Origin of the sequence: Tropicibacter sp. S64 (genome assembly GCF_049803835.1) — a bacterium.
Lineage (GTDB): Bacteria > Pseudomonadota > Alphaproteobacteria > Rhodobacterales > Rhodobacteraceae > Pacificoceanicola.
Genome location: NZ_JBNAGK010000006.1, coordinates 184,974 through 294,121 on the forward strand (window position 1 = coordinate 184,974; position 109,148 = coordinate 294,121).

Consider the following 109,148-nt stretch of genomic DNA (forward strand, 5'->3'; position numbering starts at 1 on the left):
GGTTTGGTGGCGGGGGGGGGGGGCCGCCGGGGGGGTGGGGGGGGCGCGGGGGGGGGGCCGCCCCCCCGACGCGCCTTCGGCGCGGAAAAATTTTGCCGGGACAAAATTTTCTTCGGGGCTCTGCCCCGGACCCCGCGGTATTTCAGGACCAGAGAAGATTTCGGGACGGCGCAGTCAGATCGCAGCGCGGCGCAGGCCCGGGCTGATGATGAGTTTCGTGCCCGGGTTTACGCGATCAGCAATCTGCCGAAGGTGGTATGGCCGGAAGGCGATGCAGCCCTCTGTCGGAAAGCCAGGTCTGCGCCAGCGGTGCAGGAAGATGGCGGAGCCTTTACCCGGGATCGCCTTCGGCCAGTTCCAGTCGGTCAGCAGAATCAGATCGTAAAGTCTGTCGGCGCGGTGGAGCCTTTCGTGGCTGCCCGCATAGGGGGCTTTGACCCATTGGTTGTAGGCGGCGGCGCTGACATCGTCGGACCAGAGATCGCCCGGCCCGATGGGCTCCGCCCAGGGCGCGGGCCGGGCCATGCGGTCCGGGCGGTACAGCATGCCGGTGATGCGGTGCACCCCGGCTGGCGTGCCGCCGTCGCCCTCGCGTTTGTCCGTCACCACGCCGCCCCGCCCGATGGTGCAGGGCCAGAGGCGACCGGCAAAGCGCAACCCGCCCGGGGTCAGCACCATGTCCATGGCCGTCATGCGGCCACAGCCTCGCTGTTGATCCGTTGCATGACCTGCGCCGCGATCTCGAAGCTGCGCTTGCGGGCGGCGTGATCGTGGATCTGCCCGGTGAAGATCACCTCGTCCGGGCGGTGGGTTTCGATCAAGGCGCGGAGTTGCGCCTCGACCTGCGGCGGAGCGCCTACCGCCGTAATCCGGAGCGCCTCGTTCACCGCAGGTAGGGCAGCTTGCGGCACGACGGCGGACAGGTCATCCACCGGGGCAGGCAGCTTGCCGGGCCTGCCGGTCCTGAGCCGGTAGAAGCCGAGCTGCATCGTCGTGCGCAGCCGCCGTGCCTCGGCTTCCGTGTCGGCGGCGAAGATGTTGACCGCCATCATGGCGTGTGGCTTGTCGAGGCTTTCGGAGGGCTTGAAGTAGCGCCGGTAGACCTCGAACGCCTGCTCCAGCGCGGCGGGGGCAAAGTGCGAGGCGAAGGCATAGGGCAGGCCCAGCATCGCCGCCACCTGTGCGCCGTGCAGGGACGACCCGAGAATCCAGAGCGGCACGCCGGTGCCCTCCCCCGGCAGTGCCCGCACCCGGCGGTCCGGGTTCTCGGGTCCGAAAAGCTCGCGCAGTTCGGCCACCTCGTTATGGAAGTTTTCCGCGCGGGCGTGATGCACGCCCAGCGCCTGCATCACCGCCTGATCGCCGCCCGGCGCGCGGCCGAGGCCGAGGTCGATCCTTCCCGGGTAGAGCGTCGCCAGCGTGCCGAACGCCTCCGCCACCGCCAGCGGCGCATGGTTCGGCAGCATGATGCCGCCTGCACCAACCCGCATGGTCTTCGTCAGTCCCGCCACATGGCCGATCAGCACCGCCGTTGCCGCCGAGGCGATACCCGGCATGTTGTGGTGCTCGGCCATCCAGTAGCGGTGATAGCCGAGCCGCTCCGCGTGCTGCGCCAGATCGCCGGTGTTGCGCAGGGCATCGGCTGCGGTGAATCCCTCGGGCACGGGGGACAAATCGAGCAGGGAATAGCGCATGTCGGTCTCCTTTGGATGCAGACTTAATCAGGCAGGAGCAGCCCGCAAGGGTCAACGGTGGATCAATCCACGCTTCTCGGGATCATACCGGTTGACGAAAGGCTTGCCGTTGAAGGTGTGTGTGCAGCAGGAACAGGCCGGGAAAAGATGTTCGATGCGCAGGTCCGGATCGACCCATGCCAGCCGCCCGTTCCCGTCCACGCACAACCGAGCCATGTAGCTGCTTTCGCCGGTGCGGGCGAGCGGGCCATCCGAGCCATCGAGGTCGACCACATGAAAGATCGCCCCCTCTCGGTCGAGCCGGGAAACCGCTTCCGCATGGACGGTTTCCCAGGGTTCCCCGACCTTGGACAAAAGGAACCGGTAGAGCGGCGTGTAATCCACACCGTGCCGGACCCCTTGCGCCATGCCATGCGCCGGGTGTGCGGTATCGTCCGCCGCCTTTGTCCCCCGCAGATGCCGCGCCTTGGTGCCGCCACCGCCGCGATGATGGACCCCGTGGGTGCGCGTATTGACCTTGCGCCAGAGCGGCGCCTTCGTGCCGCGCTCGTCGCGGCTGGTCAAAACAGATGCCCGGATTTCTCCGCCTTCGTCGCCAGATAGCGGGCGTTGAACGCGGTCTCGCCGACCTTCAGCGGCACACGCTCCGTCACCGTTATTCCACAGTGCTTCAGCATCGCCACCTTCGCCGGGTTGTTGGTCAGAAGCCTGACCGAGGAAAACCCCATGGTGTCCAGCATTTGCGCCCCGAGCCGGAAATCGCGCTCGTCGTCCTCGAAGCCAAGCCTGTGGTTCGCTTCCACCGTGTCGAAGCCCTGATCCTGCAGGGAATAGGCGCGCATCTTGTTGGCAAGGCCAATGCCGCGCCCCTCCTGATTGAGGTACAAGAGCACGCCGCTGCCCTCCTGCCCCATCCGCATCAGCGCCGCGTTCAGCTGCGGGCCGCAGTCGCACTTGAGGCTCCCCAGCAGATCGCCGGTGAAACAGGCCGAATGCAGGCGGGCGAGCACCGGCGCGGCGCGGTCCGGGTGGCCGATCTCGATGGCGTAATGCTCGTCGCTGCCGTCTTCCGGGCGGAAGATATGCAGCCGGGCATTTTCCGCCGCACGGAGCGGAACCTTGGCCGAGACCACATGCACCAGCGCGGGCAGCGCTTCCAGGGCCGGGGCGACCGCCTCCGCCTGCAGGGACACCAGCCCCTGCGCCGCCGCGATGCCACCCTCAACCGGCACCACCAGTGCCGCGGGCAGAAGTCGGGCGGTCTTGCACAGGGCCACCGCCAGCCGATGCAGCGCCGCATCGCCGCCGCGCCGTGTCTGCAGCGGGCCCTTCATCGGCACCGAGAGGTCATCGGCCGGGTCCGCCAACGCCTGGACCCAGGACATCGCCGCGTCGTCGGGCAGGACGACCCGCGCCACATCGCCATCATAGGCCCGCGCCTTCAGCGTCTCCGCCCGCCGCCCGGTCAGAACCAGGTCCACCGCCCCAAGTGCCATCATCCCGCGCAGCCGCGCCGGGCTCAGGGTTTCCGCCGAGGCGATCAGCGCCGCGCCCTGCGCGCCTTCGAGCACCACCGGAACGCCCATGCGCAGGTCCGCCCGTGCACGGCTCAGCGTTTCGTTCAGGTCCGGTGAAAAGGCCATGGCAGGTCCATCATCTGTAACAAAGGGCAGGGTTTTCTGTAACATTCCCACGCCCCGGACACGAGGCCGTGAACGCGTTGCAGCATTCCTTGCCGGACCGGCAAAATGTCCACATCTCACCGGAAAGGCAAGACGGAGGTCATTTCCATGGCACAGCTCAAGAATATCCTTCTGGTGGACGACGACGACGATCTGCGCGAGGCGCTGGCCGAGCAACTGGTCATGACCGAGGATTTCGAGGTCTTCGAAGCGGACAGCGGCACCACCGCCATGGCTCGCGTCAAGGAACAGAATTACGAACTGGTCATCCTCGACGTTGGCCTGCCCGACACCGATGGCCGCGAACTTTGTCGCCTGATGCGCAAGCAGGGAGTCAAGGCGCCGATCATCATGCTGACCGGACATGACAGCGACGCGGACACCATTCTCGGGCTCGACGCCGGGGCCAACGACTACGTGACCAAGCCCTTCAAATTCCCCGTCCTTCTCGCCCGCATTCGCGCCCAGTTGCGCCAGCACGAGCAGTCCGAGGATGCGGTGTTCACCGTCGGCCCCTATACCTTCAAGCCCGCGATGAAGATGCTGGTGACCGAAGACGACAAGAAGATCCGCCTGACGGAGAAGGAAACCAACATCCTCAAGTTCCTCTACCGTGCCACCGAGGGCGTCGTCCCGCGCGACACGCTGCTGCACGAGGTCTGGGGCTACAACGCGGGCGTGACGACTCACACGCTTGAGACGCACATCTATCGGTTGCGCCAGAAAATCGAGCCGAACCCCTCGAACGCCTCGCTTCTGGTCACGGAATCCGGCGGCTACCGGCTTGTTTCGTAAAGTTTAATACGGGACTGATGCAAAAATACCTGACCGAAGCAGCTTTTTTTGACCCAGATCAAAGTCGCATTGCACGGACACCATAAAGACTGGCATCATTCTTTCATGAACACCCGTTGCGTGTGCGGGTCATCACACGCACCTCCCTGTTGGACTGGCCCGGGCTACCACCCGGGCCTTTTTTTTGTCAAAGCGCTCAGGACTCGATGCCGATCTCCGTGATTGCGCCATCCAGTGTCATGTAAACGCCGAGCATGTGATCGACATCGAAGCCGGTCATCTGGAAATCGAGCACTACCGTATCCTGCTCTGACGCCCAGATGCGCGTCAGCCGCAGGATGGACCACAGCTGTTTGGCCCCCACCGTTTCGGGCTTCATCCCTCCGAAGACACGGGAGAACTCCTCCGGCAGTTCCTCCGCGAGCCAGCCCGGCACGAAGTCGGCGATCTCGTCGTAGTCCGCGATGAACCGCGCCTCGATGGCCTCAAGATGCGCCGGGAGGCTGTCGAGAAACCCGGCAAGCGCCCGCACAGCATCCGGCGTCAGGTCCATTTCGTCCATGTCGAGCGGCACCGGCGCGGTCAGTGGCCCCTGCGCAGGGAGAACGGCGTCATGGTCGTCGAAGGCGATATCGCCGAAGAGCTTGGTTTTCATCGGGTTTCCGGATCTGATTGTCAGGATTGTCAGGATTGGCGGCGGCGGGCCAGCACAGCCAGACCGAGTAGCAGTAGCGGCAAGGTCGCGGGCAAGGGCACCGGCGCGATCTGCGTCAAGCGATAGAGCGCGCCGCTCTGTTCCGCAAGCAGTCCCGCGCTGCCATCGGCAAACAGGAAGAACCGCAGGTCCACCCGGTCCAGCCCGAGCAACGCCTGCAGCGTCGTCGCTTGCCCGGAGGCGTCCAGCAGCTGCACCGCATACACCGTGTTCAGCGCCCCCGTCGCCCCGGCCAGCGTGGCATAGAGCGAGCCATTGACGAGATCACCAAACAGCAGACCGATGCTGGAGAAGGACACCTCCGACGCCACCGGCCCGGTCACCGCAAAGAAGCCGTCGTGATCCTCGCGCCCGAATTGGGCGAAGGGCTGCACGAACCCGGCCTCGCCGAGCGGCGCAAGTCCGGTGACCGTCGCGGCGGCTTCCGGCCCTTCGCTGACATAGAAGGTCCCCTCCCGCGCCAGACCATCGCCGCCGCGGCCCCAGCCGAAATTCTCCACCACCCCGGTGTCCAGCAGCTCCGCCAGTGAGACGACGTTGATCTCCTCAGCCACGGTCCAGCCGATGTCGGAAAACGCAATCGCCGTCTGGCTGGCGTCGGTCCATGTCAGGTGCTGCACGTTGCGCACACCCTTGGCCGCCACCGTCACCGCGCCGGTTGCGCCGTCGATCACCAGCAGCTTGGACAGCGTCGAGCCGTCGTCCTGTGGTGCGGACAGCCCGTCGTAGTTCTGGTTCAGGTTGTCTCCCCGCGCATAGAGCAGGTCGCCGTTCGGCAACACCAGCATCCCGCCGCCATGATGCCCGAAGGTCCGCGCCTCGAAAGCCGCGAGCGGCACCGGGTTGGTCAGGCTGCCATCCGGCGCGATGTCGTAGCTGTAGATCAGGTCATAGCGCGGGTTCGCCTGGCTGTATGCCGGATCGTCGGGCAAGGGCGCAGGCGTGCCGAAACCGCTTGGCAGGGTGGACGCGAAATAGCCGACATAGGCCTTGCCCCCTGCCCCGGCGATGTTGGTGATCCCGGCCGTGCTGGCGAGGGTCAGACCCGGCGGCAGGCCGCTCTCGTCGAGGATCACCTTCGGCCCGCCCGGCCCTTGTATGGAGATTGTCCGCGCCCCCTGGTCCACGACATAGAGCGCACCGTCGATGGCCACCGGCTCGGCGATGTTCGTGCTGCTGCTCGCCGTCGCCACCGTCCCGGCATAGGTCGCCTGTACCGTCAGACCGGAGGCCTGCACCGGGGCGGGCGTCATCGTGCTGGCGTCGGCGGACGCGACAAATCCGGCAGTCAGAAGGGCGGCGGCGAGGGCAGCAAGCATGAAAAAGGTCCCATGAAAACGATCTGTCGCACAAGGCATGTGTCCAAGGCTAGGCCCCGGCGGACCCGCGTGCAAGCAAACCCCGCCGCACATGGGCCCGGATCCCCGTGCTTTTCCGCCGTTTTCGCTTGCCACACACGCTTTCGTCGCTTTCCAAAAGCCCGAAAAACCTGTATGCGCCCCCCATCTGAGACGTGACGCTTTGTCCCCGGCGCATGGCATGATGAAGGGGGCGGCGGCAATGGGGCCGCCAGTCAAACGGGAGACCCGGAGGGCCGGGAGTGCTCCCATAAGGATACACGATGTTCAAAGAAACGAAAAAGTCGATGCAGTGGGGCGAAGAGACCCTCACGCTGGAAACGGGCAAGATCGCCCGCCAGGCCGACGGCACCGTCATCGCCACGCTGGGCGAGACCTCCGTCATGGCCAACGTCACCTTCGCGAAGGCCGCGAAGGAAGGGCAGGACTTCTTCCCGCTCACCGTCCACTACCAGGAAAAATATTACGCCGCCGGTAAGGTTCCGGGTGGCTTCTTCAAGCGCGAGGCGCGGCCGACCGAAAAGGAAACGCTGACCGCCCGTTTGATCGACCGTCCGATCCGCCCGCTCTTCGTCCCCGGCTTCAAGAATGAAGTCCTCGTGATGTGCACCGTGCTCAGCCACGACCTCGTCAACGACCCGGACGTGGTTGCGATGATCGCCGCCTCCGCCGCGCTGACCATCTCCGGCGCGCCCTTCCGCGGCCCGATCGCCGGTGCCCGCGTCGGTTTCGAAGACGGTGAATACGTCCTGAACCCGACCGTCGACGACATGCAGGGTCTCCGCGAGAACCCCGAGCAGCGTCTCGACCTCGTCGTCGCCGGCACCAAGGACGCCGTGATGATGGTCGAATCCGAGGCCTATGAGCTGACCGAAGAGGAAATGCTCGGCGCGGTCCTGTTCGCCCACGAGCAGATCCAGCCGGTGATCGACCTGATCATCGAGCTGGCCGAGGAAGCCGCGAAGGAACCCTTCGACTTCACCCCGCCGGATTACTCCGCGCTCTACGAGGCCGTGAAAGCCGCCGGTGAAGACAAGATGAAGGCCGCTTACGCGATCACCGACAAGCAACAGCGCGTCGCCGCCGTCTCCGCCGCCAAGGACGAAATCAAGGCCGCTCTGAGCGAAGAGCAGCTGGCCGACGAGAACCTCGGCTCCGCGCTGAAGAAGCTCGAGTCCGTCGTCCTGCGCTCCGACGTGGTCAAGAACAAGCGCCGCATCGACGGCCGCGCGCTCGACGAGGTCCGCCCGATCGTGTCGGAAACCGGCCTGCTGCCGCGCACCCACGGCTCCGCGCTCTTCACCCGGGGCGAGACCCAGGCGCTGGTGGTGACCACCCTAGGCACCGGCGATGACGAGCAGTTCATCGACGCGCTGCACGGCAACTTCAAATCCAACTTCATGCTGCATTACAACTTCCCGCCCTACTCGGTCGGCGAAGTGGGCCGCGTCGGCTCCCCGGGTCGCCGCGAGATCGGCCACGGCAAGCTGGCATGGCGCGCGTTGCAGGCCGTCCTGCCCGCGGCGACGGACTTCCCCTACACCCTGCGTCTCGTGTCCGAGATCACCGAATCCAACGGCTCGTCCTCGATGGCCTCCGTCTGCGGCGGCTCGCTCTCGATGATGGACGCCGGTGTGCCGCTCAAGGCGCCGGTGGCCGGTGTGGCCATGGGTCTCGTGCTGGAAGATGACGGCGACTACGCGGTTCTGACCGACATCCTTGGCGACGAGGATCACCTCGGCGACATGGACTTCAAGGTGGCTGGCACCGAGAAGGGCATCACCTCGCTCCAGATGGACATCAAAGTCGCTGGCATCACGCCGGAGATCATGAAGACCGCACTGGCACAGGCGAAAGAAGGCCGTCTGCACATCCTCGGCGAAATGGCGAAGGCCCTGTCCGAAGCTTCCGAGTTCTCCGTGCACGCCCCGCGCATCGAGACCATGCAGATCCCGACCGACAAGATCCGCGAAGTCATCGGCTCGGGCGGCAAGGTGATCCGCGAGATCGTCGAAGTCTCTGGTGCGAAGGTCGACATCAACGACGAAGGCATCATCAAGATCGCCTCCCCGAACGGCGACTCGATCAAGAAGGCCTACGACATGATCTGGTCGATCGTGGCCGAGCCGGAAGAGGGCAAGGTCTATGACGGCAAGGTCGTGAAGATCGTCGACTTCGGCGCCTTCGTGAACTTCTTCGGCAAGCGGGACGGCCTCGTGCACGTCTCCCAGATCGAGAACCGCCGCCTGAACCACCCGTCCGACGTCCTCAAGGAAGGTCAGGACGTGAAGGTCAAGCTGCTCGGCTTCGACGATCGCGGCAAGGTCCGCCTGTCCATGAAGTGCGTGGACCAGGAAACCGGCGAAGAGATCGTCCAGGAAAAGAAGACCAAGGAAGAAGACGCCTGATCTTCGGCCTGGCCGGACCGCGAAACGACGCAGGGCACCCACTCGGGTGCCCTATTTTTTTTGACGCTGCGGCGCCGCCCGGTCAGGCGAGTTCGGTCTCGACCGAAATATTGCCCTTGGTTGCGTTCGAATACGGGCAGATGAAGTGCCCGCGCTCGACGATCTTTTCCGCAATGTCACGGTCCACGCCGGGCAGGGACACAACCAGCTTGACCGCCAGCCCGAAGCCGCCATCGCTGCGCGGACCGATCCCGACGTGGGCCTTGACCTTTGCATCCGCCGGAACGGTGCCCAGCTTTTCGCTGCTTGCCGCAAACCGCATCGCGCCAAGGAAACAGGCGGCATAACCGGTGGCGAAAAGCTCTTCCGGGTTATGCCCCTTGCCCGAACCACCCAACTCGACAGGGCTGGTCATCGTCACGGTCAGCTTGCCATCGGCGAGCCCCGCCGTGCCATTGCGCCCTTCGCCGGTCGCATGGGCTTCGGTCCAGTATTTCACATCGACGCTCATGGGATATCTCCTCTTTGTCGTACACGCTTATATCGCATACGATATAAACCGCTCCTGAAAACGTCAACCCTTGCGATCTTGTCGTGCACGACATAGTTTGCACTCATGACCCTCGCCCCCAAAGACATGCTCTGCTTTGCGCTGTATTCAACCAGCCATGCCATGCAACAAAGCTACAGGCCGCTGTTGGAAGAGCTTGGGCTGACCTATCCGCAGTATCTCGTCATGGCGGCCCTGTGGCGGGAAGATGGTGTGACAATGGGCGCCTTGGGCCGGGACGTAAAACTGACGAGCAACACGCTGACGCCGCTTGTCAAACGCCTGGAAGCGCGGGGCCTGATCACACGGTCGCGCGGCACGGCCGACGAACGCCAGGTCCGAATCGATCTGACTGAAGCAGGCCGCGCGCTTCAATCTCCGGCCGAAACCGTCGGCGCACGCTTTCTCGAATGCACGGGCCTGACCTACGAAGAGGCCACCGCATTGCACGGCACTCTGGTTTCCCTGCAGGACCGTCTGCGCGCCGCCGCGGAAGGCTGAGCGGACTCGCCGGAATTTGCGGGGAACTTCAGGGTTTCTTTACCAATGACCGGGTAAGCTGAAGTCATCAAAAGGCACGTACTGGTAACGGACACTGTGTGACACTCACGGGATGCGTCCGAAGGCCCCGGCGAGGATGTCGGGGCCTTTTTTTGATCCGAGCTTAGCCCGCTCCCGGCGGTCAACTGGCCGGGCTGGCGTGACGGTGGATCAGCTTCCAGCCCTCCGCGCCCATCTGGAATATCTCCGTAACCCGCAGGCGCATCTCCTGCGCCTTGCCGTCCACCTCCACCTTGGCTGCCTGGTAGCCGACCCAGTAACCGTACTCGTCCGAACTGCCGCTCTCCAGCACCTCGAAAAAGGTCGTGCCACCCGGCGCGAAATGCTCCGCTCCCCGGGCGTTCGCATCGTTGACCGAGGCGGCACCCGTGACCACAGCGCCATCTGGTGCAAAGAAACTCGCGGGGCCTTCCTGTGCCGAAAGGTCCAGCAACAGGTCCGCACGGCCGGTCACATAGGCCCTCGCGGCATTCTCCCGCGCCTTCATGAAGTCGTCGAAATTCGGTCGGGTCAGGGATTGGTCCATTTGGCATCTCCTTTGTCTCGCCCTCTCAACGCCGGGGTCGCAAAAGGGTTGCACCAGCCCGCGACCCTGCCTACCCGGGAGGCCATGCTTGTGCTCGAGAGCATCATCACCGACCGTGGCTCGCGCTACGCCGTCTCCGGCGGGTCCTGCACCTCCGCCGATGACGCCGCCGCCTTTCTCAAGGCGCTGAAGCGGCGCAAGAAGTTCGCCAAGGCGACCCACAATAGCTGGGCCTGTCTGACGGCGGATGCGCCTCTCAAGAACGACGACGGAGAGAGCGGCGCTGGTATGGTCATCCTGAGGATGCTAGAGCGCGAGGGAGTGACCAACCACATCGTGGTGGTTACGCGTTGGTACGGCGGCAAGCATCTGGGCGGCGACCGTTTCCGTCATGTACAGGAAGCGGTTCGATTGTATCTCGAGGCGCGGTAAGGGTTCGCTAACCACGATCCGCTACCCTGGCGGGATGAAATTGCCTTGCGCCTCCCAGGCCGACCTCTGGCTCGATCAGCTGTTCTCGGCACAATCCGTGCAAAAAGGGCGGCGTTGTGCGGCGCTCTGTTTTTGCCGTGGACGCGGAAGTCGGTCGCGACCGCTTCATCGCCGAAGTGCGGCTGCGTGGCTTCCACCTGGTCGAAGGCGGCGGCCAGTTCATCATCATCTGCTGCCGCGGTCCGGTGCGCCACAACTTCTGAACGCGGAAGGTGAGCAGAATTTTAGTCTAAAATTCTGCTCACCTTCCAGACACCAAAACGCCCGCCTTCCGCGTGGAAGACGGGCGTTTCACTGTCCCTCGGAGCCCTTTTCAGGCTTAGGGCGCGCTTAGCGGCGGATGCCGAGGCGCTGAATCAGGGCCTGGTAGCGGGCTTCGTCCTTGACCTTGGTATAGTCCAGCAGCTTGCGGCGCTGGGCGACGAGCTTGAGCAGGCCACGACGCGAATGGTTGTCTTTCTTGTGCGTCTTGAAGTGCTCGGTCAGGGTCGAGATGCGCGAGGTCAGGATGGCAACCTGGACTTCGGGCGAACCGGTGTCGCCTTCCTTGGTCGCGAATTCCTTCATCAGGCGGTTTTTTTCTTCTACCGTAATCGACATCGGGGTCTCCTTTCGGATCATGGGGTTATGGCGCAAGCCGGGATGTCGTCCAGCAGGGCCCGTGGAGAAAATCCACCCGTCGTCCGGGTGGATGCGGGCTGATAGACGATTCACGGTCTCTTGGAAAGCCCCTGAATCGCGCTCAGATCCGGTATTTCTGGGAAGATCGGCCTATCCGCGCCGCACAGGTCAGACAAAGGCCCCTGCAGCGCTTTCACCCACCAGAACGATGGTGCTTACATCCGGGGCCGAAGCAGTCGTCAGGGTCCCCAAAACCGTGCCATCCACCACGATCTCCGTCACGGCGGGATCGTCGGCATTCAGACGCAGGGTGAGATCAGGCGTGGCCGCCCCGCCTGCGTCGTCGTAAACGATCACGATCTGGTCCTCGCCTGCATCGAAATCGGCGAGGTCCGCCGCGTCGTCAACGATCCAGTCACCCAACATGAAGACATCGGCCCCGTCGCCGCCGGTCACCGTGTCACCCTCTCCCGCCACCAGCGTATCCGCGCCGTCGCCACCATTCAGGAAGTCGCCCTCGTCCTGGTCCGTGCCGTCGCCGCCGCGCTCCACGCCGATCACCAGATCGTTGTCCCAACCGCCGAACAGCGTGTCCTGCCCGAGGCCGCCGGCCAGCGTGTCTGCCCCTTCGCGGCCCATCAGCGCGTCGTCTCCGTCGCCGCCGTCCATCAGGTCGTCGCCAAGACCGCCCCAAAGCTCGTCGCCGCCGTCGTCGCCGGACATCACGTCGTTTCCGTCATGACCAAAGAGCTGATCGTCATCCGCGCCGCCGGACAGCACGTCGTCCCCGGCGCCCCCATGCAGCGTGTCGTTCTCGCTGCCGCCCAGCAGCGTGTCGTTGCCGTCGCTGCCGTAAAGCTCGTCATCGGAGGCGCGCGCATCGATCAGGTCGTCACCCGCGCCGCCGTTCAGCAGATCGGTCTGGTCGGTGCCGTCCAGCGTGTCATCCGCATCGCTGCCCGCCTCGATCAACCCCGGCATGTTGATCAGCCCCATGCGGCCGAACAGCGTGCTGGTCTGCGATACCGGACCCGGGTTCGGGGTCAAGCCGATATCCATGTGGACGGTCTGGGTTACGGGTGCCTGGCTCGCGGCCTGCTGGCTGGCGGTCACCGTGCTCCCCGCGTCCGCCGCGTCCTCGGAGGTCTCGTCAACGGCGGCGTCGCCGCCTTCGCCCGTCGCAAAGTCCAGAATACTGGTACCGTTCCCGGTATCTTCCGGCTCGGCATCCTCGCCGGACAATCCCGGTCCGTCGCCTGCCTGCGCGTCGGTGTCCTCCTCCGCATGGTCGGTCTCGCCCGCGATCGGCAGGCTGGCAAAGGCCACCGACCCCAGCACCATCATTCCCATGAGGCCCGCAAGAAAGAACATGATGTGAAACCTCGCACTCCACCGCGACCACTATCCGGCATCGGGAGAGTCCGATCAATGGAATTCCCCCAAAGCGGTTAACGCTGGTTAACGCTCCGCAAGGTCCGGGCACCGGGTCACCGGGTAATCTCACGCTCGCCGGGGCGGATCTCCTCGATGATCTGCGTCGCCAAGTTGCCGAGGATCGGAATGAATTCGATCTGGCTCAGGAACAACACCATGACCGAGACAAGCGCCGAGGCCCCGACCACCGTCCCGAGCCCCATGGCAAGGCCGCGCACGAACTGGAACATGATCATCCGGAAGTACGAATTCTGCACCCGGATGAACCTGTGCCGGTTCAGACGGTGCACCTCGTCCGCCAACCGTGTCAGGTCCTGATGGAATTGTTCGGAACGCTCCGGGTCAAGCTGCATAACGGGACTCTCGTGGCCACTCTGTCGGGTTCACCTTGTAGGATACATACAGCGGATGGCGCGGATGGCCACCCTTTGTCAGGCCGAGGTGCCGCACGTCGCCCTGCAGAAGCGGCGCAATCCGGGCCGCCTGCCCGAGAAAGGTACCATGCACGCCCCATGCCGCCACGGTCAGCGCCGCCGCGCCGGACCAGGCCCGCAGCAGGCCTTCGTTCTGCGGCCCGACGGGATCCGCGGCCCGACGCAGGTCTTCGGGCCGCGTGGCGCGGAAGGCGAAAAGATTGGCAATCCGGACCGCGCCGCAGCCCATGGCCTGCGCCCGCCGCTGGCAGCGCTCTATGGTCGGATCGTTGCGGTGTTCGTCGGCGGTCGAGGGGTTGAGCATCACGAACAGCACCCCCGGCAGCGCCGCGTCCCAGACACGCGCCAGACCGTAGCGATAGGTTTCGCAGGGCGAGTACAGCGCCATGCTGCGCACACCCTCCGCCTCTGCCTGCCGTTCGATCATGTCCCGCAGCATGCCGGGACCGGGACACGTTGACAAGGGCGGCAAACCGGGGCCCACTCCGCCCTATCCAGACGCGCAATCCCGAGGACTTCCATGGACATCACCCGCATCGAAGCCGCCGCAAGGCGGTTGCAAGGCCACGCCCGCCGCACGCCGCTGCTCGGGGCACCGGCGCTGGACGAGATCGCCGGGCGGCGGCTGCTGGTCAAGCCGGAATGCCTGCAGCGCACCGGCAGCTTCAAGTTCCGTGGCGGCTGGTCCGCCGTCTCCGCTCTGCCCGAAGACATCCGCGCGCGGGGCGTCATCGCCTTCTCCTCCGGCAATCATGCACAGGGTGTGGCGCTGGCGGCGCGGGAGCACGGCGTGCCGGCGGTCATCATCATGCCCTCCGACGCACCAAGCCTGAAGATCGGCAACACCCGGGCGCTCGGGGCCGAGGTCGTGCTCTATGAGCGCGGACGCGAGGCCCGTGAGGAGATCGGTCAGAGGCTGTCGCAGGAGCGCGGTCTGACCCTCATCAAACCCTACGACGAGCCGGAGGTGATCGCCGGACAAGGCACCTGCGGTCTGGAGATCGCGGAACAGGCGGCACAGATGGGCATTGCGAAGGCCGAGGTGCTGGTCTGCTGCGGCGGCGGTGGCCTGACCGCCGGCATCGCCTTGGCGCTGGAAGCCCGCGCTCCCGGCATGACGATCCATCCCGCCGAACCCGAAGGCTACGACGACACCGCGCGCTCCCTCGCCTGCGGCGAACGGCAGCGCAACGCCTCGGAATCCGGTGGACTGTGCGACGCCATCCTGACGCCGACGCCGGGCGAGCTGACCTTCCCGATCACGTCCCGTCTCTGCGGTCCGGGGGTGGTGGTCTCCGACGACGACGTCCTGCGTGCCATGGCGCTGGCCTTCCGCCACCTCAAGGTCGTCGCCGAACCGGGCGGCGCGGTGGCGCTGGCCGGAGCGCTGTTCCACGGCGACGAACTGGACGGTGATACGGTGATCGCCACGATTTCCGGCGGCAACGTCGACGAGGCGGTGTTCATGCGGGCGCTGGCCACGTTGGCCTCTTGATCCATCCGGGAAATCCGTGGCGAGCCCGGATAGGGTGGGTTGAAAACCCACCCTACATCCCCGCCGCGGCCTGAACGCGCAAGCGGCCGGTTCAGTCCTTCAACGCCCGCGCCTCATCCACCAGCATCACCGGGATGCCATTCCGGATCGGAAACGCCAGCCCGGCAGCCTTGCTGACCAGTTCCTGCTTCTCGACATCGTAATCCAGCCCGGACTGCGTCACCGGACAGACCAGCGCCTCCAGCATCCGCGGATCGAACGCCTTTTCGCTCATTGCATCACATCCCCTTCACCGCCCCGGAGGGCATATTCGATCAAGGTCACCAAGGTCTCCCGCCGCGTCGCCAGCGACGGCGCCTCCAGCAGCGCCTGCTTGTCCTCCGGCGTGAAATCCAGCAGCATCGACAAGGAGTTGATCAGCAACTCGTCGTCCGCATCCTCCAGCGTCGGCCAATCCGCCGACAGATCCCGCGCGGTGAAATACCTGTCCAGCAGCCGCATGAACGCCTTGCGCTGAAACCCCTCATCCTCTTCGCACCCGGCCCGGTCCCGCTCGAAGCCGTCCCAGCTGACCTCGCAACGGCGGTAGGGCGTGAACCCCTCGACCTCCGCCTGCACCCGGAAGCGCGACAGGCCGCTGAGCGTGATCATGTAGCGCCCGTCCTCCGTCTCGGAGAATTGCGTCACCCGACCGGCACAGCCGATCCGGTGCAGCGCGTTGTCCGCACGCCCCGGCACCACGCTCGGCTGGATCATCCCGATCAGCCGGTGAGAGGTCTTCAGGCAGTCCTCCAACATGGTCAGGTAACGCGGCTCGAACAGATGCAGCGGCAGCCGGGACCGGGGCAGCAGGAGCGCCCCCGGCAACGGGAACACGGGGATCACCCCCGGCAGATCGATGCGTGTCTTCATACCCGCCGACGTAGCCCGCGCCGGGCCTCAGGCAAACAGCATCGACGACAATTTCCGCCGGCCAGTCAACACCACCGGATCGTTCGGCTTGAGCGCGTCGAAGATGGTGAACAGCTGGGTCTTGGCCGCGCTGTCGTTCCACTCCCGGTCGCGCCGGAACAACTCCAGGAGCTGCGCCACCGCGCCCGCCGCGTCGCCATTGGCATAGAGTGCCTGCGCCAGGTCGAACCGCGCCTGGTGGTTGTCCGGCTCGGCATCCACTGCGGCCTGCAACTCCGCCACCGGACCGGCGTTGGCCGCCTGCTTCGCCAGCTGCAACGCCGCATGGGCGGCCTCCAGTTCGGCCGCCTTGGAAATCTCCACCGGCGCACCGTTGAGGATCGCCTCCGCCTGCTCCAGATCGTCCATGGCGATATGCGCCTGCACCATCCCGGCATAGGCCTTGGCATTGGCCGGGTCCTCCCCCAGCACCGCCGCGAAGGTCTGCGCCGCATCCACCGCCGCACCCTGCTCCAGCATCTCGTAAGCCGCCGCGATGGCGTCATCCAGACCGCCGGAGGCATCGCCCCCCGCCGCCTGCACCACGCGCTCGATGAAGGCCTTCAGCTCGGACGCCGGAAGCGCCCCCTGAAAGCCGTCCACCGGCTGACCCTTGTAGAAGGCATAGACAGTCGGGATCGACTGAATGCGCATCTGCGAGGCGATCATCTGCGCCTCGTCGACGTTGACCTTCACCATGCGCACCGCGCCCCGGGCCGCGGAGACAGCCGCTTCCAGAGCCGGCCCCAGCGTCTTGCACGGGCCGCACCAGGGCGCCCAGAAATCCACGATGACGGGGATGTCCTGCGAGCCGTCCACGACCTCCGCCATGAACTCCGCCTCGGTGATGTCCTTGACCAGATCGCCCACCGGCGCCTGACCTTTTCCCAGTTCGAGCATGTTAGCCTCCGCTCCTGCGGTTTCCTTGCCTGCTAGATGGCCCAGCGTCGCGCATCTTGCAAGGGCGGCGGGGCACAGCCCCGCCCTACGGACCGTCCGGCCCGGTCCGTAGGGTGGGTTTTCAACCCACCGTCCGGCTAAACATCAAACGACGCGAACACCGGCGCATGATCCGACGGCTGTTCCCAGCCCCGCGCGGCCCGCAACACCTTGGACGAATGCGCCGCCCCGGCGATGTCCGGCGTCGCCCAGACGTGATCCAGCCGCCGCCCCTTGTCCGCCGCGTCCCAGTCCTTCGCGCGGTAGGACCACCACGAATACAGCTTGCCCTGCGGGATGTCCGCCCTCGTGACATCCACCCAGCCACCTGCCTCCTGCACCTCGGCCAGCGCCTCGACCTCGACGGGCGTATGCGAGACGATCTTCAGCAGTTTCTTGTGATCCCAGACGTCATCCTCGCGCGGCGCGATGTTCAGGTCCCCGACCAGCACCGACCGCTCCGGCGGCGCGGCGCGGAACCAGTCCCGCATCTCCGCGAGATAATCCAGCTTCTGCCCGAATTTCTCGTTCTGCTCCCGGTCCGGGATGTCGCCTCCGGCTGGCACGTAGAAATTGTGGATCACCACCCCGTTGTCCAGCTGCGCCGCCACATGCCGCGCATGTCCCAGCCCGGCGAAATCCCGGTCCCCAAGATCCGTCAGCGGCAGCTTGGACAGGATCGCGACACCGTTGTAGCCCTTCTGCCCCCGCGCCACCACATGGCCATAGCCCAGTGCCGCGAATCCCTCCAGCGGCAGCTTGTCCACCGGCGCCTTGCACTCCTGCAGGCAGAGCACGTCCGGGCTCTCCGCCCGCAGCAACTGCTCGACCAGCGCCGCCCGCAGCCGCACCGAATTGATGTTCCAAGTTGCCAGTGTAAAGCCCATGCCCGCTCTCCCGTTCGCAGTCGGGCGCAGAGTGCAACGGACCGGATCAGGGCGCAACCCGCCCTTTCTTCTCTTTGAAAATACTCTAAAAAAATCCAGTCCCCGCCGCAGGCGCGGGCTCAGATGATCTCGTCCTCGTCGAACATCGCCGGGACCTCCGGGTGCGCGTCGAACACGCCCGCCGCCGCCTTTGCCGCCTTCGGCTTCTCCGGGCGGCCGATGTGGAACAGCGCGTCGCCCTCGTTGACCACCGGCAGATGCGAACGCCCGACGATGATGCCGTGCTCTTCCGCCACGATCTCCGCCTCGCGCTCGCCGAACGGGTCGGTGACGATGCCGAGCACCATGCCCGGATCGACCCATTCGCCGCTGGCCTTCAGGGTGCGCAGCAGCCCGCCGGACGGCGCCCGCAGCCAGCTCGACCCCTCGCACAGCACCCCGTGCTTGCGCGGCTTCGGCACGCCGCGCTCCGGGATCATCTCCAGCGCCGCCATGACCCGAAGGATGCCCGCCACCCCGGCGCGGGCGGCGAACTCATCGAAGCGCAACCCCTCGCCCGCCTCGTACAGGAGCACGTCCACACCCGCCCGCTCCGCTTCCATCCGGAGCGAGCCGTCGCGGACCCTGGACATCATCGTCACCGGCGCGGCAAAGGCCTCGCCCAACGCCTTCAACCGTTTGTTCCCGGGCGTCAGGCGGATCTGCGGCAGGTTCTCGCGGCCCACCGCCGCCGAATGCAGGTCGATCCCCACGTCGGCCCGCAGCACCACCTCGCGCATGAACAGCTCCGCCAGCCGCGCGGCAAGGGACCCGGATGCATGGCCCGGGAAACAGCGGTTCAGGTCGCGCCGGTCCGGCAGGTAGCGGCTCTGGTTCAGGAACCCGAAGGAGTTGACGATCGGCACCGCGATCAGCGTGCCCGCCAGACGCGACACCGGCGCCGCCTTCAGCAGACGCCGCACGATCTCTACGCCGATCACCTCGTCGCCGTGGATCGCGGCGGAGACGAACATCACCGGACCCGGCCGCTTGCCATGCACCACATGCGCCGAAAGCGTCACCGGCGTGTGATCCGACAGCACCGAGACCGGCAGATCGACGGTGCGGCGGGTTCCGGGTGCGACGGTCTCGAAGCCGAGAACGAAGGCGTCGGGCATGAGCAATCTCCTGATCTGCCTGCGGAAATTACGGCGCCCCGCCGGGCCGCGCAACTCTCACGATGGATGGCGACCGGCACAGCACCCCAAAAGCGCCTCATCTGCTGTCCGACCGGGCACGATCCGGAAAACAAAAGCCCCCGGCGCTCTGTCGCCGGGGGCTGCCATGTCTTTTCGTCTTGCCCGAAAGGGTCCGCCGCTCAGGCCGGGTCCTTTGCGAACCGCAGGTAGGGCAGCTTGATATCCAGCGCGCCGTATTTCGCTTCGGCGGCGGCATTGTCCAGCGACAGTGCGACGATCACGTCCTGCCCGGTCTCCCAGTTCGCCGGGGTCGCCAGCGGCTGCTCGTAGGTGCGCTGCAGCCCATCCAGCGCCCGCAGAATCTCGGCGAAGTTGCGGCCCACGGACATCGGGTAGGTCATCATCAACTGCACCTTCTTGTTCGGCGCGATGATGAAGACGGAGCGCACCGTCGCGCTGTCCGCCGGGGTGCGGCCATCGGGCAGATAGGCATCGGCGGGCAGCATGTCGAGCGCCTTGGACACGGTCAGGTCAATGTCCGCCACGATCGGAAAGCCCGCCTTCGCACCGGAGGTCTTCTCGATATCGCCCTTCCATTTGGTGTGCTCGGCAGCACCATCGACGGAGATGCCCATCACCTTGGTGTTCCGCTTCGCCCACTCGTCCGAGAGCTGCGCCACGGCACCGAACTCGGTGGTGCAGACCGGGGTGAAATCCTTCGGGTGCGAGAACAGGATCGCCCAGCTGTCGCCGATCCAGTCATGCAGCGTGATCTCACCAAGATCGGTCGGGACGGTCAGGTTCGGGATTTCGGAGTTGATGCGCAAGGCCATGATGACATCCTTTCTGTCAGGGGTTCTGTCAGCGTTCCCCCACGTATCTAGGATCTCCGCTGGCGGTCGTAAACGCAATTTAGATATATTCTAACTTAGCGATATTAAGCCCCCCTTGCGCCCGCGCCGGGCCGGTGACAGAGTGCCGCCAATCACCGACCATCCGGTCGGATAAAATCCCAAGATCCTTAACGGGAGGCACGCATGCTCGAAAAGAGACAATTCTACATCAACGGAACATGGGTCGATCCGGTCGACGGGACCGATCACAAGGTCATCGACCCCTCGACCGAAGAGCCCTGCGCGGTGATCTCGCTCGGCGGCAAGGCCGACACCGATGCCGCGGTCGCCGCTGCGAAGGCGGCGCTGCCCGGTTGGATGGCCACGCCGGTGGAAGAGCGCATCGCTGCGCTCGAGCGCCTTCTGGAGGCCTACAACAGCCGCACCGAGGACCTCGCGCAGGCGATGAGTATGGAAATGGGCGCGCCCATCGCCCTTGCCCGCACCAGCCAGGCCGGCGCCGGCGCGTTCCACCTCAAGAACTTCATCGCGGCCGCCAAGGCCTTCGAATGGGAAAAGCCGCTGGGTGAACACGCCCCGGACACCCGCATCATCCATGAGGCCGTGGGCGTCTGCGCGCTCATCACGCCGTGGAACTGGCCGATGAACCAGGTCACCCTGAAGGTCGGCGCGGCGCTGGTGGCCGGCAACACAATGGTGCTCAAACCCTCCGAGGAAAGCCCGATCGACGCCATGGTCTTCGCCGAGATCGTCGATGCGGCGGGCATCCCGCCGGGCGTCTTCAACCTTGTGAACGGCGATGGCGCCGGGGTCGGCTCGCAACTGTCGGCGCACCCCGATGTGGACATGGTCAGCTTCACCGGCTCCACCCGCGCGGGCACCGCCATCTCCAAGGCTGCCGCGGATACGCTCAAGCGCGTGCACCTGGAACTTGGTGGCAAGGGTGCGAACCTCGTCTTCGCCGATGCCGACGACAAGGCCGTGAAGCGCGGCGTGCTGCACATGATGAACAACTCGGGGCAGTCGTGCAACGCGCCCTCCCGGATGATCGTCGAGGCGTCGCGCTATGACGCCGCCGTCGAGGAAGCCGCCGCCGTAGCAAGCGCGGTGACGGTCGGCCCCGCCTCCGAAGACGGCCGCCACATCGGCCCGGTGGTCAACGCCGCGCAATGGGGCAAGATCCAGGATCTGATCCAGAAGGGCATCGACGAAGGCGCGCGCCTTGTTGCCGGCGGCCTCGGCCGCCCGGACGGGCTGAACAAGGGGTTCTACGTCCGCCCGACGGTGTTCGCCGATGTGACGAACGACATGACCATCGCACGCGAGGAAATCTTCGGCCCGGTGCTCTCGATCCTGAAATTCGACAGCGAGGAAGAGGCGGTTCAGATCGCCAACGACACGCCCTATGGCCTCACGAACTACGTCCAGTCGGCCGATGCGGACCGCCGCCACCGCCTCGCCAGGCAGCTGCGCTCCGGCATGGTCGAAATGAACGGCCAGGCCCGCGGTGCTGGCGCTCCTTTCGGCGGCATGAAGGCCTCGGGCAATGGCCGCGAGGCGGGCAGCTGGGGCATCCACGACTTCGTCGAGGTCAAGGCCGTGAGCGGCTGGGCGGCGGAATAGACGTCAGCAGAGGGTTTGCGCCGCGCTGACGCGCGTCGCCACGCGGGGGCTCCGCCCCCGCACCCCCGGTCGCGACACCCTCGGTCGGAGGCATCCGGCGGCGGCTTCGGAAGGTATTTGCCGGACCAGAGAAGACAGGGCGCGCCCGTCTTCCCTGGTCCGGGGCTTGCTGACGGGGCAGGCGTGGGAGCCCGCACCACGGGGAAAAAGTGGCGCGTTAAGGAAATTTTCTGGCGTTTCGGTGATCTGACGCCGAAGCGGCCGCGCCAGACGGGCAATCTGTACGAAACACGCCGCGAATCGTAGCAAACGTCCCTTGAACGGGCAAATGCGCCGATACCCGGGCCCGACAATCTGTACGAAAATCGGCTGGTTTTGTACCAAACGCCGTCGAGCCGGGCGTCCGGGGGACAGCCAGCGCCCCGTTAACCCCGATGTCCGATGGCTTTACGGATCAGAAATCCGGTTGTGCCCGGAACTTCATGCCCCTGCCATTCTCCGGGTGGTTGAGCCGCAGTTCCTCCGCGTGCAGCATCATCCTCGGATAAAGCCCCGCGGTTTCAGGGGCATAGAGGGCGTCGCCCAGAATCGGATGGCCGAGCGACAACATGTGCACCCGCAGTTGGTGGCTCCGCCCGGTATGCGGGAACAGCCGAACCCGGCTTTCTGCCCCGCCTGACGACACAACCTTCCATGCCGTCAGCGCCGGTTTTCCAGTTTCCCGGCAGACCATCTGCCTCGGGCGGTTGGGCCAGTCGACGATCAGCGGCAGGTCGACCTCGCCTTCTTTGGGCTCCAGCTCTCCTGCTATCCTGGCCACGTAGGTCTTCTTGACCTTGCGATTTTCGAACTGCAGACCGAGGTGTTTCTGCGCGTGGGCCGTCAGAGCAAAGACCATCACCCCGGAGGTGTCCCGGTCCAGCCGGTGCACCAACCGCACGGTCGGGAAGGCTTTCTCCAGCCGCGTCAGCAGGCAGTCCTCCAGCCCCTCGCCCTTGCCGGGCACGGACAGCAGCCCGGCGGGTTTGTCGACGATCAGCAGGTCGCTGTCTTCATGCAGGACGGGAATCTCCCCCTGCGGCGGGTCGTAGGTGTCACTCATGCCCTCCTTTAGGCCTCCCGGCGCGAGCAACGCAAGGCTCCCCGCGGCGTCTTGGTCCTCTGGAAGGGCAAACCGTGGACACTACCCCCGGACCTTCTCCCCTTTCGGATCGTACATCGGCCTGAGCGCCGCCATCGCCTTCACCCGCCGCCCCGCCACGTCGATCTCGTAGTCCGAAGCCAGCACGTCTTCCGCGCTCTCACCCGTGCAGGGCACATACCCGAGGCCGACCGCGCCGCCGAGCGTGTGGCCATAGCCACCGGACGTCAGCTGTCCCACGATCTTCCCGTCCCGCAGGATCGGCTCGTTGTGGTAAAGCATCGGGGCCGGGTCGGTCAGCAGGAACTGTACCAGCCGCCGGTCAAGCCCGGCCTCCTTCCTGCGCAGCACCGCGTCCCGCCCGATAAAACCGACCTTCGCCGTTTTCACCGCAAAGCCGAGACCCGCCTCCAGGACGTGGTCCTCGCAGGTGATGTCATGGCCGAAATGGCGAAAGGCCTTCTCGATCCGGCAGCTGTCCATGCTGTGCAGGCCGCAGTAGGTCAAACCCAGATGCGTTCCTGCCTCGTCAATGGTTTCAAACACATGCGCGGCCATGTCGGCGCTGACGCAGATCTCCCAGCCAAGCTCCCCGACATAGGACACCCGATGCGCGCGGGCAACGCCGAGACCGATTTCGATCTCCCGTGCCGTGCCGAACGGAAAGGCCTCGTTGCTGAAGTCGTCCGGAGACACCCGCGCCAGCAACTCCCGCGCTTTCGGCCCCATGACCGCCAGCACGCCTTCGCCCGCCGTCACGTCGGTGATGACCGTCCGCCGGTCACCCACATGGCGCCGCAGCCAGGTTTCGTCAGCCAACCGCGTTGCCGCAGGGGTGACGACGAGATAGGCGGTTTCCGACAGACGTGTTACCGTCACGTCCGCCTCTATCCCCCCGCGATCATTCAGAAATTGCGTATAGACAATGCGGCCCGGGGCGACGTCCACGTCATTGCCGCAAACATGGTTAAGAAACGCGCAGGCGTCCGGCCCTTCCACCCGCAGCTTGCCGAAGGACGACATGTCGTACGCTCCGACACCCTCCCGCAGGGCCCGGTGTTCCCGCGCCTGATTGGCGAACCAGTTCGGCTTGCCCCAGGTGTAGGCATAGGCGGCGGACTGGCCTTCTGCCGCATACCAGTTCGCCCGCTCCCATCCGGCCAGTTCGCCGAAAACCGCGCCTTTCGAGGCCAGTTGCGCATGGAACGGCGAGCGTCGCACGCCCCGCGCCGTGGCCTTCTGCCGATAGGGGAAATGGTCGGCGTAGAGCAGGCCCAAGGTCTCGCTGACCCGTTCCCTCAGATAACGCCGGTTGCGCTGGAACGGCTGGGCGCGAGAAATGTCCACGTCCCCAAGGTCGAACGGCTTCTGCCCGTCTTCCATCCATTGCGCCAAGGCCATACCGGCGCCCCCGGCGCTCTGGATGCCAATGGAGTTGAACCCGGCCGCAACCCAGACGTTCTCCATCCCCGGCGCTTGCCCGAGGTGATAGGCATTGTCCGGCGTGAAGCTTTCCGGCCCATTGAAAAACGTATGGATTCCTGCCTTTTCCAGCATCGGCATGCGTTTGACGGCGGCTTCGAGGATCGGCTCGAAGTGGTCGAAATCCTCGGGCAGCTGGTCGAATTCGAAGCTCTCGGGGATGCCATCCATGGCCCAGGGTTTGGATTTCAACTCGAAGGCCCCGACCATGATCTTGCCCGCGTCCTCCTTGTAATAGGCCGCCTCGTCCGGCACCCGCAGCACCGGCAACGGAGTCAGCCCGGGGATCGGTTCGGAGACGATGTAGAAGTGCTCGCAGGCGTGCAGCGGCACGTTTGTGCCCAGCATCGCGCCCACCTGTCGCCCCCACATGCCGCCGCAGTTGACGACGTGATCGCAGGTGATCGTGCCTTGTTCGCCAGCTTCGGTCTGATACTCAACCGCTTTGACCCGGCCCCCTTCGCGCACCGCGCCCGTGGCCTTCACGCCTTCCAGGACCAAGGCCCCCCGGTCCCGTGCGCCCCGCGCCAGAGCCAGCGCGATATTGCCCGGATCGCCCTGCCCGTCCTTCGGCAGGTAGACCCCGCCGTGCAGCCCGTCCGGGTTCAGATGGGGGTAACGCTCCATCACACCGTCCACGGAAATCTCTTCGATTTCAACGCCGAAGGCGCGGGCCATGGCGGCCTGACGGCGCAACTCCTCGTGACGCTCGGCGGTCAGGGCCACGGTGATCGAGCCCACGCGGCGGAAGCCGGTGGCAAGCCCGGTTTCCTCTTCGAGCCGCCCGTAAAGCTCCTGCGAATACTTGGCGAGTTTCGTCATGTTCGCCGTCGCCCGAAGCTGCGCGATCAGCCCCGCCGCGTGCCATGTGGTGCCGGAGGTCAGGCGCTTGCGCTCGAGCAGGACCACGTCGATCCAGCCGAGTTTCGTAAGGTGGTAGGCAACGGAGCAGCCGATGACGCCGCCTCCGATGATGACGACGCGGGCGTGATTGGGCATGTCCATGGGCGTCTTCCCCTGTCGGTCTGTCAGACAATGGTGTGGCCCGCCGCGCGCAGGCGGCTGGCGATTTCGCGGATGTGCTCGGGGCCGGTCTCGCAACAGCCGCCCAGGATCGTCGCGCCCATGTCGACCCAGCGCAGCGCGTGGTCAGCGTAGGCCGCGGGACCGAGGTCGGTGCGGGCGCTCAGCGCCGCAACCGTGGGAGCGTCCTGCAGGAAGGCTTCTGTGATCATGGTGAAAGCATTGGCATAGGCCCCGTAGGGCAGGCTCTGACGGGCGAAGATTTCCAGCGCGGCGGGCATCGCCTCCGGCACCGAGCAATTGGCGAGGATCGCCGCCGCCCCGTCCGCCGCGATCTCCAGCGCCTCCGCGACAGGCTCGCCCGAGCGCAGCCGCGTGCCGTCCGCGTCATCCACCGTCAGCGACAGCCAGACCGGCCGGCCATGGTCCCGCACCGCCAGAAGCGCCGAGCGGGCATGGTCCAGCGAGGACACGGTTTCCAGAATGAACAGGTCCACATGCGGCGCCTGCAGTGCCGCCACTTCGGCATAGAGCGGCATCGCCTCCAGCACCGGCGGATGGATGTCCGGCCGGTAGCTGGCCCTGAGCGGCCCGATGGACCCGGCAATCCGGCCTGACCCGAAGCTGTCCCGTGCGGCATGGGCCTCCTGCAGCGCCATGGCCATGAGGTCCTTGAACCGTTCCGGAATGCCCGCCCGCTCCAGCCGGTCGCGCAGAATGGCATAGGTGTTCGTCGTGGCGACCATCGCGCCCGCATCGAAGTAATCGCGGTGCAGGCCCGCCACCAGCCCCGGGTGATCCATCATCACCTGCGTTGACCACAGCGCCGTCGGCTCATCGCCGGAGCGTTTGACGAGTTCCTGTCCAAGCCCGCCATCAAGCAGGGTAATTTCGGCTTTGGTCACGATCAGTCCCTTTGCGGAAGGCCATCGGAGAGGGTGTAGTAGTCCCCCTTCGTGGCGGTGAAGATGTGTTTTTCGAGATGAAGCCCGGTCGGCCCGTCCACCGCGCCGAGGGCAAAGCTCATCGTGTCTTCGTCATGGGCTTTCCAGAACAGAAAGGCCCCGCAGTCGGGGCAGATGCCGCGGCGGGCCTGTTCGGTCAGGGAGACCCATTTGACCGGGCCGTCGACGGCAATCCCGGTCTCCGGGACGAACGCCGACGCCCAGACATGACCGGACATCTTGCGGCATTGGGAGCAATGACAGCAGGACGCGCCCTGCGGCGGTCCGCTGACGGTGAACGTGATGGCTCCGCAGGCGCAGGACCCCTTCATCGCAATACTCCTTCGGGCAGGGCCGTCGCGGCAAGCGCGAGGCCGTAGAGGATGAAACACCCCGCCAGCACACGGCGGATCGAGGTATTCGCCACGGCGGACAGTGCCGCCCGGCCGATCCCCGCGCCGAGCGCGGTGTAGGTGGTGTAGCTCAGCGCCGTGAGGGTCAGCGCCGTCGGCACGATCACCCACATCTGCGGACCGATGGGTACGTCCGTCTGCACGAATTGCGAGAAGGCCGCGAGATAGCCCGCGACGGATTTCGGGTTGATCGTGGCGATCATGAAGGCGCGGGAATAGATGTGGTGCGAAGGCGCCTCGGTGCCGGTCATGGGCCGCGCCGCCCTGCGCCAGTTGCGCACCCCGAGCCAGATCAGCACCAGCGCGCCGACGATCTTGGCCACCAGGAAGCCGGTCGGCGAGGTGGTCAGCAGCGCGGTGATCCCGGCAGCGGAGAGGAACAGGAACAGCAGCGCCTGCGTCAGGATGCCGAGGACGCCCCAGAGACTGCGCAGCAGGCCGAAGGTCATGCCATTCTGGATGCAATTGACCGCATTCGGCCCCGGAGAGGTAACGAAGAGCACCCAGAACGACGCGAAGATGAGCCAGCCTTGAAACGACATCAATACACCGGCGGCGCGATGACCCAGATCGCCTGCGCGGGGGCGTCATGGGGGTTGATCCATTCGAAGGTCTCGCCCCGGATGCGGAAGCTGTCGCCGGGCGTAAGGGAGAAAGGCTTGCCCGCTATGATCAGGTCCAGTCGGCCGCTGATCAGGTAGCCAACCTCCTGTGTCGGACGGCTGACCGGCTCGCCGATGCGCGAATGCGGCGCGAAGGTGCAATGGACCACCTCGAAATCGTCGGTCAGGTCCGGCGAGAGCAGTTCCTCGACCAGCCCCGCCTGTCGCGAGCCGATGGGCCGGCGAGCGGTTTGCCGGACGATAAGCCCCGCCTCGTCCAGCGGCGTATCGGGACGGCCAAAAAGCGAGGAGACCGGAATGTCGAGCAACGCCGCCATGTGACGCAGGTCGGTTATCGACGGCTCCGAAAGATCCCGCTCGACCTGGCTCAGCCAGCCGACGGAGCGATCCATCTGCCGGGCCATCTCCTGCAGGGTCAGCCCGCGCATCCGGCGCACGGCGCGCAGGTCAGCTCCAAGGGTAGTCGAGGGAGGCGTGGACATTGCGGCCAGGGTTCCGTGAAATATCGAGCGGTAATTTCACGGTGTGGCGACCGGGGTGAAATTTCAAGAGAAATTTTCACGGCCTCCCGAAGAAAAACTGATGGGCCCTCGCCCGCCGGGGCTTTTACTCCGCGCAGTCCTCGAACACCCGGTCGAGGATCGCCTGCAGCGCCCCGGCATCCGCCTCGTCGAATGCGACTGCGCGGTCGCTGTCTATATCCAGCACACCGAGCAGCACACCCGCTCCGTTCCGCACCGGCAGGACAAGCTCCGAACGGGTGCTGCTGGAACAGGCGATATGCCCCGGGAACGCCTCCACATCCGCCACGATCTGCGCTTCCCCGGTCCGGGCGCAGGCCCCGCAGACTCCCCGCACAAACGGGATGACAAGACAGCCATGCCCGCCCTGATAAGGCCCGATCTTCAACACCTCCGGCGCGACGACCCGATAGAACCCGGTCCAGTCGAAACGGTCGTCCGCATGGTGGATCTCGCAGGCCAGCGTGGCCATGAGCGCCACGGTGTCGGTCTCACCCTCGGTCAGGCTCGCGATGACCCGGGACAGCTCCGAATAATCGACCCGTGCCATCTCAGAGCCGCTCGATGGCAATCGCCGTGCCCTCGCCGCCACCGATGCAGATCGCCGCGACACCCCGCCGAAGCCCGCGCTTTTCGAGGGCGTTGAGCAGGGTCACGATGATCCGTGCACCGGAGGCCCCGATCGGATGACCCAGCGCACAGGCCCCGCCGTGAACGTTCACCACGTCGCGGGGTAGACCCATTTCCTTCATGAAAGCCATCGGCACGACCGCAAAAGCCTCGTTGACCTCCCACAGATCCACGTCCGAGCGCTTCCAGCCGATGCGCTCCAGCAACTTCTTCGCAGCAGGCACCGGAGCGGTCGGGAAATCCTTCGGGGCCTGCGCGTGGCTGGCATGGCCAAGGATGCGCGCCCGCGGCACGGCACCGGACTTTGCCGCAAGGTCCAGAGTCGTCATAACCAGCGCCGCCGCCCCGTCGGAAATGGAGGATGAGTTCGCCGCCGTGACCGTCCCGTCCTTGCGGAAGGCCGGTTTCAGCAGCGGGATCTTCTCCGGCCGCGCCTTGCCCGGCTGTTCGTCCCGCGTGATGATTTCCTCGCCGGTGCGGGTGTGCAGCGTGACGGCGGTGATCTCCCGGTCGAAGGCCCCGTCCCGCTCCGCATCCAGAGCGTTCGTGAGCGAGGCGAGCGCATATTGGTCCTGCGCCTCTCGGGTGAACTGGAACGCCTCGGCGCAATCCTCGGCAAAGGTGCCCATCAGCCGGCCCTTGTCATAGGCATCCTCGAGACCATCGAGAAACATGTGGTCGACCACCTGCCCGTGTCCGATGCGGGCCCCGCCGCGCATCTTGGGCAGCAGGTACGGCGCTTCCGTCATCGATTCCATGCCGCCCGCGACGATGGTGTCCGCGTGGCCGAGCGCCAGCCGGTCCCAGGCCATCATAGCGGCCTTCATGCCGGACCCGCACATCTTGTTGAGCGTCGTCGCCGGAACCTCTTCGCCGAGACCCGCCGCAAACCCGGCCTGCCGCGCCGGGGCCTGGCCCTGTCCCGCCGGCAGCACGCAGCCCATCAGGAGTTCGTCCACCGCGGGACGACCGGCCTCCGCGAGAGCCCCGGATATTGCCGCCCCGCCCAGCGTCGCGGCGCCGATACCCTCGAAAACCCCTTGAAATCCGCCCATGGGCGTGCGCGAAGCCCCGGTGATGACGACGTCCTTCATGTGCTCTCCTCCTGAATTCATGGCTCCTGAATACCGAATGGTAAGGAATGCCGTCTAGGGTGCCCGTGCACGAGTACCTGTGAGGACCGCATGAAACTTTCAACCCGTACACTCGGTTCCGTCGAGATCGTGGCCGTCGACGCCAGCCGAATCGACGCGGCCGTGGCCATCCAGTTCAAGGATCAGATGCGCGAGGTTCTGGCGGACGCCGCAGATCGCGTCATCCTGGACCTTGAGCAAGTGGACTTCATCGACTCGAGCGGCCTTGGCGCCATCGTCGCGGCCATGAAGTTGATGCCGAGCGGGCGCAAGCTGGAACTGGCCGCGCTGACACCGACGGTCGACAAGGTGTTCCGCATGACGCGCATGGATTCGATCTTTCCGATCCACGAGAGTGTCGGCTCGGCGATACAGAGCGCCGCCTGACGGAACCCTGGTAGGAGATCAGGCAATGCAGCCGGTCAGCAGCCAGGACGGCAATGCGCTCAACTATGTTCTGAGAAGCCGTCCGGACGCGGTGCGCGAAACATTGATGCGCGTCCGCAGCGACATGCTCGGGCTCGGGGTCGGACCCGAGGATTTCGGGCTGTGCGAGATCGTCCTTGCCGAAGCGCTCAACAACATCGTCGAACATGCCTACAGCGAAGCGGCTGACGGCGAAATCCGCTTGTCGCTGTCTGTGGACGCGCGAACATTGGTAGCAAGGATCGAGGACTTTGGCCTCGGAATGCCCGGCGGCGGCCTGCCCGAAGGCGGCCTCGGCTCACTCGACGTGGCAGTGAACGATCTGCCCGAGGGCGGGTTCGGCTGGTTCATGATCCACAGCATGACCGACACGCTGTGCTACCGGCGCAAGAATGGCGTCAACATCCTGGACTTTACCATCCCGTTCCCGGCGCAGCCCTGACCATCGCATCGCGCTTCAGCCCGCCCCCCGAAGGCCACGGTTAACCACTTCCACAAATGGTCAGGATGACGCCTTAATCGCGACAGAATACACCGTCAAAAAGGGACTTGTAGCTGCATAAGGCTTCCCTCGGCGTCGCGCATTAACAGCCCCCACCCAGTGTGCGGCGTCGAGGTCTACCTCCCGGACGAACCAATGATCGGCCCCAAGGCCGCCGCTCGATGCGGCGGCGTTTCTGCGTTTCGGGGTCATGCGGACCGGGCCGGCGCAGAGCCTTCACATTTCCCCGACGCCACCATATTTCCGCCCCGATCCTCCGCCATTTCTGTCCCCGTAGCTGCACAAGGCTTCCCTCGGCGCCGCGCGTTAACAGCCCCCACCCAGTGCGCGGCGTCGAGGTACTTGCAAGGGGCGTATCCAGACATATCCCGAAGCACAGGCTCCATTGACCTCGCCCTGCGGGTCGATATCTTCGCGACCAAGAGGAAAAGGAGCCTGCCCCATGCGCGATTTTCACCTGCCGGGACGGTCCGCCGTTTACGCCACCAACGGCATCTGCGCCACATCGCATCCGCTCGCCGCGGGTGTGGCGGTGGATATCCTGCGCCGTGGCGGCAACGCGCTCGACGCCGCCATTGCCGGAGCGGTCTTGCTGGGCCTTGCCGAACCGCAGATGACAGGCATCGGCGGCGATTGCTTCACGCTGATCTCGCCTGCCGGGAGCGACGACGTGATCGCCGTCAACGGCTCTGGGCGCGCCCCGAAGGCCGCCAGCGCCGCCGCCTTGCGCGACAAGGGGCTCGAAACCGTCCCGCTGCACACCCCTGACGCCGTCACCATCCCGGGCGCCGTCGACGCCTTCTGCACGATGTCGGAAAAATGGGGCAAGCTCGGCCTTGCCGACATACTCGCTCCCGCCATTCACTACATGGAACACGGCGTGCCCGTCGCGCCGCGCGTCGCCTTCGACTGGGCCAAGGACACCGCCGCGCTGCAGGGTCATGGCCGCAAACATTTCCAGCCCGGCGCCGTGCCGAACCCCGGCGATCTGTTCGCCCTGCCCGCGCAGGCCGAGGCGCTGAAACGCATCGCCGCGCAGGGCCGTGCGGGGTTCTACGAGGGCGAGGTTGCCGAGGACATGGTCAAGACCCTCAATGCCCTCGGCGGTGTGCACACGCTGGAGGATTTCGCCGACACGCGCTGCACCATCGGCGCACCCATCGGCAGCGACTATCGCGGCCGCACGTTGCTCGAGCACCCGCCGAACGGGCAGGGCATCATCGCGCAACTGATTCTCAACATCCTGTCGCAGTTCGATCTCGCCGCGCTAGACCCGTTCGGCGCCGAGCGCATCCACCTCGAAGCCGAGGCGGCAAAGCTCGCCTATGACGCCCGCAGCCGCTTCCTGGCGGACCCGGCGACCATGACCGGACTGGATCATCTGACCAGCATGGAGACCGCTGCGCGTCTTGCGGCGCTGATCGACCCGAACCGCGCCATGGCCTCCGCCGCCAAGACCTCCGAGGCGGTGCACAAGGACACGATCTACATCACCGTGGTGGACAAGGACCGCATGGCGGTCTCGCTGATCTACTCGATCTTTCACGGATTCGGCTCCGGGATCGCCTCGGAGAAGTTCGGCATCCTGTTCCAGAACCGCGGTGCGGGATTCTCGCTCAAGGAAGGCCACCCGAATGAGATGACGGGCGGGCAGCGTCCGATGCATACCATCATCCCCGCGATGCTCTGCGATGGCGGGCGGGTGACCATGCCTTTCGGTGTCATGGGCGGACAGTACCAACCCAACGGGCACGCCCGCGTCGTCTCCAACATGACCGATTTCGGGATGCACGCGCAGGAGGCCCTGGACGCGCCGCGCAGCTTTGCCTTCGATGGCAAGCTGCAACTCGAACGGGGGTTCGCGCCCGAAGTGGCGGCGGCCCTGAGCGAGAAGGGCCACGTCATCGAAACGCCCGAGACGCCGCTCGGCGGTGCGCAGTCCATCGTCATCCACGAGACCGGTGTGCTGGAAGGCGCGTCGGACCCCCGCAAGGACGGCTGCGCCCTGGGGTATTGACCCGGCAAACGGCATTTGTCTGCAAGTCGATGCAACCGTCAGACAGATGCCTCCGCCGCGCCCAAATTTCGCCTCGGACCGATGCAACCTGAAGGTTGTATTGATCCGGGAGAGACAGGACATGGTCGGACCGATTGCAGCGATGGAGAGCTTCGTCTTCAAGGCCTTCGACTTCAGCGGTCGGGCGACGCGGGCGGAATTCTGGTGGGCTTTCCTCGGCCTCGGACTGCTGACCTGTGGCGCGTTGGCTATGGACGTCTATACGCTCATAAGCCTTGATTTGGCCGACATCGGCATGAGCTCCCTGATCACGCCGTGGCTGTTTCTGCTGACCTTCATCCCGTATCTCTCCTTGCGCGTGCGCCGCCTGCACGACATAGGCCGGTCCGGGCTTTTCCTGTTCTTGGACGTGGTGCCCATCATCGGGCCGATTCTGACCCACATCATGCTTTCCATGCCCTCGCAGCCGGAGGAAAACGCCTGGGGCCAGCCGCCCCGCCACGTCATGACGCGGCACACGCCGCGCGACGCTGCGCCCGGCAGTTTTGCGGCCGAGGCAAAGGCGCAGACGGCGGCGCCGAAGCCCCACAACGCCTTCCAGAGCTATGCCTACCTGGTCAACGGCGAAGCAGAGCCAACGCCAGACATGATCGAACAGCGTCGTGCGGAGATCCGCGACTATTACCGCAGCCGGGTTCTGGGACAGGCCTGAACCTGCCCGCCGGGCTCAGTAGCTGTATTCGTCGTAGATCCGGGTCAGATCGCCGTTCCAGTCGCCGTGGTAATGCTCCAGCAACTCGTCCGCAGGGGTCTTGCCACTCTCGACACTTTCTTTCAGTGCGTTGAGGAAATGCGTCTCGTCCGGGACAAGACCACCGGCCCCGGGCCGCGCCCGCGCCTTCAGTCCCGCCTCGGCGATGGCCACAACCTCGCGGGCGAGGTCGTGCATCTTCACGCCGCCCGCCTCGGCCTGCAACCCGTCGACCGAGGCCGCCACGCGCAGCCCCTCGCGGGTTTCGGCGTCCCAGCCCTTGACCAGATCCCAGGCCGCATCCAGCGCCGATTGATCGTAGGTCAGGCCGACCCAGAACGCCGGAAGCGCGCAGAGCCGCCGCCACGGGCCGCCATCCGCGCCGCGCATCTCGATGAATTTCTTGAGCCGCGCCTCGGGGAACACCGTGGTCAGGTGATCGGCCCAGTCGGACAGGGTTGGCGTCTCGCCCGGCAACGCCGGGAGCTGGCCTTTGAGGAAGTCGCGGAAGGACTGGCCGAGCGCGTTGATATACTTGCCGTCGCGGTAGACGAAATACATCGGCACATCGAGCACGTAGTCGGTCCAGGCCTCGAAACCGAAGCCGTCCTCGAAGACAAACGGCAACATGCCGGTGCGGGCGTCATCGAGATTGCGCCAGATCAGCGAACGCCAGCTCTTGTGGCCATTCGGTTTGCCCTCGAAGAAGGGCGAATTGGCGAAAAGCGCGGTCGCGACCGGCTGCAGCGCCAAGGCCACGCGCATCTTCTGCACCATGTCTGCTTCTGAGCCGAAGTCGAGGTTGACCTGCACGGTGCAGGTCCGGCGCATCATGGCGGTGCCCATGGTGCCGACCTTCTGCATGTAGTCGTTCATCAACTTGTACCGGCCCTTTGGCATGAGCGGCATCTGCTCATGCGTCCAGATCGGCGCGGCACCAAGGCCGATGAAGCGCACGCCGATCTCGTCGGCGATGGACTTTACCTCGGCGAGATGCTCGTTCACCTCGTCACAGGTTTGATGGATGGTTTCCAAAGGGGCCCCGGACAGCTCCAGCGCCCCGCCCGGCTCCAGGCTGACGTTCGCGCCATCCTTCTCCAGCCCGATCAGGAAACCGCCCTCGCGCACCTCGGCCCAGCCATAGCTGTCGCGCAGCCCCTCGAGCACGGCGCGAATGGAGCGTTCGCCGTCGAAGGGCAGCGGCTTCAGCGTATCCTTGCAGTAGCCGAATTTCTCATGTTCGGTCCCGATGCGCCAGTTTTCCTTGGGTTTGCAGCCGGATGCGAGGTACTCGACCATCTGCTCGTGGCGCTCGATCGGCCCGCCGCCGGATTGGGGAATGGACATGGGAAATGCTCCGTCTGGGCCTTGTCTCTTCGGGGCCTAAGCCTTGGTCGCAAAACTTACGGGTGTCAATGCAACCGAAAGGTTGGACTGCTCCAGATGACGTAGCTGTGCGGTTCCGTTGCCGACATTGCCGTGATTGCGGTCTCGAAATCCGCGCCCGGAAGAGCCGAGAGCACGTCGAAGAGGGCATTCGCGCCTTCCGCGTCGATGGGGATGGCCAGGAGGCCGTCGCGTCCGGCGAGAACCCACTGCACCACCATCAAATCCAGCACCTCGATCCGAACCTGCCGCAGGCCGTCGACAGAGACGATGCCGCCGCCGTCCGGGGCGAAATAGCTGATCTGCCGCTCCGTCACCTCGACGATCCCCGCCCCGCCGCCCTCGCGGTAGAGCCTGGCCCGGCGCAGACCGATCCAGGCCAGAGCAATACCGAGGAGCAGCACGACAAATCCGATCCAGTGCAGGATGCCGCCGCCGGTGAAGAATCCCCAATAGAGGCCCACCGCGAACACCGCGAGGCCGATGAACACCTCGCGGAACCGCGCGAGGGCGGCGGCAGCTTCGGGGCGGATCACGTCCAGTCCCCCAGATGCGCCTGCCACAGCGCCATGGCCGCCACGGCTGCCGTATCCGCCCGCAGGATTCGCGGACCGAGGCTGACGGGGTGGGCGAAGGACAGCGCGTGCAGGCGCTCCCGCTCGGCGGGGCTGAACCCGCCTTCGGGGCCGATGAGAATAGCCCAGGGTCCGGTGTCGTCGCGATGCGGCAGGGCCATCGCCTCCCCGACCTTCGCTTCGTCGCAGAACATCAGCCGCCTGTCCTCCGGCCAATCCGCCAGAAGCGAATCCAGCCGGTGCAGGTCCGCCACCTCGGGCACGAAGGTACCGCCGCATTGTTCGGCGGCCTCCACCGCGTGGGCCTGCAAACGATCCTGCCGGATTCGCTCGGCATTGGTATACTCGGTCTGAACAGGGACAATCCGCCGCGCCCCCATCTCCGCCGCCTTTTCGACGATGAAATCGGTGCGGGCCTTCTTGATCGGCGCGAACAGCAGCCAGAGGTCCGGCGGCAGGCGCAAAGGCGCGGATTGCAAGCGGCAAACCAGTGTCCCGCCCCGTTTTCCCGCCTCCGAGACCTCCGCCTGCCACTCGCCGTCCGCCCCGTTGAACAGCGCCACGACGTCGCCGACCGCGAGCCGCATTACGCCAAAGAGATAATGGGCCTGCCCCTGATCGAGCGGCACAGGTTGTCCCTCCCCCAAAGGGTGCTGTACGTAGAGGCGGATTTTCGCAGTCATGAGGCGCACCATATGACCGGCACTTCGCAGACGCCAGAGGCCGAAGGACAAGTCCGCGACGCCGTGAAAGGCAACTGGGTCGACCACCGTGCCCCGGCCTGGACACGGCCCTATCTGCGCCTGTCCCGCGCCGACCGGCCCATCGGGACATGGCTGTTGTTGCTGCCGTGCTGGTGGGGGCTGCTGCTGGCAATGGTGGCGGACGGCCAGGCGCGCTGGTTCGATCTGTGGATCTTTGTCGGTTGCGGCATCGGCGCGGTGCTGATGCGCGGCGCGGGTTGTACGTGGAACGACATCACCGACCGCGACATCGACGGATCGGTGGACCGCACCGCCTCGCGCCCGATTCCCTCGGGCCAGGTGACCGCGAAGCAGGCGCTTGGCTGGGCCGTGATCCAGTCGCTGATCGCCTTTTGCATCCTCGTCACCTTCCCGCCCGCGGCCATCGCGCTCGGCGTCCTCTCCCTCGCCCCGGTGGCCATCTACCCGTTCGCCAAACGGTTCACCTGGTGGCCGCAGGTCTTCCTCGGAATCGCGTTCAACTGGGGCGCGTTGCTGGCCTGGACGGCGCATTCCGGCGCGCTCGGCTGGCCCGCCGTGCTGCTCTATCTCTCGGGCATGGCCTGGACGCTGTTCTACGACACGATCTATGCCCACCAGGACAAGGAAGACGACGCGCTCATCGGCGTGAAATCCACCGCCCGCCTGTTCGGCGACAACACACCGGCCTGGCTCGCGCGTTTCATGGTGATCTGCGTTACGCTGATGGGCGCGGCCGTGGTGCTCGCTGTGCCGTCCGGGGACATTCTGAAACTGGTGGTCCTGCTGGTCGGCCCATGGGCCATGGGCTGGCACATGCTCTGGCAGATGCGTCGCCTGAAGATGGACGATGCGGACCGTCTGCTCGAACTGTTTCGGTCCAATCGCGACGCGGGCCTGATTCCCGTGCTGTTTTTCGCCATCGCGGTCCTGCTGTGATTGCCTAACACGCGCGGCTTGCGTATCACCATCGCACTTAACAAAGGGTACAGGTGCCGATGCGGCTCTCTTCGCTGTTCACGATCCTGGGCACGTTCATCGCGGCCGCAGCCATCAGCCTCGTTTCCGCGTATTTCTCCGTCGGCATGATCGAAACGGCGTCGAAGGCGGATGTGCTGAACGAACTGGATCGCGAAGGGCTGACCTGGGCAGAGGTGGACACCAATGGCCTGCAGGTGTTCCTGATCGGCACTGCCCCGGACGAGGCGACGCGGTTCCAGGCGCTCAGCACGGCGGGCCGGGTGGTGGATGCCGCGCGGGTCATCGACCAGATGCTGATCGAGGAACCGGAAGACTTTGCCCCACCGCATTTCTCCGCCGAGATCCTGCGCAACGATGCCGGGATTTCCGTGATCGGCCTGATCCCCGACTCGACCGACCGGGACGACCTGATGCGCCAGTTCCGCGAGATCGCAGGGTCCGCCGGCGTCTCCGACCTGCTGGACGTGGCCGACTATCCCTCGCCGGAAGGCTGGGACGCGGCCCTGCGCTTCGCGGTCGGGGCGCTGCGCGATCTGCCACGCTCGCAGATCTCTGTCGACGCGGAGAGGGTCTCGATCAAGGCCATGACGGACAGCGGCGAAAGCAAGAAACGGCTGGAGACCGCGCTCGCCCGGCGCAAGCCCGAGACGCTGCGGCTCGCACTCGACCTGACGGCGCCGCGGCCGGTGATCACACCCTTTACCCTGCGCTTCGTGATCGAGGACGGCACGCCGCGCTTCGATTCCTGCTCCGCCGACAGCGAGGAAGGCCGCGACCGGATCCTGCGTGCCGCCACGCGGGCCGGGCTCGAAGGAAAAGCCACCTGCACGCTGGGTCTCGGCGTGCCGTCCCGGCATTGGCCCGACGCCGCAGAACTGGCCATTGGCAAGGTTCGGGAACTGGGCGGTGGCTCGGTGACCTTCACCAATGCCGACGTGGCGCTGATTGCCCTGGAGGGCACTGACCAGGGGCTGTTCGACCGGGTCGTGGGCGAACTGGAAGCCGCCCTGCCGGAGGTCTTCGTCCTGCATGCCACCCTGCCCCAGCCTGCCGAGCAGAAGGACGAGGGCACGCCCGAATTCATCGCGACGCTCAGCCCGGAAGGGGCGGTGCAGATGCGCGGACGCCTGTCCAGCGAGATCGCGCGTCAGACCGTCGACAGCTTCGCCCGCGCCCGTTTCGGCTCTGGGAAGGTCTACATGGCCGCGCGCGTCACGGACGACCTGCCGGGCGACTGGCAGGTCCGGACCCTCGCCGGCATCGAGGCGCTCTCGCAACTGGTCAACGGCGCGGTCACGGTGACTCCGGACCAGGTCATCGTCGTCGGGAACACCGGGAACACCGAGGCCAGCGCCGACATCGCGCGGCTGCTGACCGGGAAGCTGGGCGAGGATGCCAAGATCGACATCGACGTCGAGTACATGAAGAAGTTCGACGCGTCTCTCGGCATTCCGACGCCGGAGGAATGCGAGGCCCAGATCGTCGAGATCATCGGCGACCGCAAGATCACCTTCGAGCCCTCCAGCGCCACGCTCGACGGATCGGCCAAGGACATTCTCGACGAACTGGCGGACCTGCTGAAGAAATGTGGCGACATCCCGATCGAGATCGGCGGTCACACCGACAGCCAGGGGCGCGAGACGATGAACGAGGAACTCAGCCGCGAACGCGCACAATCGGTGCTCGACGCGCTGCGCGGACGTCTGGTTCCTGTGGCATCCTACACGGTGAAAGGCTATGGCGAGGCCGAGCCGATCGCCGACAACAGCACCGAGGACGGCCGCGAGGCAAACCGGCGCATCGAGTTCAAACTGCTGCGGCCCGAGCCGACAGAAGACCAGGAAACCACCACGGAGACGGTGGAAGACACGTCCGACGCCACAGGCGCAACGGACTCCGCGCCCGCAGAAGGAACCGGCGATGAATAGAACGGAATTCATCATTGCAACTGCCATTATCCTGTTCGTGGCGTTCTGCCTCGGATGGTTCGCAAACTGGCTGGTGCATCGGTTCAGCCGGGTCAGCCAAGCCGACATGGACCAACTCGAGCGCATGAGCCAGGAGCTGCACGAGGCGGAGGAAACCCGCGACCAGGCGATCACATACCTGCAGCAGCGCGAGGCGGAACTGACCAACCAGCTGGCCCAGACCGAGGCAGAGTTGACCGCGGCCATGGACGGCCTGCGGGAGGCGCGGCAGGAGGCCGAGGAAATGCGGCTCTACGTCGAGCGTTTGCAGCAGACGGGGTGAGGCCAGGTCTTTATCTCGCCTTGACTTGAGGGGTTTCGCCGTGCTTGCGCACGGCGACCAACGCGCCTTCGGCGCGCGCGGGGGCTCTGCCCCCACGGCTCATTCGAGCCTCCCCCGAGGGTATTTGAGGACCAAAGAAGATCCAGTCGCGCGAATACGGCTTCATTGGTCTCAAAATTCTGCGGGGTCCGGGGCAGAGCTCAGAAGAAAAATTCTGCCGTGACAAAATTTTCCTGCGCCGCAGGAGCCGGTCAAGCCAACGCGCGAAGCCAGAATTGCAGCCGGTGGTCGGTTTGCTCGGCTTCACCGATGTCCTTCCATCGGAACGTCGCCTGGACACCGTCCAGGGGCGCATACCCGCGCTTTTGCCAGAATGGGTCGAGTGGCGCATAGGTCGCGGGGCGGAGCGGGTGATCCGGTGGGCGCATGACGCTGCAAAAGGCGCTGTAGCGGGACCCGAGAGCCTGCGCATGGGCCTCGCGCAGGTCGAAGAATCGATGCCCGATGCCCTGCCCGCGGTAATCCGGCAAGAGCACGGATTCGGCGCAGTAGAAGATATCTCGGAGCGCAAAGTCCGTTTCCGCAAACGGTGCCGCGAAATCCTCTGCGTGGTCCGCCATGGGCGTGCCCGTCGCCGCGCCAACGAGCCGCGTGCCGTCGAAGGCCCCGACCAGAACCGCTGTTTCTCTCTCCCGATAGGTCTGCAGGTACGTGCGTTCGTACTCCAGTGACCCGTCGTAGAGATACGGGAACGCCCGGAACACGGTGATCCGCAGGCGGGCGACATCGTCAAGAGCGGCGTCGAGCGCCGCACCGGTCAGGACCTCGACCCGCATCAGGAGACCTGTCGGATCCAGTCGGCGAGGTTGTAGTAGGTCACGACCCGGCTGATCCTGCCATCCTTCAGCGAGAAGAAGGACCCGGCGGGCAGGCGGTAGGTCTGGCCCTTCGCTTCCGGGAGGCCGGAGTCGGTTTCCAGATACGTCCCGTTGACGATGAACTCCGCCGCGCCACGGGTTCCGTCCTCGTTCACGAAGAGCACCATATCGGTCAGGTTTTCGCGGTAGCACCGGGTCATATGGGCGCAGAACTCGGCAAACAGCGTCTTGCCGATCCGGACGTTGCCCTCGTTGACGTGATGCGCCACGTCCTCGGTCAGACAGTCCAGCATTCCATCGGTATTTCCGGCGTTGAACTCCGCGAAATAGCGTTCGATGACTTCCCGGCTCATGGCCTTACCCCCATTTTTCCCGCAGTTTGCCTGCGATCTGATCACGTGTCTGGCGATAGGCGTTGAGCTTCTGCTCGCGCGTCTCGCCGATCCCGGTTGGATCCATGATCGGCCAGTACTCGACGGTCAAGTGGTAGAAACGGGTGAGTTCCAGCGCCCGGCGCTGCGAGGCCGGCGACAGGGTCACGATCACGTCGAAGCCCGACAGCGCTTCGCCCATCTCTTCGAGCTCCTCGAAGCTCCGCGAGCGGTGGCGCGACAGGGCAACGTCCATCTCGGCACAGACCGCGATGGCAAAGCCGTCGATCTCGAGGTCGTTCACCACGCCGACGGACTGCACGTAGGCGTCTGTGCCGAAGAGCTTCTTCATGATCCCTTCGGCCATCGGCGAGCGCACCGCGTTGTGATCGCAGCAGAACAGCACCGACTGGGGGAGCTCCGCCAAGGTCAGCCCCCGAAGTGCAGCACGCAGATCAACGTGAACAGGCGGCGGGCGGTGGCATCATCGACCTCGGCTTTGCCTTCGAGCCGTTCCTGCAGGATGCGCGCGCCTTCGTTGTGGATACCGCGGCGGGCCATGTCGATGGTTTCGATCTGGCTGGGCGGCAGGGTCTTGACCGCGTCGAAGTAACTTTTGCAGATCGCGAAGTAGTCTTTCACCACCTGCCGGAATGGCGACAGCGACAGGTGGAACTCAGCCGCCTTCTCGTGGCTCTCGGTGGTCACATCGAAGACCAGCCGCTTCTCGCGGATCGAGAGGCCAAGGTTGTACGGCCCTTTCGGCACCACCCGGTCATCGCGGGCGGGCAGCGAGAAGGAGTTTTCCTCCATCAGGTCGAACATCGCCACGCGGCGTTCCTGTTCGATCTCTGGCGTCGGCGGCGGCAGGCCACCGTCATCCAGAACGATATGGGCGATATGGGTCATGGGACGGTCTTTCGCAGGTGCAGCAATTTTGTAGCAGCCGCGCGGGCATCTTGGCAATATGATGCTTTTGTGTCGTACCATCCGAGCCGTGCGGCCAGCGCGGCACAGACACTCACGCCTGTGGCCGTCACCGGGCCTCTGGCCAAGCCGGCGCGCCTGTGCTCCAAACGGCGGCACATCGAAGAGGACAGAACCATGACCGAGATCATCACCGCGCTTTCCGAGATTTCGGACCGATACGACGCACTTTTCGTCGACCTCTGGGGTTGCGTGCACAACGGCAGGAAGGCGATTCCCTCGGCCGTGCAGGCGCTTGTCCGTTATCGCGAGCGCGGCGGGGCGGTCATTCTCGTCACCAACGCCCCCCGTTCGCGCCACGAGGTCGCCAAGCAGTTGGAGTTCTTCGAGGTGCCGAAGGAGGCCTATGACGACATCGCCACGTCCGGCGACAGCGCCCGCGTTGCGATGTTCCGCGGCGCGGTCGGGCAAAAGGTCTGGTTCATGGGGCAACCGCACGACCTGTCCTTTTTCGAGCCGCTGAAGATGCTGAAGGACCCGGTGGAGATCACCCGCGTTCCGTTCGAGCAGGCCGAAGGTATCATCTGCTGCGGTCCCGAGGACCCGCACGCCGAGCCGGACGTCTATCGCCCGCAATTCCTCTATGCCAAGCAGAAGGGCATGAAACTGCTCTGCGCCAACCCCGACATCGTGGTGGATCGCGGCGACAAGAGGGAGTATTGCGCCGGGGCTGTGGCGCAACTCTATTCCGAGATGGGCGGCGAGAGCCTCTATTTCGGGAAGCCGCATCCGCCAATCTACGACCTTGCCCGCCTGCGTCTCGCCGAGCATCGCAAGGGCATCACCGACGCCGGAATCCTTGCCATCGGGGATGGTCCGGCGACGGACATTCGCGGGGCCATGGGCGAGGATCTCGATTCTCTGTTCATTACGGGCGGGCTGGCCCGAGAAGAGACCAAAACGTCGCATATGCCTGATCCGGAGGCTCTAACCGATTATATCCAAAAGGAAATGATCAGTCCGACATTCGCCATGGGAACCCTGGCGTAACGAATTAGCCCTTGATTTTTCTGCGTCCGCAAAGTAATAAAATTGCCAATCAGCGCGTCTTGGAGCGCATTTATTACCTGAGCATACCGGCGCAGCGGGATCATGGAGGGCCAGATGTTGGACAATCTGCCACGCGGAACGATCTGTATCGAAGACATCGAGATGGGTATGTCCCGTTACCTGCGGAAGGTCGTGACCGACCAGGACATCGAGATGTTTGCCCAGATCTCGACAGACCGGAACCCGGTGCACCTCGACGACGACTATGCGCAGGACACCATCTTCGAGGGACGCATCGCGCACGGAATGCTGACCGCCGGTCTGATTTCCGCCGTGATCGGGGAACAGCTGCCGGGCCATGGCACCGTCTACCTCGGCCAGACGCTGAAGTTTCTTGGCCCGGTGCGTCCCGGCGACACCGTCTATGCGGAGGTCAAGGTGACAGACATCGACATCGCCAAGCGCCGTGTGACGATGGACTGCCATTGTTCCGTCGACGGCAAGAAAGTCCTGATCGGCGAGGCCAAGGTTCTGGCGCCGTCACGCAAGTTCGACTGAACCAAAGCAGGCGGTGCGGCCCACCCGCGCTTCCGAAGCCCGCCGATCCCGCCGGATCGCGCGGGCTTTTTCCTGTCGCCGGTGTCGTCGCGACACGGGCGAAGGGTTCTTTCCGCCGTGGCCTTGTAGCGGCCTGCCTCGCAATCTACATCACGGGACATGAAACGCTGGATCCCCTTCTTGAATTCCGTGCCGACGGTGAACGTCGTGCGTTTGCAAGGCGCCATCGGCATGGGCGGGCGGGGATCTATCAATGACCGCAACACCGCCTCGATGCTGGAAAAGGCGTTCACCAAGGGCAAGCCCAAAGCCGTGGCGCTGGAAATCAACTCGCCCGGTGGTTCGCCCGTTCAAAGCTCCCTGATCGGGGCCCGCATCCGGCGGCTGGCGGAGGAGAACGAGGTCAAGGTCTTTGCCTTCGTCGAGGACGTCGCGGCCTCGGGTGGCTATTGGCTGGCCTCGGCGGCGGACGAGATCTGGGCCGACGAAAGCAGCATCCTCGGCTCCATAGGTGTCATCTCCGCAGGCTTTGGCGCGCATGTCTTCCTGCAGCGGCAGGGGATCGAGCGGCGGGTGCATACGGCGGGCAAGTCGAAATCCATGATGGACCCGTTCAAGCCCGAAACCGAAGAAGACGTCGCCCGCCTCAACCGGCTGCTCGGGCAATTGCACGACAATTTCATCAGCCACGTGAAGACCGCCCGCCAAGGCAAGCTCAAGGAGAACCCGGACCTGTTCACCGGCGAAATCTGGGTTGGCCGCCACGCGGTCGAGCAGGGCCTGGCCGATGGCGTCGGGCATCTGGTGCCGAAGATGAAAGAACGCTTCGGCGACAACGTCAGGTTCCGCCGGTTCGCCGCGAAGAAACCGTTCTTCCCGCGTCTGGGCCTGTCGATGGCGCAGGGTGTATTGACGGAATTCGAGGAACGCGCGGAGTTCGCGCGGTTCGGCCTCTGACGTGCTGGTCAAGGCGGTCTCCCTTTTCCTGATCTTCATTGCCGTGCTGGCAATGTTCGGCAAGCTGCGCTTGCCGGGACAGAAACGCATCGCCGACGTCCGCTGTCCGAAATGCGGACGCTATCGCATCGGCAAGGGCCCCTGCCCGTGCAACACTCCGAAAAAAAAGAGCTGACATGGTCTTTGCCTACGCGATCCTGGGTCTGCTGATCCTGCTTCTTGCCGGCGATGCACTGGTGAAAGGCGCCGTCAACCTCAGCCTGCGCGTCGGGATTCCGGCGCTGATCGTCAGCCTGACCATCGTTGCCTTCGGCACTTCCGCGCCGGAATTGCTGATCTCGGTCAAGGCGGCGCTGGACGGCGTACCGGGCATTGCGTTGGGCAACGTGGTCGGCTCCAACACCGCCAACGTGCTGCTGGTGCTGGGTCTTCCCGCGATGATCGCGGTCATGCACACGTCCGAATGCAACACCCGCAAGAGCTTTGTGCAGATGATGGGCGCAACGCTGCTGTTCATCGCCCTGGCCTTCCGGGGTACATTCGACCGGGTGGCGGCGCTGGTGCTGCTGGCCGCGCTTGCCGCGTTTCTCTGGGTCTCGGTCCGCGACGCGCTGGCGCATCGCCGCGCCGGGGATCTCGAACCCGAGTTGGAGGAACCCGAGGGCGCAGACCCCGACATGCCCTGGTGGCGGATTGTCCTCTACCTCGTGCTCGGCCTTGTCGGTTTGCCGTGGGGCGCCAGCCTGCTGGTCGACAGTGCCCGCGAGATCGCGCTGATGTACGGCGTCTCGGACACGGTGATCGGTCTGACCCTCGTGGCCGTCGGCACCTCCCTGCCGGAACTCGCCACGACCGTCATGGCAGCGATCCGTCGTCAGGCGGATGTCGCGCTCGGCAACGTGATCGGCTCGAACCTTTTCAACCTCTTGGCCATCATCGGCATTGCCGCGCTGATCAAGCCGATGCCGGTGGACCCGGCGTTCCTGCAGTTCGACCTCTGGGTCATGCTCGCCGCCTCCCTCCTGCTGATCCCCTTCGTCTTCCTGCGGCAGAACCTCACGCGGCTCTGGGGTATCGTGCTGACCGTGCTCTACGCGGCGTATGTCTTCGCCGTTCTGGCGCTGTGAGGCGGATCATGGGGGCTGCGGGAAAGGCTCTGGTGACCGGCGCAGCCAGGCGGCTCGGCCGGTCCATGGCACTTTATCTCGCCGGGCGCGGCTATGACGTGGCCGTGCATTTTGCCGGGTCCGCCGACGCGGCCGAGGAAACAGTCGGCGACATCCGTGCCCTGGGCGTCCAGGCCGAAGCCCTGCAAGCCGATCTGCTGAACGAGGCGGAGACCGCCGGATTGATCGACCGTGCGCGCGAGGCCCTGGGTGGACCGCTGACCCTGCTGGTCAACAATGCTTCGATCTTCGAGCAGGACGACATCCGCACCGCCAGCCGGGAAAGCTGGGATCGCCATATGGAGAGCAACCTGCGCGCGCCTTTCGTGCTGACGCAGGGCTTCGCCGCACAGGTGCCGAACCCGCTGACGGATGAGACCGGCGAGCCGCTGGCGCAGGGGCTCATCGTCAACATGATTGACCAGCGGGTGCGCAAGCTGACGCCGATGTTCGCCAGCTACACCATTGCGAAGATGGGCCTCTGGGCGCTCACGCGGACCGCCGCGCAGGGGCTTGCGCCGGCCGTTCGCGTCAACGCGATCGGCCCCGGACCGACGCTGCAGGGACCGGGGCAGGACCCGGACCAGTTTGCCCGGCAAAGGCGCGCAACGATCCTTGACCGGGGCGCGAATCCCGCCGACATCACCGCCGCGCTCGGCTACTTCATCGACTCGCCTGCCGTCACCGGACAGTTGCTTTGCGTCGACGGCGGACAGCATCTGGCATGGGAAACACCGGACGTTGTAGGCCTTGAATAAGCATGCTGAACGCAAGTTTTGCACCGCTTCACGATCTGTCACCGAAGTGTTACGGAATTGTTAAGAAACTCAAAGACTTGCGACACGCTCGGTTTTCTTTTGAATGATTTCAATGGCTTGCAAGTTTGCACAAAAATTAATCAATTGGGCGAACCCTGCTGGATACAAGGAAAATTCCCGGATGCCTGCAAACTGCCTACAGAGTTATCCACATGATCCGTGGATGTTATAAGCCTTGAACAGACCGGCGCGGCATTGCAGCCGATCCGGAGAATCACATGCTGCCGTGAAGGAACCCATGACCGATCCAACGCCTCCGATTCGCAAGGGCTATCCGGTCATTCAGGACTACCTGAAGACCCTGGACGGCAGTCCCGGCGTCTATCGTATGCTGGACGACCAATCGCGCGTTCTATACGTCGGAAAGGCCCGCAACCTGAGGGCGCGGGTGTCGAGCTACGCCCGCCCCTCGGCCCAGCATTCCCGGCGCATCGAGCGGATGATCTCCGAGACGGCCTCGATGATGTTCCTCACGACGCGGACGGAAACCGAGGCGCTGCTGCTCGAACAGAACCTGATCAAGCAGCTCAAGCCGAAGTTCAACGTGCTGCTGCGCGACGACAAGAGCTTCCCGAACATCCTCGTCACCGACCACCCCTACCCGATGATCAAGAAGCATCGCGGGGCGAAGAAGGAGGGCGGCAGCTACTACGGCCCCTTCGCCAGCGCCGGGGCGGTGACGCGGGTGCTCTCGCAGTTGCAGAAGGGCTTCCAGCTCCGCAACTGCTCGGATTCGATGTTTGAGACCCGCACGCGGCCCTGCCTGCAATACCAGATCAAGCGCTGCTCAGGTCCATGCGTCGGAAAGATCAGCGAAGCGGAATACGCGAAGGCCGTGAAGGACGCGCAGCGCTTCCTGTCGGGGAAATCGACGGAGATCCAGGAGACGCTGGCGGCGCAGATGGCGCAAGCCTCCGAGGACATGGAGTTCGAGCGGGCGGCGGCCCTGCGCGACCGCATCCGGGCGCTGACCCAGGTCCAGACCGCGCAGGGCATCAACCCGCAGGGTGTGGCGGAGGCGGACATCATCGCGCTGCACATGGAAAGCGGTCAGGCCTGCGTGCAGGTCTTCTTCATCCGAGCCAACCAGAACTGGGGCAACCGCGACTTCTACCCCCGCGTCGGGCCGGATGTGGGCGAAGCAGAGGTCATGGAAGCCTTCATCGGACAGTTCTACGACCAGAAGGAGCCGCCCCGGCTGCTGCTGCTGTCTCATGGTATCGAGGATGCTGACCTGATGTGTCAGGCCCTCTCCGACAAACTCGGACGCAAAGTGGAGATAACCGTGCCGCAGCGCGGGGAGAAGTCGGAGCTGGTCGACTCGGCGCTGCGCAATGCCCGGGAGAGCCTCGCGCGGCGCATGTCGGAGAGCGCCACGCAGGCGAAGCTGCTGCGCGGGCTGGCGGAAGCCTTCGGGCTGGAAAACCCGCCGGAGCGGATCGAAGTCTACGACAACAGCCACATCCAGGGCACCAACGCCGTGGGCGGCATGATCGTCGCGGGGCCGGACGGGTTCATGAAGAACCAGTATCGCAAGTTCAACATTCGCGGCGACGAACTGGTGCCCGGCGATGACTTCGGCATGATGAAGGAGGTGCTGAACCGGCGCTTGAAGCGGCTCTTGAAGGAGGACCCGGACCGGACAAAGGGGCTTTGGCCCGACCTGATGCTGATCGACGGCGGCGCCGGGCAGGTCTCGGCGGTGGCGGAAATCATGGCGGAGCATGGGGTGGAGGATGTGCCCTTTGTCGGTGTCGCCAAAGGCGTGGACCGCGATGCGGGCAAGGAAGAGTTCCACCGAATGGGCGAGCGACCCTTTGCGCTGCGGCACAACGATCCGGTGCTGTACTTCGTCCAGCGGCTGCGTGACGAGGCGCACCGCTTTGCCATCGGCACGCACCGGGCGAAACGGGCGAAGTCCAACATGAAGAACCCGCTGGACGAGATTTCCGGCGTCGGCGGCGCGCGCAAGCGAGCGTTGCTGGCGCATTTCGGGTCGGCGAAGGCGGTCAGCCGCGCGAACGTCTCGGATCTGAAGGCGGTCGAAGGCGTTTCGGAATCGCTGGCCGAACGGATCTATGCGTTTTTTCGCGAGGGCGGGTGAGGCCGGACGAGCGAAAATTTTGTCTTCGCAAAATTTTGCTGCGGGGCTCTGCCGTCGCCATTGTCGCTCGGACCAATGGCGCAACACTGGCGACCCCCGCGGTACTATTGGACCAAAGAAGACCGGGTCAGCGCAGGAGGCCGGCCGTGTGGAAGCCTTGCGGGATGGCATCGCTGCCATTGAGGACAAGGTCCGCCATGACCTGCGCCACCTTCGGAGCCATGCCAAAGCCGATCTTGAAGCCGCCATTTGCGATGTAGTGACGCGGTCTGCCGGGCCACGGCCCGAGCAGCGGAGCGCGGGTCTTCGCCCGGGGGCGCACACCGGCCCAGCGTTTTATGACCCTGGCGGTCGACAGCTGCGGCAAGGCGTCGAGGGCACGGGCCAGCAGGTCGTCCGACAGGGTGTCGGTGGCGGCCGGATCGTCGAAGTCGCGTTCCGAGGTGGAGCCGATGGCCGTGGTGCCGTCGGCATGCGGGATGATGTGCAGGCCACCGGGGAAGAGTTGCGGGGCGTCCCTGGCGTCGAAGTCGAGCAGAATCGCCTGTCCCTTGACGCCATCGCCGACCCTTCGGTCAAAATGGCCGTTCAGATCGAGTAGCCCCTGCCAACCGGTGGCGTGCACAATTGCGCCCTCGTCCTCGGCTTCGGTCAGGATTTCAGCGCCGTTTGCACGCAGCGCCGCCACCAGCGCGTCGCAGGCGCGGCGGGGGTGCAGGCGGGCGCTCAGGGTGTCGTGGATCAGGAGGCCAGCCGGGCTTTGCGGGACGACGTCGCCTTTGGCCTCGACGATCTCCCAAGTCGCCCGGCCTTGCCAGAGAGTCCTTGCGTTCTCGCCGCGCGCCCGGGCCAGGGCCAGCGCAGCCTCGTCGGCGATGGGTTGCAGGCGTCCGGTGCGTCCATAGCCCGGGGAAACTCCCCCGGCGTCTTCCACGGCTTTCCAGAACTGCTCGGCCATCAGCAGGCTGTCGAGTTGGAACGCCTTCTTCTCGTTCCAGTTTTCCGGCACATGCGGCGCGAGCGCCCCGACGATGCCGCCCGATGCGCCGGCGCCAGGGCCGAACGGATCGACCACGCGCACCTTCGCGCCGCGCCGCACGCAGGCAAAGGCAATGCTCAGGCCGAAGGCGCCCGCCCCGCGAACGGTCACATCCACGCTTGTCATTGTCGCTCCCTGGCTTCAAAACTCGGATGACACCTATACCGTTTCCGGCAGAACCTGAATCGCTAATGCGCTGTCGGGCCATCGCTTTGCTGCGACATTTGCGATGTCCTGTGTTTCAGGTATCCCGGCGACTGCTCGATAAGGAAAACCCATGACAGGCCAGAGTGCGCTCGACTGGCGAGGCGAGGTGCCCGTCTCGACGCGGTTCGATGATCCCTATTTCTCGCTCGATAATGGCTTTGCCGAGACGCGTCATGTCTTCCTCGACGGCAACGGCTTGCCGGAGCGGTTCAGGGACGGCTTTCACATCGCCGAACTGGGGTTCGGGACCGGGATGAACCTGCTCGCCGCGCTGTTGCTCTGGCGGCAGGCGGGCAAGCCCGGACCGCTGACATTCACCACCTTCGAAGCCTATCCGCTGTCCGGTCCGGAGATGATCCGCGCGCAGGCGGCCTTTCCGGACGTCGCGGAGGTGACGGCCGAACTGGCCCCCTTCTGGCATGCGGATGCCCACCGGATCGACCTGCCGGACCTTCGTTTCGAGATGATCGTAGGCGACGCGCGGCAGACGCTGCCGCTCTGGCAGAACAAGGCCGACGCCTGGTTCCTCGACGGGTTTTCCCCGGCGAAGAACCCGGAACTCTGGGATCCCTCCCTGATGCGGGCAGTGGCCGATCACACCAACCCCGGAGGCACTGCCGCCACATACACCGCCGCCGGGCACGTCCGGCGCAGCCTGGCGGAGGCCGGGTTCACGGTGGTGCGTGCGCGCGGCTATGGCCGAAAAAGACACATGACACAGGCCCGGATGGGTTGACTGGATAGACCGACATGAAAGAACAGAACCTTGGCCTCGGCATCTGGCTGATGGTCGTGACCACCTTCATCTTTGCCATGCAGGACGGGCTCTCGCGGCACCTTGCCGGGGAATACAATACCATGATGGTGGTGATGATCCGCTACTGGTTCTTTGCCGCCTTCGTCATGGCCATTGCCAAGCGTCAGGCCGGCGGGCTGCGCAGCGCGGCACAGTCCGGCGTGCCTTGGGTCCAGGCGTTCCGCGCCGCGCTGCTGGTGGTGGAGATCAACGTCATGGTGGTCGGCTTCGTCTTTCTCGGTCTGGTCGAGAGCCACGCGGTGTTTGCCTGCTACCCGCTGCTCGTCGCCGCGCTCTCCGGCCCGGTGCTCGGCGAAAAGGTCGGTTGGCGGCGATGGGCGGCAATCGGGGTCGGTTTCGTCGGCGTGATCATCATTCTTCAGCCTTCCGGCGGTGTCTTTTCGCCCTATGCCGCCATCCCGCTTCTCGCCGCCCTCATGTTTGCGCTCTACGGCCTGCTGACCCGCTACGTGGCGCGGACGGACACGGCGGCGACGTCCTTCTTCTACACCGGCACCGTGGGCATGGTCGTCGCGACCGCTATCGGGGCGTGGTACTGGGTGCCGATGAGCACGCCGGACTGGGGCTGGATGGCGCTGCTTTGCATGACTGGCGCGGCGGGACACTACACCTTGATCCGGGTCTACGAAGTGGCGGAGGCCAGCGCCGTGCAGCCCTTCGCCTACCTGCAGCTTGTCTTTGCCAGCATCCTCGGCATCGTGGTCTTCGGCGAGACGATCCGCGCCAATGTCGCCATCGGCGTGGCGCTGATCATCGCGGCGGGGCTGTTCACGCTCTGGCGGGCGCGGAAGGCTGCCGCCTGACGGTTCAGTCCGCCACCACCCGGTGCAGCGTGCTGCCGACCAGTTCCTGGCTGAACGGCACTGGGTGTGGCTTGAGCCCGAGACGGGCGCGGTAGACCGGCAAGCTCTCGGTTACCCGCATGACGTAGTTGCGCGTCTCGTCGAAGGGGATGAACTCGATCCAGTCGATGATGTCGACCTCGCCCTTGCGCGGGTCGCCATAGCGGGCCATCCACTGGTTCGGACGCCCCGGCCCGGCGTTATAGCCCGCTGCCATCATCACGGCGTTGCCGTTGAAGCGGTCCGCCAGATCGGCGAGGTAGGCCGCACCCAAAGTCGCATTGTACGACGGATCGCTCAGCAGCTTGTCCGCGTCATAGTCGATGTTGAGCCAGCGCGAGACATCGCGGGCGGTGCCCGGCATCAGCTGCATGAAGCCCCGCGCCCCGGCACCTGAGATCACCTCCGGATCGAACTCGGATTCGCGGCGGGCGATGGACAGGACCAGTTCCTTCGGGACCGGGAACTCGGCGCCCGTGATCCCGGGATGCAGCGCATAATAAGGCCCCGGCAACTCGATCCCGTATTGCGCGGCGCGTTTGCCCAGCATCACCTGGATGTGCGGGCGGTTCAACTCTTCGAGCATCTTGCCCATCTGCCCCATCCCGGTCCGGTCCAGCCCTTCGGCCAGATGCGTCAGGAAACGCTCGCCCAGCGGTACCTCCCCGGCGGCAAGCAAAAGGATACCGGCGTCGAAAACCGAAGACTTGGTAAAGGCGGCCTGCCGCCAGTCGGGGAAATCTTCCGTTCCGGCAAGTGTCGGGTCCGGCGCGATCCCGGCGCGCTCGGCGGCCAACAGGCCGTAGAACGAGGTCTGGAACTTCGCCGCCTCGCCATAAGCCGCCGCAGCCTCCGCCGTCTTGCCCTGCTTCTCCAGCGCCCTGCCCAGCCAGTACCCGGCACGGCCCACGGAGATCGGCGTCCAGATCGCGTCCCGGAAGCGCTTGAAATGCGCTTCGGCGAGGTCGGCGCGGTCGAGATACCGCAGGGCGAGATACCCGGACAGCCATTCCAGCTCCGCGAAGTCGGAGCCTTCGACGAGGTAATGCGACGCAGCGATCTGGTAGGCTTCGCGCACCGCGCCGTCGCGCATCCGCTCCCGCGCCAGGTCGATCCGCGCATTAGCCCAGGCCCAGGGTTCCCCCAGGTTCTCCGCACTGGTCGATTGCTCCAGCAGGAGGGCGATGGCATCGGCGTCGCGGCCCTTCCGGACCCGCCACAGGAAACGCTCGAAGGCCAGCCCCGGGTGGTTCGCCAGTTCCGCCGGCACCGCCGCGATCTTGCCGTCGACGCCGCCCTCGTCGGCGCGCAGCGCCATCCGCGCCTCGGCCAGCTTGCGCCAGCCTTCGTCCACCAGCGGCACCATGGCGCTGGCGTTGCTGCTCCAGCCTTTCCAGAGCGCCATGTCGAGACGCGCGGTGTTGTGATCCTTCAGCACGTCTTCCCAATTGAAGATGAACGCCCGCCGCTCGTCCGCCGTCAGCGCCAGCGTACGCCAGGCCAGCACGACCTCCGCCGCCGCGAGCCCTTCGTTGCCGTCCTCCTTGTGCACCTTCGCCAACGCCAGCGCGCCCGCGCCGGTCTGCGGCAGTTGATCGGCAAAGAATTTCCGCACGTCGTCCAGCGGCGCCTCGGACATGACGATCTCGCTCTTCTCGCGCAGGTAGTCCATGCCCGGCCAATCGGGGTTGCGGGCGATGAAATCCATGACTTCCGTCGGATCGCCCCGCCCGGCCCGCAGCGCGTGCCAGAGAATCACGTCCACCGCCACCTGCCCGTCGGTGCGCGCCTCGATCTGCGCCTTGGCCCAATTGCCCTCGCGCATGGCCGCCATGGCACGCCCGAGCGCATCCCCGGCCCGCTCGGCGGCGGCGGAAAACGGCAAACAAAGGACAAGAAGACAAAGCAGCAGGCGCGACATGAGCTTGCATTTTCCGTGATAAAAGGGATAGACGCCCCAAGGATACCGCGCACATCCGGCCCTTCAACTCACAATTCCTTTGGGTCGGCGGAATTCCTCTGAAATTCGACTGACGATAACCGCAACACAGGAGAGCGTGTCATGTTCAAGGGTTCGATGCCTGCACTGGTCACGCCGTTCAAGGACGGCGCAGTGGATTTCGACACGCTCAAACGCCTTGTCGAATGGCACATCAGCGAAGGCTCGCACGGTCTGGTGCCGGTCGGGACCACGGGCGAGAGCCCGACGCTGACCCACGAGGAGCACGAGGCGGTCATCGCCTGTGTCGTGGAGGCCGTGGCGGGCCGGATTCCGGTCATCGCCGGGGCCGGGTCGAACAACACCGACGAGGCGGTGCGTTTCACGCAATATGCCGCGAAAGTGGGCGCCGATGCGGCGCTGGTGGTCACACCCTATTACAACCGGCCGACCCAGGCGGGTTTGTATGCCCACTTCAAGGCCGTGCATGACTGCGCCGAGATCCCGATCGTGATCTACAACATCCCCGGCCGCTCCGCCGTGGACATGACGCCCGCCACCATGGGCGAACTGGCCAAGCTGCCGCGCATCATCGGGGTGAAGGACGCCACCGGCGATCTCGCCCGCGTCTGCCTGCAGCGGATCACTTGCGGCAAGGACTTCATGCAGGTCTCCGGCGAGGATGCGACGGCGCATGGCTTCAATGCGCAGGGCGGCGTCGGCTGCATTTCCGTGACCGCCAACGTGGCGCCGCGCCTGTGCTCGGAACTGCAGACCGCCTGCCTCGACGGCGATTATGCGAAGGCCCTGACCATCCAGGACCGGCTGATGCCGCTGCACCGTGCGATCTTCACCGAGCCGGGCCTCAATGGTGCGAAATACGCCATGTCGCGGCTGGGCCTCTGCGAAGAGGACACGCGCCTGCCGTTGATGCCGGTGACCCAGCCGACCCGCGACCTGCTGGACGCGGGACTGCGCCACGCCGGTCTGTTGAACTGACCTTCGGGTTCAGGCGGAACGGCCTGTAGGGCGGGGCTATGCCCCGCCCTTTTTCGTGGGCGCATGGGGAAGCATCCCGATCACCGGCGGCCCCGGACAGGCATCCCCCGGCATCTCAAACCCGTCGTCGCGGACCGCCGGAAACGGCGTATACGGGTCGATCCGGGACGCGAACAGCGGTTCGTCGTTGCGGCAGAAATCCTGTCCCAGATTTCCGAGGTTGAAGCCGAAGCCTCCCTTGCCGCAATCGTCTCCCGCGCCGTTCATGTTCCACGCCTGCGGCATCGGAATACCGCGCCCCTCCACCACGAAGGCCCCCTCACCCGGCACGAAGTGCAGCCGCCACGAGGTCCGTTCGTGCAGCATGGTCAAGGCCCAGCGCCCGATCGGCTGGCCTTCGTAAAAGCCCTCGATGAAGAAGCAGGAGACATCGCCTTCCCGCACCACGCGCTCCGCCATCAGGGCCTTGTCAAAGCTCATCGCCCCAGCCATGGAATACCCATCCGCGCCGGTCCACTGAAAGCGCCAGGTCACCGGGTCGGCCTGGGCGACCGAACCGGCAATGATGCCGAAGATCAAAACAAGAAGCCGAGTCATGCCCGCAGCCTAGGGTATTCCCGAAGGCAGGGAAACGCCCCTCTTTTGCATCCTCGCCAAAGCGATTAACCTCCCGCCAAACGGCAGCGAGAGGCCACGCATGACCGAAGAACATCGCTTCCCCTGCGACCAGTGCGGCGCGGACTATCGCTTTGATCCCGATGCCGGAAAGCTGGTCTGCGATCATTGCGGCAACACCCGCGAGATCACCGATGCCGGACCGTGGAAGGGCAGCATCCGCGAGCTCGACTTCAAGGCCGCCATGGACAACCTCCTGCCCTTGCAGGAGATGGAGGAGACCCGGGTCTCCAAGTGTCCCAACTGCGCCGCCGAGATCGAGTTCGACCCGGACGTGCACGCCACCGAATGCCCGTTCTGCGCGACGCCTCTCGTCACCGACACCGGCGCCCATCGGCACATCAAGCCGCGCGGCGTCCTGCCCTTCGCGCTTGAGGAAACCAACGCCCGCGACGCCATGACCCAGTGGCTTGGCTCGCTCTGGTTCGCGCCCAACGGCCTTCAGGAATACGCCCGCAAGGGACGCAAGATGACCGGCATCTATGTGCCCTACTGGACCTTCGACGCCCAGACCGAAAGCGATTACCGGGGCGAGCGCGGCACCATCTACTACGAGACCCGTCAGGTCATGCGCGACGGCAAGATGACCACGCAGCGTGTGCAGAAGATCCGCTGGACCCCGAAATCCGGCCATGTCAGCCGCTTCTTCGACGACGTGCTGGTGCTCGCCTCCCGCTCCCTGCCGAAACGCTTCACCGATGCGCTGGAGCCCTGGGACCTCGCGGCGCTGGAGACCTACCGGCCCGAGTACCTCGCCGGTTTCCGGGCGGAAGGTTATCAGGTCGACCTCGACGAGGGGTTCCACGAGGCCCGCGCCCATATGGACCAGGTCATCCACCGCGACGTCCGCTTCGACATCGGCGGCGACCAGCAGCGGGTGCATTCGGTCGACACCGCCATCAGCGCGGTGACCTTCAAGCACATCCTGTTGCCGGTCTGGCTGGCGGCCTACAAATACCAGGGCAAGAGTTATCGGTTCGTCGTCAACGGCCGCACCGGGCGGGTGCAGGGGGAGCGTCCGTATTCGGCGTGGAAGATCGCCTTCGCCGTGGTGCTCGGCCTGATCGTGGCCGGGATTGTCGGCTATTTCGTCGCGCAGAACCAGTAACAAGCCTTGCCAGACAAGCCCCTGCGCGGGTAGTTAGCGCAAACATCTCTTGGAGGAGGACGCCCGATGATCCTGTGTTGCGGAGAAGCCCTGATCGACATGCTGCCGCGTCAGAGCGAAGCGGGCGAGCCCTGTTTCGCGCCCTACGCGGGCGGCGCGGTGATGAACACGGCCATTGCACTAGGGAGGCTGGGTGCGCCTTCGGGGTATTTCGGCGGGCTGTCCTCCGATCTCTTCGGCAAGATCCTCGAAGAGACGCTGGAGGCCTCGAAGGTCGACCATTCCCTTTGCCCGCGCTCGGACCGCCCGACAACGCTGGCTTTCGTTACTTTGACGGACGGTCACGCGAAATACGCCTTCTATGATGAGAACACCGCCGGGCGAATGCTCTCCGAGGCCGACTTGCCGGATGTCACGGGCAAAGTGGACGCGCTGTTTTTCGGCGGCATCAGCCTCGTGTCGGAACCACAGGCGGACAGCTATTGCACCATGTGCCTGCATGCCGGTGACCTGCCGGTTATGATCGACCCGAACATCCGCCCCGGTTTCATCACCGATGAGCCAAGGTACCGAGCCCGTCTGGCCAAAATGCTGGAACGGGCGGATGTGGTGAAGATCTCGGACGAGGACATGGACTGGCTCGGCACCACGCCGGAGGCGCTGCTGGAGCACACCAAGGTCATCCTGGTGACCCGTGGTGCCGAAGGCGTTGACATCGTGACCCGCGATGGCACGACCCGCGTGGCGGCGCAGAAAGTCACCGTGGTCGACACCGTCGGCGCGGGCGACACCTTCAACGCGGGCTTCCTCGAAGGGCTGCGTCAGGCGGGCCTGCTGTCCCGCGCCGCCCTCGCAGGAGCCAGCCTTGACGCCCTCGCCCCTGCCGCCGCACTGGGCGCTAAGGCCGCCGCCGTCACGGTCAGCCGCGCCGGGGCCAACCCGCCTTGGAGCCACGAGCTTTGAGAGCCCTGATCCAGCGCGTCAGTACTGCGAAGGTCGACATCGCCGGTGAAACCGTCGGAGAAATCGGCGCGGGCGTGCTCATTCTGATCTGCGCTATGCAGGGCGACACCGAGGCAGAGGCCGACAGGCTTGCGGCGAAGATCGCCAAACTGCGCATAGTCAAGGACGACGAAGGCCGGATGAACCGCTCCCTCATCGACACGGGCGGCGCGGCGCTGATCGTCAGCCAGTTCACCCTGGCCGCCGACACCTCTCGCGGCAACCGTCCCGGTTTCAGCGCCGCTGCCGCTCCGGCGGATGGCGAGAGACTCTACACGTACTTCACGGCGAAGGTCGCGGAGCAGGGCGTCGAGACCGCCAACGGCCGCTTCGGCGCGGACATGGACGTGAGCCTGACCAACGCCGGGCCGGTGACGATCTGGATGGATACCGCAGACTGACCGAACACGGGGGTTCCACCCCCGCACCCCCCAAAAGATGGGTATTTGGACCAAGAAGAAACAGGGCCGCGGTGCTCATCATCAAAGCCGCGCCCGACAAGGTCGGACCGAAACGGCGTCCTTTCTTCAACCGCAGTCGAGACGCGTCAGAGGCTGGTTGTCCCAAGTATGAGGGGAGCGCTGTTTTTGCGTTTCTTCTTGGCTCAAATACCCAAGAACCCGCTCACCGCTCGCGCAGCGCCTCGCGGCTCTTGTAGAGCGGTTTCAACAAGTACTGCAAAACCGTCTTCTCGCCCGTATGCAGTTCCGCCTGGGCCTGCATCCCCGGACGGATCTCGATCGACGCCTGCCGGTCGGTCAGCGAATCCATGTCCACACGGATCGTCACCTTGTAATGCGGCTCCAGTTCCGGGCGGCGTTCGTCCTTGAAGGTGTCGGCGGAAATCACGTCCACCCGACCCTTCAATGTCCCGTAAATCGTGTAGTCATAGGCGGTCAGCTTGATCGTCGCTTCCTGCCCGCGCCGGATGTTGGCGATGTCCTGCGGCTTGATCTGGGCCTCGACAAAGAGTTCCTCATCCGCCGGAATGATCTGCAAGATCTCCTCGCCGGGTCGGACCACGCCGCCGATGGTCGTCACCGACAGGGCGTTCACGATGCCATGCATCGGCGAGACCAGAACCGTGCGGTTCAGCTGATCCTGGGAGGCCTTGAGGTTTTGTTGCAACGTCGCAAGTTCCTTCAAGGTCTCCGAATACTCTTCCGCCCGCACCAGTTCGGTCTGGGTGACGATCTCGTCGAACATCTTCTTGGCGTCGGCATAGGCCTTGCGCGCCCGCGTCACTTCGATCAGGGCCACGACCTTCTTGTCGAGCAGGTTCTCCATCAGGTCCCGTTCATTCTGCGCCTGTACCAGAACGCTTTCCGCTCCGGATTTGCGGGACAGGTAGTCGGACTGGCGGGCCTGCAGGAGGGCCTTCTCGGATTGAACCAGGTCCGGCGAGCGCATCGCCAAAGAGGCGGGAACGTCGAAGGTTGACGCTCCCGCCAGTTCTGCCTCGAGCCGCAGGCGGCGGATCTCGAGGGCGGTGATCTGGTCGCGCAGGTCATCGACAGAGGTGCGGAACTGCATGCCTTGAAGCTTCGCGAGCACGTCGCCCTTGAGCACCTCGTCGCCTTCCTTGACGAGGAGTTCGGCGAGGATGCCGCCTTCGAGGTTCTGGATGATCTGTGGACGGCTGGACGAGATAATCTCACCATCGCCGCGCACGATCTCGTCCACCCAGGCATAGCTCGCCCAGATGATGAAGACCCAGACCGAGGCGGCACAGAGCCAGATGGTGAAGGACGGGCCTTTCAGGTCCTGCGCCAGCTGCGCGGAGAGGTTGGTGCTGTTCGTGCTCATGTCAGGCGGCCCCCTGCCCCGCCGTGCGCAGGTGGTCGAGCACCTGGTCGCGCGGGCCGTCGATGGCCATGCGGCCGTTTGCGAGGATCAGCGTGCGGGACGCCAGCGACAGGATCGGCACGCGGTGCGTGGCGATCACCGCCGTCCGGCCTTCGAGCCATTTTTCGAGCCGGGAAATCAGCGTCTTCTCCAGCGTCTGGTCGAGCGCGGCGGTGGGCTCGTCCAGCAGGCAGACGTCCGGGTCCTGCAGCCAGAGCCGGGCCCAGCCGATGCTCTGCCGCTGTCCGACGGACAGCCCCTCGCCGCCGTCGCGGATGTCAAGGTCGAGTCCCTTCGGATGGGCCTTCACGAACTGGCCCAGCCCCGCGAAGTCCAGAGCCTCGAACAGCCGGTCGTCGCTACGCTCCAGCATCGAGAGGTTGAGGTTGTCGCGCAAAGTGCCCTGGAACAGCCGCACATCCTGCCCCAGATAACCAATCGAGCGGCGCAGGTCGCGCGGGTCGATCTGGCTCATCTCGGTGCCGTCGATAAGAACCTTGCCCTGCGTCGGCGCGTAGAGCCCGGTGAGCAGCTTGAGCAGCGTCGACTTGCCCGAGCCGTTGGTGCCGAGAACCGCCACCACCTGACCCGGCTGGATCGCCAGTTGCTTGAGGTCGAGTTGCGGCGCGCCCTCCGGGTCATAGTGATAGGCCGCGTCGCGCAGTTCGAACCGCCCCTGCAGCTTCTCGCGGCGGAGGTAGTGCCGGTTGCCGTCGCGGTCCTGCGCCGTATGCGCCAGCCCGTCGAGGCCGTCGAGGGCGGATTTGACATTGCCCCAGCGGGCGAGGATGCCCGCCAGTTGCGTCAGCGGCGCCAGGGTGCGGGAGGTCAGGATGCCGGTGGCGATGATCGAGCCGACGGTGAACTCCCCGGCAAAAACGAGGTAGGCACCGAGGATCACCGCGAAGATATAGGTGCCCTGTTGCACCCCCTGGCTCCAGAAGGTCAGCACCGAGGCCAGCCGCCGCTGCTGCGAGGATTTCAGCGCCTGCACGGCGGTCAATTCGTCCCAGAGGCGGCGGAAGCGGTCCTCGCCGCGCTGCGTCTTGATCGTATCGAGTTCGACGACGGTTTCATGAAGGAGGCGCGATTGTTTCGCCGATGCCCCCTGCATCTCCCGCGTCAGCCGCATCATGCGCTTCTGCATGAAGAAACCGGGCACGACCATCAGGATGCCACCGAGGATCAGCACCCAGACGACGCTGCCCGCGATGGACCAGACCAGCAGCAGGAAGACGAAGATGAACGGAATGTCAGCCAGCGCGCCCACGGTGGAGGCGGTGAAGAATTCGCGCACGGAGCCGAATTCGCGCATGGAGGAGAAGAGTTGCGAGGGTGCGCGGCCCGGCGTGTCGGAGCGCATGCCAAGGAGCCGGTCCATCAGCGTCTTCTGCACGCCGATCTCGATCTGCCGCCCTGCCCCGTCGAGAAGCTGCGAGCGGGCCACCTTGAGGAAGGCTTCGAGTGTCAGGGCAAGGAAGGCACCGGCGGCCAGCACCCAGAGCGTCGCCTCCGATTGGTGCGGAATGACCCGGTCGTAGACCTGCAGGGAGAAGAGTGCGACCGCGACAGCCAGCAGATTCGCCACGAAGGAACCAAGCGCCACTTCGAGGAAGTGCCGTTTGAACCGGCCGAATTCGCTCCAGAACCAGTGCTGCCCATCGTTCAGCGCCGCGTGGGTCTCGGACAGGGTCCGGACCGGGGCCTCGGCGTGGATGACCTCGCCGGTGAAGTAGGGCTGGAACTCCGAGAGGGAGACTTCGCTGCGGCGGTCCGGGGCCTCGGGGTCGTAGATCGACAGGCCCCAATCCTCCTGCGACAGGACCAGCACCGCCTGCCCGTTCTGCATCACGGCGAGTGCGGGCCAGAAGTCCGGTTTCAGGCCAGAGACCGTGCGCATCTCCGCGAGCAGACCCGCCGCCTTCGCTCCGGCGGTCAGTGCAAACCCGTCGTAACTGTCATCGCACCCGGCGTGCTGCGACAGGGCTTCGAGAATGTCCGGTGTCTTCGCCTCCACCCCGAGCCGCCCGGCGAACACCGCGATCAGCTCGGCGCGGTTCTTCGCCCGGTCCGAATGGCGCGGCGCGCGGCGCGCGGCACCCGGCGCGGCGCTCGGCACGGCGCGGAGCATGGCACGGGCCTTGCCCGCAAGAGAGCCACCCGGTTTCGTCAAATGCTTGCGCCTTCTGCGAGGGCGCCCTTGAGACGCGCCAGTTCCAGTTCGGCGCGGGCGGCCTTGTATTTCAGCTCGATCTCGGTCTCCAGCGCCTGCGCATAGGTCTCGTAAGTGCTGACCACATCGGTCACCTGCCGCTGACCGCCTTCGTACTGGGCGCGGAACAGATCGAGGTTCTGCTTGGCCCGCGCGGTCAGCGTCGCCGCTTCGGTGGCCTGCCGCTGGAAGGCCTCGGACTGGCGCAACTGCGCCTCGACCCGGCGATCCGCGACTTCCCGCGCCTCCGCCACCCGGCGATCCGCGCCCTCGCGCACCGCTTCGATGGCCTTGAACTCGGCGATGTTGCCGACGGAGAACAGCTGGTCCGTGGTGACTTCGACCCCGTAGTTGCCATTCGAGTCCGCATTGGCCGCCAGCCCCGGCAGATGCGAGGCCCGGGCAATCCGCGCCTCCGCCAAGGTCCGCTCCCGCTCTGCCCGCGCCCGGATCACGCCCAGCGCCTCGGCGGCGGGGACCGTTTTCAGACCTCCAATGCCGCGCAGATCGCTCAAGGGCCGCGCCGACATCGCGTTGAGTTCCGCCATCGCGGTGCCTGTGGCCTCACGCGCCTCGCCGGAGCGGGCCCGCATGGCGGCTAGCTTCTGCTGCAGGACGTTGAGATCGGACATGTCGGAGACGCCGCCGTTCACGCGCTCCTGCATGACCCATTCGAAATGCGCCATGTCCTGCAGGGTCCGCTCCAGATGCGCGGAAATCTCGCGGTTTTCCTCGGCCTTCAGGTACAGCGACAGCGCGTCATAGACCCGCTTGTTGCCATCCTCGACCAGGGTGACGGCGGCAATCTCCACGTTCGCCTTCGCGAGGTCGCGTTCGGCGATCTTGCGGCCATTGTCGAAAAGCACCTGGTTGATGACCAGATCCGCGACGAAATCTCCCAGCGAGGTCAGCGACACCCGCGGCCCGATCCGCGGCATCCAGTTGTACTTCGCCGCCTGCGCCCGCATTTGCGCCACGCGAAGGTCGGCCTCCGCGACACGGGCGTCGGAGGCGATCACGGCGTCGGCGACACGGCTGTAGGGGGTGCCGGAGAGCAGGACGGAAGGACGCGCCTGCAGAGCTCCGATGATGGCCGAGCCCTCGGCGCCCTTGACCTCGCTGCCACGCCTCACAGCCGCCACGGCCGGTTCAGCCGTCGGCACCTCGGCCTTCGGCGCACCGCCCATAAAGCGGGTGACCGCTCCCTCCGGCATGTCCGTACTGCATCCGGGCAGCATCGCAACCGCGATGATCCAGCCCAGGCTCCGCCTGCTTCTGCTCATGTCGTGCCCCCGTGTCGGCGCGTTATGTTATGTCGGGATCCGGGGGCCGGTTCGGCCGGCCCTCCGGACGTTACTGGTACTTAGACAAGTCCGGTCACATTGGTGATGTCATCGTCGATCAGGATCGTCGCATCGCCAAGGCTGTAGGTGTTGAAGGTCGCGCCATCCACCTGCGTGGTCCCGGTATGCGTCGCGCCTGTGAGGGTCACGCTGTCATCGCTGCCGCCGTGCACGATCAGCGTGTCGGTATGGCTCGACAGCGCGACGATCTGCGCCTCGGTGATGGTCAGGTGGCTGTCCTCGGCAAAGCTCAGGTCGATGCTCTCCACCTGGAACTCCGAGAGGGCGTTGGCCAGCTGGTCGGTGAACATCACCTCGTTGGTCAGCGGATCGTCGGTGACGAGGTAGTTGCCCGAGGTGTTGCCCGCCGCGTCCGTGGTGGTCACCACGAGATGCGAGCCATCCGGCACCGAACCGACGAAATCGTGGAAAGTCACGCCCAGCCCCGGCACGTCGTAGGAGCCTTCGAGCGAGACATCGACGATGACCGGAGCCGCGTCCGTGCCGCCCACCACACCGATATCGACAACATCGGAGGTGATGTCGGTGCGGATCTGGTCCACGCCCGAGTGGTTCCGGCCATAGCCTTCCCAGCCCAGCGCATCCGGTGCCTCGGTGTCGATCGCGATGACCTGCGTCATGCTGTCGACGTTGCCCGCTGCGTCCGTCGCCTCGATCAGCGCCGTGGCGTTGAGCGTGCCGGTCGGAATGGACGATGGCGGAACCGCGAGGGTCCAGTTGCCGTTGCCATCCACCGTCGCCGTGTGGACAACGCCGCCCAGGGTCACGTTTACCGTCGAGCCGATTTCCACGGTGCCGGTCAGGGTGATCCCCGCCGCCGCTTCCGCCGCGTTGACCACGCCATCCGGGGTGATCGGATCGGAAGTAGAGGAAAGCGTGCTCACCTCGGTGTCGAACACGAGGGTGATGGAGGTCTCGGCGGTGTTGCCCGCCATGTCCGTGGTCACCACCCGCGCCGGAGCGGAGGTCTCGCCCGAGAGCATGGCGCTCGCTGGCAGGTCCACGGTCCAGTTGCCGTATGCATCCACCGTCGCCGCGTAGGCCATGCCGCCAAAGATCAGCTGCACGGAGCCGCCGATTTCAGTGGTGCCTGCGATGGTCACGCCGTTGGAGGCCTCGACCGCGTTGATGATGCCGTCGCCCTCGATCGGATCGGAGGAGACACCGAAGTTGTCCACCTGCGTGTCCACCTTCACCGAATCTGTCCGCGTCAGCGTGTTGCCCGCGCTGTCGGTGATCGTCGCGGTGATCTCGGCGGTGTAGGTGCCGGGGGCGATCTCACCCGCCGCGAAGGGCGCGGTCCAGATGCCGTTGGCACCGGTCTGCACCGTGTGGCTGACGCCGTTCATGGTGACGGTGACCATCTCGCCCGGGTTGGACGTGCCGGTCAGCACCACCCCGTCCGAGGCTTCGGCGAAGTTGACGATGTCGTCACCCTCGACCGGCGCCGGGCTGATGGTCAGGATACCCGCGTCGGTGTCGATCTGCACCGATTGCGTCAGTGTGTCGGTGTTGCCCGCCGCGTCGGTGGAGACCGCCATCAGCGTCACGGTCCGCTCGCCCGAGGGCAATTGCCCCGGCGCGTAGGTCACCGTCCAGTTGCCGCTTGCATCCACGGTTGCCGGAAGCGCCACGCCGTCGAGCGTGACCATGACGGTCGCGCCCGGCTCGGTGGTGCCGGTCAGGGTCAGCCCCTGCGCCGCTTCCTGACCGTTCAGCACCCCGTCCGCGCCGCCCGGCGTGGAGGTCATGGCGAAGTTGCGCACCAGCGTGTCGACGTCCAGATCGCCGGTCGCCGTGGCGGTGTTGCCTGCAGCGTCGGTGGAGACGGCGGTGACCGGAAGGGTCTTCTCGCCCGTCGGCACCTCTGCGGGCGCGTAGGTCACGGTCCAGCTGCCATCCGCGGCCACGGTCGCGGCCTTCGTCACCGCGCCAAGCGTCACCATGACGGAGGCTCCCGGTTCGGCGGAGCCGGTCAGGATCACGCCCGCCGCATGCTCCGCTCCGTTCACCACACCATCCCCCGCGACACCGGCGGTGTTCACGCTCACGGCGGTTTCGGTGTCCACGGCGATGTTGCCGGAGGTCGAGCTGCTGTTTCCGGCGGCATCCGTTGCTGTCGCGGAGACCGCAAGGCTCGTCTGCCCGGTGGGGATCAGGGCGCTCGGGATGTCCACGGACCAGCTGCCATCCGCTGCGACAGTGGCGGTCAGGGCCGTGCCGGAGACCATGACTTCCACGGTCGAACCCACATCGGCGGTGCCGGTCAGCACCACACCGCTGGCCTGCTCGCCTGCGTTGACGATACCGTCGCCGCCCACGGTGGCGGTGTTCATGCTCACGGAAACCGTGGTGTCCACCGCAATGCTGCCGGTGGTCGTGGTCACGTTGCCCGCCGCATCGGTCGCCGAAGCGGAGACGTCGAGGCTCGTCTGCCCGGTCGGGATCAGCGCGCTCGGGATGTCCACGGACCAGCTGCCATCGCTGGCCACGGTCGCGGTCAACGCCGAGCCGGAGACCGTCACCACAACCGAGGAGCCCGCCTCGGCGGTGCCAGTCAGGGTCACCCCCGCCGCCTGCTCACCCGCGTTGACGATGCCGTCTCCGGTCACCGTGCCGGTGTCGATTGTCAGCGAGACCTCGGTGTCGACGCTGAAGTCATGCGTCATCGACGCCACGTTGCCCGCGGCATCCGTCGCCACGATGGTCGCGGTGGTGCTGTAGGTGCCCGCCGGAAGGTCCGCGCTGCCGAAGGTCACGCTCCACGCGCCGGTCGCATCCGCCGTGATCGTCTTGGTCACACCTTCGATGGTCACATCGACGCTGGACCCTGCCTGCGAGGTGCCGGTCAGGGTCACACCTGCCGCGTATTCCGCCTGCGAAATCAGGTCGTCGCCAGTCAGCGGCGCGTTGTCGAGGCTGACCAGCCCAACCGTATCCACCTGCACCGCATCCAGCAGCACCGTGCTGTTGCCGAAGCTGTCCGTGGCAGTCAGCGTGATGTCGGTGACGTATTCACCCGCCGGGAACACGGTGTCGTCCAGCGTGAACGTCCAGGTCCCGCTGGCGTCGATCACCACGGTCTCGACATAGCTGCCGACCGTGAGTTCCAGTGTCGCGCCCGGCTCACCGGTTCCGCTGATGCTCACCCCACTCGCGTCATAGGCGTCGCCGTTGAACAGGTCGCCCAGCGAAACCGTGCCCTCGGTGATGTCGATGATCGGCGGGGTGGTGTCGATTGCGAAGGTCGGGCCGTCGAGGTCCGTGGTGCTGCCGTCCGGATGGGTGACCGTGACCACCACATCTTCGTAGACGCCGTCAGACGGGAAATCCCCATCGTCGAAGACCACTTCCCAGTTGCCATCCGTGCCGATCACGCCGGTCACCGTGGTGCCGTCGATGGTCACGGAAACCTGATCGCCCGGCTCGCCGGTGCCGGTGATGACGACTTCCGGAACGTCGTTGCCGCTGATGTCGAAGGAATCCGTCGCATGGTCCACAGTCGGCGTAGCCGGAAGCGGTGCCGGATTCGGATTGGGGTTCGGGTTCGGATTGGGGTTCGTGCCGGTGTCAGGCGTACCGTCACCACCGTCGCTGCCACCGTTTCCACCGTCGCCGCCACCGTCTCCCGTTGCGAGACCAAGCAGGCCGAGGCCCGCAAGCCCTGCCCCCGCCGCGCCGAGGCCGCTCAGGCCGGTCAGCCCGCCCAGCATTCCGGCCCCGAGCATCGAAACCTCGTCGTCGCCGTAGCCTGCGTCGGCCACCACGGTCGGTTCTTCGATGAAGATCAGGTCGTCCGATGGGCTCCATTTTCCCCAGGTCTCCGTCGGCCCGTATTGCGCGTAGAGCGCGCCGCCCTCGGCTTCGACGAAACTGACCTGGTTGAGCGTGCCCTGGGAACTGACGAACAAACGGTTGTCCGCCCCACCGTCGAAATACCCTTCGAGAACAAGCACGCGGCCATCAGCCAGCGTGATGAGCAGGTCGTTTGCCGCGCGGTCATAGCTGCGCAGGTCCGCCTGGCTAATATTGATTGAAATATCGTTGCCTGAGCCCGCATCGATCAGGAAACCCTGATTTTCACCTGCCACAGACCCACGCTCAACTGCACCCGTACGGGTACGGATCACGAAATCGATCGCGTTCATTGTTACACCGCTCTACCTATCGACGGCCTGTTTGTCGGGCCGTCCTTTATTTTTCTGGTATTCGGTTAGCGCATTTCCGCTCAATTCGCTAGATACAATTTGACCAACCGGGAAAATCCGGTGTGTTTTCCCATGTTTGCTACTAGATGGGCTTTGGATTGTGGCGAATTTGGGGCAAATTTGCCACAATTGCGCCGCAATCAGAAGGCGACCGACTGGCCCGATATGGCGGACTCTTGCGCCGCCAATCCCATGCGAACCGCCCAGGCACCATCACCCAACGTCACCTCCGGCTGGGCAAGGCCGCGCACAACGTCGAGGAACCGGCTGTGCTGGTAGAAGGTCGAGCCATTGTGATCCCCCGCCGCCAGCAGCGTCGGATCCACCGGGATGTCCACCGCCTGCGGACCTTTCGGATGGCGCGGGCTGACGATCACCTGCGCGGTGGGCGGCAGGCCGAGATGGGTGGGCCAGAAGCGTCCGGGGCCGGGCACGAAGGCCTCGATCTTGCCGGTCGGACCCACCGCAGACAGCTCCTCCTGATACCGCGCCCCCTCGGCATACATGCACAGCTCCAGCATCGCCCGTGCGCCGCTGGCGAAATCGACAATCACGTAGCCACTGTCCCAGATATCCGGTGTCTCGCCGTCATAGCGCTCGTCGAGATGGTTCACGACCTGGCCGGCGCTGGCCATCACCCGCACCGGATCTGACTGCAGAACCAGCCGCATCAGGTCGAAGAAATGGCAGCACTTCTCAACCAATGTCCCGCCGGTGTTCCGGTTGAAGCGGTTCCAGTCACCGACCTTCGGCAGGAAGGGAAAGCGGTGCTCTCGGATGGAGAACATCGTCACGCCGCCGGTGGCGTTCTGCAATTGCTCGATGAAGGTCGCGACAGGCGGCATGTAGCGATATTCCATCGCCACCCAGACCGGCGCCGGGTAGGACGCCTTGATCCGCTCCAGTTCCTGGCCCTGCTGCACGCTCGTGTAGAGCGGCTTTTCCATCAGCATGGGCAAGGGACGGATCGCCGCCACCTCTGCCATCTGCCCGACGTGCATGTGGTTCGGGCTGACCACCAGCAGGCAATGGAGCGTCTCATCCGACAGCAGGTCCGCGATGGACGCACATAGGCGTGCATTGGGCGCGATGGCCTTCGCTGCATTGGCCATGATCTCGTTCGGCTCGTAGATCGCCGCGACCCGTGCGCCGGGCAGCAGCGCAATGTTGCGCAGGTGCTCCTGCCCCATCATGCCGCAGCCGATCACGCCGTAATTGATGATGTCCATATTGGCGGCCCCTCCAAAGGCCTGATGTGTCACGCAAGCCGCGCGACGTAGCGGGCGACGTCCGTGTTGATCCAACTGCGCGAAACCTCGGCCCGCGCCCCGTCCTGCCCCCAGCTGATCCGCGTGGCCTGCAGCGTCTGCGTGCCGGAAGCCAGACCAAACGCGCCTGGTGCCCAGTCGGGCACCCCCGCAAGCCCTAGCGCGTCTTCGGCGCGGGTGATCCAGAGGTTCAACGCCTCGCGATAAAAAAGGTACAGAGACTCCCGCAGGTCACCCGGCGCGATCCGCTCGGCATAACGCCCGTCGAGCCAGACTTCCTCGAGCACGGCCGGGACGCCGTTCAGCCGCCGCAACCGCCTTATACGATGGGCCTCCCCGGACACGCCGAAGTCCGGCAGGTCCGCAGGCTTCTCCAACCGCTGCACGGACAGCACCTCCGCCGTCGGCAAACCGCCGCCCTCCAGAAGTTCCACCCGAAAGAACGCGTAGACCGACGCCGCGCCCGCCTTGGCGCGAACGTAGTTGCCGGAGCCCTGCACGCGCTCCAGCATCCCCTTGTCCGTCAAATCTCCCAGCGCCTTGCGCAGCGTCCCTACGCTGATCTTGAGCCGCTCCGCCATCTCCCGTTCCGGCGGCAGGCGCTCTCCGTCCATCAACCGACCGGCATGAATGTCCCGGATCAGCATCTCGCTGATCTGAACATGAAGCGGCAGGGCGTGGCGGTCAGTCATGGGGTCCGGGGAAGAATTGTTACACTATTGATCTACACATCAGCCAGTGCTACGCAAGAGAAAATGCATCGAAGGGGCATGTTATGTCGGTCGTTCCCATCACCTCTCCTGATCTCGACGCCGCCGAGGTCTCGTGGTTTGCCGCACTCTGCTCCGACGACTACGAATATCTTGGCGTGCCGGAGGGTCGTCTGCGGTCTTCCTTCGCGCATTGCTCCGGCATCGTGAAGGAGGCCGAGGCGCAGGGCTTCCGCAATATCCTGTGCCCCTCGTCCTATCAGGTCGGCCAGGACACGCTCAGCTTCGTCGCTGGCTGCGCCCCGATCACGGACAGGATCAACATGCTCGCCGCCGTGCGCTGCGGCGAGATGCAGCCGATCATGCTGGCACGGACCATCGCCACGCTGGACCACATGCTGGCGGGGCGGCTGACGGTGAACATCATTTCCTCCGACTTTCCCGGCGAGAAGGCGGAGAGCGCCTTTCGCTACCAACGCTCCCGCGAAGTGGTCGAGATACTCAAGCAGGCCTGGACGCAGGGCGAGATCAATTACAAGGGCCAGGTCTACGACTTCTCCGGCCTGACCACCGATCCCGCCGTGCCCTACCAGACCGGCGGCCCGCTCCTTTACTTCGGCGGCTACTCTCCCGACGCGCTGGAACTCTGCGGCCAGCATTGCGACGTCTACCTGATGTGGCCCGAGACGAAGGACATGCTGGCCGAGCGCATGAAAGCGGTGAACGCCGTGGCCAAACGCTTTGACCGCACACTCGATTACGGCCTGCGCGTCCACGTCATTGTCCGCGACACGGAAGCCGAGGCGCGGGAGTGGGCGGAGCATATCGTCAGCAAACTCGGCGACGAACAGGGCAAGGCGATCCGCGAGCGGGCGCTCGACGCAGGTTCGCTCGGCGTGTCGCATCAGGCGCGAAACCGCGAACTCGCGGACATGGAAGGCTTCATCGAGCCGCACCTCTGGACCGGCGTGGGACGCGCCCGCTCCGGCTGCGGCGCGGCGCTTGTCGGCTCCACCGATCAGGTGCTCTCCAAGCTCGAAGAGTATCAGAAGATGGGCATCCGTGCCTTTATCCTTTCCGGGTATCCGCATATGGACGAATGCAGGCATTTTGGCAGTCGCGTGCTGCCGCAGATGAAGACATGCTCCCTGCCGCAGGCCTATGGTCGTGTACCGGCCACCACGCCGCCGACGCCGCTCGGCGTCGGGGAGCGCCGCTGACGCCACCGGCGCGCGAGACAAAAGGAATGAACATGGACCGCATCCGCCTGAACGACGCCCTTGAAATGAGCCGCCTTGTCTATGGCATGTGGCGCATCGGCGACGACGAGAACACCACGCCGGAGCATGTCCGGGCGAAGATCGACGCCTGTCTGGATCAGGGCATCACGACCATGGACCAGGCCGACATCTACGGCGGCTACATGGCGGAAGAGATCCTTGGCAACGCGCTGACCCCGGCCCTGCGCGACAAGCTGGAAATCGTCACGAAATGCGACATCGTCGCCCCGGCGGGGCGCCATGCGGGCAAGCGCGTGAAATACTACGACACCTCCCGCGCCCATATCGAGGCCTCCGTCGAGCAGTCGCTTCGCCTGATGAGGACCGACCGCATCGACCTGCTGCTGATCCACCGCCCGGACCCGATGATGGATCATCACGAGACCGGCGCGGCGTTGGATGATCTGGTGAAATCCGGCAAGGTCCGTGCCGTTGGCGTGTCGAACTTCCGCCCCTGGGACTGGGACCTGTTGCAATCGGCTATGACGACACCTCTCGCCACCAACCAGATCGAGATCAGCCTCCTGCACAGCGCCCCGTTCACCAATGGCGACATCGCCTTTCATCAGAAACAGGGTCACGCGCTCATGGCCTGGTCCCCGCTCGGTGGCGGTACTCTGTTCGACGCGAAGAACGCGGGGCTTCGGGCAAAGCTTTCGCAGATCGGCGCGGATCACGGCGTCGATGAGGCCGCTGTGGCCATTGCCTGGCTCTTGGCCCATCCGACGCGCATCCTACCTGTTCTTGGCACCAACAATCTGGACCGCATCGCCCGCATCGGCGACGCTGCCCGGGTGACACTGGACCGGGAGATGTGGTTTGATCTGTATACCGAGGCGCTTGGCCATGAGGTGCCGTGACGGCCAAGGCCCACATGGTGCCGGGTTTATGCCTGAAAAAGCCCATGAAATCCCGATATTGGTGGGGACATGAACGCTGTGACCCGCACCTTCGATCCCTCCGCCATGGACAGCCGCGCCTTTCGCGAGGCGCTCGGCCGTTTCGGCACGGGCGTGACCGTGATCACCTGCGAGACCGGGACCGGGCCGCTCGGGATCACCGCGAACAGCTTTTCGAGCCTGTCGCTCGATCCTCCGCTGGTGATGTGGGCCCCGGCGAAGTCCTCCTCGCGCTATCCGTTCTTCACGGCCGCGGAGCGCTTTGCAATCCACGTCATCGCCCGCGACCACGCGTCGCCTTGCTGGACATTCGCCCGGGATGGCGATGCGTTCGACCAGTTCGACTGGCACCGGAGCGAGCACGGCGTGCCGCTGCTGGACGGCTGCCTGTCGCGCTTCGAATGCGTGACCCACGCCACCCATGACGGCGGCGATCATTCCATCGTGGTCGGCCGGGTCGAGCGGGTCACGACGCGGGACGGCGATCCGCTGCTCTTCGTCGGCGGCGCATACGGCGGTTTCGAAAAGGCGCCGTGAGCGTCCCTGCCCCGTCCCCTCATCCGGGCGATCGGCCCGGCGGGGCCATTTGCGGCCTGGCCCTCGGCGAGACGCCCGTCGCCCAGGGGCAGATGCGCAGCCTTTTCAGCCGGAAACGCCCGGCTCCCGCCGTTACGACGCCCGGTTCAACAGGGCACGGATCGTCGGATCCTTCTTCGGTTTCTTGCACAGTGTCAGCAGCAACTCGGACAGTTCCGCCTCTTGGACTTTAGACGCCGCGCTCCTGGGCGTGAACCAGTGGCGCTTGCGTTCCTTGCGTTCCTTCCAGTCGCGTTTCAGCTTCTGCACGATCATCGGATAAACCCGCACCTCACAGGGCAAGGCGGAACCATCGTCCAGCCGCTTGAGATAGGTGTAGGTACCAATCGCCTCCCGTGAGATGCGGCCAACCGCTCCCGCCTCTTCGAGCGCCTCGATCTCCGCCGCGCGCCACGGCTTCTTGCCATCCATCTCCCAGCCTTTCGGCATGACCCAGCGTTTGGTTTCCCGCGAGGTCACCATCAGGATCCGAAGATTTCCGTCCTTGTCCCAATGCATGGGAAGCGCCGCGATCTGTTCCGCGATGTCCGGCATGCGTGCCTCTTTGTCTTTTCTGCTCCCGACGAAGTCTAGACCAACATCGCCAGCATTTCATGCATGAATGCCCGAGCAGGCTTGAAAAACTGAATATGAAAAAGACCGCGTTGCAGAAGCAGCGCGGCCTTTTTGAATGCTGGCGGACCGAGGAGGATTCGAACCCCCGACCCCTTGATTCGTAGTCAAGTACTCTATCCAGCTGAGCTATCGGTCCGTGGAGGCGGGATTTAGCGATGCTGCGGGGGGAGCGCAAGGGGGTTTTTCGGATTTCTTGCTCGGAAAGACTTGCCATCTGGCAATTCCCCTCTCAATCCATTGTTTTGGTTCACTTTATTTCTTTCCCCTTGCGATTTCCGCCCCCGAACCCCCGTCTTCCGCTGACCCCGCCATCCTTTTTGCCAGCGCCCGGACCTCGGCGCGAAGCGCGTCGATTTCGGCCTTTTGCGCGTCATGGGCCGTCTGCAGCCGGTCGATGTAAAGATAGGCCTTCTCCAGTTCGTTGAGCATCCCGGTAGACATGGCAGATAGGTTGAACGGACCGTCTTCCTCCGTCGGACCGACATTCGGCAAATGCCCCTTCTCCCGGATCGCTGCCATCTGCTCGGCAAGGCTCGGCAAAGGATAATCCGAGTCGAACACCCGGTCACAGCCCGCCGCGCAGGAGCCGCCGGTGAATAGCTGGCCCGAGATCGTCATGTCGCCGGTTCGGGTAAGCGCCATCTGGCGTCCGCCGTCTGAATGGTTGATGAAGAAACGGCCAGCCGGGTTGTGTTCATGGACGAAGTACCATTGCCTGTTGGTTGCCGTGTTTTCGAGCGTGAAATAACTTCCGCCGTTGTTCCTCATCGTGAACATTTCCCGTGCGGCGGCGGCGCTGGCGGTCGTGTTCTCGACCAGCACCCGCGCGCTACCGTCCGACCGCTGCACATGCAGGGAGGCTTGAGGCGATGCCATCCCGACACTGACATTGCCGGACCCGCCATCCACGAAGAATGCTGTTTGATAGGTCACGCTGCGGACATCGAGCTCGAATGCGCTGGTTTGCTGCGAATTCAGGATCAAACCATTGGGATTGACGTACACCGCCCCGGTCAAGGCGTTGTTCAGGACAGAAAACGGCTGATTTCCGGAACTTCCGACAAGATCAAACCCTTGATTGTTGTATTGCAGATCATAGAAACCGGCAGGAGCCCCCCCCGATCCATTCTGATTGAGCCGGATGGACGGAGACAACGCGCTTTCGATCTGCAAGTCGGCGAGCGGGATCGCCGTGCCCAGTCCGACCTTGCCATTGTTCGCCACATAGAGCGCATTGGCGGGCGCGTCCCGATCGAGCCGAAACACCGGCGTGTCCGTATCGGCATTCACGACAGCGAAATATTCGCCTCCGACGCCAAGATCATTGGCCCGCAGTTCCCAATCGGTCGTCGGCGTTCCGAAGGTTGTGGAGGTATCCTCGAACCGCAAGCGTGGGTCGTATTCCTTGACAAGAAGATCAACATCCCCCGAAAACGCTTCCGATCCCGTACACAGGTTTCCGACGCACAATGGGCCGGAGATACTGTGAGGACCTGCAAGAAGGGTCTGTGATCCGGCGGGTGCGGCGGACAGCAGGAAAACCGTGAGGCCGGAGATCAAACCTGACAGGTCGGGTGGCAAAGAAAAGCGCATTTGGCAACTCCTGAAGGAATTGACGAGAAACGTCGCAGACGGAAATTGATTGGGTCGCAATAGTCTGAGGGGGCGACAACATCCTGTCAAGGTTAGTGGGAATACGCGTCGCAGCCTCCGTTGACCTCCCTCACGGCAAACAGATTTCCGAACCTGTTCCGGCCTTGCAGCCGCGCGTCCTCGCCAGCATGCAACCGCCGCTCAAACTGCGACGACCGGGGAGGCGCATGGCCTCAGTCGCGGCTGTCCACATGGGCCATATCTGCCAGCGCCAAAGCCTATTGCGCCTCAAGCAGCGTTTCGAGGCGGGCGAGGCGGGCCTCGATGGTTCGGTTGATCTCGGCCTGTCTTGCGTTCTGTTTACGCTCGGCGGCCAAAGCCTCGTCGAGTTGGGCAATGTAGAGATGTGCCTTCTCCAGTTCGTTCAGCATGCCGCCGGTCATGGCGGTGAGGTTGAACGGGCCGTCCTCCGGCGTGGGGCCGACATTGGGCAGGTGCTTGAGCTCGCGCATCATCGCCGCCTGCTCCGGGATTGTCGGCAGCGGGTAATCCGCGTCGAACACCCGGTCACAGCCGGCGGAGCAGGAGCCGCCGGTGAAGAGTTGACCGGGGATCGTCATGTCGCCGCTCCGGGTCAGGGCCATTTGCCGACCGCCATCGGAGTGGTTGATGAAGAACCGGCCATCGGGGTTGTTCTCGTGCACGAAATACCATTCCCGACCGTTCGAGCTGTCGCGCAGGGTGAAATAGGAGCCGCCATTGTTCTCCATTTTGAACATCTCGCGGGGCGCGCGGGTGGTGCTGCTGTCCTGAACGAAGACCCGGGCGCTGCCATCGGTGCGGTTGATGTGCAGTGGCGCTTGCGGCGCCTGGAAGGGACCAAGCAACAACCGACCTGTCGTAGCCTGGAAAAAAAGATCGTTGCTACCAGTACCAAACGCCCGGAAATTCACCGCGTCTCCCAGATAATTGATTCCTACGGTAGACGAGTCGACAACAATCGATTGGGTCTTGGCAGTGGGTGCCACGACAATTGGGATCGGCTTGCCCGCTCCGTCATAGCCAAGATAGAAACTGCCGTTGCCATCAAGCCCCAACTCCCAGGCCTGCGCCCCGGATACGGTATTGGTCCGCTCCATACGCACGAAATCCTCACGCGCTCCAACCACATCCAGTCCGGCCTGCGGGATCGAGGTGCCGAGGCCCACGCCGCTGTCGCTGGCGTAGATCGCGTTCAGGCCGGCGTCGTCTTCAAGGTGCAGGATGGTTGTGTTCAAATCGACGTTGCGGATGGCAAAAAAGGATGCGGGACCAGAGAGCTGGTTTGTCTGAATGTCCCAGTCGACCGTCGCAAGAGCGGGGTTGGTTGACGTATCCTCGAACCGGATCCGGGGGTCCGCTTCCTTGATCTTGAGGTCTTGATCGCCCGCGAAAGATTCGCTTCCCGTACAGCCAAACCCGACGCAGAGATTGCCATCGATGCTGTGATCGCCGCTCAGCAGGGTCTGGGAGAAGGCGCTGGTGGGCAAAAGGGAGGCGAGAAGGCAGGCAAGGGTGACGGGGCGCATGGGATATCCTTTGGCCAAAACGAAACGGAGCTATCCGGCCAAAAGTTAACCTATTGTACACGGATCGGAAGCCTCGATCCTGCGTCAGGCGACCCCGCCCATGGGCAGGCGGATCTCGAAGCAGGTGCCCGTGGCGTCCGTGCGCTTGAGCATCAGGTCGCCGCCATGGCCGCGGATCAGCTCCACCGCGATGGCAAGGCCAAGGCCCGAGCCGCCCTTGCGCGCGCCGCCCTGAAACGGCTGGAACAGATGTTCGCGCGCCTTGGGTGGCAGGCCTGGGCCGGTGTCGGAAACGGTGATGTGCCAGTCATCGTCCTCGGTAAAGGCGGCGATGCTGATCTCCCCCGGCTTGCCGGTGGCAGAGAGCGCCTGCCGCGCGTTGCGCACGAGGTTGGACAGGACACGGTAGATCTGTTCGGGATCGCCGCGCACCATCATGCCTGCCGGGACGTCTTCGGAGAGGCTGATGTCCTCTTCCCCGATGGCCAGCCGCTCCGCCTCCAGCACCTCGCCGGTCAGTTCGGCGAGATTGAACAGTGTCAGGCGCGGTGCCGGCTCCTCGGCACGGCCAAAGGCAAGCGTCCCCTCGCAGAGGCTGACGGCGCGGGTGATGGAGTTCACCAGCTTCGGCGCCATGCGCTTCACCGCCGGGTCTTCGGACATCTCGATGCGGTCCGTGAAAAGCTGCGCCGACGTCAGGATATTGCGCAGATCGTGACTGACCCGGGCCACCGCCCCGCCCAGCTGCGCCAGGCGCTCCTTCTGTTTGAGCGCCTGCGTCAGTTGCGTCTGCATCGTCTGCAGGGCCTCTTCCGCCTCGCGGAGCTCCCGCACGCTCGCGGATGGCTGGATGATGCGGCGAGCGTCTTCGGGGTTGGCGGCGTAGGCCTGCATGTGCCCGACGACCCCCTTGATCGGCTTGACGAGCAGCACCCGCACCGCAAGGAACAGCAGGAAAGCCGTGATGATCGAGATCACCGCCGACAGCAGCAGGATGCGCAGGCCGTAATCGACCATCGCCATGCGCAGCCCCTCTGTGTCCATGGTCACCTCGATCAGCTGCCCGGCATCGCGGAACGGATTGCCGATCACCCGGATCACCCGGTCCCCCGGATCGGTCAGCCGGACCAGCGCATCTCGCATCAGCTCCCAGGCGGTGGCTTCCCGCAGGTCGAAGGTCTCGGCGATCTCGCCGGGCATGGGCGAGGAGAGCACCAGCTGCCTCATGTCATCCCGCCGCAGAACGACGTTGAACACACCGGCGTTGTCCAGCAGTTCCGCCTCCAGTTCCGGACTGATCATGTCGTCGGCGAGCAGCGCAAGCGACGCGATCTGCGCGCGCTCCAGCCTGGCCAGCAGGTAATCCTCCCGAAACCGGGCAATGGAGGGCACGAAGATGAACACCTCCGCCAGCATGACGAATACCGTCGTCAGGATCAGGAATCTGCCGGAGAGAGAGTTCAACATCGCCCGCTGTCGTATCAGGGCAGCCAACGCTGCACCAGCCGCACCACTGTCTTGACTGTCTCGTTCTCGAACAGCCTCGGGGTAAAATAGGCCCCCGCCGCGCGTTTGTTAAGTTCTCCGATGGTGGGATAGGGGGATACCATACCCGAGACCTGGCTGAGTTTCAGGCCGTTCGCAATGACGAGCGACCACAGGTTGATGAGTTCCCCCGCCTGATGCCCGGCAATGGAGACGCCGACGGGGCGACCCTTGAGGACCATGAGCTTGATCAGGCCAAGGGTCTTGCGCTCGGCGATGGCACGGTCGTTGTGGGTGTATGGAAAGCGGACGACCTCGAGCTTGTCGCCGTGAGCCTGACGCGCCTGCTCTTCGGTCAGCCCGACCTGCGCCAGTTCCGGCTGTGTGTAGGTGGCCCAGGGGATGTGATCGGTCTTCGCCTTCGCGGGCAGGCCGAAGAGCGCGGAACGAATGACGATCCCGGCGTGATAGCCCGCCACATGGGTGAACTGCAGCCCACCCGCGACGTCGCCGATGGCATAGACGCGGCGGTTGCTGGTCCTCAGGCTGGCATCGACCTTGACTCCCGTACGCGTCGTCTCGATCCCGGCGGCCTTGAGGTTGAGCCGGTCGGTATTGGCGCGGCGACCAACAGCCACGAGCAGGTGAGAGCCGGTGAAGGCGCCCTTCGGTGTCTCGACGGTGATCTGGCCCTCCGATTCCCGGACGGAGGCGGCCTGCGCCCCTTCCACGATCTCGATGCCCTCCCCGCGCAGTGCGTCCAGCACCACGGCGGCGCACTCCGGATCGTCCTTGCCAAGCGCCTTCGCGCCCTCAATGACCGTCACGCGGGAGCCCAGCCGCCGATGCGCCTGCGCCATCTCCATGCCGATGGGTCCGCCGCCGATGATCAGCAGGTGTTCGGGCCGTTCCCGCAACTGCCAAAGGGTCTCATTGGTGAGATACGGCACCTCCGCCAGCCCAGGGATCGGCGGCACGAAGGGCGAGGAGCCGGTTGCAATGACGATGCGCCGCGCGGTGATGCGGGTCTCGCCCGCCATCACCTCGGTTTCCGAGACGAATGCGCCGTACTCGCGGATCACCCGCACGCCCAGCCCCTCGAAACGTTCCTGACTGTCGATCGGCGCGATGGTGGCGATGACATCGGCGACGTGATCCTTGGCGGCGGCGTAATCGACCTGCGGCATGGCATCGGCGATGCCGTAGGGCGCGGCATGACGCATGCCTTCGGCAACCTTGCCGCTGGCGATCAGCGCCTTGGATGGCACGCAGCCGTAGTTCAGGCAATCGCCGCCCATCTCGTGGCCTTCGAGCAGGGTCACATCCGCGCCCATCTGCGCAGCGCCCGCTGCGACGGAGAGCCCGCCAGAGCCTGCCCCGATGACCAGAAGATCGGTTTTCAGCGTTTTCGCGGCCATGTCTCAGCCCTCCGACCGGCCACGCAGGGCCTTGGTGACGATGGGCAGGGCCGCAAGCGCCGCGAGACCCAAGATCGGACCGATGATGTGCGGCGCCCAGAGCAGAGACAGGTCCGGTCGCTCTCCCCGGTCGAAGACTTCGCCAAGGCCGACTCCTATGGAGGTGAAGACCAGAGCGCCGGGAATGATGCCGAGCGCGGTTGTCAGCAGGAAGTTGCGGAACTTCACCCCGACCAGTGCGGGCAGCAGGTTGGCGACGAAGAAGGGCACGGCAGGCACGAGGCGAAGAATGAACAGGACGCTGATCTCGTTCTCGTGCAGACCGCGCGTGAGCTTTTTCACCGTGCCCTCCGAGGCATCGAGCCTGGCCGCCAGCGCCTGCCCCAGCCCGGCCCGCGCCGCGAAGAAGATGGCACAAGCACCGATGGTCGCGGCGATGACGTTATAAACCGTGCCTGCCCATAGGCCGAAGAGGAAGCCGCCCGTAACCGAGGCCACCGCCGCACCGGGCAGGGAAAAGGCGACTATGACAATGTAGAGTGCAAGAAACATCAGGACGAGCACGGCGTAATGGCTGTCACGGAACGTCAGCAGCGTCTCGCGATTGTCCTGCAACGTGTCGAACGACAGGTAATCGCGCAGGGTGAAGAACCCGATCACCGCCACGACAAGAATGGTCAGCAGCGGCAGATGGCGTTTCAGGCCCGAGGCGGGCGCGGTCTGGGTCATGTCGTTCATTGTCTCTCGGGCCTTGTTCATGTCAAACATGCCGTGAACATGTGTGCGAGGGCACCCGAATACGGGCTTTCTCACGCCCGATTGATCCTGAACCCGCGCTCTCGTGAGCAAAACCGGGGCCAGCTGCGGGAACTGTAACATTTTCACGGCGTCCCCCCGCAGAAATGTTGCATTTTCCGTCCGATCTGCGTTTGACATGTCGCCGGACGCCCCCTATAGCACGGGCTTCGAATGCATTGGCCTGCGAATCCATCGCTCTGGCCACCGACACGGAGTAGCCGCGATGAAACGCACCTATCAGCCGTCGAACCTCGTTCGCAAGCGCCGCCACGGGTTCCGTGCGCGCATGGCCACCAAAGCAGGCCGCAAGGTCCTGAACGCGCGCCGCGCCCGCGGCCGCAAGTCGCTGAGCGCTTGAGTTTGGCCGCTTCGCCGATGGCGGAGCGTGGTTTGACTGAACAAAAGGCCGCCCCGGAGGCTTCCGAGGCGGCCCTTTTGCCTGTGCAGGTCCTGCGCAAGCGCGGCGACTTTCTCGCCGCCGCCCGCGCCGGACGTGCGCCTTGCCCCGCGTTTCTTCTGCAAGCCCGCAAGCGGCGTGACGGCGAGGCGGACGGGATGCGTGTCGGCTTCACCTGCTCCAAGAAGGTCGGCAATGCCGTCGCCCGCAACCGCGCCAAACGACGGCTGCGCGAGATTGCGCGTCTGGTCCTGCCCGGGCTGGGCCGCGACGGCTGGGATTACGTTCTGATCGGACGGGCGGAGTTGACCGCGACCAGGGATTTCACCGACATGCAGGAGGACCTGCGCCGGGCTCTGGCGAAGGTTCACGCGGCGCGCCCATGACCCCGCTCGCCCAGATCGCTGCCGTCCCGGTGCGGCTCTACCGTCTGGTATTTTCGCCTTGGGTCGGTCACGGCTGCCGCTTCCAGCCGACCTGCTCGGCCTATGCGCTCGAAGCGCTCGAGAAACACGGCGGGATCAAGGGCAGCTACCTCGCAATCCGCCGCATCCTGCGATGCCATCCCTGGGGCGGCTCCGGCATCGACAACGTTCCCGAGCGCCGCAACAACCACGTCGACTGATCGCGCTATGGGCTAGACGGCTCCGGCAGTGCATCTTCCATCCTTCACCCCAGCCTTGGATACGTCGTCGAATACGAGAGCGTCACAGCCCCGGTGCCGTTGCCCGGCGCGTCGCAGGCCGCACTGAGCCGCACGCTTGCCGCATGGCACGAAAGCGCGTAAAGCGCCGCCATGCTTGACGATGATCTCGACGATATCCACCCGCTGTTCCACGGCGCTCCCAAGAGCACCGCGTTCAAGAAGTTGCGCAAGCGCCTTGTCCAGAACGTGCGCGAGGCGGTCGAGCAATATGGCATGGTGGAGCCGCGGACGGATGGCACCACGCCGAAATGGCTGGTCTGCCTGTCGGGGGGCAAGGACAGCTATACGCTGCTCGCCATTCTCTACGAATTGAAATGGCGCGGCCTCCTGCCCGTCGAGTTGCTCGCCTGCAACCTCGACCAGGGCCAACCGGGATTTCCCGCAACGGTTCTACCTGATTTTCTTGAGAAAATGGGCGTTCCGCATCGGATCGAATACCAGGACACCTATTCCATCGTCATGGACAAGGTGCCCCAGGGCCGGACCTTCTGCGCTCTGTGCTCGCGTCTCCGGCGCGGCAATCTTTATCGAATCGCGCGCGAAGAGGGATGCAGTGCCGTCGTGCTCGGCCATCATCGCGACGACATTCTCGAAACGTTCTTCATGAACCTGTTCCACGGCGGCCGCCTTGCGACCATGCCGCCGAAGCTGGTCAACGAGGACGGCGATCTGTTCGTTTACCGCCCGCTTGCACATGTTGCCGAGACGGATTGCGAGCGCTTTTCGGCGGCGATGAAATATCCGATCATCCCGTGCGACCTGTGTGGAAGCCAGGACGGTTTGCAACGCCAGCAGGTCAAGCAAATCCTTGATGCATGGGAGAAAAATTCTCCCGGACGGCGGCAGGTCATGTTCCGCTCCCTGATGAACATCCGCCCGTCGCACATGCTCGATCCGAAGCTTTTTGACTTCGCGGGCCTGATGCGGACTGGCGAAGACAAAAATTCGCCGTAATTCCTGCCTCGCCGTTAAGAACCGGGTTACCCATTTCGCCTAGGGTCCGTTCCAGAACTCTGGAAAGGATACCGGATGAAGGCGGCATGGAAAGCACGATTGGGCAACATGCGCCTTGCGCTGCGCCGCAGCCTTTTCGGACCCCAGGCTCTGGCATTTCTGCCGGCGGCTGCTCTGGCCGCGTTCTGGCTCGGGGGCGAGCCGTTGCTGCTGGTCACGGCGCTGGGGCTTCCCCTATTGTACTTTCTGTCCGGCGGGTTTCCCGCAACGGCAGGTGCCGCAATAGCGGCAGAGGGGCAAAAGGATCTCGTCGGGACGGCGGAGGCCGGCGCCATCGCCTCCGAAGCCATGGAGGCGGCTGCGACGGCGCGTCTGTCCACGGCCTGCATCCTCATCGAGATCGACGGATTCGAGGAGATCGCGCTACGCGCCGGGGAGACAACGCTCGAAACGCTGCGCGACCTGACCCTCACACGCATTCGCAACACGCTGCGCCGGGACGATCGCGCCGTACGGATCAGTGACAATCGCTTCATGGCACTTTTGTCGCCCTCCGTGCGGCTCGACCTGGAGGCGCTGCTGCAATTGGCCACGCGCCTCCAGACAGCGCTGGAAGAACCCGCTTCCGTTGACAACTCCATGCGTTACCTGTCCGCCTCCATCGGGTTCTGCGGCAGCCCACGCCTGAAACCCGGCGCCCGTGGCGATGACTTGATCGAAGCCGCGCAGATCGCCCTGTCCGAAGCCTTGTCGAACGGGCCATCCGCGATCCGGGCGTGGTCGGACAGCATGCGCGCGGCCTACACGGCACAGAAATCGCTTCAGGGCGAGGTCGACAAGGCGCTCGACAACGGCCAGATCCAGCCGTGGTTCCAGCCCCAGGTCTGCACGTCCACCGGCGCGATCACCGGGGTCGAGGCGCTTGCCCGCTGGATACATCCGGAACGGGGTATCGTGCCGCCCGCGCAGTTCCTGCGCTGCCTCGAAGAATCGGGCAAGATGGATCGCCTGAACGAGGTTGTCCTGCAGCACAGCATGACCGCACTGCGCAGCTGGGACCAGGCCGGACTCGATATTCCCCGTGTCAGCGTCAACTTCTCCGAAGTCGAATTGCGCGACCCGCGGCTGACCGAGCGAATCCAGTGGGAAATGGACCGCTTCGGACTGACACCGCATAGGCTCGGCATCGAAGTGCTGGAAACCGTGATCGCCAGTTCGCCGGAAGGCATCGTTGCCCGCAACATCGTCGAACTCGGCAAGCTTGGATGCCACATCGACCTCGACGACTTCGGAACCGGCCACGCCTCGATCGCCGCGCTCCGCAGGTTCAAGGTGCACCGTCTCAAGATCGACCGCAGCTTCGTAAGCCGGATCGACCGGGACGAGGACCAGCACCGCATGCTGGCGGCGATCCTCGGCATGGCGGACAGACTTGGCCTCGAGACCCTCGCGGAAGGTGTCGAAAGCGTCGGAGAGCACGCCTTGCTATCGCAACTCGGTTGCGATCACGTTCAGGGCTTCGGCATCGCGCGACCGATGCCAACCGACCAGATGGTGACCTGGGCCCGGGAGTACAGCCTCAAGATTGCCGAGGCACAAAACCTCGGACGCCGCTCCGGCTGATCACATCTGCGCGACAGGCATGCGGTCAAGGACCCGGACAACGCCCTTCGTTGGGTCCGTTTCCCGCGGTTTGCCCCGATTCCGCTTGACCTTTGGCCCCGGGAACGGTTGAACCCCGCCAGTATTTCGGAAAGGCAAAGGCGGCTGTCTCCATGGACGATCAGAACAAGAACCTCATCCTTGCCACGGCGCTCAGCTTCGTGGTCATCCTGGTCTGGTTCCTTCTGTTCCCGCCGCCCGAACAGGCGGCAGTGGATCCGAACGCGCCCGTCGCTACGGAAACCGCGCAGGCACCGGACGACGTGGCAGCGACTCCCACGGCTGCGGTGACCGAAGTCGGCCAGCCGGACCCGGCAGCCGCAGCCGAAACCGCCGATGCCCCACGCCTTTTGCTGGACACAGCCCGGCTCGAAGGGTCGATCTCGCTCACCGGCGGCCGCATCGACGACCTGCGGCTCAAGGATTATCACACCACGATCGACGACAGCTCACCGATCGTGCAGATCCTCGACCCGGTCGGCTCCGAAACGCCGTATTACGCGCTTTACGGCTGGGCAGCCGGTGCCGGGCTCGCGTCCACCGACGTGCCGGGCGCGAACACCCTCTGGACCGTGGAAGCGGGTGAAAACCTGACCACCGAATCCCCGGTCACCCTCGTTTGGGAGAGCCCCGCCGGGTTGACTTTCCGCCGCACCATCGCTGTCGACGCGGATTACCTGTTCACCGTCACTCAGTCGGTCGAGAATACAGGCGCCGGCTCCGTGTCCCTCGCGCCCTACGGCATCGTTGCCCGGCACGGCATCCCGAAAAACATCAAGAAATTCTTCGTCCTTCACGAGGGCGTCGTCAGCATGGCGGACGGAACACTGGGCGAGGTCGACTACAAGGATATGGCCGATTTCAGCGTCCTCGAGAGCGAGGGGGCCAAGGCCGAAGTCACCCAGGTCGCCGAAAATGGCTGGATCGGCTTCACCGATCACTATTGGCAGACGATCCTGATCCCGGAACCGGGTCAGGGCTTCAAGCAAGTCACCAAGTACAACAAGACCGGCGAGACGGAAATCTACCAGACCGAGACAGTGTTGCCGACGATCCAGTTGGCACAGGGCGAAACCCGTGCGGTCACCACGCAGCTGTTCTCCGGTGCGAAGGAATGGGAAACCATCCGGGAATACCAGAAGGCGGGTGTGCAGGGCTTCATCGATTCCATCGACTGGGGCTGGTTCTTCTTCCTCACCAAACCGATCTTTGCCGTCCTGCACTGGCTCAACGGTGTCATCGGAAACATGGGCATCGCGATCATCGCACTGACCCTGATCCTCAAGGCTCTGCTGTTCCCGCTGGCCTACAAGTCCTACGTCTCCATGGCGAAGATGAAGGAACTGCAGCCGGAAATGGAGAAGATCAAGGAGCGGACCGGAGATGACCGGCAGAAGCTCCAACAGGAGATGATGGCGCTCTACAAGAAGGAAAAGGTCAACCCGGCCGCGGGCTGTCTGCCGATTTTGCTGCAGATCCCGATCTTCTTTAGCCTCTACAAGGTGATCTTCGTCACCTTCGAACTGCGCCACGCGCCGTTCTTCGGTCCCTTCCAGGACCTGAGTGCGCCCGATCCCACAAGCCTGTTCAACTTCTACGGTCTCGCCCCCTGGGCCGCGCCGGAACCCGGCTCCGTGCTGGCGCTGGTCTTCATCGGCATCCTGCCGCTGCTGCTCGGCATATCCATGTTCCTGCAGCAAAAGCTGAACCCGGCGCCGACCGATCCGACGCAGAAGATGATCTTTGCCTGGATGCCTTGGGTCTTCATGTTCATGCTCGGAGGATTTGCCTCGGGTCTCGTGGTGTACTGGATCGCCAACAACACCATCACCTTCACCCAGCAATACCTGATCATGCGTAGCCAGGGGTACAAGCCGGACCTGCTCGGCAACATCACCGGCAAACCCCGGGAGAAAGCAAAGAAATGACTCGGACTGTCAGCGAAATCTGGCGGCACCCGATCAAGAGCCACGGACGCGAGTCCGTGGCTCAGGTCCTTCTTGAGGCCGGGAAAATGCTGCCATGGGACCGTACCTGGGCGGTTGCGCACGAGATGTCCGAGGCCGACGGCTCCGAGTGGGTATCCTGCCGCAACTTCTCCATCGGCACCAAGGCGCCGGAGCTTGGAGCGATCCGCGCAAAGCTGGACGAGGCGACCGGGCGCGTGACCCTGTCGCACCCGAAGCGTCCGGACCTGACCTTCGATCCGGACCGCGAGGGCGACAAGCTGATCGCCTGGACAGACGGCTTCATCCCGGAAAGCCGGGCGCAATCGGTGCGCGTCGTGCGCGGCCAAAGGCAGGGCTTCTGCGACAGCGATTTTCCAAGCGTGACACTGTGCAACGCCGCCTCGCATCGGGCCGTCGAAGAGCGCATCGGCCATGCGCTGTCCCGGCAGCGTTGGCGGGGGAATATCTGGTTCGATGGTGGCGCAGCCTGGGAAGAATTCGAGTGGATCGGCAGCGATGTCCGGATCGGCGACGCCGTGTTGCGCCTGCGCGAGCGCACGGACCGCTGTCTGGCCACACACAACAACCCCGACACCGGCGCGCGCGACGCGCAAATCCTGGAAACGCTGGACAGCTTCGGCCACCGCGATTTCTCGGTGCGGGCCGAAGTGATCACGGGCGGCCGCGTGGCAGCCGGCGACGAGGTGACCCCGCTATGACAACCCTGCCCTTTCCGCTGGCCGATGAGCCGGGCGATGACGCCCGCGAGGCCGCCCGCAAGCTGTTCGCCGGGGAGGTGGACTTCCTGAAAGGCGTCGTCGGCATGCAGCACCTGCCCCCGGACGACCGGGTCGAGGTCTGTTTCGCCGGGCGCTCCAACGTCGGAAAATCGAGCCTGATCAACGCCCTGACCGGCCGCAAAGGGCTGGCGCGGGCGTCGAACACGCCGGGACGGACGCAGGAGATCAACTTCTTCACCCTTGGCGCGGAGCGCTATCTCGTCGACCTGCCGGGCTATGGCTTCGCCAACGCCCCGGTCGCCGTCGTCGGGAAGTGGCAGGCGCTGCTCAAGCAGTACCTGTCCGGCCGCGCCAACCTGCGCCGGGCCTTCGTGCTGATCGACCATCGGCACGGGGTGAAGGCGGTGGACGAGGAGATCATGACGCTGCTCGACAAGTCCGCCGTGACCTTCCAAGTGGTGGTGACCAAGGCCGACAAGGTCAAGGAAACCGAGCGGGACAAGATCCTGAACCAGATCCGCGAAAAGCTTTCGAAGCACCCCGCGGCCTATCCGGAGATCGTTGTCACAAGCAGCGAAAAAGGCTGGGGCCTGCCGACCCTGCGCAGCATTATCGCCGGGTTGCCCTAGCATTCTCCCGCGACTGAGGGCAGACTCCCGGCAAACCGCAGGGATCGGATCATGAGAAAGCAGAACATGAATCAGGACTGGATTGCCACGGCCCGGACGCTGTCCGAGGCGCTTCCTTATCTGCAGCGCTACACCGGCGCCATCGTCGTCGTGAAATTCGGCGGCAATGCCATGGGCGACGAGGACGCCATGGCCGAGTTTGCCCGCGACATTGTGCTGATGCGGCAGGTCGGCGTGAATCCGGTTGTCGTGCATGGCGGCGGGCCGATGATCAACGACCTGCTGAAGCGCCTGAACATCGAATCGCGCTTCGTGCGTGGCAAGCGGGTGACCGATCAGGCCACCGTCGAGGTGGTGGAGATGGTTCTGACCGGCCTCGTCAACAAGCGCATCGTGCAGGCGATCATGGATCAGGGCGGCCGTGCTGTGGGGCTGTCCGGCAAGGACGACGACATGATGGTCTGCGAGGCGGACGATCCGGAACTGGGCTTTGTCGGCAGGCCTGTGGAGATGAACGTGCAGGTGCTGCGCGACATGTTCTCCGCCGGGATCATTCCGGTTGTGGCCCCGGTGGCCACCGGCATGAACGAGAACGAGACCTTCAACGTCAATGGCGACACGGCGGCCGGGGCGATTGCGGGTGCGTTGCAGGCGGATCGCCTGCTGCTGCTGACCGACGTGCAGGGCGTGAAGAATGCGGAGGGCGAGGTGGTGACCGCGCTGACGCCGGAGGACGTTATCAAGATGACCGAGGACGGCGTGATTGCGGGCGGCATGATCCCGAAGACGGAAACAGCGCTCAAGGCCATCGAGGCGGGCGTGCGCGGCGTCGTCATCATCGACGGGCGCGTGCCGAATGCCTGCCTGCTGGAACTCTTCACCGAGCATGGCTCCGGCTCGCTGATCCGCAAGGCGGACTTGCCCTCGCGCAAACAGGGATGACCCTCGCCGATCTGGACCGCGCGGCCCGGGCTGCCGGTCTCCGGGTTCGGGGTGCATTGTACCCCGGCCCGGACGATGACGCGCCCGAGGGGACGCGGACACTGGTTCTGTTGGGTCCCGACGAGCCGGGATTCTGGGCGATCTTCACCGCCTCTCCCGAATATGCCGCCAGCAAACCCGATCCGCTGGACCACTGGTCGAAGCGCGTGCTGGGCACCCTGGCCGAGGCATGGCACGGCACCCCGATCTTCCCTTCCGACGGTCCGCCCTATGCGCCGTTCGTCCGCTGGGCCGAGGCCTCCGGACACGCCTGGACCTCGCCGGTGCACTTGCTGGTGCAGGCCGAGGCCGGGCTGTTCATCAGCTATCGCGGCGCGATTGCACTGCCGGACCGGCTGGCCCTGCCCGCGCCGTCGCCAAACCCCTGCCTGACGTGCCCGTCCCCCTGCACCACCGCCTGCCCCGTCGGCGCCATGGGCCTGGGACAGGATTACGACGTGCCCGCCTGCAAGGCGCATCTGGCCACCGCCGAGGGCGCGGCCTGCATGGCCGGGTGCCTCGTGCGGCGCGCCTGCCCGGTGTCGCAGGATTTCCGCCGGCCCCCGTCGCAATCGGCTTTTCACATGGCTGCCTTTCTGGGAGAGTGACGCCATGAAACGTCTGATCCTGATGCGCCACGCCAAGTCCGACTGGTCCTTCGATCTCGAAGACCACGCCCGTCCGCTCAACGCCCGCGGCCAGCGGTCGGCGGAAGCGCTGGGTGACTGGATGCGGGAAAAGGGCTACTTGCCGGATCGGGTGCTGTGCTCGGATTCCACGCGCACCCGCGAGACGCTGGCGCGGGCTGCGCTAGACGCCCCCGTGAACTACCTCAGCGCTCTCTACAACGCCGCGCCGACGACGATCCTCGATCTGCTCTACGACACGGCGAAAGGGGACGCAGTTCTGGTGCTGGCGCACAATCCCGGCATGGGCATCCTGATGGAAAGCGTCGTGCAAGCCCCGCCGGATCATCCGAAATTCCCCCATTGCCCGACTGGCGCAACGCTGGTGGTGGATTTCGACATCGACAGTTGGCAAGACCTGCAGCCGGGCAGCGGCCGGGTGGTGGATTACATCGTACCCAGAGACCTGACAGAGTGAAGCGCCCCGCCTAAAACCTGAGCCACAAATACCCTGTCGCACCTGCGGTGCTATCGGGACATTTGTGGCGCAGGTTGTTCAGGTAAAAGGCAGGGCGCTTTAGGGCATCAGAGTTCCGGACGCCGTCTGCGTATGATCTCCTCGGCCTTCTCCGGTTTGACTTTCTCCAGCGCATCTAGCGCCTTCTCCGCCCGCCGTACCGCCCCGGCCTCTTCCTGCTCGACGATGGCGTCGACCTGCTGCTTGAGCTGCAGGAGTTTCACCACCCTCGGGTCGGTCTGGTCAAGGTTCTTCGCCAGCATCGCGACTACATCGAGGATCGTGCCAAGCTGATCGCCATAACTCGCCACCTCGCGCACCACCCGGCGCTCGACATCGACGTTCCCGGCAATGTCGACATTGGTGAAAGCGGGCGAGATGTTCTGGACCACGTCACCACCCAGCGGCCCACGGAACCAGGTGAATGGGTTGTGATAGTCGATTTCGGACATGGTCAGCCCCGCTTGAAAAACCATACTCTGCAATGAAGAAGGCCCCCGGATTTCTCCGGAGGCCTTGCTGGTTCAGTGTCCGAGGATCTGGCTCAGGAAGAGCTTCGTCCGCTCGTTCTGCGGGTTGTTGAAGAATTCCTCGGGTTCGTTCTGTTCGACGATCTGGCCCTGGTCCATGAAGATCACCCGGTTCGCCACCTGCCGGGCAAAGCCCATCTCGTGGGTCACGCAGAGCATGGTCATGCCCTCTTCCGCGAGCTCCACCATGGTGTCGAGCACTTCCTTGATCATCTCCGGGTCGAGCGCGGACGTCGGCTCGTCAAACAGCATGATGCGCGGACGCATGCAGAGCGACCGGGCGATGGCCACGCGCTGCTGCTGACCACCTGAAAGCTGGCCCGGATACTTGTTCGCCTGATCCGGGATCTTCACCTTTTCGAGGAAGTGCATCGCGGTTTCCTCGGCCTTCTTCTTCGGGATCTTGCGGACCCAGATCGGCGCGAGCGTGCAGTTCTCGAGGATCGTCAGATGCGGGAAGAGGTTGAAGTGCTGAAAGCACATGCCGACCTCGGAGCGGATCTTGTCGATGTTCTTGATGTCGGAGGACAGCACCGTGCCATCCACGGTGATCTTGCCCTTCTGGTGCTCCTCCAGCGCGTTGATGCAACGGATCAGCGTGGACTTGCCGGAGCCGGACGGACCGGCGATGACGATACGCTCGCCCCGGTAGACCGTCAGGTCGATGTCGCGCAGCACGTGAAAGGTGCCGTACCACTTGTTCATGTTCTCGATGGTGATCGCGACTTCGTCGGATACTTTCATGATCGGTTCAGCCATTTCCGAGGCTCCTTAACGATGATCGGTGGCAAGCTGACGCTCGAGCCACTGCGAATATTGCGAAATGCCGTAGCAGACGGGGAAGAACATCAGGATCGCGAAACCCCAGAGTTCCCAGTAGACGCCGTTCCATTCGGTCGAGGCGAGGATCGGGCCTCGGATCATGCCCACGAGGTCGAACATCGAGATGACCGACACGAGGGTGGTGTCCTTGAACAGGCCCACGGCGACGTTGACGATGCCCGGGATGGAGATCTTCAGCGCCTGCGGCATGATGATGAGCCGCATGGACTGCGCATAATCCAGCCCCAGACTGTCCGCCGCCTCGTACTGCCCCTTCGGCAGAGCGGCGAGGCCGCCCCGGATCACCTCTGCGATATAGGCCGAGGAGAACATGGTGATCATGATGATCACCCGCAGGATGAGGTCGAAGGTCGTGCCCGGCGGCAGGAAGTAGGCCAGAACCACGTTTGCCACGAACAGCAGCGTGATGAGCGGCACGCCGCGGATGAACTCGATGAAGACCACGCAGATCCACTTGATGATCGGCATGTGCGACTGACGGCCCAGCGCCAGCAGGATACCGATCGGCAAGGAGAGCGAGACGCAGACGGTGCCGAGGATGAAATTCAGCATGAAGCCGCCCATGTCCCGGCTCGGGACCTCCGGCAGGGCCAGAACCCCGGACATCGCCCCGGTGACATAGCCGCCGAGGAACCAGACGATGAAGGCCGTGACAACGGCGGCCCCGAGTGCACCCGCGAAACTGGATGCTTCGAGTTTCTTGAAGGCGATGTAACCCGCGATGAAGCCGAGCAGCGCCATGATCGGGGTCAGGATCGTGCCGCCCCAGATCAGCCAGAAGGCGATGAACGGATAGAGCGCGGTGAAGTAGAGCACCTGCCGCGGCACGTACATCGCAAACAGCAACGGCGCTGCCGCGACGAAGAGCATCACGAAGGCCAGCGCCGGTCGCCAGTATTCCTCGCTCGGGTACTTGAACCCGAACAGGAGCTGGTTCCAGCGCTCCGTCAGGACCGAGAAACAGCCGCCCGTCGCCCCGTCGAGGATCTCCCGGCATTCGGCCAGCGACTGGGTGTGCCAGATGCCGCCGAACAGCCAAGGCAGGAAGCCCGCGAGGATCTTGAAGATGATGAACAGCGCCACAAGGGTCAGCAGCCCGTTCAGGATGTCCGGGAACAGGTTCGCTCGCACCCATTTGACCGCTCCCGCCTCGGAGGCGGGCGGCGGCTGCTGCGGGAGCATCGTGTCGCGGACATAGGCGACGGTCTGTGCATGTGTGTCAGACATGGCTCAGCGCTCCTTCAGCTTCACGGAATTGTTGTAGACGTTCATGATGCCGGAAATGGCGAGGCTGATGGTCAGGTAGAACAGCATCAGCAGCAGAACGCATTCGATGGCGCGGCCGGTCTGGTTGAGCGTGATGCCGCCCAGCGTGCCGGTCAGGTCCATGTAGCCCACAGCGATGGCGAGCGAGGAGTTCTTCGTCAGGTTCAGGTACTGCGAGATCAGCGGCGGGATGATGACGCGCAGCGCCTGCGGCAGGATCACGAGGTTCATGATCCGGCGGGGGCGCAGGCCGAGCGAGGCCGCCGCTTCGGTCTGGCCCTTGGAGATGGCGAGGATGCCGGCCCGGACGTTCTCCGCGATGAAGGCCGCGGTGTAGATCGACAGGGCGAGGGTCAGCGCGATGAAAGAGTTGCGGGCAAAGATGCCGCCCTGGAAGTTGAAGCCCTGCAGCGCCGGGATTTCCCAGTGCAGCCCCATGATGACGAAAGCCGCAAGTAGCGGGATCAGCCACAGGCCGAGCGTGAACGGCCACGTCTTGGGCCGCACGCCGGTGGCCTCCTGCTGGACCGTGGCCCAATGGGAAATGCGGCCCGTGCCGACGATCGCACCGGCGAGGATGGCGAGGATCACCAGCCAGCCCGTGCCCCCCGTCGCCCAAGCCGCGGAAAAATAAGGCATCGGCAGATAGAAGCCCCGCCCGGTGAAGGCGAAGAGGCCAAGGAACATCGACGCCGTTGCATCATCGCCCCGGAAATCACGCGGCTGCGGCAGCACAGCGACGAAGATCGCCATGACGATCAGGATCCAGATCAGCACCGGCACGTTGCGGAAGATCTCGACGTAGACGGCCATCAGCTTGGAGATCAGCCAGTTCTTCGACAAACGCAGCACGCCGACGACAACCCCGATGATGGTGGCGAAGGTACAACCGACGACCGCGACCAGGAGCGTGTTCAGCACGCCCACGATGGCGGCGCGCAGGTGGGTCGACTGGCTCGTGTACTCGATCAGGCGCTGGTTGATGTCATAGCCCGATCGCTCCTCGAGGAACCCGTAGGAGATGTTGAGACCGGCCGTGGCGAGGTTTTCGATCAGGTTCCAGCCCAGATAGGCCATCAGCCCGATCAGGCAGAGCAAAGCGATGAACTGAAACGTGTAGGACCGATAGCGCGTGTCGTTGATCAGCTGCGATAGCCGGAACGACTCGACCGGAGGGTCGGTGAGCGTCGACATGAATGTATCCCTGTTTTTGTCCGCCTGCCCGAAGCCCGGTGGATTGGTCCACTCTTGGGGCATTCACTCGTGTGGCGGGTTTTTCTTGGTTGTCTGATTTGAAAAGGGGCGCGGGTGATCCCGCGCCCCTCTCCGTTTCGATCTTAGCGGAAGGGCGGGCTGTAGAGCAGGCCGCCGTCGGTCCACTGCGCGTTCAGACCGCGCGACAGGCCGATCGCGGTGGACTCGCCGATGTTCTTCTCGAAGAGCTCACCATAGTTGCCGCCCGCCTTGATGGCGCGCAGGGCCCAGTCGGCGTCGAGGCCGAGCATCGCGCCCAGCGCGTCCTCGGTGCCAAGCAGACGCTTGACTTCCGGGTTCGGCGAGTTGGCCGCCATGTCGTCGGCATTGGCCGCGGTCACACCCAGTTCCTCGGCCGCGATCAGCGCGTTGAGGGTCCAGCGCGCGATGTCGCCCCACTCGTTGTCGCCGTGGCGGACAAGCGGGCCGAGCGGCTCCTTGGAGATGATCTCGGGCAGGACGACGTGATCGCCCGGGTTCTCGAAGGCAGCGCGGGTCGCCGCAAGGCCGGACGCGTCCGTGGTGTAGACGTCACAGGCGCCTTCCAGGTACAGCGGCTGCGCCTCGGCGTTGGTCTCGATCGGAACCGGCTCGTAGCTGATGTTGTTGGCGCGGAAGAAGTCCGCGAGGTTCAGCTCGGTGGTGGTGCCGGTCTGGATGCAGACGGTGGCGCCATCGAGTTCCTTTGCCGAGCTCACGCCCAGCGCCTTCGGGACCATGAAGCCCTGACCATCGTAATAGTTCACGCCGACGAAATCGAACTTCAGGTCGACGTCACGGCTGAAGGTCCAGGTGGTGTTCCGGGCCAGCAGGTCGATTTCGCCCGATGCGAGCGCGGTGAAGCGGGTCTTGCCGGTGGTCGGCACGAATTCGACGGCCTTCGGGTCGCCGAGAACGGCGGCTGCGACTGCGCGGCAGACGCCGACGTCGAAGCCATCCCACTCACCGTTCGCATCCGGCGCGGCAAAGCCGACGAGACCGGTCGTCACACCGCAGTTCAGCTTGCCGCGCGCTTTGACATCGTCCAGCGTCGCAGCGGCAGCCGCGGTGGCGGTCAGGCCGGCAACGGTCAGCGCGCCAAGGATTACGGTTTTTTTCATGTTTACCTCTTCCTGTTTTATCCCGCCTCGGAGGGCGGTTCTGATATGTCCGGTGCTCCGGACTCTTGTCGGTCAGGGTGGGAAAACCCGCCCCATGCCGTGAGTTTGGGCGGATTCCCGCCATGAGGTCAAGCCAAGAAGCCCGACAGGATGCCAAAGAACAGGGCAATTGCCCATCTGGCACTCACAGGCTGAATCGTTTTTGACTGAAGAGTCAATGAGCCAGTTGGAAGAACCGGGCCGCGTGAAGGAATTCGCCTTTTTTGTAGTCGGCCAAGGCCCTGGCTTCCGCGTCCTCGCCCCATTGTTCTTCCTGCCAGGTCTCGTCGATGCGCGACAGCGGCCAGGCGTCCTCGGCGGAAAGGCGGCCGCGCGCCACCGCGAGACCCAGCACCAGCGAGCCGGTCAGCGACACAAGATCGTGAAAGGCGGCGAGGGCGAAGGGGTTCAGCGCATGTACCTGTCGCGACAGCGCCGCAAGGGCGGCCCCGTCCTGCGGCTCGTGAATCACCCCGATACGGGGCGCGAGTCGGGCGCCGAAGATCTCGGCGGCCCAGTCCAGCATCGGATCCCAGGCCGCGGCCTGCCGGGTCACCAGTTCCTCTGGATGGCCCGCGCGGTAGCACAGCAGGTCGGCATCGCCGTAGGCGGCCAGCATGTCGGCAACTTCCGCGTGTTGCGTCGTCACCTTGTCGAGCGCGCTGTTGGCCATGCGGGTGAAGGGCATCGTTGCCGGATCGACCCTGTCACCCTGCGCCTGCCACTCGGCGGCGATCTCCCGCGCCAGCGCCTCGGTCGGGACCGTCAGCGCGGTCTTCGCCGGGGTCTTCACCCCCCGCCCATCGAGCGTCACGGTCCAGCCGCCATTGACGGCGCCGATCTCGGTGTTCTTCCAGAAGCGTTTCGGGGCCCATTCCGCCATGCGTCTCAATCCTTCAGCAAATCCAGGATCGCCGTCTCCAGCGCGGCCGCGTCATGCACCAGCGCCTCCGCACCTGCAAGCGCCTCGGGCTGGTGATAGCCCCAGGTCACGCCGATCCCCCGGACGCCGGCGTTTGCCGCCATGTCCATATCATAGGTGGTATCGCCGATCATCACCGCGTCGCCCGCGTCCACACCGGCCTGCTTCAAGGCCTCCAGAACCATCGCCGGATGCGGCTTGGACGGGTGGTCGTCGGAGACCTGCGTGGTGATGAACAGCCCCTTGAGGTCGAGGCTATCCATCAACGCCGTCAGCCCGCGCCGGGACTTTCCGGTGGCGATGCCGAGCAGGATCTCGTCCCGTGCATGCAGCCGGCGCAGCAGGTCGAACATGCCGGGATAAAGCGGCGAGCTTTCTGCCCCGCCCGCCATCCGCAGCGCGGCGTATCGGTCCTTGTAAGCGTCCACCATGCGCCCCACGGTTTCTGCGTCCTGCTTCGGTGCCAGCCGCGCAATTGCCGTCTCCAGCGACAGCCCGACGATTCCGAGCACCGCCTCCCGCGACGGGCAAGCCAATCCCTCGGAGGCAAAGGCCGTGGCCATCGAGGCGAGGATGTCCGCCTGACTGTCGACAAGCGTACCGTCGACGTCGAAGATCGCGAGTTTCAGACCGGTCAATGCAGCGCCTCGAACGGGTCTTCGCTGGCGAAGCTCTCTTCCCAGCCCAGCGTCTCCCAGCTTTGCTGCATATGCTCCGGCAGCGGTGCGTGGATCAGCACGGGCTTCTTCGTCACCGGATGCTGGAAGCCCATGGTCCGGGCGTGCAGGTGCAACTTTTTCGAAATCACTCCACCGAGTTGCGCCCCCCAGCCATCGCCGAGGTTTTCCTGCCCGGAGCCGCCATACTTGCCGTCGCCGATGATCGGATGGCCGATCTCCGCCATATGCGCCCGAAGCTGGTGCGTGCGGCCCGTGAGCGGCTCGAGCGCCACCCAGGCGGCGCGACTGGCGACACGGTAGAGCGTGGCATATAGCGTATGCGCCCGCTTGGCGCCGGGTGTGCTGTCCATGTCGCGCGGGTGCACGGCGATCATCTTCTCGCCTTCGCCCTGCGATCCACGCCCATGCGCCTTGACAAGGCCAAAACGGATTTCGCCGAGATAGGGCGTCGGCACACCGGCGACGAGCGCCCAGTAGATCTTCCGGGTTTCCTTGTGCCGCAGTGCCGCCGTAAGCCCTCGCGCCGCCTCCTGCGTGCGGGCAAGCAGCAGGACGCCGGAGGTGTCCTTGTCCAGCCGGTGCACCAGTTTCGGTTTGTCCTCGTAACCGAACTTCAACGCCTCCGCGAGACCGTCCACATGTTTCGTCTGCTTGCTGCCGCCCTGCGTCGGCAGGCCCGGCGGCTTGTTCAGCGCGATGATGTGGTCGTCCTTCCAGATGACGCAGCCCTGGATCATCGCCGCATCGGCCTTGCTGACCTTGCTCTTCGCCTCCGCCTCGCGCTCGGCACGCTCGGCGGCGACCTGATCGGGCTCCGGCAGCGGCGGAATGCGGATCTGCTGGCCGACTTCCAGACGGGTGGAGGCCTTCGCCCGCGCCCCGTCGACGCGGACCTCGCCCTTGCGGCACATCTTCTCGATGCGCCCCTGCGCCACATGCGGGAAATGCCGCTTGAACCAGCGGTCGAGCCGCTGATCGCCGTCGCCGGGGCCTACGGTGACTGTCTGGACACGGCTCATTGGGCGAAACTCCGGGCAACGAGGAGCCCGGCGATCAATGCGCCGAGCGAAAGAAGGACCGAGGCGAGCACGTAGCCCGCCGCAAGGCTGACCTGGCCCCGCTCGTAAAGCGTCACCGCGTCGAGCGAGAATGCCGAGAAGGTGGTGAAGCCGCCGAGCACGCCGGTCATCAGCAGCGGTGCATAGCGGTTGCCGCCAAGATGCGCCAGCGCGACCACGATCACGCCCATGGCAAAGGAGCCGAGGATGTTGACGATCAGCGTACCCCAGGGGAACCCGCGCCCCATAAGGTGCGTGGCGGCAAGGCCGGTGAGATAGCGGCCAGAGGCGCCGAGGGCGCCGCCGAGGGCAACTTGCAGGAGCGGTGTCATGGCCCTGCCTTCGCGCGGAGCGCCCCTGTTGTCAAGGATGGCGCGTGAGGCAAGCGGCGGAGTTGGGTATTTGGACCAAGAAGAAACAGCGGGTCAGGGTTTGTTCCGCTCGCGGCGCAGTTTGGCGAAGTAGTCGACGCGCTTTTTCAGGTCGCGTTCGAAGCCGCGTTCGATGGGGGCGTAGAACTGCTCGCGCTTCATCTCGTCGGGGAAATAGTTCTGCCCCGAGAAGCCGTCCTCCGCGTCGTGGTCGTAGGCGTAGCCCGCGCCGTAACCCTGTTCTTCCATCAGCTTGGTCGGCGCGTTGAGGATGTGTTTCGGCGGCATCAGGGAGCCGGTCTTCTTCGCCGCCTTCCGCGCCGCCTTGTAGGCGACGTAGTTCGCGTTCGATTTCGGGGCGAGGGCGAGGTAGACGAGGGCTTGGCTAAGGGCCAGCTCACCCTCCGGGCTGCCGAGGCGTTCGTAGGTGTTCCAGCTGTCGATGCAGACCGCCTGCGCCTGCGGGTCCGCAAGGCCGATGTCCTCCACGGCCATGCGGGTCATGCGCCGGGCAAGGAAACGCGGATCTTCCCCGGCTTCGAGCATCCGTGCGAACCAGTAGAGCGCCGCGTCCGGATCGCTGCCGCGCACGGATTTGTGCAGGGCGGAGATCAGGTTGTAATGGCCGTCACCGGATTTGTCGTAGTTGGCGGCGCGTTTCATCAGGCGGGTGGTGAGATTCTCCGTGGAGAGCGGCTGCGCCACCTTCCAGCTTGTTACCTGCTCGATGAGGTTCAGCAACGCACGACCATCGCCGTCCGCCATTTCGAGAAGAGCGGTCCTTGCCGACGGGTCCAGAGGCAGTTCACGACCAAGCTCCCGCTCCGCGCGTTGCGCCAGCTTCTCCAGATCCCCTTCGGAGAGCCTTTGCAGCACCAGCACCTGCGATCGCGACAGGAGCGCGGCATTGAGTTCGAACGACGGGTTTTCGGTGGTCGCCCCGACCAGCAGGATCGTCCCGTCCTCCATATGCGGCAGGAAGCCGTCCTGCTGCGCCTTGTTGAAGCGGTGGATCTCGTCGACGAAGAGCAGCGTGCCTTGCCCCGTCTTGCGCCGTAGCTTGGCCGCTTCGAAAACCTTGCGCAGCTCCGGCACGCCGGTGAAGATCGCGCTGATCTGGACGAAATGCAGGTCCGTGGCATCTGCCAGCAGCCTTGCGATGGTGGTCTTGCCCACCCCCGGCGGCCCCCAGAAGATGATCGAGCCGAGCGTGCCCGCTTCCAGCATCACGCCAAGAGGCGCTTCGGCGCCGAGCACCTGCGCCTGTCCGATCACCTCGCCCAGCGTTTTCGGCCTGAGGCGATCAGCCAGCGGGCGCGGCGCGTTGGACGATGCGTCTGGAGTGTCAAAGAGGTCCGCCATCAGAGGCGGAACCGCAGCAGCATCCGCCGACCGCCACGCTGCGCGTCGATCTGGATGCGCGGGGCGGCGCGTTTCAGGATGCGGTCCACTTCCCCGGGGCGGACAATCGCGACCCCGTCGATGGCGAGCAGGATGTCCCCGGCCTGAAGCCCCGCCCGCGCGCCATAAGGGCCGGGGTCCATGACCACGATTCCCTCGGCGTCCTGCGCGAGGCCCAGTTCCGCGCTCACCGCCGGGTTCACCCGCGCCACGCTCAGCCCCGGCAGCACCGCAGACTCGCCCAGTGTCACGCGGTCGGCGGGCGGATCGTCCGGCGGGGCGATCATCGCCACATGCGCCACCTGCTCCGTGCCATCGCGGAAATAGGCGATCTCCGACTCCGCGCCGATGCCGCGCACCGACATGCGGTACATCATCTCGGGCGGTGTGTTCACCGGCGCCCCGTCCACGGTCAGGATCACGTCGCCGGGTTCCAGCCCGGCCAGTGCGAACGGGCTCGCCGGGTGCAACGCGACAACCATGACTCCGCCGGGCACGCTGAGCCCAAGGCTCTCGGAGATGTCCGCGTCCACCGGCTGCCCGGTCATGCCCGCCCAGGGGCGCTGGAACCGCGCCTCGCCCGCCCGCGCCTGTGTCACGAATTGCTGCACCATGGCCGAGGGGATGGCAAAGCCGATGCCGTTGGAGCCGCCGGATCGGGTGAGGATAGAGGTGTTGACGCCGATCAGTCGCCCCTCGGTGTCGATCAGCGCCCCGCCGGAGTTGCCCGGGTTGATCGGCGCGTCGGTCTGGATGAAGTAGCCCCGTCCATTGCCCGTGGCGGTGCCGGTCCGGGCGAGGCCGCTGACGATGCCGCTGCTCACGGTCTGGCCGACGCCGAACGGGTTGCCGATGGCCAGCACCAGCTCGCCAACCTCCACCGTCTCGCTGTCGCGCAGACCGAGGAACGGCATGTCCTTCGCGCCCTCCAGCCGGAGGATGGCGAGGTCTGTTTCCTCATCGGCCAGCAGCACCTCGGCGGCGAACTCGCGGCGGTCATTCAGCACCACGCGTATCTCCGTTGCCTGCCCGACAACGTGGTAATTCGACACCACGATGCCATCGTCCGACAGGATCACACCGGAGCCAAGCGAATTCTGAACCCGGGGCCGCCCCTGCATCTCGCCAAACAGACTGCCGAAGAACGGGTCGCCGGCAAAGGGGCTGCGCTCCTGCACCACGCGGCGGGCGTAGATGTTGACCACCGCCGGGGCGGCCTGCCTGACCAGCGGCGCGAAGCTCAGCTGGATCTGCGCCTGCGACTGCGGCACCACCTGATCCGCGAGGGCGCTGACCGGCAGAGTAAGGGCTAGAATGAGGGTGAGGCTGCGAAGCATGGGTATCTCCCGTTTCCGTGGGTTCGGATATGCGACCGTGCCCCGGCGAATGCAAGGCGCGGCATCTTGTCCGCTCCGCTTGGCGCCGACTTGCGGATCCCTATCTGAGAGCCATGCCAGAGACCCGACTTCCCACACGCACGCTCTACAACGCCGATTGCCCGGTGTGTAACGCCGAGATCTGCCACTACGCGGATTATGCCGAAGGCGAGGCGCTGCCGCTGGCCTTCGACGATCTGAACAGCACCGATCTCGCTGCATGGGGCGTGACGGAGGATGAGGCGGCGCGGCTGTTGCACGTCCTGCACGAGGGCAGGCTCTACAAGGGCCTCGACGCCTTCCTGATCCTCTGGGAGCAGATGCCGCGCTATCGCTGGATGGCGCGAATCGGGCGTCTGCCGGTCATCCGGCCACTGGCTTCGGCGGCCTATACGCATATCCTCGCGCGCATCATCTACACCCGCCACGTCCGGCGACGAGCGAAACGGCAGGCTCAGCCCTTGGGTTGAGCGCGGCCATAGCCGGGCCGCCCGGTCTGGCTCTGCGCCACGTCGAAGTTCCAGACGATGGCAAGGTTGGTGATGATCGCGCCAAGGAGGCTGAACAGCAGTTGGTCTCCGTCCAGAACGAAGGCTGCGGCGGCAAAGACGCAGGCGTCTACCGCCAGTTGGAACCAGCCTGCCTTGAACCCGGTCTTCTGTTCGAGAATGATCCCGAGGATCGTCATGCCACCCGCGCTGGCGTTGTGCCGGAAGATGGCGATCAACCCCATGCCGGAGCACATCCCGCCGAGCAGCGCCGCAACCCAGGTGTCCAGCCGCTCGAACAGGATGATGCTCTGGAAATATTGCGACAGCAGGGAGATGCCCGCCACGGCGATGATGGTGCGAAAGGCGAACTCCGCCCCCCGCCGCATCCAGCCCAGCAACAGGAACGGAATGCCGATGGCGAAAAACAGCGTGCCGAAGTCCAGTGGCGTGACATAGGACAGCAGGAGCGCGATGCCCGCCGTCTGCCCGGTGACGAGGCCGCCCGCCTTGAGGAAGACCACGCTGAGGCTGGTCACCACGATGCCGAAGGCGAGGCCCTGGATGTCAAAGATGGACAGACGAAACGGCATGGCTGGCTCCGGGTTTGATCTCCGCTCCCGTATGGCGCATTCTGCATCGCAGCAAAAGCCTTTCCGACCGACGATGCCTGTGCCTCCGATCGGAAGGGGCAAGAACACGGCACATCGGAGCAGCCCCTTGGCCCATTGGTACACCGCCGACCTGCACCTCGGACACGACCGCATCATGCGGCTCTGCAACCGGCCCTTTTCAGACACCGAGGCAATGACGACCGGGTTGATCGAGAGATTGCAGGACACCGTCGCCCCGGAGGATGACCTCTGGATCGTCGGCGACTTCACCTTCGGCAAGAACCGGGATGCAGCGCTGATCCGGCGCTGGTTCGACGCGATCCCGGGGCGGAAGCACCTGATCGTTGGCAACCACGATTCCGATGTGGTGAAGGCCCTGCCCTGGGCCTCGCAGCACGATCTGTGGCACCACGTGGACCGTGGGATGGAGGTGACGCTCTGCCATTATCCCATGGTTGCCTTCCCGCGCTCCGGGAGCGGCGCATGCCAGGTGTTCGGCCACGTGCACGACCTCTGGCCCGGCACCCGGAACAGCGTCAATGTGGGCGTGGACCTGTGGGACTACCGACCCGTGCAGATCGACGCCATCCTGAACCGCGCCGCCGGACTGCCGTACAACGCGCATTTCGAGGCGGTGGAATACGGCGGTACGGCACGCGTACCGCCGCCGCCGCTCACCGTTCCGGAGGCACGCTGAAACGACAAAAGGCCCCGCCGCAGGGCGAGGCCTTCGTACAGTCCTGCGACTGGCGGATTACTCCGCGTCGGCCGCTTCTTCGGCTGCCGCGACGCGGGCCTTGTCGGCTGCGCCCTTGGCAGAGACGTCGCGGTCCACGAGCTCGATGATCGCCATCGGCGCCATGTCACCATAGCGGAAGCCGGCCTTCAGAACGCGGCAGTAGCCGCCGTTGCGCTCTGCGTAGCGCGGGCCGAGGATGTCGAACAGCTTGGCGACGTCCTTGTCCTCTTTCAGCTGGGCAGCGGCCTGACGGCGGGCGTGCATGTCGCCGCGCTTGCCGAGGGTGATCAGCTTGTCGATGACGCGCTTGAGTTCCTTGGCTTTCGGCAGGGTCGTCTTGATCTGCTCGTGCTCGATCAGCGAGCCGGCCATGTTCGAGAAGAGCGCCTTGCGATGCTCATGGGTGCGGTTCAGGCGGCGGTAGCCTTTTGCGTGACGCATGTGTCTTACTCCAGATGTGCCCTCTACGGGCGGTTTTGCTTTGTCCGGCGGCCCTTGCGTTTCGGGTCGCTCTCCTTGGGGCAGGATGCCCGGGTTGGTGGGTTGGAAACCCACCCTACCGGCTGTGGGTAGGGTGGGGCTTCGACCCACCGGCCGTTGAAACTCAGAAGTTGTCTTCCAGCTTCTTGGCCAGGTCTTCGATGTTGTCCGGCGGCCAGTCCTCGACGTCCATGCCAAGGTGCAGACCCATGCCCGACAGCACTTCCTTGATCTCGTTCAGCGACTTGCGGCCGAAGTTCGGCGTGCGCAGCATCTCTGCTTCGGTCTTCTGGATGAGATCGCCGATATAGACGATGTTGTCGTTCTTCAGGCAGTTCGCCGAGCGCACGGAGAGTTCCAGCTCGTCCACCTTCTTGAGGAGGAGCGGGTTGAACTCCAGACCGTCGTCGTCGTCGTGACGCTGCGCCGATTCCGGCTCGTCGAAGTTGACGAAGATCGACAGCTGGTCCTGGAGGATACGCGCCGCATACGCAATCGCGTCTTCCGGGGTCACGGAACCGTCGGTTTCGATCTTCATGGTCAGCTTGTCATAGTCCAGCACCTGGCCCTCGCGGGTGGGCTGCACGTCATAGGCGACCTTCTTGACCGGCGAATAGATCGCATCGATCGGAATGAGACCGATGGGCGCGTCTTCGGGCTTGTTCTTGTCGGCGGAGACATAGCCCTTGCCGGTGTTGACCGTCAGCTCCATGTAGACTTCCGCGCCCTCGTCGAGGTGGCAGATCACATGGTCACGGTTCAGCACTTCGATGCCGTTGCTCTCGGAGATGTCACCGGCGGTGACGACGCCCGGACCCTTCGCGGAGATCGACAGGCGTTTCGGCCCTTCGACTTCCATGCGCAGGCTCACACCCTTGAGGTTCAGCACGATGTCGGTGACGTCTTCGCGGACACCGGCCACCGAGGAGAACTCGTGCAGCACGTTGTCGATCTGGACGCTGGTGATGGCCGCGCCCTGCAGCGAGGACAGCAGCACGCGGCGCAGCGCGTTGCCCATGGTGAGGCCGAAGCCGCGCTCCAGCGGCTCTGCAACCAGGGTGGCCTTGCGGGCGGGATCGTTGCCCGGCTTGATGTCAAGCGCTGTCGGCTTGATCAGTTCGGCCCAGTTCTTGTGGATCATGCGTCCCTCCATTCTTGCCCGTGCCCCATGTCCGAAAGGCGCAGACTCCCGAGGTTTCATCAAAGACAAACACGAGGCCGGGTCCAGAACCGGACCCGACCCCGCAAAATGTTAACAAGTATCAGACGCGACGGCGCTTCGGCGGGCGGCAGCCGTTGTGCGCGATCGGGGTCACATCACGGATCGAGGTGATGTTGAAGCCCGCGGCGGCGAGGGCGCGGAGCGCCGACTCGCGGCCCGAACCCGGGCCCTGCACTTCGACTTCCAGCGTCTTGACGCCGTGTTCCTGTGCCTTCTTGCCTGCGTCTTCCGCGGCGAGCTGGGCAGCGTAGGGGGTCGACTTGCGCGAGCCCTTGAAACCCATGGTGCCTGCGGAGGACCAGGAGATAGCGTTGCCCTGAACGTCGGAGATCAGGATCTTGGTGTTGTTGAAGGTCGAGTTCACATGCGCAACGCCTGCTGCGATGTTCTTGGAGACCTTTTTCTTGCCGGTACGGCGAGTATCGCGTGCCATTGGATCGGACCTCCCTTACTTCTTCTTGCCTGCAATGGCCTTTGCCGGGCCTTTGCGGGTGCGTGCGTTGGTGTGGGTGCGCTGACCGCGAACCGGCAGGTTCCGGCGGTGACGCAGGCCGCGGTAGCAGCCGAGGTCCATCAGGCGCTTGATGTTCATCTGCACGTCGCGGCGCAGGTCGCCCTCGACGGTGTAGTTGGCATCGATGTGCTCACGGATGGCGAGGACTTCGGCGTCGGACAGCTCGTTCACGCGGCGGGCAAGGTCGATGCCAACGGCTTCGAGGATCGCCTGCGAGGAGGTCCGGCCGATGCCGGTGATATAGGTGAGTGCGATGAGCACTCGCTTGTTGGTCGGGATGTTAACGCCGGCAATACGTGCCAAGGGTCATTTCCTTTTGTTGCGAGCCCGTTCTGCCAGGCCCTTTTTTCACAACCGAAGGCCCGAGGCAGTCTGGTGCCACCGGGCCGAAGCTGATCAGGTGATCTGTGAACCGGGACGGGCCCGGAGCACATGGACGAGTCTCTCGTTTGAAGAGATGCGGGTGCGTATGAGGTTTCGCGCCCCGCGTCAAGTCCCGATCCGCGACGCAACGAGAGGCTTGCCAACACCGCGGTTTGCGGGGCACAAAGACTGAACACCCCCGGAAAAAGTGCGCCAAATCAATCATGTCCCTGTTCCAGTTATTCTACACGAGCCAATCGGATCATCCCAGCGGTCACCGCTTGGACATGGAGATCCTCGAAGTGGCTCAGGAACGCAACAGCGAGGCCGGCGTGACGGGTTTCCTGCTGCGCACCCCCACGCGATTCGTGCAGGTCCTGGAAGGCACCGAACCCGCCGTGCTCGACACCTTCGCGCGGATTGCCCGGGACGAAAGGCACAAGGGGATCAGGCACATAACCCGGGCGTCCGCGCAGGCCCGCTATTTTCCGGACTGGTCGATGGGATTCGCGACCCGCGCCGATACGCTGGCCGCCTCCCTGGTGGACATGCTCGCCTGCGAGGCGCCGGACTTTCAGGAAGCACTCGACGTCCTGCTGGAAATCGCCAGCGACACCTTCCGCTCCGCCTGACGATCCCCGGCGCGGTCTTGGCCCCATCTGATTCGCGACCGGACACCCGCGCCGCCCTGACACAGGGCCATTGCGCCGGTTAACGTTACGTCAAAATTTGCCGACGCGCGCTCGATGCGGGCGACACGCCGCATCACAGACCGCGGCCTGAATTCGCCGCGCCTTTTCCTGCCGCTGACCATGGACCGGAATCTGCAAATGAAAAGGCCCGCGCCAAGTTAGCGCGGGCCCGTTCGTTTCGATCCATGGAACCGGCTCAGGCGTCGAGTTTCGCGGCGATCTGCGCTTTCACATTGTCCATGGGCGCCATGCCGTCGACCCGCTCGTACTGACCCTTGGCATAGTAGTAGCCAACCAGCGGCGAGGTCATCTTGTAATAGGCCGCGAGACGGGTGCGGAAGCTGTCCTCGTTGTCATCCGCGCGCACCGGCTTGCCGGCGGCGGCAGCCTCGGCGGCGCGGTTGACGATCCGGCCCACAAGCGCCTCGTCCTCGACCCGGAGTTCGATAACGTGGTCGAGCGTCTGCCCCATTTCCGCCAGCAGCTCGCCCAGGGCATCCGCCTGCTTGAGCGTGCGCGGGAAGCCGTCGAAGATGAACCCCGGCGCGTCGACGGTTTCCAGCTTCTCGCGGATCAGCCCGATGACGATCTCGTCGGTGACGAGCCCGCCCTTGTCCATGACCTCGGCCACCTGCTTGCCCATCTCCGTGCCGCTGGTGCGGGCTTCGCGCAGCATGTCGCCGGTGGACAGCTGCACCATGCCGCGCTCTTCGACGAGGAACTGTGCCTGGGTGCCTTTGCCCGCGCCGGGCGGTCCAAGAAGAATGATGTTCATCGGCGTGCCGGTCCCCTGTTCTTGCGGGCCTTACCCTTACCGCGAAGCTGCGATTTCTGAATAAGACCTTCGTATTGATGCGCCAGAAGGTGGCTCTGCACCTGCTGGATGGTGTCCATGGTCACACTCACCACGATCAGCACGGAGGTGCCGCCGAAATAGAACGGGATCGCCAGCTGACCGCGCAGGATCTCCGGCAGCAGGCAGACCGCGGCCAGGTAGGCGGAGCCGAGCACCAAGATGCGGTTGACCACGTACTCCAGATACTCGGCGGTGCGCTTGCCCGGACGGATGCCGGGAACGAAGCCATTCTGGTTCTTCAGGTTGTCCGCAACATCGTCCGGCTTGAACGAGACGTTGAAGGTGTAGAAGTAGGCAAAGAACACGATCATCGCGGCGAAGAACAGCAGGTAGAGCGGCTGTCCCGGGCCGAAGTAGGCCAGGATCGTCGACATGATCGGCCCGGTGTCGGAGCCGGAGAAGGTGCTGATCGTCACCGGCAGCAGCAACAGCGAGGAGGCGAAGATCGCCGGGATGACGCCCGCCGGGTTGACCTTGACCGGCAGGTTCGAGTTCTGCGCCTCGGTCATCCGCATGCCCACCTGGCGGCGGGGATACTGGATGGTGATCTTGCGCAGAGCGCGCTCCATGAAGACCACGAAGGCGATGACAGCGACAACCATCACGATCACGCCGATGATCACCGCCGGGCTGACGGCACCGGAGCGGCCGCTTTCGAAGAACTGCGCCAGTGCCGCCGGGACTTCGGCGATGATGCCGACGAAGATGATCAGCGAGATGCCGTTGCCGATGCCGCGCGCGGTGATCTGTTCACCGAGCCACATCAGGAACATGGTGCCGCCGACAAGCGTGATGATCACGCTGGCGCGGAAGTACCAACCCGGATCATGGGCGAGATCGCCCGCCTCCAGCGAGGCCGCGAGGCCATAGGCCTGGAACAGCGCCAGCGCCACGGTGCCGTAGCGGGTGTACTGGTTGATCTTCTTGCGGCCCTGCTCGCCCTCTTTCTTCAGCTGCTCCAGCGCCGGAACCATGCTCGACAAGAGCTGGATGATGATGGAGGCCGAGATGTAGGGCATGATGCCGAGGGCAAAGATGCCCATCCGACCCAGCGCCCCGCCGGTGAACATCGACACCATGCCGCCGATCCCCTGCCCGGCGTTCTCCATGAACTCGCGCAGCGCCGCGCCGTCGATCCCGGGAACCGGGATGAAGGTGCCGAGCCGGTAGACGATCAGGAGGCCAAGGGTGAAGAGGATGCGGTTGCGCAGGTCGGTGGCTTTGCCTAGTGCCGCCCAACTGGTGTTGGCGGCCATCTGCTCTACTGCGGATACCATGCGGGTCTCTCTTTTGAATGCAAACGCCGCCTTGATGCGTTTTCCAGCATCAGGCGGCGCTCAGTTTGGAAAACTGGGGTCTATGTAAGCGGCGGCGTGGCCGCTCACAACCAGTTATTCGGCAGCAGCCGCCACGGTGAGGGCACCGCCGGCCTTTTCGACCGCCTCGATCGCGGACTTCGATGCGCCGGTCACGGAAATCGTGGCCTTTGCGGTGATTTCACCCTTCGCCAGAACGCGGATGCCGTCGAGCTTGCGGCGCACGGCGCCCGACTCGACCAGGCTGTCTTCGGTGATGTTCGCCGCGTCCAGCTTGCCGGCGTCGATGAACTTCTGGATGATGCTCAGGTTGATGACGGCGAAGGACTTGCGGTTCGGCTTGTTGAAGCCGCGCTTCGGCAGGCGTTGGTAGAGCGGCATCTGGCCGCCCTCGTAGCCGTTGATGGCCACACCGGAGCGGGATTTCTGACCCTTGATACCACGACCGGCGGTCTTGCCCTTGCCCGAACCGGGGCCGCGGGCGACGCGTTTCTTGGTCTTGGTTGCGCCGGGATTGTCGCGCAGTTCATGCAGTTTCATCGTGCTTCTCCTTGCCGGATGTGCCCCCCGAAGCGAATGGGACAACCACGGCTTTTCTTGATTGTGTGAATCGGGTCCCGAGGGACCACCGGGGGCGTATAGACGGGGAGCCTTGCGCGTTCAAGTCTCTTTCCAGCCCTCGCCGCCATCCGCCAAATTCCTTGCCAAGGAATTTGCAAGTTTCCTCGAGGAAAACTGGCCCGCCGCAGCGCGGCATTGACTCCGCCCCGCTTTTCCCCCATATGCCTCCCATCTGCCGCACCCGCCGCGTGAGCGGGGCAGCATGGCATTGGTGCCAACAGCACCATCGACGGCCCGCACGGCAGACCACTCCAACCGGTTCCCAATTCACGCGGGGGTCCAGCGCAGGTTCAAGGCCAAAGGCCCGTCCCTGCCGCACCCGATCGCAGCCCCGCGCCCCGGCGCGGGCGAAACCCTATTCGCGGGGCAACCGGCCTCGCCACGTCCAAAGGACAGACCACTTGAAATTCGAATCCCTGGGGCTCCCGCCCCGCCTGCTCGCCAACCTTGTCGAGCTGAACATCACCGAACCGACTCCGATCCAGGTACAGGCCATCCCGCACGCCCTCGAAGGCCGCGATGTGATGGGCCTCGCCCAGACCGGCACCGGCAAGACCGCCGCCTTTGGCCTGCCGCTGATGTCGGCGCTGTCCCGCATGGAAGGCCGCCCCGCGCCGAAGACCACGCGCGGCCTGATCCTCGCGCCGACCCGTGAACTCGCCAAGCAGATCGTCGACAACCTCCGCGCCTATGCCGAGGGCATGCAGGTGCGCATCAACCTCGTCGTCGGGGGCCAGTCCCTCAATGCGCAGGCCCAGAAGCTGGCAAAGGGCACGGACCTGCTCGTCGCCACCCCGGGCCGCCTGATCGACCTGATCGACCGCAAGGCCGTGGACCTGTCCAAAACCGGCTTCCTCGTGCTTGACGAGGCGGACCAGATGCTCGACATGGGCTTCATCCACGCCCTGCGCCAGATCGCCCCGCTGCTCAAGAAGGACCGCCAAACCATGCTGTTCTCGGCCACCATGCCGAAGCAGATGGCCGAACTGGCGCAATCCTACCTGACCGACCCGATCCGCGTCGAAGTCTCGCCCCCGGGCAAGCCGATCGAGAAGATCGACCAGTCCGTGCACTTCGTCGAGCAGGCCCACAAGCCCAAGCTGCTGATCATGCACCTCGACCGGCATCGTGACGACGCGGCGCTGATCTTCGCCCGCACCAAGCACGGCGCCGAACGGCTGAAGAAGAACCTGGAAGCGCAGGGCTTTGCCGCTGGCTCGATCCACGGAAACAAGTCGCAGGGCCAGCGCGACCGCGCCCTCGCCGCCTTCAAGGACGGTGAACTGAAGGTGCTTGTCGCCACGGACGTCGCCGCCCGTGGCATCGACATCCCCGCGGTGCGCTACGTCTACAACTATGACCTGCCGAACGTGCCGGACAACTATGTCCACCGCATCGGCCGCACCGCCCGCGCGGGCCGAGATGGCACCGCCGTCGCCTACTGCTCGCCCGAGGAGATGATGGAACTCATTGCCATCCAGAAGGTGATGAAGCGCGACATCGACGTCGCCTCCGGCCAGCCTTGGCAGGACTTCCCCAAGAAGAAACCCGCCAACGGCGGTGGCCGGGGTCGCGGCAACGGTGGTGGTGGCGGTGGCAAGCCGCAAAGCCGCTCCGGTGGCGGTGGCGGCAACGGCGGTGGTCGCAGCAGGTCCCGGCGTTCCGGCGGCGGACGCTCCCGCGCAGCGTAAGACATATGAAAGCCGGGCCATGTCGCCCGGCTTTTCCTTTCCCAATTACTTAGTTAATTCCCTAACTTTTTTGCTTGCGCGACTCGCCTGCGCCCCATTACTTAGGAACATGGCTAAGCATGAAGGCACCCTCGACGCACTCTTCACCGCCCTCGGCAATCCTGTCCGGCGCGAGATCCTGACCCGGCTGGCCCGCAGCCCCGCGACGACCTCCGAACTCGCCGCGCCGCATGACATTGCCCTGCCCTCGCTGATGGGGCACCTGAGCAAACTCGAAGCCGCCGGACTGGTGACTTCGCAGAAGACCGGCCGCCAACGCACCTATGCGCTGGCACCCGACGCCTTTTCCCCCGCGCAAAACTGGTTCGACGAGCAGCGCGCGCTGTGGAAAGGCCGCCTTGACCGCTTCGACGACTACGTAACCCGACTGTACAAGGAACGCGCCCATGGACCTCGATCCAAAGACTGACCTCACCTTCACCCGCGCCCTGCCCGTGCCCCCGGCGCTGGTCTGGGAATGCTGGACCTCGCCGGAGCATATCCCGCATTTCTTCGTTCCCCGGCCGCACAGCATCAAATCCGTCGAGATCGACCTGCGTGTCGGCGGCAAGTTCAACACCGTGATGGTGGTCGAAGGCAATGAGATGCCAAACGAGGGTGTGTACCTCGAAGTCGTCCCGGGCAAGCGGCTCGTTTTCACCGACGCCTATACCGAAGGCTGGAAACCCAAGCCCGACCCATTCATGACGGCCATTCTCGACCTTGAGGACGATGGTAAGGGCGGCACGATCTACACCGCCACCGCCCGCCATCGCAGCGCCGAGACGGCGCAGCAGCATGAAGCGATGGGCTTCTATGACGGCTGGGGCACGGTGGTCGATCAGCTGGTCGAATACGCACAGAGCTTGCAGAGATAGCAAAGGCGGCCCCGGCCTTCGCGCCGGGGCCTCCGCTTACCGCACCGACACCGGCAGGCTGGCAAAGCCGCGGAAGCGGGCCAACGGCACCCGCGTGCGCGGCCCGGTCTGATGGATCTTCGGAAACCGCCGCACCAGCTTGCCAATCGCAATGCGCCCCTCGACCCGCGCCAGCGAGGCGCCGAGACAGACGTGTATCCCGGTGATGAAGGCGATTTGCCGGTTCGGGCTGCGGGTGATGTCCACCGCGTCCGGGTTTTCGAACACCTCCGGATCCCGGTTTGCCGCGGCAATCGACGTGTGGATATAAGTCCCCTTCGGAATCGCGCCGGTGCTCAGCGCAATCTCCTCTCCCGCCAGCCGGTTGCCGATCTGCAGCGGGCTCTCGATCCGCAGGAATTCCTCCACCGCCGAGCCAATCAACTCCGGCTGTTCCCGGAGCAGCGCGTGCTGTGCGGGCCAGTCGAACAGCGTGCCCATGGCATTGCCGACGAGGCTCGTCGTCGTCTCGTGCCCGGCATTCAGCAGGAAGATGCAGTTCTGCACCAGTTCCTCCTGCGTCAGCCGCCGCCCGTCATGCTCGCCAAAGATCAGGCTCTC

115 protein-coding genes and 1 tRNA gene (1 of these 116 only partly in view) are annotated in these 109,148 nt (G+C 64.9%); 47 read left to right on the forward strand and 69 right to left on the reverse strand.

What is annotated here, in order from left to right; genetic code table 11:
* Window positions 1-174 precede the first annotated feature (174 nt).
* Genes ACP159_RS11625 through ribA form a run of 4 tightly spaced genes read right to left on the reverse strand, consistent with a single transcriptional unit; the run spans window position 175 to window position 3,337 of the window.
* Window positions 175-693, reverse strand: coding sequence for a L,D-transpeptidase family protein (locus tag ACP159_RS11625; RefSeq protein ID WP_425099881.1), 519 nt, complete (start codon window positions 691-693; stop codon window positions 175-177).
* Entirely contained in the window at window positions 690-1,694 is a 1,005-nt protein-coding gene (locus ACP159_RS11630) for an LLM class flavin-dependent oxidoreductase (protein WP_425099882.1), read from the reverse strand. Before ACP159_RS11630 ends, ACP159_RS11625 begins: the two co-directional genes overlap by 4 nt.
* A gap of 51 nt (window positions 1,695-1,745) precedes the next feature.
* A complete protein-coding gene (locus tag ACP159_RS11635; protein WP_425099883.1) occupies window positions 1,746-2,258 on the reverse strand; it encodes a hypothetical protein in 513 nt (170 codons plus the stop codon).
* On the reverse strand, window positions 2,255-3,337 hold the full coding sequence (gene ribA, locus ACP159_RS11640) for a GTP cyclohydrolase II (RefSeq protein WP_425099884.1): 1,083 nt from the start codon (window positions 3,335-3,337) through the stop codon (window positions 2,255-2,257). Before ribA ends, ACP159_RS11635 begins: the two co-directional genes overlap by 4 nt.
* 147 nt (window positions 3,338-3,484) lie before the next feature.
* Between ribA and ACP159_RS11645 the strand changes: the two genes are divergently transcribed.
* On the forward strand, window positions 3,485-4,171 hold the full coding sequence (locus ACP159_RS11645) for a response regulator transcription factor (RefSeq protein ID WP_425100021.1): 687 nt from the start codon (window positions 3,485-3,487) through the stop codon (window positions 4,169-4,171).
* 196 nt (window positions 4,172-4,367) lie between these two features.
* On the opposite strand, the gene ACP159_RS11650 is transcribed toward ACP159_RS11645, so the two are convergent.
* Both ACP159_RS11650 and ACP159_RS11655 read right to left on the reverse strand, forming a co-directional pair.
* Entirely contained in the window at window positions 4,368-4,826 is a 459-nt protein-coding gene (locus ACP159_RS11650) for a hypothetical protein (RefSeq protein ID WP_425099885.1), read from the reverse strand.
* A 29-nt stretch (window positions 4,827-4,855) separates the two neighbouring features.
* Window positions 4,856-6,205 carry a hypothetical protein gene (locus ACP159_RS11655; protein WP_425099886.1) on the reverse strand — a complete coding sequence of 450 codons (1,350 nt, stop codon included), beginning with the start codon at window positions 6,203-6,205 and terminating at the stop codon, window positions 4,856-4,858.
* Between the two features lie 302 nt (window positions 6,206-6,507).
* Between ACP159_RS11655 and pnp the strand changes: the two genes are divergently transcribed.
* A complete protein-coding gene (gene pnp / locus ACP159_RS11660; RefSeq protein WP_425099887.1) occupies window positions 6,508-8,652 on the forward strand; it encodes a polyribonucleotide nucleotidyltransferase in 2,145 nt (714 codons plus the stop codon).
* Window positions 8,653-8,734: 82 nt separating this feature from the next.
* Here the strand turns inward: pnp and ACP159_RS11665 are convergent, their stop codons facing one another.
* On the reverse strand, window positions 8,735-9,163 hold the full coding sequence (locus ACP159_RS11665) for an organic hydroperoxide resistance protein (protein ID WP_425099888.1): 429 nt from the start codon (window positions 9,161-9,163) through the stop codon (window positions 8,735-8,737).
* 105 nt (window positions 9,164-9,268) lie between these two features.
* Here ACP159_RS11665 and ACP159_RS11670 point away from each other — a divergent pair, with 105 nt between their 5' ends.
* On the forward strand, window positions 9,269-9,703 hold the full coding sequence (locus ACP159_RS11670) for a MarR family winged helix-turn-helix transcriptional regulator (RefSeq protein WP_425099889.1): 435 nt from the start codon (window positions 9,269-9,271) through the stop codon (window positions 9,701-9,703).
* 181 nt (window positions 9,704-9,884) lie between these two features.
* Here the strand turns inward: ACP159_RS11670 and ACP159_RS11675 are convergent, their stop codons facing one another.
* A complete protein-coding gene (locus ACP159_RS11675; RefSeq protein WP_425099890.1) occupies window positions 9,885-10,289 on the reverse strand; it encodes a YybH family protein in 405 nt (134 codons plus the stop codon).
* 84 nt (window positions 10,290-10,373) lie between these two features.
* Here ACP159_RS11675 and ACP159_RS11680 point away from each other — a divergent pair, with 84 nt between their 5' ends.
* Both ACP159_RS11680 and ACP159_RS11685 read left to right on the forward strand, forming a co-directional pair.
* Entirely contained in the window at window positions 10,374-10,721 is a 348-nt protein-coding gene (locus tag ACP159_RS11680; RefSeq protein ID WP_425099891.1) for a YigZ family protein, read from the forward strand.
* Between the two features lie 116 nt (window positions 10,722-10,837).
* Window positions 10,838-10,984 carry a hypothetical protein gene (locus tag ACP159_RS11685; RefSeq protein WP_425099892.1) on the forward strand — a complete coding sequence of 49 codons (147 nt, stop codon included), beginning with the start codon at window positions 10,838-10,840 and terminating at the stop codon, window positions 10,982-10,984.
* Between the two features lie 127 nt (window positions 10,985-11,111).
* Here ACP159_RS11685 and rpsO read toward each other — a convergent pair whose 3' ends face one another.
* The 4 genes from rpsO to ACP159_RS11705 form a co-directional block, all read right to left on the reverse strand.
* On the reverse strand, window positions 11,112-11,381 hold the full coding sequence (gene rpsO / locus ACP159_RS11690; protein WP_425099894.1) for a 30S ribosomal protein S15: 270 nt from the start codon (window positions 11,379-11,381) through the stop codon (window positions 11,112-11,114).
* 189 nt (window positions 11,382-11,570) lie between these two features.
* Window positions 11,571-12,773 (reverse strand): calcium-binding protein, encoded by a 1,203-nt coding sequence (locus ACP159_RS11695; protein WP_425099895.1) that lies wholly within the window; start codon window positions 12,771-12,773, stop codon window positions 11,571-11,573.
* Window positions 12,774-12,889: 116 nt separating this feature from the next.
* On the reverse strand, window positions 12,890-13,189 hold the full coding sequence (locus ACP159_RS11700; protein WP_425099896.1) for a DUF5665 domain-containing protein: 300 nt from the start codon (window positions 13,187-13,189) through the stop codon (window positions 12,890-12,892).
* Window positions 13,179-13,697, reverse strand: a complete 519-nt coding sequence (locus tag ACP159_RS11705) for a DUF1643 domain-containing protein (protein ID WP_425099898.1) — start codon at window positions 13,695-13,697, stop codon at window positions 13,179-13,181. Before ACP159_RS11705 ends, ACP159_RS11700 begins: the two co-directional genes overlap by 11 nt.
* Window positions 13,698-13,790: 93 nt before the next feature.
* On the opposite strand from ACP159_RS11705, the gene ACP159_RS11710 reads away from it, so the two are divergent.
* Entirely contained in the window at window positions 13,791-14,765 is a 975-nt protein-coding gene (locus ACP159_RS11710) for a threonine ammonia-lyase (RefSeq protein ID WP_425099899.1), read from the forward strand.
* Window positions 14,766-14,856: 91 nt separating this feature from the next.
* Here the strand turns inward: ACP159_RS11710 and ACP159_RS11715 are convergent, their stop codons facing one another.
* The 6 genes from ACP159_RS11715 to ACP159_RS11740 all read right to left on the reverse strand — a co-directional run bounded on the left by ACP159_RS11715 (window position 14,857) and on the right by ACP159_RS11740 (window position 19,553).
* Window positions 14,857-15,039: a Trm112 family protein gene (locus tag ACP159_RS11715; RefSeq protein ID WP_425099900.1), complete on the reverse strand. Its 183-nt coding sequence runs from the start codon at window positions 15,037-15,039 to the stop codon at window positions 14,857-14,859.
* Window positions 15,036-15,677, reverse strand: coding sequence for an LON peptidase substrate-binding domain-containing protein (locus ACP159_RS11720; protein ID WP_425099901.1), 642 nt, complete (start codon window positions 15,675-15,677; stop codon window positions 15,036-15,038). Before ACP159_RS11720 ends, ACP159_RS11715 begins: the two co-directional genes overlap by 4 nt.
* Window positions 15,678-15,704: 27 nt before the next feature.
* Complete coding sequence (gene trxA, locus ACP159_RS11725; protein ID WP_425099902.1) at window positions 15,705-16,616, reverse strand: thioredoxin; 912 nt, start codon at window positions 16,614-16,616, stop codon at window positions 15,705-15,707.
* Between the two features lie 137 nt (window positions 16,617-16,753).
* Entirely contained in the window at window positions 16,754-17,542 is a 789-nt protein-coding gene (locus ACP159_RS11730; protein WP_425099903.1) for an exodeoxyribonuclease III, read from the reverse strand.
* Window positions 17,543-17,661: 119 nt separating this feature from the next.
* Entirely contained in the window at window positions 17,662-18,699 is a 1,038-nt protein-coding gene (locus ACP159_RS11735) for a succinylglutamate desuccinylase/aspartoacylase family protein (protein ID WP_425099904.1), read from the reverse strand.
* Window positions 18,700-18,899: 200 nt separating this feature from the next.
* The gene (locus tag ACP159_RS11740) at window positions 18,900-19,553 is read right to left on the reverse strand and encodes a peroxiredoxin (protein ID WP_425099905.1); all 654 of its coding nucleotides are present in this window, start codon (window positions 19,551-19,553) and stop codon (window positions 18,900-18,902) included.
* A 204-nt stretch (window positions 19,554-19,757) separates the two neighbouring features.
* Between ACP159_RS11740 and ACP159_RS11745 the strand changes: the two genes are divergently transcribed.
* Entirely contained in the window at window positions 19,758-21,197 is a 1,440-nt protein-coding gene (locus tag ACP159_RS11745) for an aldehyde dehydrogenase family protein (RefSeq protein WP_425099906.1), read from the forward strand.
* Window positions 21,198-21,651: 454 nt separating this feature from the next.
* On the opposite strand, the gene ACP159_RS11750 is transcribed toward ACP159_RS11745, so the two are convergent.
* The 8 genes from ACP159_RS11750 to ACP159_RS11785 form a co-directional block, all read right to left on the reverse strand.
* Window positions 21,652-22,299: an RluA family pseudouridine synthase gene (locus ACP159_RS11750; RefSeq protein WP_425099907.1), complete on the reverse strand. Its 648-nt coding sequence runs from the start codon at window positions 22,297-22,299 to the stop codon at window positions 21,652-21,654.
* An 81-nt stretch (window positions 22,300-22,380) separates the two neighbouring features.
* Window positions 22,381-24,825 (reverse strand): GcvT family protein, encoded by a 2,445-nt coding sequence (locus tag ACP159_RS11755; protein ID WP_425099908.1) that lies wholly within the window; start codon window positions 24,823-24,825, stop codon window positions 22,381-22,383.
* Window positions 24,826-24,848: 23 nt separating this feature from the next.
* Window positions 24,849-25,748 carry a homocysteine S-methyltransferase family protein gene (locus tag ACP159_RS11760; RefSeq protein ID WP_425099909.1) on the reverse strand — a complete coding sequence of 300 codons (900 nt, stop codon included), beginning with the start codon at window positions 25,746-25,748 and terminating at the stop codon, window positions 24,849-24,851.
* Window positions 25,749-25,750: 2 nt separating this feature from the next.
* Complete coding sequence (locus tag ACP159_RS11765) at window positions 25,751-26,119, reverse strand: GFA family protein (RefSeq protein ID WP_425099910.1); 369 nt, start codon at window positions 26,117-26,119, stop codon at window positions 25,751-25,753.
* The gene (locus ACP159_RS11770) at window positions 26,116-26,742 is read right to left on the reverse strand and encodes a LysE family translocator (RefSeq protein WP_425099911.1); all 627 of its coding nucleotides are present in this window, start codon (window positions 26,740-26,742) and stop codon (window positions 26,116-26,118) included. Before ACP159_RS11770 ends, ACP159_RS11765 begins: the two co-directional genes overlap by 4 nt.
* Window positions 26,742-27,305 (reverse strand): helix-turn-helix domain-containing protein, encoded by a 564-nt coding sequence (locus ACP159_RS11775; RefSeq protein ID WP_425099912.1) that lies wholly within the window; start codon window positions 27,303-27,305, stop codon window positions 26,742-26,744. The genes ACP159_RS11770 and ACP159_RS11775 overlap by 1 nt, the downstream gene beginning before the upstream one ends.
* Before the next feature lie 124 nt (window positions 27,306-27,429).
* Window positions 27,430-27,894, reverse strand: coding sequence for a GAF domain-containing protein (locus ACP159_RS11780; RefSeq protein ID WP_425099913.1), 465 nt, complete (start codon window positions 27,892-27,894; stop codon window positions 27,430-27,432).
* Window position 27,895: 1 nt separating this feature from the next.
* Window positions 27,896-29,068 carry an acetyl-CoA C-acyltransferase gene (locus ACP159_RS11785; RefSeq protein ID WP_425099914.1) on the reverse strand — a complete coding sequence of 391 codons (1,173 nt, stop codon included), beginning with the start codon at window positions 29,066-29,068 and terminating at the stop codon, window positions 27,896-27,898.
* A 90-nt stretch (window positions 29,069-29,158) separates the two neighbouring features.
* Here ACP159_RS11785 and ACP159_RS11790 point away from each other — a divergent pair, with 90 nt between their 5' ends.
* From ACP159_RS11790 to ACP159_RS11805, 4 genes are all read left to right on the forward strand, one after another.
* Window positions 29,159-29,494, forward strand: a complete 336-nt coding sequence (locus ACP159_RS11790; protein ID WP_425099915.1) for an STAS domain-containing protein — start codon at window positions 29,159-29,161, stop codon at window positions 29,492-29,494.
* Window positions 29,495-29,519: 25 nt separating this feature from the next.
* Window positions 29,520-29,975 carry an ATP-binding protein gene (locus tag ACP159_RS11795; protein WP_425099916.1) on the forward strand — a complete coding sequence of 152 codons (456 nt, stop codon included), beginning with the start codon at window positions 29,520-29,522 and terminating at the stop codon, window positions 29,973-29,975.
* 502 nt (window positions 29,976-30,477) lie between these two features.
* Window positions 30,478-32,052 carry a gamma-glutamyltransferase gene (gene ggt, locus ACP159_RS11800; RefSeq protein ID WP_425099917.1) on the forward strand — a complete coding sequence of 525 codons (1,575 nt, stop codon included), beginning with the start codon at window positions 30,478-30,480 and terminating at the stop codon, window positions 32,050-32,052.
* Between the two features lie 121 nt (window positions 32,053-32,173).
* A complete protein-coding gene (locus tag ACP159_RS11805) occupies window positions 32,174-32,764 on the forward strand; it encodes a DUF805 domain-containing protein (protein WP_425099918.1) in 591 nt (196 codons plus the stop codon).
* 15 nt (window positions 32,765-32,779) lie between these two features.
* Here the strand turns inward: ACP159_RS11805 and ACP159_RS11810 are convergent, their stop codons facing one another.
* The 3 genes from ACP159_RS11810 to ACP159_RS11820 form a co-directional block, all read right to left on the reverse strand.
* Window positions 32,780-34,150 (reverse strand): glutamate--cysteine ligase, encoded by a 1,371-nt coding sequence (locus ACP159_RS11810; RefSeq protein WP_425099919.1) that lies wholly within the window; start codon window positions 34,148-34,150, stop codon window positions 32,780-32,782.
* A gap of 65 nt (window positions 34,151-34,215) precedes the next feature.
* On the reverse strand, window positions 34,216-34,725 hold the full coding sequence (locus ACP159_RS11815; RefSeq protein WP_425099920.1) for a hypothetical protein: 510 nt from the start codon (window positions 34,723-34,725) through the stop codon (window positions 34,216-34,218).
* Complete coding sequence (locus ACP159_RS11820) at window positions 34,722-35,447, reverse strand: 16S rRNA (uracil(1498)-N(3))-methyltransferase (RefSeq protein ID WP_425099921.1); 726 nt, start codon at window positions 35,445-35,447, stop codon at window positions 34,722-34,724. Before ACP159_RS11820 ends, ACP159_RS11815 begins: the two co-directional genes overlap by 4 nt.
* 12 nt (window positions 35,448-35,459) lie before the next feature.
* Here ACP159_RS11820 and ubiA point away from each other — a divergent pair, with 12 nt between their 5' ends.
* Genes ubiA through ACP159_RS11835 form a run of 3 tightly spaced genes read left to right on the forward strand, consistent with a single transcriptional unit; the run spans window position 35,460 to window position 38,717 of the window.
* Window positions 35,460-36,425, forward strand: coding sequence for a 4-hydroxybenzoate octaprenyltransferase (gene ubiA, locus ACP159_RS11825; RefSeq protein WP_425099922.1), 966 nt, complete (start codon window positions 35,460-35,462; stop codon window positions 36,423-36,425).
* Window positions 36,426-36,484: 59 nt separating this feature from the next.
* Entirely contained in the window at window positions 36,485-38,395 is a 1,911-nt protein-coding gene (locus ACP159_RS11830; protein ID WP_425099923.1) for an OmpA family protein, read from the forward strand.
* Window positions 38,388-38,717: a hypothetical protein gene (locus ACP159_RS11835; protein ID WP_425099924.1), complete on the forward strand. Its 330-nt coding sequence runs from the start codon at window positions 38,388-38,390 to the stop codon at window positions 38,715-38,717. Before ACP159_RS11830 ends, ACP159_RS11835 begins: the two co-directional genes overlap by 8 nt.
* Before the next feature lie 251 nt (window positions 38,718-38,968).
* Here ACP159_RS11835 and ACP159_RS11840 read toward each other — a convergent pair whose 3' ends face one another.
* Genes ACP159_RS11840 through ACP159_RS11855 form a run of 4 tightly spaced genes read right to left on the reverse strand, consistent with a single transcriptional unit; the run spans window position 38,969 to window position 40,875 of the window.
* Entirely contained in the window at window positions 38,969-39,553 is a 585-nt protein-coding gene (locus tag ACP159_RS11840) for a GNAT family N-acetyltransferase (protein WP_425099925.1), read from the reverse strand.
* A complete protein-coding gene (locus ACP159_RS11845) occupies window positions 39,553-39,948 on the reverse strand; it encodes a ketosteroid isomerase-related protein (protein WP_425099926.1) in 396 nt (131 codons plus the stop codon). Before ACP159_RS11845 ends, ACP159_RS11840 begins: the two co-directional genes overlap by 1 nt.
* A 4-nt stretch (window positions 39,949-39,952) precedes the next feature.
* The gene (locus tag ACP159_RS11850) at window positions 39,953-40,393 is read right to left on the reverse strand and encodes a low molecular weight phosphatase family protein (RefSeq protein WP_425099927.1); all 441 of its coding nucleotides are present in this window, start codon (window positions 40,391-40,393) and stop codon (window positions 39,953-39,955) included.
* 2 nt (window positions 40,394-40,395) lie between these two features.
* A complete protein-coding gene (locus ACP159_RS11855) occupies window positions 40,396-40,875 on the reverse strand; it encodes a UPF0262 family protein (protein WP_425099928.1) in 480 nt (159 codons plus the stop codon).
* 195 nt (window positions 40,876-41,070) lie between these two features.
* On the opposite strand from ACP159_RS11855, the gene ACP159_RS11860 reads away from it, so the two are divergent.
* The 7 genes from ACP159_RS11860 (at window position 41,071) to uvrC (ending at window position 47,546) form a co-directional block, all read left to right on the forward strand.
* Window positions 41,071-41,943, forward strand: a complete 873-nt coding sequence (locus ACP159_RS11860) for a TIGR01459 family HAD-type hydrolase (RefSeq protein WP_425099929.1) — start codon at window positions 41,071-41,073, stop codon at window positions 41,941-41,943.
* 114 nt (window positions 41,944-42,057) lie between these two features.
* A complete protein-coding gene (locus ACP159_RS11865) occupies window positions 42,058-42,501 on the forward strand; it encodes a MaoC family dehydratase (protein ID WP_425099930.1) in 444 nt (147 codons plus the stop codon).
* A 159-nt stretch (window positions 42,502-42,660) separates the two neighbouring features.
* Entirely contained in the window at window positions 42,661-43,458 is a 798-nt protein-coding gene (locus tag ACP159_RS11870) for a S49 family peptidase (protein ID WP_425099931.1), read from the forward strand.
* Window position 43,459: 1 nt separating this feature from the next.
* Complete coding sequence (locus ACP159_RS11875) at window positions 43,460-43,633, forward strand: hypothetical protein (RefSeq protein WP_425099932.1); 174 nt, start codon at window positions 43,460-43,462, stop codon at window positions 43,631-43,633.
* A gap of 1 nt (window position 43,634) precedes the next feature.
* Window positions 43,635-44,585, forward strand: a complete 951-nt coding sequence (locus ACP159_RS11880; protein WP_425099933.1) for a calcium/sodium antiporter — start codon at window positions 43,635-43,637, stop codon at window positions 44,583-44,585.
* 8 nt (window positions 44,586-44,593) lie between these two features.
* The gene (locus tag ACP159_RS11885) at window positions 44,594-45,382 is read left to right on the forward strand and encodes an SDR family oxidoreductase (RefSeq protein ID WP_425099934.1); all 789 of its coding nucleotides are present in this window, start codon (window positions 44,594-44,596) and stop codon (window positions 45,380-45,382) included.
* Between the two features lie 298 nt (window positions 45,383-45,680).
* On the forward strand, window positions 45,681-47,546 hold the full coding sequence (gene uvrC, locus ACP159_RS11890) for an excinuclease ABC subunit UvrC (RefSeq protein ID WP_425099935.1): 1,866 nt from the start codon (window positions 45,681-45,683) through the stop codon (window positions 47,544-47,546).
* A 127-nt stretch (window positions 47,547-47,673) separates the two neighbouring features.
* Here uvrC and ACP159_RS11895 read toward each other — a convergent pair whose 3' ends face one another.
* Window positions 47,674-48,711 (reverse strand): NAD(P)/FAD-dependent oxidoreductase, encoded by a 1,038-nt coding sequence (locus tag ACP159_RS11895; protein ID WP_425099936.1) that lies wholly within the window; start codon window positions 48,709-48,711, stop codon window positions 47,674-47,676.
* A 151-nt stretch (window positions 48,712-48,862) separates the two neighbouring features.
* On the opposite strand from ACP159_RS11895, the gene mnmD reads away from it, so the two are divergent.
* Together mnmD and ACP159_RS11905 are read left to right on the forward strand one after the other, a co-directional pair.
* Window positions 48,863-49,528 (forward strand): tRNA (5-methylaminomethyl-2-thiouridine)(34)-methyltransferase MnmD, encoded by a 666-nt coding sequence (gene mnmD, locus ACP159_RS11900; protein WP_425099937.1) that lies wholly within the window; start codon window positions 48,863-48,865, stop codon window positions 49,526-49,528.
* Between the two features lie 14 nt (window positions 49,529-49,542).
* A complete protein-coding gene (locus ACP159_RS11905) occupies window positions 49,543-50,412 on the forward strand; it encodes a DMT family transporter (RefSeq protein WP_425099938.1) in 870 nt (289 codons plus the stop codon).
* A gap of 4 nt (window positions 50,413-50,416) precedes the next feature.
* Here ACP159_RS11905 and ACP159_RS11910 read toward each other — a convergent pair whose 3' ends face one another.
* Window positions 50,417-52,372 carry a lytic transglycosylase domain-containing protein gene (locus ACP159_RS11910; protein WP_425099939.1) on the reverse strand — a complete coding sequence of 652 codons (1,956 nt, stop codon included), beginning with the start codon at window positions 52,370-52,372 and terminating at the stop codon, window positions 50,417-50,419.
* 141 nt (window positions 52,373-52,513) lie between these two features.
* Between ACP159_RS11910 and dapA the strand changes: the two genes are divergently transcribed.
* Window positions 52,514-53,389, forward strand: a complete 876-nt coding sequence (dapA, locus tag ACP159_RS11915) for a 4-hydroxy-tetrahydrodipicolinate synthase (protein WP_425099940.1) — start codon at window positions 52,514-52,516, stop codon at window positions 53,387-53,389.
* A 36-nt stretch (window positions 53,390-53,425) separates the two neighbouring features.
* Here dapA and ACP159_RS11920 read toward each other — a convergent pair whose 3' ends face one another.
* On the reverse strand, window positions 53,426-53,986 hold the full coding sequence (locus tag ACP159_RS11920) for a hypothetical protein (RefSeq protein WP_425099941.1): 561 nt from the start codon (window positions 53,984-53,986) through the stop codon (window positions 53,426-53,428).
* A gap of 100 nt (window positions 53,987-54,086) precedes the next feature.
* Between ACP159_RS11920 and ACP159_RS11925 the strand changes: the two genes are divergently transcribed.
* The 3 genes from ACP159_RS11925 to dtd all read left to right on the forward strand — a co-directional run bounded on the left by ACP159_RS11925 (window position 54,087) and on the right by dtd (window position 56,575).
* On the forward strand, window positions 54,087-55,172 hold the full coding sequence (locus ACP159_RS11925; RefSeq protein ID WP_425099942.1) for a TFIIB-type zinc finger domain-containing protein: 1,086 nt from the start codon (window positions 54,087-54,089) through the stop codon (window positions 55,170-55,172).
* Between the two features lie 66 nt (window positions 55,173-55,238).
* Complete coding sequence (locus ACP159_RS11930; protein WP_425099943.1) at window positions 55,239-56,135, forward strand: carbohydrate kinase family protein; 897 nt, start codon at window positions 55,239-55,241, stop codon at window positions 56,133-56,135.
* The gene (gene dtd, locus ACP159_RS11935) at window positions 56,132-56,575 is read left to right on the forward strand and encodes a D-aminoacyl-tRNA deacylase (protein ID WP_425099944.1); all 444 of its coding nucleotides are present in this window, start codon (window positions 56,132-56,134) and stop codon (window positions 56,573-56,575) included. Before ACP159_RS11930 ends, dtd begins: the two co-directional genes overlap by 4 nt.
* A gap of 223 nt (window positions 56,576-56,798) precedes the next feature.
* Here dtd and ACP159_RS11940 read toward each other — a convergent pair whose 3' ends face one another.
* The 6 genes from ACP159_RS11940 to ACP159_RS11965 form a co-directional block, all read right to left on the reverse strand.
* A complete protein-coding gene (locus ACP159_RS11940) occupies window positions 56,799-57,980 on the reverse strand; it encodes an HlyD family type I secretion periplasmic adaptor subunit (protein ID WP_425099945.1) in 1,182 nt (393 codons plus the stop codon).
* A gap of 1 nt (window position 57,981) precedes the next feature.
* Complete coding sequence (locus ACP159_RS11945; protein ID WP_425099947.1) at window positions 57,982-60,150, reverse strand: type I secretion system permease/ATPase; 2,169 nt, start codon at window positions 60,148-60,150, stop codon at window positions 57,982-57,984.
* A gap of 38 nt (window positions 60,151-60,188) precedes the next feature.
* Complete coding sequence (locus tag ACP159_RS11950; RefSeq protein ID WP_425099948.1) at window positions 60,189-61,514, reverse strand: TolC family protein; 1,326 nt, start codon at window positions 61,512-61,514, stop codon at window positions 60,189-60,191.
* 80 nt (window positions 61,515-61,594) lie between these two features.
* Window positions 61,595-65,743, reverse strand: coding sequence for an Ig-like domain-containing protein (locus ACP159_RS11955; RefSeq protein ID WP_425099949.1), 4,149 nt, complete (start codon window positions 65,741-65,743; stop codon window positions 61,595-61,597).
* Window positions 65,744-65,943: 200 nt separating this feature from the next.
* On the reverse strand, window positions 65,944-67,032 hold the full coding sequence (locus ACP159_RS11960) for a Gfo/Idh/MocA family protein (protein ID WP_425099950.1): 1,089 nt from the start codon (window positions 67,030-67,032) through the stop codon (window positions 65,944-65,946).
* A 29-nt stretch (window positions 67,033-67,061) separates the two neighbouring features.
* Entirely contained in the window at window positions 67,062-67,763 is a 702-nt protein-coding gene (locus tag ACP159_RS11965; RefSeq protein WP_425099951.1) for a GntR family transcriptional regulator, read from the reverse strand.
* An 83-nt stretch (window positions 67,764-67,846) separates the two neighbouring features.
* Here ACP159_RS11965 and ACP159_RS11970 point away from each other — a divergent pair, with 83 nt between their 5' ends.
* From ACP159_RS11970 to ACP159_RS11980, 3 genes are all read left to right on the forward strand, one after another.
* Entirely contained in the window at window positions 67,847-69,001 is a 1,155-nt protein-coding gene (locus ACP159_RS11970) for an LLM class flavin-dependent oxidoreductase (protein ID WP_425099952.1), read from the forward strand.
* Window positions 69,002-69,033: 32 nt separating this feature from the next.
* Window positions 69,034-69,921: an aldo/keto reductase gene (locus ACP159_RS11975; protein WP_425099953.1), complete on the forward strand. Its 888-nt coding sequence runs from the start codon at window positions 69,034-69,036 to the stop codon at window positions 69,919-69,921.
* Window positions 69,922-69,990: 69 nt separating this feature from the next.
* Window positions 69,991-70,497 carry a flavin reductase family protein gene (locus ACP159_RS11980; RefSeq protein WP_425099954.1) on the forward strand — a complete coding sequence of 169 codons (507 nt, stop codon included), beginning with the start codon at window positions 69,991-69,993 and terminating at the stop codon, window positions 70,495-70,497.
* 132 nt (window positions 70,498-70,629) lie between these two features.
* On the opposite strand, the gene ACP159_RS11985 is transcribed toward ACP159_RS11980, so the two are convergent.
* The 7 genes from ACP159_RS11985 to ACP159_RS12015 form a co-directional block, all read right to left on the reverse strand.
* Window positions 70,630-71,091, reverse strand: a complete 462-nt coding sequence (locus ACP159_RS11985) for an NUDIX hydrolase (RefSeq protein WP_425099955.1) — start codon at window positions 71,089-71,091, stop codon at window positions 70,630-70,632.
* A gap of 140 nt (window positions 71,092-71,231) precedes the next feature.
* Window positions 71,232-71,308 (reverse strand) — tRNA-Arg (locus tag ACP159_RS11990).
* A gap of 116 nt (window positions 71,309-71,424) precedes the next feature.
* Window positions 71,425-72,765 carry a hypothetical protein gene (locus ACP159_RS11995; protein ID WP_425099956.1) on the reverse strand — a complete coding sequence of 447 codons (1,341 nt, stop codon included), beginning with the start codon at window positions 72,763-72,765 and terminating at the stop codon, window positions 71,425-71,427.
* 278 nt (window positions 72,766-73,043) lie between these two features.
* Entirely contained in the window at window positions 73,044-74,333 is a 1,290-nt protein-coding gene (locus ACP159_RS12000; protein ID WP_425099957.1) for a hypothetical protein, read from the reverse strand.
* 84 nt (window positions 74,334-74,417) lie between these two features.
* Window positions 74,418-75,800 (reverse strand): sensor histidine kinase, encoded by a 1,383-nt coding sequence (locus ACP159_RS12005; RefSeq protein WP_425099958.1) that lies wholly within the window; start codon window positions 75,798-75,800, stop codon window positions 74,418-74,420.
* Window positions 75,801-75,814: 14 nt separating this feature from the next.
* Window positions 75,815-77,236, reverse strand: a complete 1,422-nt coding sequence (locus ACP159_RS12010; protein WP_425099959.1) for a dihydrolipoyl dehydrogenase family protein — start codon at window positions 77,234-77,236, stop codon at window positions 75,815-75,817.
* A 3-nt stretch (window positions 77,237-77,239) separates the two neighbouring features.
* The gene (locus tag ACP159_RS12015) at window positions 77,240-77,974 is read right to left on the reverse strand and encodes a TVP38/TMEM64 family protein (protein WP_425099960.1); all 735 of its coding nucleotides are present in this window, start codon (window positions 77,972-77,974) and stop codon (window positions 77,240-77,242) included.
* A gap of 283 nt (window positions 77,975-78,257) precedes the next feature.
* On the opposite strand from ACP159_RS12015, the gene rpmH reads away from it, so the two are divergent.
* The 11 genes from rpmH to ACP159_RS12070 all read left to right on the forward strand — a co-directional run bounded on the left by rpmH (window position 78,258) and on the right by ACP159_RS12070 (window position 87,156).
* Window positions 78,258-78,392, forward strand: coding sequence for a 50S ribosomal protein L34 (gene rpmH, locus ACP159_RS12020; protein WP_043868490.1), 135 nt, complete (start codon window positions 78,258-78,260; stop codon window positions 78,390-78,392).
* A gap of 17 nt (window positions 78,393-78,409) precedes the next feature.
* A complete protein-coding gene (gene rnpA / locus ACP159_RS12025; RefSeq protein WP_425100022.1) occupies window positions 78,410-78,817 on the forward strand; it encodes a ribonuclease P protein component in 408 nt (135 codons plus the stop codon).
* A complete protein-coding gene (gene yidD, locus ACP159_RS12030) occupies window positions 78,814-79,056 on the forward strand; it encodes a membrane protein insertion efficiency factor YidD (protein ID WP_425099961.1) in 243 nt (80 codons plus the stop codon). Before rnpA ends, yidD begins: the two co-directional genes overlap by 4 nt.
* A gap of 171 nt (window positions 79,057-79,227) precedes the next feature.
* Window positions 79,228-80,091 (forward strand): tRNA 2-thiocytidine(32) synthetase TtcA, encoded by an 864-nt coding sequence (gene ttcA / locus ACP159_RS12035; protein ID WP_425099962.1) that lies wholly within the window; start codon window positions 79,228-79,230, stop codon window positions 80,089-80,091.
* Window positions 80,092-80,166: 75 nt separating this feature from the next.
* Window positions 80,167-81,714: a putative bifunctional diguanylate cyclase/phosphodiesterase gene (locus ACP159_RS12040; RefSeq protein ID WP_425099963.1), complete on the forward strand. Its 1,548-nt coding sequence runs from the start codon at window positions 80,167-80,169 to the stop codon at window positions 81,712-81,714.
* 152 nt (window positions 81,715-81,866) lie between these two features.
* Window positions 81,867-83,681 (forward strand): membrane protein insertase YidC, encoded by a 1,815-nt coding sequence (yidC, locus tag ACP159_RS12045; protein ID WP_425099964.1) that lies wholly within the window; start codon window positions 81,867-81,869, stop codon window positions 83,679-83,681.
* The gene (locus ACP159_RS12050; RefSeq protein ID WP_425099965.1) at window positions 83,678-84,421 is read left to right on the forward strand and encodes an MOSC domain-containing protein; all 744 of its coding nucleotides are present in this window, start codon (window positions 83,678-83,680) and stop codon (window positions 84,419-84,421) included. The genes yidC and ACP159_RS12050 overlap by 4 nt, the downstream gene beginning before the upstream one ends.
* Window positions 84,418-85,071, forward strand: a complete 654-nt coding sequence (yihA, locus tag ACP159_RS12055; RefSeq protein WP_425099966.1) for a ribosome biogenesis GTP-binding protein YihA/YsxC — start codon at window positions 84,418-84,420, stop codon at window positions 85,069-85,071. The genes ACP159_RS12050 and yihA overlap by 4 nt, the downstream gene beginning before the upstream one ends.
* A gap of 51 nt (window positions 85,072-85,122) precedes the next feature.
* The gene (argB, locus tag ACP159_RS12060) at window positions 85,123-86,013 is read left to right on the forward strand and encodes an acetylglutamate kinase (protein ID WP_425099967.1); all 891 of its coding nucleotides are present in this window, start codon (window positions 85,123-85,125) and stop codon (window positions 86,011-86,013) included.
* A complete protein-coding gene (locus ACP159_RS12065) occupies window positions 86,010-86,660 on the forward strand; it encodes a ferredoxin (RefSeq protein ID WP_425099968.1) in 651 nt (216 codons plus the stop codon). Before argB ends, ACP159_RS12065 begins: the two co-directional genes overlap by 4 nt.
* A gap of 4 nt (window positions 86,661-86,664) precedes the next feature.
* Entirely contained in the window at window positions 86,665-87,156 is a 492-nt protein-coding gene (locus tag ACP159_RS12070) for a SixA phosphatase family protein (protein ID WP_425099969.1), read from the forward strand.
* Between the two features lie 107 nt (window positions 87,157-87,263).
* On the opposite strand, the gene ACP159_RS12075 is transcribed toward ACP159_RS12070, so the two are convergent.
* The 11 genes from ACP159_RS12075 to ACP159_RS12125 form a co-directional block, all read right to left on the reverse strand.
* Window positions 87,264-87,647 (reverse strand): hypothetical protein, encoded by a 384-nt coding sequence (locus ACP159_RS12075; protein WP_425099970.1) that lies wholly within the window; start codon window positions 87,645-87,647, stop codon window positions 87,264-87,266.
* 72 nt (window positions 87,648-87,719) lie between these two features.
* The gene (locus tag ACP159_RS12080; RefSeq protein WP_425099971.1) at window positions 87,720-88,484 is read right to left on the reverse strand and encodes an amino acid ABC transporter ATP-binding protein; all 765 of its coding nucleotides are present in this window, start codon (window positions 88,482-88,484) and stop codon (window positions 87,720-87,722) included.
* A 12-nt stretch (window positions 88,485-88,496) separates the two neighbouring features.
* Window positions 88,497-89,795: an amino acid ABC transporter permease gene (locus tag ACP159_RS12085; RefSeq protein WP_425099972.1), complete on the reverse strand. Its 1,299-nt coding sequence runs from the start codon at window positions 89,793-89,795 to the stop codon at window positions 88,497-88,499.
* 3 nt (window positions 89,796-89,798) lie between these two features.
* Window positions 89,799-91,028, reverse strand: coding sequence for an amino acid ABC transporter permease (locus tag ACP159_RS12090; RefSeq protein ID WP_425099973.1), 1,230 nt, complete (start codon window positions 91,026-91,028; stop codon window positions 89,799-89,801).
* 143 nt (window positions 91,029-91,171) lie between these two features.
* Window positions 91,172-92,188: an amino acid ABC transporter substrate-binding protein gene (locus ACP159_RS12095; protein WP_425099974.1), complete on the reverse strand. Its 1,017-nt coding sequence runs from the start codon at window positions 92,186-92,188 to the stop codon at window positions 91,172-91,174.
* A 214-nt stretch (window positions 92,189-92,402) separates the two neighbouring features.
* Window positions 92,403-93,110, reverse strand: a complete 708-nt coding sequence (locus ACP159_RS12100; RefSeq protein ID WP_425099975.1) for an ATP12 family chaperone protein — start codon at window positions 93,108-93,110, stop codon at window positions 92,403-92,405.
* 5 nt (window positions 93,111-93,115) lie between these two features.
* Entirely contained in the window at window positions 93,116-93,787 is a 672-nt protein-coding gene (locus ACP159_RS12105) for an HAD-IA family hydrolase (RefSeq protein ID WP_425099976.1), read from the reverse strand.
* Window positions 93,784-94,848, reverse strand: coding sequence for an RluA family pseudouridine synthase (locus ACP159_RS12110; RefSeq protein ID WP_425099977.1), 1,065 nt, complete (start codon window positions 94,846-94,848; stop codon window positions 93,784-93,786). Before ACP159_RS12110 ends, ACP159_RS12105 begins: the two co-directional genes overlap by 4 nt.
* On the reverse strand, window positions 94,845-95,219 hold the full coding sequence (gene crcB, locus ACP159_RS12115; protein ID WP_425099978.1) for a fluoride efflux transporter CrcB: 375 nt from the start codon (window positions 95,217-95,219) through the stop codon (window positions 94,845-94,847). The genes ACP159_RS12110 and crcB overlap by 4 nt, the downstream gene beginning before the upstream one ends.
* Window positions 95,220-95,312: 93 nt before the next feature.
* Complete coding sequence (locus ACP159_RS12120) at window positions 95,313-96,620, reverse strand: replication-associated recombination protein A (protein ID WP_425099979.1); 1,308 nt, start codon at window positions 96,618-96,620, stop codon at window positions 95,313-95,315.
* Window positions 96,620-97,996, reverse strand: a complete 1,377-nt coding sequence (locus ACP159_RS12125; RefSeq protein WP_425099980.1) for a trypsin-like peptidase domain-containing protein — start codon at window positions 97,994-97,996, stop codon at window positions 96,620-96,622. Before ACP159_RS12125 ends, ACP159_RS12120 begins: the two co-directional genes overlap by 1 nt.
* Window positions 97,997-98,109: 113 nt before the next feature.
* Here ACP159_RS12125 and ACP159_RS12130 point away from each other — a divergent pair, with 113 nt between their 5' ends.
* Window positions 98,110-98,505, forward strand: coding sequence for a thiol-disulfide oxidoreductase DCC family protein (locus ACP159_RS12130; protein ID WP_425099981.1), 396 nt, complete (start codon window positions 98,110-98,112; stop codon window positions 98,503-98,505).
* Here the strand turns inward: ACP159_RS12130 and ACP159_RS12135 are convergent.
* The gene (locus ACP159_RS12135) at window positions 98,490-99,116 is read right to left on the reverse strand and encodes a YitT family protein (RefSeq protein ID WP_425099982.1); all 627 of its coding nucleotides are present in this window, start codon (window positions 99,114-99,116) and stop codon (window positions 98,490-98,492) included. The genes ACP159_RS12130 and ACP159_RS12135 overlap by 16 nt on opposite strands.
* Before the next feature lie 127 nt (window positions 99,117-99,243).
* On the opposite strand from ACP159_RS12135, the gene ACP159_RS12140 reads away from it, so the two are divergent.
* Complete coding sequence (locus tag ACP159_RS12140; RefSeq protein ID WP_425099983.1) at window positions 99,244-99,834, forward strand: metallophosphoesterase; 591 nt, start codon at window positions 99,244-99,246, stop codon at window positions 99,832-99,834.
* Between the two features lie 57 nt (window positions 99,835-99,891).
* Here the strand turns inward: ACP159_RS12140 and rplQ are convergent, their stop codons facing one another.
* From rplQ to rpsM, 4 genes are all read right to left on the reverse strand, one after another.
* On the reverse strand, window positions 99,892-100,317 hold the full coding sequence (gene rplQ, locus ACP159_RS12145; protein ID WP_425099984.1) for a 50S ribosomal protein L17: 426 nt from the start codon (window positions 100,315-100,317) through the stop codon (window positions 99,892-99,894).
* A gap of 163 nt (window positions 100,318-100,480) precedes the next feature.
* Window positions 100,481-101,497, reverse strand: a complete 1,017-nt coding sequence (locus tag ACP159_RS12150) for a DNA-directed RNA polymerase subunit alpha (protein WP_425099985.1) — start codon at window positions 101,495-101,497, stop codon at window positions 100,481-100,483.
* Window positions 101,498-101,618: 121 nt separating this feature from the next.
* The gene (gene rpsK, locus ACP159_RS12155; RefSeq protein ID WP_425099987.1) at window positions 101,619-102,011 is read right to left on the reverse strand and encodes a 30S ribosomal protein S11; all 393 of its coding nucleotides are present in this window, start codon (window positions 102,009-102,011) and stop codon (window positions 101,619-101,621) included.
* 15 nt (window positions 102,012-102,026) lie between these two features.
* Entirely contained in the window at window positions 102,027-102,395 is a 369-nt protein-coding gene (rpsM, locus tag ACP159_RS12160) for a 30S ribosomal protein S13 (RefSeq protein WP_425099988.1), read from the reverse strand.
* 284 nt (window positions 102,396-102,679) lie between these two features.
* Here rpsM and ACP159_RS12165 point away from each other — a divergent pair, with 284 nt between their 5' ends.
* A complete protein-coding gene (locus tag ACP159_RS12165) occupies window positions 102,680-103,087 on the forward strand; it encodes a BLUF domain-containing protein (protein WP_425099989.1) in 408 nt (135 codons plus the stop codon).
* Between the two features lie 256 nt (window positions 103,088-103,343).
* On the opposite strand, the gene ACP159_RS12170 is transcribed toward ACP159_RS12165, so the two are convergent.
* The 3 genes from ACP159_RS12170 to rplO all read right to left on the reverse strand — a co-directional run bounded on the left by ACP159_RS12170 (window position 103,344) and on the right by rplO (window position 105,859).
* Complete coding sequence (locus ACP159_RS12170; protein ID WP_425099990.1) at window positions 103,344-103,922, reverse strand: adenylate kinase; 579 nt, start codon at window positions 103,920-103,922, stop codon at window positions 103,344-103,346.
* Complete coding sequence (gene secY, locus ACP159_RS12175; RefSeq protein ID WP_425099991.1) at window positions 103,919-105,280, reverse strand: preprotein translocase subunit SecY; 1,362 nt, start codon at window positions 105,278-105,280, stop codon at window positions 103,919-103,921. Before secY ends, ACP159_RS12170 begins: the two co-directional genes overlap by 4 nt.
* Before the next feature lie 114 nt (window positions 105,281-105,394).
* Window positions 105,395-105,859: a 50S ribosomal protein L15 gene (gene rplO / locus ACP159_RS12180; protein WP_425099992.1), complete on the reverse strand. Its 465-nt coding sequence runs from the start codon at window positions 105,857-105,859 to the stop codon at window positions 105,395-105,397.
* A gap of 482 nt (window positions 105,860-106,341) precedes the next feature.
* Between rplO and ACP159_RS12185 the strand changes: the two genes are divergently transcribed.
* From ACP159_RS12185 to ACP159_RS12195, 3 genes are all read left to right on the forward strand, one after another.
* Window positions 106,342-107,631, forward strand: a complete 1,290-nt coding sequence (locus tag ACP159_RS12185) for a DEAD/DEAH box helicase (RefSeq protein WP_425099993.1) — start codon at window positions 106,342-106,344, stop codon at window positions 107,629-107,631.
* A gap of 109 nt (window positions 107,632-107,740) precedes the next feature.
* Window positions 107,741-108,100 carry an ArsR/SmtB family transcription factor gene (locus ACP159_RS12190; protein WP_425099994.1) on the forward strand — a complete coding sequence of 120 codons (360 nt, stop codon included), beginning with the start codon at window positions 107,741-107,743 and terminating at the stop codon, window positions 108,098-108,100.
* On the forward strand, window positions 108,078-108,548 hold the full coding sequence (locus ACP159_RS12195; RefSeq protein WP_425099995.1) for an SRPBCC family protein: 471 nt from the start codon (window positions 108,078-108,080) through the stop codon (window positions 108,546-108,548). Before ACP159_RS12190 ends, ACP159_RS12195 begins: the two co-directional genes overlap by 23 nt.
* 36 nt (window positions 108,549-108,584) lie before the next feature.
* Here the strand turns inward: ACP159_RS12195 and ACP159_RS12200 are convergent, their stop codons facing one another.
* Window positions 108,585-109,148 carry the final stretch of a cytochrome P450 gene (locus ACP159_RS12200; RefSeq protein ID WP_425099996.1) on the reverse strand. 642 nt of this gene lie beyond the right edge of the window, so the window shows 564 of its 1,206 coding nt (coding positions 643-1,206); the start codon falls outside the window, past its right edge — the gene reads right to left on this strand; it ends in the stop codon at window positions 108,585-108,587.

What these genes read in the sequence shown, in the direction of transcription:
- secY (WP_425099991.1), bottom strand. Translation starts at nt 105,280, where the DNA reads ATGGTATCCGCAGTAGAGCAGATGGCCGCCAACACCAGTTGGGCGGCA.
- ACP159_RS11835 (WP_425099924.1), top strand. Translation starts at nt 38,388, where the DNA reads ATGAATAGAACGGAATTCATCATTGCAACTGCCATTATCCTGTTCGTG.
- ribA (WP_425099884.1), bottom strand. Translation starts at nt 3,337, where the DNA reads ATGGCCTTTTCACCGGACCTGAACGAAACGCTGAGCCGTGCACGGGCG.
- ACP159_RS11670 (WP_425099889.1), top strand. Translation starts at nt 9,269, where the DNA reads ATGACCCTCGCCCCCAAAGACATGCTCTGCTTTGCGCTGTATTCAACC.
- ACP159_RS11975 (WP_425099953.1), top strand. Translation starts at nt 69,034, where the DNA reads ATGGACCGCATCCGCCTGAACGACGCCCTTGAAATGAGCCGCCTTGTC.
- crcB (WP_425099978.1), bottom strand. Translation starts at nt 95,219, where the DNA reads ATGACACCGCTCCTGCAAGTTGCCCTCGGCGGCGCCCTCGGCGCCTCT.
- ACP159_RS12170 (WP_425099990.1), bottom strand. Translation starts at nt 103,922, where the DNA reads ATGAACATCATTCTTCTTGGACCGCCCGGCGCGGGCAAAGGCACCCAG.
- ACP159_RS12120 (WP_425099979.1), bottom strand. Translation starts at nt 96,620, where the DNA reads ATGGCGGACCTCTTTGACACTCCAGACGCATCGTCCAACGCGCCGCGC.
- ACP159_RS12195 (WP_425099995.1), top strand. Translation starts at nt 108,078, where the DNA reads ATGGACCTCGATCCAAAGACTGACCTCACCTTCACCCGCGCCCTGCCC.
- ACP159_RS11630 (WP_425099882.1), bottom strand. Translation starts at nt 1,694, where the DNA reads ATGCGCTATTCCCTGCTCGATTTGTCCCCCGTGCCCGAGGGATTCACC.
- ACP159_RS11625 (WP_425099881.1), bottom strand. Translation starts at nt 693, where the DNA reads ATGACGGCCATGGACATGGTGCTGACCCCGGGCGGGTTGCGCTTTGCC.
- ACP159_RS12125 (WP_425099980.1), bottom strand. Translation starts at nt 97,996, where the DNA reads ATGCTTCGCAGCCTCACCCTCATTCTAGCCCTTACTCTGCCGGTCAGC.
- rnpA (WP_425100022.1), top strand. Translation starts at nt 78,410, where the DNA reads ATGGCGGAGCGTGGTTTGACTGAACAAAAGGCCGCCCCGGAGGCTTCC.
- ACP159_RS11715 (WP_425099900.1), bottom strand. Translation starts at nt 15,039, where the DNA reads ATGAGCGAAAAGGCGTTCGATCCGCGGATGCTGGAGGCGCTGGTCTGT.
- ACP159_RS11710 (WP_425099899.1), top strand. Translation starts at nt 13,791, where the DNA reads ATGGACATCACCCGCATCGAAGCCGCCGCAAGGCGGTTGCAAGGCCAC.
- ACP159_RS11985 (WP_425099955.1), bottom strand. Translation starts at nt 71,091, where the DNA reads ATGCCGGACATCGCGGAACAGATCGCGGCGCTTCCCATGCATTGGGAC.
- ACP159_RS11820 (WP_425099921.1), bottom strand. Translation starts at nt 35,447, where the DNA reads ATGACTGCGAAAATCCGCCTCTACGTACAGCACCCTTTGGGGGAGGGA.
- ACP159_RS11965 (WP_425099951.1), bottom strand. Translation starts at nt 67,763, where the DNA reads ATGACTGACCGCCACGCCCTGCCGCTTCATGTTCAGATCAGCGAGATG.
- ACP159_RS11745 (WP_425099906.1), top strand. Translation starts at nt 19,758, where the DNA reads ATGCTCGAAAAGAGACAATTCTACATCAACGGAACATGGGTCGATCCG.
- ACP159_RS11930 (WP_425099943.1), top strand. Translation starts at nt 55,239, where the DNA reads ATGATCCTGTGTTGCGGAGAAGCCCTGATCGACATGCTGCCGCGTCAG.
- rplQ (WP_425099984.1), bottom strand. Translation starts at nt 100,317, where the DNA reads ATGCGTCACGCAAAAGGCTACCGCCGCCTGAACCGCACCCATGAGCAT.
- ACP159_RS11780 (WP_425099913.1), bottom strand. Translation starts at nt 27,894, where the DNA reads ATGGCACGGGTCGATTATTCGGAGCTGTCCCGGGTCATCGCGAGCCTG.
- mnmD (WP_425099937.1), top strand. Translation starts at nt 48,863, where the DNA reads ATGACAGGCCAGAGTGCGCTCGACTGGCGAGGCGAGGTGCCCGTCTCG.
- ACP159_RS11680 (WP_425099891.1), top strand. Translation starts at nt 10,374, where the DNA reads ATGCTTGTGCTCGAGAGCATCATCACCGACCGTGGCTCGCGCTACGCC.
- ACP159_RS11950 (WP_425099948.1), bottom strand. Translation starts at nt 61,514, where the DNA reads ATGAGCAGAAGCAGGCGGAGCCTGGGCTGGATCATCGCGGTTGCGATG.
- ACP159_RS11910 (WP_425099939.1), bottom strand. Translation starts at nt 52,372, where the DNA reads ATGTCGCGCCTGCTGCTTTGTCTTCTTGTCCTTTGTTTGCCGTTTTCC.
- ACP159_RS11905 (WP_425099938.1), top strand. Translation starts at nt 49,543, where the DNA reads ATGAAAGAACAGAACCTTGGCCTCGGCATCTGGCTGATGGTCGTGACC.
- ACP159_RS11675 (WP_425099890.1), bottom strand. Translation starts at nt 10,289, where the DNA reads ATGGACCAATCCCTGACCCGACCGAATTTCGACGACTTCATGAAGGCG.
- yidC (WP_425099964.1), top strand. Translation starts at nt 81,867, where the DNA reads ATGGACGATCAGAACAAGAACCTCATCCTTGCCACGGCGCTCAGCTTC.
- ACP159_RS12150 (WP_425099985.1), bottom strand. Translation starts at nt 101,497, where the DNA reads ATGATCCACAAGAACTGGGCCGAACTGATCAAGCCGACAGCGCTTGAC.
- ACP159_RS12190 (WP_425099994.1), top strand. Translation starts at nt 107,741, where the DNA reads ATGGCTAAGCATGAAGGCACCCTCGACGCACTCTTCACCGCCCTCGGC.
- ACP159_RS11700 (WP_425099896.1), bottom strand. Translation starts at nt 13,189, where the DNA reads ATGCAGCTTGACCCGGAGCGTTCCGAACAATTCCATCAGGACCTGACA.
- ACP159_RS11755 (WP_425099908.1), bottom strand. Translation starts at nt 24,825, where the DNA reads ATGGACATGCCCAATCACGCCCGCGTCGTCATCATCGGAGGCGGCGTC.
- rplO (WP_425099992.1), bottom strand. Translation starts at nt 105,859, where the DNA reads ATGAAACTGCATGAACTGCGCGACAATCCCGGCGCAACCAAGACCAAG.
- ttcA (WP_425099962.1), top strand. Translation starts at nt 79,228, where the DNA reads ATGCTTGACGATGATCTCGACGATATCCACCCGCTGTTCCACGGCGCT.
- ACP159_RS11650 (WP_425099885.1), bottom strand. Translation starts at nt 4,826, where the DNA reads ATGAAAACCAAGCTCTTCGGCGATATCGCCTTCGACGACCATGACGCC.
- ACP159_RS11770 (WP_425099911.1), bottom strand. Translation starts at nt 26,742, where the DNA reads ATGTCGTTTCAAGGCTGGCTCATCTTCGCGTCGTTCTGGGTGCTCTTC.
- rpsK (WP_425099987.1), bottom strand. Translation starts at nt 102,011, where the DNA reads ATGGCACGCGATACTCGCCGTACCGGCAAGAAAAAGGTCTCCAAGAAC.
- pnp (WP_425099887.1), top strand. Translation starts at nt 6,508, where the DNA reads ATGTTCAAAGAAACGAAAAAGTCGATGCAGTGGGGCGAAGAGACCCTC.
- yihA (WP_425099966.1), top strand. Translation starts at nt 84,418, where the DNA reads ATGACAACCCTGCCCTTTCCGCTGGCCGATGAGCCGGGCGATGACGCC.
- yidD (WP_425099961.1), top strand. Translation starts at nt 78,814, where the DNA reads ATGACCCCGCTCGCCCAGATCGCTGCCGTCCCGGTGCGGCTCTACCGT.
- ACP159_RS11790 (WP_425099915.1), top strand. Translation starts at nt 29,159, where the DNA reads ATGAAACTTTCAACCCGTACACTCGGTTCCGTCGAGATCGTGGCCGTC.
- ACP159_RS11830 (WP_425099923.1), top strand. Translation starts at nt 36,485, where the DNA reads ATGCGGCTCTCTTCGCTGTTCACGATCCTGGGCACGTTCATCGCGGCC.
- ACP159_RS11920 (WP_425099941.1), bottom strand. Translation starts at nt 53,986, where the DNA reads ATGACTCGGCTTCTTGTTTTGATCTTCGGCATCATTGCCGGTTCGGTC.
- ACP159_RS12010 (WP_425099959.1), bottom strand. Translation starts at nt 77,236, where the DNA reads ATGGCCGCGAAAACGCTGAAAACCGATCTTCTGGTCATCGGGGCAGGC.
- ACP159_RS11705 (WP_425099898.1), bottom strand. Translation starts at nt 13,697, where the DNA reads ATGATCGAACGGCAGGCAGAGGCGGAGGGTGTGCGCAGCATGGCGCTG.
- ACP159_RS12095 (WP_425099974.1), bottom strand. Translation starts at nt 92,188, where the DNA reads ATGAAAAAAACCGTAATCCTTGGCGCGCTGACCGTTGCCGGCCTGACC.
- ACP159_RS12065 (WP_425099968.1), top strand. Translation starts at nt 86,010, where the DNA reads ATGACCCTCGCCGATCTGGACCGCGCGGCCCGGGCTGCCGGTCTCCGG.
- ACP159_RS11655 (WP_425099886.1), bottom strand. Translation starts at nt 6,205, where the DNA reads ATGCTTGCTGCCCTCGCCGCCGCCCTTCTGACTGCCGGATTTGTCGCG.
- ACP159_RS11740 (WP_425099905.1), bottom strand. Translation starts at nt 19,553, where the DNA reads ATGGCCTTGCGCATCAACTCCGAAATCCCGAACCTGACCGTCCCGACC.
- ACP159_RS11750 (WP_425099907.1), bottom strand. Translation starts at nt 22,299, where the DNA reads ATGAGTGACACCTACGACCCGCCGCAGGGGGAGATTCCCGTCCTGCAT.
- ACP159_RS11730 (WP_425099903.1), bottom strand. Translation starts at nt 17,542, where the DNA reads ATGGGCTTTACACTGGCAACTTGGAACATCAATTCGGTGCGGCTGCGG.
- ACP159_RS11970 (WP_425099952.1), top strand. Translation starts at nt 67,847, where the DNA reads ATGTCGGTCGTTCCCATCACCTCTCCTGATCTCGACGCCGCCGAGGTC.
- ACP159_RS12005 (WP_425099958.1), bottom strand. Translation starts at nt 75,800, where the DNA reads ATGTTGAACTCTCTCTCCGGCAGATTCCTGATCCTGACGACGGTATTC.
- ACP159_RS12050 (WP_425099965.1), top strand. Translation starts at nt 83,678, where the DNA reads ATGACTCGGACTGTCAGCGAAATCTGGCGGCACCCGATCAAGAGCCAC.
- ACP159_RS11695 (WP_425099895.1), bottom strand. Translation starts at nt 12,773, where the DNA reads ATGTTCTTTCTTGCGGGCCTCATGGGAATGATGGTGCTGGGGTCGGTG.
- trxA (WP_425099902.1), bottom strand. Translation starts at nt 16,616, where the DNA reads ATGCTCGAACTGGGAAAAGGTCAGGCGCCGGTGGGCGATCTGGTCAAG.
- ACP159_RS11845 (WP_425099926.1), bottom strand. Translation starts at nt 39,948, where the DNA reads ATGAGCCGGGAAGTCATCGAACGCTATTTCGCGGAGTTCAACGCCGGA.
- ACP159_RS12085 (WP_425099972.1), bottom strand. Translation starts at nt 89,795, where the DNA reads ATGTCTGACACACATGCACAGACCGTCGCCTATGTCCGCGACACGATG.
- ACP159_RS11775 (WP_425099912.1), bottom strand. Translation starts at nt 27,305, where the DNA reads ATGTCCACGCCTCCCTCGACTACCCTTGGAGCTGACCTGCGCGCCGTG.
- ACP159_RS11645 (WP_425100021.1), top strand. Translation starts at nt 3,485, where the DNA reads ATGGCACAGCTCAAGAATATCCTTCTGGTGGACGACGACGACGATCTG.
- ACP159_RS12110 (WP_425099977.1), bottom strand. Translation starts at nt 94,848, where the DNA reads ATGAGCCGTGTCCAGACAGTCACCGTAGGCCCCGGCGACGGCGATCAG.
- ACP159_RS11925 (WP_425099942.1), top strand. Translation starts at nt 54,087, where the DNA reads ATGACCGAAGAACATCGCTTCCCCTGCGACCAGTGCGGCGCGGACTAT.
- ACP159_RS11960 (WP_425099950.1), bottom strand. Translation starts at nt 67,032, where the DNA reads ATGGACATCATCAATTACGGCGTGATCGGCTGCGGCATGATGGGGCAG.
- ACP159_RS12015 (WP_425099960.1), bottom strand. Translation starts at nt 77,974, where the DNA reads ATGAACGACATGACCCAGACCGCGCCCGCCTCGGGCCTGAAACGCCAT.
- ACP159_RS12100 (WP_425099975.1), bottom strand. Translation starts at nt 93,110, where the DNA reads ATGGCGGAATGGGCCCCGAAACGCTTCTGGAAGAACACCGAGATCGGC.
- ACP159_RS11810 (WP_425099919.1), bottom strand. Translation starts at nt 34,150, where the DNA reads ATGTCCATTCCCCAATCCGGCGGCGGGCCGATCGAGCGCCACGAGCAG.
- ACP159_RS11855 (WP_425099928.1), bottom strand. Translation starts at nt 40,875, where the DNA reads ATGACCCATATCGCCCATATCGTTCTGGATGACGGTGGCCTGCCGCCG.
- rpsO (WP_425099894.1), bottom strand. Translation starts at nt 11,381, where the DNA reads ATGTCGATTACGGTAGAAGAAAAAAACCGCCTGATGAAGGAATTCGCG.
- ACP159_RS11865 (WP_425099930.1), top strand. Translation starts at nt 42,058, where the DNA reads ATGTTGGACAATCTGCCACGCGGAACGATCTGTATCGAAGACATCGAG.
- ACP159_RS11955 (WP_425099949.1), bottom strand. Translation starts at nt 65,743, where the DNA reads ATGAACGCGATCGATTTCGTGATCCGTACCCGTACGGGTGCAGTTGAG.
- uvrC (WP_425099935.1), top strand. Translation starts at nt 45,681, where the DNA reads ATGACCGATCCAACGCCTCCGATTCGCAAGGGCTATCCGGTCATTCAG.
- ACP159_RS12135 (WP_425099982.1), bottom strand. Translation starts at nt 99,116, where the DNA reads ATGCCGTTTCGTCTGTCCATCTTTGACATCCAGGGCCTCGCCTTCGGC.
- ACP159_RS11945 (WP_425099947.1), bottom strand. Translation starts at nt 60,150, where the DNA reads ATGCTCCGCGCCGTGCCGAGCGCCGCGCCGGGTGCCGCGCGCCGCGCG.
- ACP159_RS11720 (WP_425099901.1), bottom strand. Translation starts at nt 15,677, where the DNA reads ATGAAGACACGCATCGATCTGCCGGGGGTGATCCCCGTGTTCCCGTTG.
- ACP159_RS11840 (WP_425099925.1), bottom strand. Translation starts at nt 39,553, where the DNA reads ATGCGGGTCGAGGTCCTGACCGGTGCGGCGCTCGACGCCGCTCTTGAC.
- ACP159_RS11940 (WP_425099945.1), bottom strand. Translation starts at nt 57,980, where the DNA reads ATGAGCACGAACAGCACCAACCTCTCCGCGCAGCTGGCGCAGGACCTG.
- ACP159_RS11785 (WP_425099914.1), bottom strand. Translation starts at nt 29,068, where the DNA reads ATGAAGGACGTCGTCATCACCGGGGCTTCGCGCACGCCCATGGGCGGA.
- rpmH (WP_043868490.1), top strand. Translation starts at nt 78,258, where the DNA reads ATGAAACGCACCTATCAGCCGTCGAACCTCGTTCGCAAGCGCCGCCAC.
- ACP159_RS12070 (WP_425099969.1), top strand. Translation starts at nt 86,665, where the DNA reads ATGAAACGTCTGATCCTGATGCGCCACGCCAAGTCCGACTGGTCCTTC.
- ACP159_RS11735 (WP_425099904.1), bottom strand. Translation starts at nt 18,699, where the DNA reads ATGCCCGACGCCTTCGTTCTCGGCTTCGAGACCGTCGCACCCGGAACC.
- ACP159_RS12165 (WP_425099989.1), top strand. Translation starts at nt 102,680, where the DNA reads ATGTCCCTGTTCCAGTTATTCTACACGAGCCAATCGGATCATCCCAGC.
- ACP159_RS11860 (WP_425099929.1), top strand. Translation starts at nt 41,071, where the DNA reads ATGACCGAGATCATCACCGCGCTTTCCGAGATTTCGGACCGATACGAC.
- ACP159_RS12090 (WP_425099973.1), bottom strand. Translation starts at nt 91,028, where the DNA reads ATGTCGACGCTCACCGACCCTCCGGTCGAGTCGTTCCGGCTATCGCAG.
- dapA (WP_425099940.1), top strand. Translation starts at nt 52,514, where the DNA reads ATGTTCAAGGGTTCGATGCCTGCACTGGTCACGCCGTTCAAGGACGGC.
- ACP159_RS12080 (WP_425099971.1), bottom strand. Translation starts at nt 88,484, where the DNA reads ATGGCTGAACCGATCATGAAAGTATCCGACGAAGTCGCGATCACCATC.
- ACP159_RS12130 (WP_425099981.1), top strand. Translation starts at nt 98,110, where the DNA reads ATGCCAGAGACCCGACTTCCCACACGCACGCTCTACAACGCCGATTGC.
- ACP159_RS11870 (WP_425099931.1), top strand. Translation starts at nt 42,661, where the DNA reads ATGAAACGCTGGATCCCCTTCTTGAATTCCGTGCCGACGGTGAACGTC.
- ACP159_RS11795 (WP_425099916.1), top strand. Translation starts at nt 29,520, where the DNA reads ATGCAGCCGGTCAGCAGCCAGGACGGCAATGCGCTCAACTATGTTCTG.
- ACP159_RS11805 (WP_425099918.1), top strand. Translation starts at nt 32,174, where the DNA reads ATGGTCGGACCGATTGCAGCGATGGAGAGCTTCGTCTTCAAGGCCTTC.
- ACP159_RS11885 (WP_425099934.1), top strand. Translation starts at nt 44,594, where the DNA reads ATGGGGGCTGCGGGAAAGGCTCTGGTGACCGGCGCAGCCAGGCGGCTC.
- ACP159_RS11895 (WP_425099936.1), bottom strand. Translation starts at nt 48,711, where the DNA reads ATGACAAGCGTGGATGTGACCGTTCGCGGGGCGGGCGCCTTCGGCCTG.
- ubiA (WP_425099922.1), top strand. Translation starts at nt 35,460, where the DNA reads ATGACCGGCACTTCGCAGACGCCAGAGGCCGAAGGACAAGTCCGCGAC.
- ACP159_RS11880 (WP_425099933.1), top strand. Translation starts at nt 43,635, where the DNA reads ATGGTCTTTGCCTACGCGATCCTGGGTCTGCTGATCCTGCTTCTTGCC.
- ACP159_RS12075 (WP_425099970.1), bottom strand. Translation starts at nt 87,647, where the DNA reads ATGTCCGAAATCGACTATCACAACCCATTCACCTGGTTCCGTGGGCCG.
- ggt (WP_425099917.1), top strand. Translation starts at nt 30,478, where the DNA reads ATGCGCGATTTTCACCTGCCGGGACGGTCCGCCGTTTACGCCACCAAC.
- ACP159_RS12000 (WP_425099957.1), bottom strand. Translation starts at nt 74,333, where the DNA reads ATGCGCCCCGTCACCCTTGCCTGCCTTCTCGCCTCCCTTTTGCCCACC.
- ACP159_RS11665 (WP_425099888.1), bottom strand. Translation starts at nt 9,163, where the DNA reads ATGAGCGTCGATGTGAAATACTGGACCGAAGCCCATGCGACCGGCGAA.
- ACP159_RS11980 (WP_425099954.1), top strand. Translation starts at nt 69,991, where the DNA reads ATGAACGCTGTGACCCGCACCTTCGATCCCTCCGCCATGGACAGCCGC.
- ACP159_RS11995 (WP_425099956.1), bottom strand. Translation starts at nt 72,765, where the DNA reads ATGCGCTTTTCTTTGCCACCCGACCTGTCAGGTTTGATCTCCGGCCTC.
- argB (WP_425099967.1), top strand. Translation starts at nt 85,123, where the DNA reads ATGAGAAAGCAGAACATGAATCAGGACTGGATTGCCACGGCCCGGACG.
- ACP159_RS12040 (WP_425099963.1), top strand. Translation starts at nt 80,167, where the DNA reads ATGAAGGCGGCATGGAAAGCACGATTGGGCAACATGCGCCTTGCGCTG.
- ACP159_RS11765 (WP_425099910.1), bottom strand. Translation starts at nt 26,119, where the DNA reads ATGAAGGGGTCCTGCGCCTGCGGAGCCATCACGTTCACCGTCAGCGGA.